The organism is Microcoleus sp. FACHB-SPT15 (assembly GCF_014849525.1).
Lineage (GTDB): Bacteria > Cyanobacteriota > Cyanobacteriia > Cyanobacteriales > Coleofasciculaceae > Symplocastrum > Symplocastrum torsivum.
In genome coordinates this window covers 460298-555933 of sequence record NZ_JACJNU010000062.1, presented here as the reverse complement: position 1 = coordinate 555933, position 95636 = coordinate 460298, and the positions used below count along the sequence as shown (strand labels likewise).

The 95636-nt window shown below is 46.2% G+C and carries 91 protein-coding genes and 1 tRNA gene (1 of these 92 cut by a window edge); 51 read left to right on the top strand and 41 right to left on the bottom strand.

The genetic code is table 11. The annotated features are described in order from the left end of the window. Positions 1-155 precede the first annotated feature (155 nt). The gene (ispF, locus tag H6F98_RS26920; RefSeq protein WP_192221770.1) at positions 156-635 is read left to right on the top strand and encodes a 2-C-methyl-D-erythritol 2,4-cyclodiphosphate synthase; all 480 of its coding nucleotides are present in this window, start codon (positions 156-158) and stop codon (positions 633-635) included. A gap of 165 nt (positions 636-800) precedes the next feature. Here ispF and H6F98_RS26915 read toward each other — a convergent pair whose 3' ends face one another. The 9 genes from H6F98_RS26915 to H6F98_RS26875 all read right to left on the bottom strand — a co-directional run bounded on the left by H6F98_RS26915 (position 801) and on the right by H6F98_RS26875 (position 6278). Further along, positions 801-1127, bottom strand: coding sequence for a type II toxin-antitoxin system RelE/ParE family toxin (locus tag H6F98_RS26915; protein WP_192221769.1), 327 nt, complete (start codon positions 1125-1127; stop codon positions 801-803). Continuing rightward, positions 1124-1375: a type II toxin-antitoxin system ParD family antitoxin gene (locus tag H6F98_RS26910; RefSeq protein ID WP_192221768.1), complete on the bottom strand. Its 252-nt coding sequence runs from the start codon at positions 1373-1375 to the stop codon at positions 1124-1126. The genes H6F98_RS26915 and H6F98_RS26910 overlap by 4 nt, the downstream gene beginning before the upstream one ends. Before the next feature lie 129 nt (positions 1376-1504). Continuing rightward, positions 1505-3622, bottom strand: coding sequence for an NACHT domain-containing NTPase (locus H6F98_RS26905; protein WP_192221767.1), 2118 nt, complete (start codon positions 3620-3622; stop codon positions 1505-1507). Between the two features lie 96 nt (positions 3623-3718). Continuing rightward, positions 3719-4189, bottom strand: a complete 471-nt coding sequence (locus tag H6F98_RS26900) for a hypothetical protein (protein WP_192221766.1) — start codon at positions 4187-4189, stop codon at positions 3719-3721. Between the two features lie 32 nt (positions 4190-4221). Then, a complete protein-coding gene (locus H6F98_RS26895) occupies positions 4222-4374 on the bottom strand; it encodes a hypothetical protein (protein WP_192221765.1) in 153 nt (50 codons plus the stop codon). Further along, positions 4364-4786, bottom strand: a complete 423-nt coding sequence (locus H6F98_RS26890; protein ID WP_192221764.1) for a type II toxin-antitoxin system VapC family toxin — start codon at positions 4784-4786, stop codon at positions 4364-4366. Before H6F98_RS26890 ends, H6F98_RS26895 begins: the two co-directional genes overlap by 11 nt. Continuing rightward, positions 4783-5034 (bottom strand): DUF2281 domain-containing protein, encoded by a 252-nt coding sequence (locus H6F98_RS26885; RefSeq protein WP_192221763.1) that lies wholly within the window; start codon positions 5032-5034, stop codon positions 4783-4785. Before H6F98_RS26885 ends, H6F98_RS26890 begins: the two co-directional genes overlap by 4 nt. Before the next feature lie 111 nt (positions 5035-5145). After that, positions 5146-5216, bottom strand: a tRNA-Gly gene (locus H6F98_RS26880). Positions 5217-5282: 66 nt separating this feature from the next. Next, a complete protein-coding gene (locus H6F98_RS26875) occupies positions 5283-6278 on the bottom strand; it encodes a hypothetical protein (protein WP_192221762.1) in 996 nt (331 codons plus the stop codon). A 252-nt stretch (positions 6279-6530) separates the two neighbouring features. Between H6F98_RS26875 and H6F98_RS26870 the strand changes: the two genes are divergently transcribed. From H6F98_RS26870 to aroF, 7 genes are all read left to right on the top strand, one after another. Next, on the top strand, positions 6531-6908 hold the full coding sequence (locus H6F98_RS26870; RefSeq protein ID WP_192221761.1) for a nuclear transport factor 2 family protein: 378 nt from the start codon (positions 6531-6533) through the stop codon (positions 6906-6908). A 196-nt stretch (positions 6909-7104) separates the two neighbouring features. Beyond that, entirely contained in the window at positions 7105-8601 is a 1497-nt protein-coding gene (locus H6F98_RS26865) for a glycosyl hydrolase family 57 (RefSeq protein WP_192221760.1), read from the top strand. A 150-nt stretch (positions 8602-8751) separates the two neighbouring features. Next, positions 8752-9195: a hypothetical protein gene (locus tag H6F98_RS26860; protein WP_192221759.1), complete on the top strand. Its 444-nt coding sequence runs from the start codon at positions 8752-8754 to the stop codon at positions 9193-9195. 526 nt (positions 9196-9721) lie between these two features. Further along, complete coding sequence (locus H6F98_RS26855) at positions 9722-11959, top strand: transglycosylase domain-containing protein (protein ID WP_192221758.1); 2238 nt, start codon at positions 9722-9724, stop codon at positions 11957-11959. 203 nt (positions 11960-12162) lie between these two features. Then, a complete protein-coding gene (locus tag H6F98_RS26850; protein WP_192221757.1) occupies positions 12163-17139 on the top strand; it encodes a CHAT domain-containing protein in 4977 nt (1658 codons plus the stop codon). 366 nt (positions 17140-17505) lie between these two features. Further along, the gene (locus tag H6F98_RS26845; protein WP_192221756.1) at positions 17506-18453 is read left to right on the top strand and encodes an MBL fold metallo-hydrolase; all 948 of its coding nucleotides are present in this window, start codon (positions 17506-17508) and stop codon (positions 18451-18453) included. Between the two features lie 477 nt (positions 18454-18930). Then, positions 18931-19791, top strand: a complete 861-nt coding sequence (gene aroF, locus H6F98_RS26840; RefSeq protein WP_192221755.1) for a 3-deoxy-7-phosphoheptulonate synthase — start codon at positions 18931-18933, stop codon at positions 19789-19791. A gap of 109 nt (positions 19792-19900) precedes the next feature. Here aroF and H6F98_RS26835 read toward each other — a convergent pair whose 3' ends face one another. After that, a complete protein-coding gene (locus tag H6F98_RS26835) occupies positions 19901-21340 on the bottom strand; it encodes a GAF domain-containing sensor histidine kinase (protein ID WP_192221754.1) in 1440 nt (479 codons plus the stop codon). Positions 21341-21786: 446 nt separating this feature from the next. Here H6F98_RS26835 and H6F98_RS26830 point away from each other — a divergent pair, with 446 nt between their 5' ends. Next, entirely contained in the window at positions 21787-22104 is a 318-nt protein-coding gene (locus H6F98_RS26830; protein ID WP_192221753.1) for a DUF3155 domain-containing protein, read from the top strand. Between the two features lie 84 nt (positions 22105-22188). Here the strand turns inward: H6F98_RS26830 and H6F98_RS26825 are convergent, their stop codons facing one another. Next, the gene (locus H6F98_RS26825; protein ID WP_192221752.1) at positions 22189-22740 is read right to left on the bottom strand and encodes a cofactor assembly of complex C subunit B; all 552 of its coding nucleotides are present in this window, start codon (positions 22738-22740) and stop codon (positions 22189-22191) included. A gap of 389 nt (positions 22741-23129) precedes the next feature. Then, positions 23130-23483, bottom strand: coding sequence for a PadR family transcriptional regulator (locus H6F98_RS26820; RefSeq protein ID WP_192221808.1), 354 nt, complete (start codon positions 23481-23483; stop codon positions 23130-23132). Between the two features lie 1120 nt (positions 23484-24603). Between H6F98_RS26820 and H6F98_RS26815 the strand changes: the two genes are divergently transcribed. Both H6F98_RS26815 and fdhD read left to right on the top strand, forming a co-directional pair. After that, positions 24604-25185 (top strand): DUF3611 family protein, encoded by a 582-nt coding sequence (locus H6F98_RS26815; protein ID WP_192221751.1) that lies wholly within the window; start codon positions 24604-24606, stop codon positions 25183-25185. 29 nt (positions 25186-25214) lie between these two features. Further along, positions 25215-26057: a formate dehydrogenase accessory sulfurtransferase FdhD gene (gene fdhD / locus H6F98_RS26810; protein ID WP_192221750.1), complete on the top strand. Its 843-nt coding sequence runs from the start codon at positions 25215-25217 to the stop codon at positions 26055-26057. Positions 26058-26277: 220 nt separating this feature from the next. On the opposite strand, the gene H6F98_RS26805 is transcribed toward fdhD, so the two are convergent. Beyond that, a complete protein-coding gene (locus tag H6F98_RS26805) occupies positions 26278-26871 on the bottom strand; it encodes a calcium-binding protein (protein WP_192221749.1) in 594 nt (197 codons plus the stop codon). Between the two features lie 505 nt (positions 26872-27376). On the opposite strand from H6F98_RS26805, the gene H6F98_RS26800 reads away from it, so the two are divergent. From H6F98_RS26800 to H6F98_RS26785, 4 genes are all read left to right on the top strand, one after another. After that, positions 27377-28027, top strand: a complete 651-nt coding sequence (locus H6F98_RS26800; protein ID WP_192221748.1) for a sigma-70 family RNA polymerase sigma factor — start codon at positions 27377-27379, stop codon at positions 28025-28027. 83 nt (positions 28028-28110) lie between these two features. Continuing rightward, on the top strand, positions 28111-29118 hold the full coding sequence (locus tag H6F98_RS26795) for a DUF1822 family protein (RefSeq protein WP_192221747.1): 1008 nt from the start codon (positions 28111-28113) through the stop codon (positions 29116-29118). Between the two features lie 135 nt (positions 29119-29253). After that, positions 29254-31713, top strand: coding sequence for a CHASE2 domain-containing protein (locus tag H6F98_RS26790; RefSeq protein ID WP_199348916.1), 2460 nt, complete (start codon positions 29254-29256; stop codon positions 31711-31713). Between the two features lie 2 nt (positions 31714-31715). Continuing rightward, positions 31716-32792: a DUF928 domain-containing protein gene (locus H6F98_RS26785; protein ID WP_192221746.1), complete on the top strand. Its 1077-nt coding sequence runs from the start codon at positions 31716-31718 to the stop codon at positions 32790-32792. A gap of 136 nt (positions 32793-32928) precedes the next feature. Here the strand turns inward: H6F98_RS26785 and H6F98_RS26780 are convergent, their stop codons facing one another. Further along, positions 32929-33663: a GDSL-type esterase/lipase family protein gene (locus tag H6F98_RS26780; protein WP_242058706.1), complete on the bottom strand. Its 735-nt coding sequence runs from the start codon at positions 33661-33663 to the stop codon at positions 32929-32931. A gap of 266 nt (positions 33664-33929) precedes the next feature. On the opposite strand from H6F98_RS26780, the gene H6F98_RS26775 reads away from it, so the two are divergent. Together H6F98_RS26775 and H6F98_RS26770 are read left to right on the top strand one after the other, a co-directional pair. Then, on the top strand, positions 33930-34127 hold the full coding sequence (locus H6F98_RS26775; RefSeq protein ID WP_192221744.1) for a type II toxin-antitoxin system HicA family toxin: 198 nt from the start codon (positions 33930-33932) through the stop codon (positions 34125-34127). Then, positions 34127-34264, top strand: a complete 138-nt coding sequence (locus H6F98_RS26770) for a type II toxin-antitoxin system HicB family antitoxin (protein WP_192221743.1) — start codon at positions 34127-34129, stop codon at positions 34262-34264. The genes H6F98_RS26775 and H6F98_RS26770 overlap by 1 nt, the downstream gene beginning before the upstream one ends. A gap of 176 nt (positions 34265-34440) precedes the next feature. Here H6F98_RS26770 and H6F98_RS26765 read toward each other — a convergent pair whose 3' ends face one another. Continuing rightward, complete coding sequence (locus H6F98_RS26765; protein WP_199348914.1) at positions 34441-35055, bottom strand: TetR/AcrR family transcriptional regulator; 615 nt, start codon at positions 35053-35055, stop codon at positions 34441-34443. A 93-nt stretch (positions 35056-35148) separates the two neighbouring features. On the opposite strand from H6F98_RS26765, the gene H6F98_RS26760 reads away from it, so the two are divergent. The 5 genes from H6F98_RS26760 (at position 35149) to H6F98_RS32940 (ending at position 36794) form a co-directional block, all read left to right on the top strand. Beyond that, a complete protein-coding gene (locus H6F98_RS26760) occupies positions 35149-35823 on the top strand; it encodes an N-acetyltransferase (RefSeq protein ID WP_192221742.1) in 675 nt (224 codons plus the stop codon). Positions 35824-35837: 14 nt separating this feature from the next. Beyond that, a complete protein-coding gene (locus tag H6F98_RS26755) occupies positions 35838-36122 on the top strand; it encodes an SDR family NAD(P)-dependent oxidoreductase (protein ID WP_242058705.1) in 285 nt (94 codons plus the stop codon). 107 nt (positions 36123-36229) lie between these two features. Continuing rightward, complete coding sequence (locus H6F98_RS26750; protein WP_192221741.1) at positions 36230-36481, top strand: type II toxin-antitoxin system ParD family antitoxin; 252 nt, start codon at positions 36230-36232, stop codon at positions 36479-36481. Next, positions 36478-36636, top strand: a complete 159-nt coding sequence (locus H6F98_RS32945) for a type II toxin-antitoxin system RelE/ParE family toxin (protein ID WP_199348912.1) — start codon at positions 36478-36480, stop codon at positions 36634-36636. The genes H6F98_RS26750 and H6F98_RS32945 overlap by 4 nt, the downstream gene beginning before the upstream one ends. A gap of 20 nt (positions 36637-36656) precedes the next feature. Continuing rightward, a complete protein-coding gene (locus tag H6F98_RS32940) occupies positions 36657-36794 on the top strand; it encodes a type II toxin-antitoxin system RelE/ParE family toxin (protein WP_199348910.1) in 138 nt (45 codons plus the stop codon). Between the two features lie 98 nt (positions 36795-36892). On the opposite strand, the gene H6F98_RS26740 is transcribed toward H6F98_RS32940, so the two are convergent. Genes H6F98_RS26740 through rpaB form a run of 4 tightly spaced genes read right to left on the bottom strand, consistent with a single transcriptional unit; the run spans position 36893 to position 42253 of the window. After that, positions 36893-40243, bottom strand: coding sequence for a non-ribosomal peptide synthetase (locus H6F98_RS26740; RefSeq protein WP_192221740.1), 3351 nt, complete (start codon positions 40241-40243; stop codon positions 36893-36895). Positions 40244-40266: 23 nt separating this feature from the next. Next, on the bottom strand, positions 40267-40809 hold the full coding sequence (locus tag H6F98_RS26735) for a DUF456 domain-containing protein (protein ID WP_192221739.1): 543 nt from the start codon (positions 40807-40809) through the stop codon (positions 40267-40269). Positions 40810-40816: 7 nt separating this feature from the next. Continuing rightward, positions 40817-41479 carry a cofactor assembly of complex C subunit B gene (locus H6F98_RS26730; protein ID WP_192221738.1) on the bottom strand — a complete coding sequence of 221 codons (663 nt, stop codon included), beginning with the start codon at positions 41477-41479 and terminating at the stop codon, positions 40817-40819. Between the two features lie 45 nt (positions 41480-41524). Beyond that, entirely contained in the window at positions 41525-42253 is a 729-nt protein-coding gene (gene rpaB / locus H6F98_RS26725) for a response regulator transcription factor RpaB (RefSeq protein ID WP_192221737.1), read from the bottom strand. Between the two features lie 187 nt (positions 42254-42440). Here rpaB and radA point away from each other — a divergent pair, with 187 nt between their 5' ends. Beyond that, the gene (radA, locus tag H6F98_RS26720; RefSeq protein ID WP_192221736.1) at positions 42441-44000 is read left to right on the top strand and encodes a DNA repair protein RadA; all 1560 of its coding nucleotides are present in this window, start codon (positions 42441-42443) and stop codon (positions 43998-44000) included. 112 nt (positions 44001-44112) lie between these two features. On the opposite strand, the gene H6F98_RS26715 is transcribed toward radA, so the two are convergent. Both H6F98_RS26715 and H6F98_RS26710 read right to left on the bottom strand, forming a co-directional pair. Then, positions 44113-44673, bottom strand: coding sequence for an MgtC/SapB family protein (locus H6F98_RS26715; RefSeq protein WP_199348908.1), 561 nt, complete (start codon positions 44671-44673; stop codon positions 44113-44115). A 229-nt stretch (positions 44674-44902) separates the two neighbouring features. Beyond that, positions 44903-45649, bottom strand: a complete 747-nt coding sequence (locus H6F98_RS26710) for a creatininase family protein (RefSeq protein WP_192221735.1) — start codon at positions 45647-45649, stop codon at positions 44903-44905. 260 nt (positions 45650-45909) lie between these two features. Between H6F98_RS26710 and H6F98_RS26705 the strand changes: the two genes are divergently transcribed. The 9 genes from H6F98_RS26705 to H6F98_RS26665 all read left to right on the top strand — a co-directional run bounded on the left by H6F98_RS26705 (position 45910) and on the right by H6F98_RS26665 (position 58561). Further along, complete coding sequence (locus tag H6F98_RS26705) at positions 45910-46668, top strand: winged helix-turn-helix domain-containing protein (RefSeq protein WP_192221734.1); 759 nt, start codon at positions 45910-45912, stop codon at positions 46666-46668. Positions 46669-47053: 385 nt separating this feature from the next. Then, positions 47054-48400 (top strand): cell wall metabolism sensor histidine kinase WalK, encoded by a 1347-nt coding sequence (locus tag H6F98_RS26700; protein WP_192221733.1) that lies wholly within the window; start codon positions 47054-47056, stop codon positions 48398-48400. Between the two features lie 62 nt (positions 48401-48462). Beyond that, on the top strand, positions 48463-49131 hold the full coding sequence (gene phoU / locus H6F98_RS26695; protein WP_192221732.1) for a phosphate signaling complex protein PhoU: 669 nt from the start codon (positions 48463-48465) through the stop codon (positions 49129-49131). A gap of 313 nt (positions 49132-49444) precedes the next feature. Further along, on the top strand, positions 49445-51682 hold the full coding sequence (locus H6F98_RS26690) for a PhoX family phosphatase (RefSeq protein ID WP_192221731.1): 2238 nt from the start codon (positions 49445-49447) through the stop codon (positions 51680-51682). 357 nt (positions 51683-52039) lie between these two features. After that, positions 52040-53914 carry an iron uptake porin gene (locus tag H6F98_RS26685; protein ID WP_192221730.1) on the top strand — a complete coding sequence of 625 codons (1875 nt, stop codon included), beginning with the start codon at positions 52040-52042 and terminating at the stop codon, positions 53912-53914. A 414-nt stretch (positions 53915-54328) separates the two neighbouring features. After that, on the top strand, positions 54329-56272 hold the full coding sequence (locus tag H6F98_RS26680; protein WP_192221729.1) for an iron uptake porin: 1944 nt from the start codon (positions 54329-54331) through the stop codon (positions 56270-56272). A gap of 548 nt (positions 56273-56820) precedes the next feature. Beyond that, positions 56821-57237 carry a hypothetical protein gene (locus tag H6F98_RS26675; protein ID WP_192221728.1) on the top strand — a complete coding sequence of 139 codons (417 nt, stop codon included), beginning with the start codon at positions 56821-56823 and terminating at the stop codon, positions 57235-57237. 103 nt (positions 57238-57340) lie between these two features. Next, positions 57341-57913, top strand: a complete 573-nt coding sequence (locus tag H6F98_RS26670; RefSeq protein WP_192221727.1) for a pentapeptide repeat-containing protein — start codon at positions 57341-57343, stop codon at positions 57911-57913. Between the two features lie 84 nt (positions 57914-57997). Then, on the top strand, positions 57998-58561 hold the full coding sequence (locus tag H6F98_RS26665) for an alpha/beta hydrolase (RefSeq protein WP_192221726.1): 564 nt from the start codon (positions 57998-58000) through the stop codon (positions 58559-58561). A gap of 24 nt (positions 58562-58585) precedes the next feature. Here H6F98_RS26665 and H6F98_RS26660 read toward each other — a convergent pair whose 3' ends face one another. The 10 genes from H6F98_RS26660 to H6F98_RS26620 all read right to left on the bottom strand — a co-directional run bounded on the left by H6F98_RS26660 (position 58586) and on the right by H6F98_RS26620 (position 68764). Next, a complete protein-coding gene (locus tag H6F98_RS26660) occupies positions 58586-58789 on the bottom strand; it encodes a hypothetical protein (RefSeq protein WP_192221725.1) in 204 nt (67 codons plus the stop codon). A 156-nt stretch (positions 58790-58945) separates the two neighbouring features. Next, positions 58946-59590 carry a low-complexity tail membrane protein gene (locus tag H6F98_RS26655; protein WP_192221724.1) on the bottom strand — a complete coding sequence of 215 codons (645 nt, stop codon included), beginning with the start codon at positions 59588-59590 and terminating at the stop codon, positions 58946-58948. A gap of 141 nt (positions 59591-59731) precedes the next feature. Next, positions 59732-62782 (bottom strand): translation initiation factor IF-2, encoded by a 3051-nt coding sequence (gene infB, locus H6F98_RS26650; protein WP_192221723.1) that lies wholly within the window; start codon positions 62780-62782, stop codon positions 59732-59734. 424 nt (positions 62783-63206) lie between these two features. After that, positions 63207-63476 carry a YlxR family protein gene (locus H6F98_RS26645; RefSeq protein WP_192221722.1) on the bottom strand — a complete coding sequence of 90 codons (270 nt, stop codon included), beginning with the start codon at positions 63474-63476 and terminating at the stop codon, positions 63207-63209. A 140-nt stretch (positions 63477-63616) separates the two neighbouring features. After that, positions 63617-64903 carry a transcription termination factor NusA gene (nusA, locus tag H6F98_RS26640; protein ID WP_192221721.1) on the bottom strand — a complete coding sequence of 429 codons (1287 nt, stop codon included), beginning with the start codon at positions 64901-64903 and terminating at the stop codon, positions 63617-63619. Positions 64904-65043: 140 nt separating this feature from the next. Continuing rightward, a complete protein-coding gene (gene rimP / locus H6F98_RS26635) occupies positions 65044-65505 on the bottom strand; it encodes a ribosome maturation factor RimP (protein WP_192221720.1) in 462 nt (153 codons plus the stop codon). Positions 65506-65623: 118 nt separating this feature from the next. Continuing rightward, the gene (locus H6F98_RS34235; RefSeq protein ID WP_277927615.1) at positions 65624-65752 is read right to left on the bottom strand and encodes a hypothetical protein; all 129 of its coding nucleotides are present in this window, start codon (positions 65750-65752) and stop codon (positions 65624-65626) included. Next, positions 65749-67206 carry a hypothetical protein gene (locus tag H6F98_RS26630; RefSeq protein WP_192221719.1) on the bottom strand — a complete coding sequence of 486 codons (1458 nt, stop codon included), beginning with the start codon at positions 67204-67206 and terminating at the stop codon, positions 65749-65751. The genes H6F98_RS34235 and H6F98_RS26630 overlap by 4 nt, the downstream gene beginning before the upstream one ends. Before the next feature lie 203 nt (positions 67207-67409). Beyond that, positions 67410-68297 (bottom strand): SDH family Clp fold serine proteinase, encoded by an 888-nt coding sequence (locus H6F98_RS26625; RefSeq protein ID WP_192221718.1) that lies wholly within the window; start codon positions 68295-68297, stop codon positions 67410-67412. Positions 68298-68452: 155 nt separating this feature from the next. Beyond that, positions 68453-68764, bottom strand: coding sequence for a hypothetical protein (locus H6F98_RS26620; protein ID WP_192221717.1), 312 nt, complete (start codon positions 68762-68764; stop codon positions 68453-68455). Positions 68765-69305: 541 nt separating this feature from the next. Here H6F98_RS26620 and H6F98_RS26615 point away from each other — a divergent pair. The 5 genes from H6F98_RS26615 to H6F98_RS26595 all read left to right on the top strand — a co-directional run bounded on the left by H6F98_RS26615 (position 69306) and on the right by H6F98_RS26595 (position 75082). Next, the gene (locus tag H6F98_RS26615; protein WP_192221716.1) at positions 69306-72908 is read left to right on the top strand and encodes a tetratricopeptide repeat protein; all 3603 of its coding nucleotides are present in this window, start codon (positions 69306-69308) and stop codon (positions 72906-72908) included. 1 nt (position 72909) lies between these two features. Further along, entirely contained in the window at positions 72910-73374 is a 465-nt protein-coding gene (locus H6F98_RS26610; protein WP_192221715.1) for a hypothetical protein, read from the top strand. A gap of 123 nt (positions 73375-73497) precedes the next feature. Next, entirely contained in the window at positions 73498-73782 is a 285-nt protein-coding gene (locus H6F98_RS26605) for a hypothetical protein (protein ID WP_192221714.1), read from the top strand. Beyond that, the gene (locus H6F98_RS26600) at positions 73779-74195 is read left to right on the top strand and encodes a PIN domain-containing protein (protein ID WP_192221713.1); all 417 of its coding nucleotides are present in this window, start codon (positions 73779-73781) and stop codon (positions 74193-74195) included. The genes H6F98_RS26605 and H6F98_RS26600 overlap by 4 nt, the downstream gene beginning before the upstream one ends. A gap of 98 nt (positions 74196-74293) precedes the next feature. Then, entirely contained in the window at positions 74294-75082 is a 789-nt protein-coding gene (locus H6F98_RS26595; RefSeq protein WP_192221712.1) for a DUF4058 family protein, read from the top strand. A gap of 152 nt (positions 75083-75234) precedes the next feature. Here H6F98_RS26595 and H6F98_RS26590 read toward each other — a convergent pair whose 3' ends face one another. Next, positions 75235-76626 (bottom strand): malic enzyme-like NAD(P)-binding protein, encoded by a 1392-nt coding sequence (locus H6F98_RS26590; protein WP_192221711.1) that lies wholly within the window; start codon positions 76624-76626, stop codon positions 75235-75237. Between the two features lie 147 nt (positions 76627-76773). On the opposite strand from H6F98_RS26590, the gene H6F98_RS26585 reads away from it, so the two are divergent. Next, complete coding sequence (locus H6F98_RS26585) at positions 76774-77208, top strand: SRPBCC domain-containing protein (RefSeq protein ID WP_192221710.1); 435 nt, start codon at positions 76774-76776, stop codon at positions 77206-77208. On the opposite strand, the gene H6F98_RS26580 is transcribed toward H6F98_RS26585, so the two are convergent. Next, positions 77205-77828, bottom strand: coding sequence for a TetR/AcrR family transcriptional regulator (locus tag H6F98_RS26580; RefSeq protein WP_192221709.1), 624 nt, complete (start codon positions 77826-77828; stop codon positions 77205-77207). The genes H6F98_RS26585 and H6F98_RS26580 overlap by 4 nt on opposite strands. A 176-nt stretch (positions 77829-78004) precedes the next feature. Between H6F98_RS26580 and H6F98_RS26575 the strand changes: the two genes are divergently transcribed. Genes H6F98_RS26575 through H6F98_RS26565 form a run of 3 tightly spaced genes read left to right on the top strand, consistent with a single transcriptional unit; the run spans position 78005 to position 81095 of the window. After that, complete coding sequence (locus tag H6F98_RS26575; protein ID WP_192221708.1) at positions 78005-79207, top strand: ABC exporter membrane fusion protein; 1203 nt, start codon at positions 78005-78007, stop codon at positions 79205-79207. Next, the gene (devC, locus tag H6F98_RS26570) at positions 79204-80379 is read left to right on the top strand and encodes an ABC transporter permease DevC (protein WP_192221707.1); all 1176 of its coding nucleotides are present in this window, start codon (positions 79204-79206) and stop codon (positions 80377-80379) included. Before H6F98_RS26575 ends, devC begins: the two co-directional genes overlap by 4 nt. An 8-nt stretch (positions 80380-80387) precedes the next feature. Further along, positions 80388-81095: a DevA family ABC transporter ATP-binding protein gene (locus H6F98_RS26565; protein WP_192221706.1), complete on the top strand. Its 708-nt coding sequence runs from the start codon at positions 80388-80390 to the stop codon at positions 81093-81095. Between the two features lie 131 nt (positions 81096-81226). Here the strand turns inward: H6F98_RS26565 and H6F98_RS26560 are convergent, their stop codons facing one another. Continuing rightward, positions 81227-82096 (bottom strand): pentapeptide repeat-containing protein, encoded by an 870-nt coding sequence (locus tag H6F98_RS26560; RefSeq protein WP_313929949.1) that lies wholly within the window; start codon positions 82094-82096, stop codon positions 81227-81229. 49 nt (positions 82097-82145) lie between these two features. Further along, positions 82146-82286 (bottom strand): hypothetical protein, encoded by a 141-nt coding sequence (locus tag H6F98_RS26555; RefSeq protein WP_192221704.1) that lies wholly within the window; start codon positions 82284-82286, stop codon positions 82146-82148. 62 nt (positions 82287-82348) lie between these two features. Between H6F98_RS26555 and ilvD the strand changes: the two genes are divergently transcribed. Next, a complete protein-coding gene (ilvD, locus tag H6F98_RS26550; protein WP_192221703.1) occupies positions 82349-84040 on the top strand; it encodes a dihydroxy-acid dehydratase in 1692 nt (563 codons plus the stop codon). 13 nt (positions 84041-84053) lie between these two features. On the opposite strand, the gene H6F98_RS26545 is transcribed toward ilvD, so the two are convergent. After that, positions 84054-84245, bottom strand: a complete 192-nt coding sequence (locus H6F98_RS26545) for a hypothetical protein (protein ID WP_192221702.1) — start codon at positions 84243-84245, stop codon at positions 84054-84056. On the opposite strand from H6F98_RS26545, the gene H6F98_RS26540 reads away from it, so the two are divergent. The 3 genes from H6F98_RS26540 to H6F98_RS26530 all read left to right on the top strand — a co-directional run bounded on the left by H6F98_RS26540 (position 84245) and on the right by H6F98_RS26530 (position 86636). Further along, on the top strand, positions 84245-85033 hold the full coding sequence (locus H6F98_RS26540) for a DUF4058 family protein (RefSeq protein ID WP_192221701.1): 789 nt from the start codon (positions 84245-84247) through the stop codon (positions 85031-85033). The genes H6F98_RS26545 and H6F98_RS26540 overlap by 1 nt on opposite strands. A gap of 408 nt (positions 85034-85441) precedes the next feature. Beyond that, positions 85442-85819: a transposase gene (locus H6F98_RS26535; protein ID WP_192221700.1), complete on the top strand. Its 378-nt coding sequence runs from the start codon at positions 85442-85444 to the stop codon at positions 85817-85819. Positions 85820-85823: 4 nt separating this feature from the next. Further along, positions 85824-86636, top strand: a complete 813-nt coding sequence (locus tag H6F98_RS26530) for a hypothetical protein (protein WP_192221699.1) — start codon at positions 85824-85826, stop codon at positions 86634-86636. 37 nt (positions 86637-86673) lie between these two features. Here H6F98_RS26530 and H6F98_RS26525 read toward each other — a convergent pair whose 3' ends face one another. Beyond that, complete coding sequence (locus H6F98_RS26525) at positions 86674-86985, bottom strand: hypothetical protein (protein WP_192221698.1); 312 nt, start codon at positions 86983-86985, stop codon at positions 86674-86676. Positions 86986-87350: 365 nt separating this feature from the next. Between H6F98_RS26525 and H6F98_RS26520 the strand changes: the two genes are divergently transcribed. Further along, entirely contained in the window at positions 87351-87542 is a 192-nt protein-coding gene (locus tag H6F98_RS26520) for a type II toxin-antitoxin system HicB family antitoxin (protein WP_192221697.1), read from the top strand. Between the two features lie 192 nt (positions 87543-87734). Here H6F98_RS26520 and H6F98_RS26515 read toward each other — a convergent pair whose 3' ends face one another. The 4 genes from H6F98_RS26515 to H6F98_RS33145 form a co-directional block, all read right to left on the bottom strand. Beyond that, complete coding sequence (locus H6F98_RS26515; RefSeq protein WP_192221696.1) at positions 87735-88802, bottom strand: LOG family protein; 1068 nt, start codon at positions 88800-88802, stop codon at positions 87735-87737. A 312-nt stretch (positions 88803-89114) separates the two neighbouring features. Then, complete coding sequence (gene trxA / locus H6F98_RS26510) at positions 89115-89438, bottom strand: thioredoxin (RefSeq protein ID WP_192221695.1); 324 nt, start codon at positions 89436-89438, stop codon at positions 89115-89117. 441 nt (positions 89439-89879) lie between these two features. Further along, on the bottom strand, positions 89880-91043 hold the full coding sequence (locus tag H6F98_RS26505; protein WP_192221694.1) for a GuaB3 family IMP dehydrogenase-related protein: 1164 nt from the start codon (positions 91041-91043) through the stop codon (positions 89880-89882). Between the two features lie 31 nt (positions 91044-91074). Beyond that, positions 91075-91230: a hypothetical protein gene (locus H6F98_RS33145; RefSeq protein WP_206759680.1), complete on the bottom strand. Its 156-nt coding sequence runs from the start codon at positions 91228-91230 to the stop codon at positions 91075-91077. Positions 91231-91315: 85 nt separating this feature from the next. On the opposite strand from H6F98_RS33145, the gene H6F98_RS26500 reads away from it, so the two are divergent. From H6F98_RS26500 to H6F98_RS26485, 5 genes are all read left to right on the top strand, one after another. After that, on the top strand, positions 91316-92092 hold the full coding sequence (locus H6F98_RS26500; RefSeq protein WP_192221693.1) for a nucleotidyltransferase domain-containing protein: 777 nt from the start codon (positions 91316-91318) through the stop codon (positions 92090-92092). A 93-nt stretch (positions 92093-92185) separates the two neighbouring features. Then, the gene (locus H6F98_RS34230) at positions 92186-92311 is read left to right on the top strand and encodes a hypothetical protein (RefSeq protein ID WP_277927614.1); all 126 of its coding nucleotides are present in this window, start codon (positions 92186-92188) and stop codon (positions 92309-92311) included. Between the two features lie 203 nt (positions 92312-92514). After that, complete coding sequence (locus tag H6F98_RS26495) at positions 92515-92733, top strand: hypothetical protein (RefSeq protein ID WP_192221692.1); 219 nt, start codon at positions 92515-92517, stop codon at positions 92731-92733. A 164-nt stretch (positions 92734-92897) separates the two neighbouring features. Next, entirely contained in the window at positions 92898-95375 is a 2478-nt protein-coding gene (locus H6F98_RS26490; protein ID WP_192221691.1) for an endonuclease MutS2, read from the top strand. Positions 95376-95580: 205 nt separating this feature from the next. Further along, positions 95581-95636, top strand: the start of a protein-coding gene (locus tag H6F98_RS26485) for a DUF3038 domain-containing protein (RefSeq protein ID WP_192221690.1). The gene runs 535 nt beyond the window's last position; 56 of the gene's 591 nt are visible here — the first part of the coding sequence; it begins with the start codon at positions 95581-95583; its stop codon lies beyond the right edge, outside the window.

Below are 95636 nucleotides of genomic sequence, written 5' to 3'. Positions count from 1 at the left end.
AAGTTGATTAAACGCTCTGCTTATGGTTTTAGACATTTTGAAAATTACCGAATTAGATGCTTGCTTAATTGGCATCTTAATTGTTGATTTAGCATACTAAGTACTGAAGAGCCTTAATTATTTTAGAAAAACATTACTAATCTTATTGCTAAACAATGAACATTCGCATTGGCAACGGTTACGATATCCATCAACTTTGCAAGGGGCGGGCTTTAATTATTGGTGGTGTGGAGATTCCTCACGAGTTGGGGCTACTAGGTCACAGTGATGCCGATGTCCTAACTCACGCGATTATGGATGCAATGCTGGGTGCTTTGAGTTTGGGGGATATTGGTCATTACTTTCCCCCAACAGACCCGCAGTGGGCAGGAGCAGATAGTCTGGTTTTATTGAGTCAAGTTAATCAACTAGTGCGATCGCACGGTTTTGCAATTGGGAACATAGACTCTGTTATTGTGGCAGAGCGTCCTAAGCTTAAGCCTCATATTAAAGCAATGCGCGATCGCCTCAGCACAACCCTTGAATTAAAACCTGACCAAATCGGCATCAAGGCAACCACGAATGAAAAGTTAGGTCCAGTGGGACGAGAAGAGGGAATTGCTGCCTATGCGGTCGCCTTACTTGTGGGCAACTAGACTAACTCAAGTTACCCACATACTGCGAATGTACAACAGTGTTGATGTACATTATCCTGCCTAGGTGCGATCGCATCCAACAACTACAGCAGCAGATTGAGCAGTGGGAAGCGTTGCTGGAGAAGTTGGGAGGGAATGAATAAGGGATCGCATTACCAGTCGTATTCATTCACCTTCCTTTTGTTCTAAAATCTCTTCAATATCCAGTGGGGCGTGAAGTACTCGCACGATTTCAATGTAGTCATCAAAAGATAAATAAAAAATCAGATGCTTCTCAAATCCCTTAACTGACCACTTCCGCAAGCCCTCTAAACGGGGATTAGTTACTGGATAAGACCGACCCATCCCTGACATTTGGGCTAATTTAGCAAACGTCAGACGTACTGCATCAAAAAATTGCAAGGCTGCATCCGAGTTGTTCTGGGCAATGTAAGCAAAGTGTTCGTCTATATCCTGACTTGCCTGTGGCGTGATGACAATGCGTTTGGTCATTCCTGTGTCGGCTGAAGCCCTTGCATTAACTCAATGCCTTTTTGCTCCCACCAATCATCTGTCACTTCTATCGGTTCGCCACTATCCAAACCTTCCAGTAATAGCGCCTCAACCCGTGCAGTTTTGGCTTGTTCTTGGAGAATCAGGTGCAGAATGTATTCCGACGGATTGCTGTAACCTCCCTTAGCAACTTGTTGCTCGACAAACGATTGAATTGTCTCAGGCAGCGAAATATTCAGCGTGGTCATAACTTTTTTACTGATTCCGGTTGTCTTTAGTCAACTTGTTTAACTTTTAGCTTACTCTTTGTAGCTTGTTGGGTGAGGTTATCCTGCCTAGGTGCGATCGCCGCTTTAAAGTTCTCCATCGCCTCCTTATCACCCCAAATCCATCTTGGCAAAGTGGTCTTGCAGGAGCTTGTGCATGAAGCGATAGCGACCACCAATCCGCTGTAACAGGCGGCGTTCGGTGCAGTAGTTGAGAAAACGGGCATAGTTCCAGGGAATGGTGCCACTTTGCCAAAGGACGAGACGAAGAGATAGGTGTTTGATCAAAGGCAAATAACTGTCACAAGCGAGAAAGCCAAGAACACAAGAAATCCCTCGATAGTACGTCGCTGGCATCTGGAAAGCCATCAAAGAAGAAATACAGAAAAGTATTGAAATTAAAAATGCATTTTTAAAAGCTTCTTTCAAACCATAATTTGGAGTTAATGATTTTTCTGTTTCTATTTTTTCTGTTACCAATGCAAATGCTAAATTTAAGAATATAAAATTTATAAAAATTATTATTTTTGGAAGAAGTGTTAGTATGTCAAAGGCTAAATTTAGTAAAAAACCTCCTCTTCGTTTAATCATTTGGACATACTGAAACGTTATCATGCCTATGAAAATATGATGAGGATATCTTGATTCGTCTACCTGATTTGTAAATGCCCTAGCTCTTTGAATTGTTAAATAAAAAGATTGCTGTAAATTTCTGCTTAATCTCTTCAATCCGAGCGCGTATGCTAATTTCCCTGACAGTATATGTATCTCCATGATAAGCGGCACTAGCGGCATCAAGATAAAATCAGACATCCAACAGGCTATTTCTAAGGAAGGGTTAAAAACTTCATCTTTTAAATGTTTGAATGAGGGGGCTTTTAATCGAAATCTCAAAGAGAGATTATTTTCATGAAGAATGGGTATGTATTTTCTAAACTCCGTTGGCAGTTTCTTCCTGAGAATAAAACAATAGACTTGAACGAAAGGATACATTATTAGTCGTACACCATCAGCTTTAGATTCAGTGGATAAAATGAATCCGCCTGGTGAACCGAGTAATACGATGCTTGTAAGAAAAGATGACCATGAAACTGGGGGATAAGGTGGCTGTGACCATTGAAACAGGACAACCGTAGTAATAGTTCCGGAAGCTAATAAGTTCCCAAGAAAAAGGAATAACCAATATTGCCATTGATGAAGTTTATCTTTCAGATAGTGAGGTTGCATTCCCTCAATCAAAAGCTCTGTCTGCGACTCTTGTTCCAATGCCTTCGCCACAAACACCAATGCCCGTTGAACTGCCTTGCACGTTGGCAGTGGCTTTGTGCCATCGGTTTTACTGCGGATGCCTTGTCGTTGTTCAACAGGGTTGAGAATTAGCTCTCGATCGATCGCAGCTTTCCAATAAGTATCTAGCAAATACTCAATTCTAAGATCGGAGGTGGTGCGCGATCGCCAATCAGAGAGGGAAAACTGTCCCTGCTTCTGCACCCAGCCAAACATGGATAAAAACAGTGGCGTTGTCAGCAACTCCTGCAACGATTCATCCTGCTGCACCGTCTGCCAAACATCCTGCAAGTCAACCTGAGCAAAATAGTCTTCAATTTGCTCGACGGTTAATGCCTGCAAATAAATCGCCCCATACAGACTCAACGGCTGCCGCACCACTTGCTCAAACTCTTCCTGCCGACAGCAAATAACTACACCACAAGGTCGCTGGACAACTTCCCCGGTCAACCAGGTATTAAGCGCCACTGCACAAGCTTGTTGATGCTGGGGTGCCACTTCATCCAGCCCATCCAGCAGCGGCAGTAGTTGATTTTTCTCTAGCCACTGGTGCGCCCGAAAAAGTCTCCCATATTTCCTTTTCAACTCGCCCACTAGCCACTCAAAAAACGACTGCTCTGGATTTTTCCAGGAAGACAGACTGATCAAAACTGGGATTGGCTCTGCTTTGTCTGCCGTCGCTCGTTGCAGCAAATCCTTTGCCAACTCCAGCATCATTGTCGTCTTACCTGCACCTGGTTCACCCAGAATCAGCAATTGACGGGCGAGTTCTGGGCGATCAAATACCTCCACAATTCGAGTTCCGGCATCCAAAGGCACCGCTGGCTGGGATTGTTGCGCTACCGTTGCCGACCAAGGACGCTGCACGCGATAGTCCTGCTGCTCCATTGCTAGAGTCAGCCACACAGCATTGTGCAACGATTGCTCTAGCCCTCCCTGCACTTCCGTTGTGACAGCTTGCAGCAGTTTCTCCTGGGATGCCTCCCGTTTAGCTTGTGGGGTATTTGACTTTGGCGGTGCCCCTCCCGACGACTCTGGTCAGTTGGGATTAGTGCCGTGGTAGTGGTTGTGGTTATTCGTAATCGTGCCTTGCTGCACCGATGCATTCGGCTGGATCTCTTTATTGTTAAACTGTTGTCCCGTTCCATTAAACACATTCAACACATTCTCAGCATCGCAGTCCTCAAACTGAATCACCTGATGGATTTCCTGCACCAGGGTTTGAACTTCCCTCTCAAACGCTTGATCCGATTTCCACAAGCCATTCAAGTAATTCTTCAGTTTCTTCACATCTTCCGGCGAGTCTTGCGCTGCCCCAGTTAACACCTTTTCTGCCTGAGGCTTACCTTTAATTGCTTTCTGCCAAACAGTTTCGCCCAGTTTTTGGATCAGCTTCGTAATACCCTCAGTCGTCTTTTTGCCCAGTTCACCCGTGCCACCTTCCACAAATTTATCAAAGGCAACTTTTGCGATCGCATTTGCTGCTGCCAAAGTAATCAGTTCCATCATTGCAACTCTGCCGTCAACTCACTATCTCAGTTCTACTCTGACAACTGCGTAATGTCTGCAAGGTCTTCAGGGAAATCAGGACTCTGCTGTTGCCCAAAGCTTGTCAAATTCTGTTGTAGACGCTTGTGGATGCGATCGCTAGTGTGCGCGAAGTGCGATGCTCTCTGCCTTACCTCATAACTCATCAGCAATAATCAAATCAATCATCTCATTGCGATTCTTCCGATAAACTCGAAAATCACTATCTAGTGTTAACACGCAACTTCCCTTAATCAACTCACTCATTCTTACCAAACACCCATCAGCTAACGACATCGGAACATTCTGATACCGATTCATCAACTCTCTAATCCTTCCTATTTCATCCCTAAGGCGAAAAGGAATTTGGATAGTGCCAGTATTTAGTAAAGACATGACCGCATTCTGCCCACCATAAGTTCTCTGTAGCAAAAAACACGCCTCAGAAATAACGGCTTCACAGGTGAATAAAGGTATAGCGATAGTTTTCCAATTCTCTACAGCCCAATTATGAAAGCGATCGCTTTTATCAATAAAAGCTACCAAAGGACTCGTATCTAGGATGATATTTTGTTTCATCCTGCTGAAAGCTCCTCAAGATATTTTTTGTTATAAGAGAGATCGCCTATGCCACTCTCGACACATCCAGCAAACTCTTTTGCTGCTTCATAAGCAGAAATAGGTTTTTTCTTCTCCTCCTCTATCTCACGCTTTCTTGCCTTAAACTGCAAAAATTCAATAAAATCTAATACCTCCTGCTGTTGTTGTGGAGTTAAACTTCTGATTCGGTTTAAAATCGTTTGTTCCTTATCAGTTGTTTGAGTCATTGCTCTATCCTCAATCAAGAAAACCTATGTTTGTCCCAACGACATATAATTAGTCTCAGCGACAACAATGTGTCACCGATGACAAATAATTAGTCCCTGTACATCTTTCAAAGCGGGCGGCGAGAATCGAACTCGCATCATTAGCTTGGAAGGCTAAGGTTTTACCACTAAACTACGCCCGCAGTTTTGGAATTTTTTCCTAGCCTTGACTAGGCTAACACGATTTTAGCGTATTTAAGCCAAGAACCCTAATTCTGAGTCGGAGAAATCGTAAGAGAGAGGTAGTACTCCCGTGGAACTGGGCTACCTGCCATCCTTGTCGGGTTAAACTGCCACTGCTCAACAATTAACTTTGCCAGTTGCTGCGCCGCGTTTGAACTGAGACTTCCTTGTTGGACTTGAGTAGAGCTAACAGTTGCTTGCCCTGTGCTTTCAATCCATACGCGCACCTGTAAAACCTGAACTTGGTCAAGATTAATACCTAGCGATCGCAACTCTTCTCCAGAAAATGATTGTCTGTTACCTGAAGCCAACGTAGCGAATGCGTCACCCTCCATGATGGGATTGATCACATCACTCTCATTGCTAGTCAAATTAAATTGACCAGGAGTCGCAAGAAAGCCACTTCCTTGCTGAGGGTTGGGCGAACCGGGTTCTGTAGGTATTGGCGAGGGATTTGGGGAAGGGTTAGGCGAACCCGGTTCTGTGGGTGGGCTGGATGAGGGATTCGGGGCGGGATTAGGTGAACTTGGCTCTGTAGTCGGTCGATTCGAGGGCTGATTTTGAGGAATGTTGGGTGAAGTTGGCGCTGTCGGTCGATTCGAGGGTCGATTTTGAGCAATATTTGGTGATGATGATGCAACAGGGAATCGATTGTCTTGAGAATTCTGAGTGAGTATCTCCTGTGAGTTCGTGCGGCTTTGAGGCGGAACAGCAGCAGAGGAAGGTTGACGATTAACAGGCTGCGTAGAGGGTTCTCTAGCAGGACGATTTATCGGAAACTGGTTTCCAGAGACAGGTGATGTCGATCCTGGAGCAAGAGTAATGACATCGACAGGAATAAGAATTGCCTCAGACAGAAAGCCTTGGAGTCGCCCCATCAATAACAGACGCAATATTCCAAAAAGAAGTATATGGATAACAATAGAACCAATAATCACACTAGACCACAATCCTGGTGGGTCAGCGTGACGGCGTTCAGGCAGTTGAGTATGAACAGTTGGTTTTAACCTTGGTAGTGCCATGCTTTCTTCCAGTGGAGACGCCTTTTTCAATACTGCCAAAAAGTACTGCCTGATTTGGAGAAATAGTTCACTTCGGAGGTAGTGTTAACCGTTCACTGTTCACAGTTGACGAGATTTCCAGAACAATTAATACTCAAGCACATTCACTATTTTTTCAATTTTTGCAAGAGACTCCATGAGCTTCCGTACACAACGAAACGATGAAAGTCTCTTTCCCCAACCCTTCGTTCCACTTCAAGATAGAGATAAGTTATGTCCATTGAAACCGTAATAACCGCCTACTTTGACAACATGGCTGCAATGAATCCAGACGGTTGGATTTCCCATTTTGCTGAAGATGCTATTAGTTATGACCCAGTTGGGCATCCGCCGACAAGAGTCCATGAGGGTTTCCAAGAGTTTTTCCAGCAGATGAGAACCATCTTTGAGCAAATAGAAGCAACAACCGAACATATTTTCGTTGCAGGAACTGAAGCAGCGGTAAAGTGGACAATCCGAGGGGTTAGCAAGAGTGGGAAATCTGTGACATTTGAAGGGATAACAGTTTTTGAGGTGAATGATGCTGAACAAATTCAAACAACTCGTGCTTACTGGAATCCAGAAGCAATGATCGCACAACTGCGAAGTTAAGTTAACTGAAGCGCTTGAAGCGAAGTTGTCCAAAATCCAGATACCTGTGCAACAGTGAAGTAGGACTTTATCTGTACCAGCTACAGCGTTTAGATATTTAAGCCACCTTTCCATCACTCGCCTAAAAATCAGGCAAGGCATAAGTCTTGTGGAGTCTGAACGCGAGAGTGTACACAACTTAACAGAGCCACCTAAAATGATTTCTGCCTCTCCTCAAACAACGCTACCCCAACTTGATGAACTGATTGATGGCTTGCCTAATATTTCCGGTTGGGAAAAAGAAGTCCTTGAGGTAGTCAACCACAATGAGCCTGTATTTTTACCAACTACGAATATTCGCTTAGAGGATATTACAGCAACTTTTGCGATCGCGCTCCACATGCACCAGCCTACTGTCCCTGCTGGCTCAAACGGCGAATTCATCAGCAATTTGCAATATATGTTTGAGCATCAAGGCGAAGGTGACAACCATAACGCTGGACCATTTGCCTATTGCTACAGCCGCATGGGAGATTTTATTCCTGAATTGGTAGCTCAGGGAAAAAATCCTCGCGTCATGTTGGATTACTCTGGCAATCTCCTCTGGGGACTGCGGCAAATGGGACGGGGAGATGTCTTGGACAATCTTAAACGCATTACAATCGACCCGACTTACCAGCCTTATGTAGAATGGCTCGGTACAATGTGGAGCCATACTGTTGCCCCTTCCACACCTATTCCCGATCTAAAGTTACATATTCAAGCTTGGCAACATCATTTTGCTGCCTTGTTTGGTTGGAGTGCCTTAGCGCGTGTTAAGGGATTTTCTCCCCCAGAAATGCATCTTCCCAATCACCCCGATACTCTCTTTGAATTTATTAAAGCCCTCAAAGAGTGCGGGTACCGCTGGCTTCTAGTTCAAGAGCATTCTGTTGAAACGCTAACAGGTCAACCCCTACCATATAAACATTTACCTCACCGTCTTGTTGCCCGTAATTCTTCTGGCGAAACGGTGAGCATTACCGCACTAATCAAAACCCAAGGTTCAGATACAAAATTAGTAGCGCAAATGCAGCCTTACTATGAAGCAAAAACATTATCTCGGCAGCAATTAGGTAATGTTTTAGTACCACCTATTGTTAGTCAAATTGGAGATGGGGAAAATGGCGGCGTGATGATGAATGAATTTCCCAGTGCGTTTAAACAGGCTTGGGAAGACATGGCACATCACGGAGGCGGAAAATCTGGGGTTGTGGGAATCAACGGAACTGAGTATCTAGAACTGATTGAAGCAGCCGGTTGCACACCTGAAGATTACCCAACTTGCCAAGCGATTGGGCAACATCATGTTTGGCAGCGAGTTTCACCCAATAGTTGTACCCCAGAAGTCATCGCCCAAACTATTGATGAATTAAAGCAAACTCAGCCAAATTTTCACATGGATGGAGCTTCTTGGACTAATCATCTAAGTTGGGTGAAGGGATACGAAAATGTTTTGACTCCGATGAATCAACTCAGTGCTTTGTTTCACGAAAAAATTGAGCCATTTCTCCAAGAAGAAACGTTTACTCAACAAACTCGTTACCGTGAAGCATTGATGAATAATCTTTTACTTCAGACAAGCTGTTTTCGTTACTGGGGACAAGGAGTTTGGACTGATTATGCTCGTGAGATTTATCGACGAGGTGAAAGTCAGCTTCAGACGAGTTTTTAGCAGACTGCACAATGTTTGTTTATTCAATCTATCGAAAGGCTGAATTCGTCTAATAACTTATCACAGTAAAAGCTCTGTCTAGGGAGCGGTTTAGCCAATGAGCCAGATGAAGTAGAAATAGAATGCTAAATCTCGTGGAGATTGTATTCTATGAAACGGAATTATTTTATAAAGCATCTTTCGACAGCAGGACGCTGGATAGCCACAACTCTGTTTTGTGTGTCAGCGATCGCTTTTGTTTGGCAAGGGGCGTTTTTCTCAAACCCCGTAGCAATGGCTGCTCCAACTGCAACCTTGATTGCAGACGCAGGCGTGGCAGATAAGGTGCAAGGGAAAGTCAGTACAGATGCTGGGCGAGCCAAGAATTTCATCGAAGATACGAAAGATAAGGTGAAGGAAACTGCCAATAAAAATGCTAGTCGAGTTGATCAAGCAGATGACGAGGGCAGTTTCATAGAGCGCAAAGCCAAGAGTGATCGGGATACAATTGAGAAAAGAGCCAATGAAGATGCGGCTCGGACTGAGAAAGCCGTAGACAACACAAAGAACGCTGTTCAAAGCGCTATTGATAACATCAAGGGTGCTTTTGACTAGAGAATAGATTCTTGGAAAGAAAGACCAATGTACATTATTTCACTCATCTTGTTAGGTAGAGAGATGGTGAGGTAGGGGTTGGGGAGTTGGGGAATAGGAGGTTAATCCAGAAAAACTCTGAGGTTTTCAATGATTACCTCATCACCCCATCGCCCCACTATCGAGAGTATTTATTTTAGAAACCTATTCATTCAAGGGTTTTGGAGCTTCATCCAAGGTGGTTTTCCCGAAGAACGACGACTTTTTTATTCATATTCAGCGTTTAACTTAATCGCCGTAGCACTCTCACTAATAAAGATATTATCTCGATAGAGCGGTTGCTGTAAGTGGCAAATAGATGTTATATATCTCAGGATGTGCGATCGCCTAAATTAGCCACAACTATAAATTGAGCCGTTTAAGCGATCGCCCAAGATAAAGGGAGCCTGATCTGCCACATATCAGAAATTGCAACCAACAACGCCTTATTAGAGGTTGCGAGTAGAATAATTCAAGAGCTTTACAGCCGTCGGCTCATCGCTTAAAAATGAGTTCACCCCAACCTCCCCAACCGCCGAAAACGCTGCTTGGTCAGCTAACTCAGGCAGTCCAGACAATTCACGCGAAGGTTAACTTTAGTGCCCTAACACTCAAACCCAATGCTAGAGTGCCAGAACTTTGGGTGCAGGACGCTGGTGCGGATAAAGCAGAAGTCTATCCTCTCATCGGCGATCGCTACTTCTTGGGACGCAGTTCTAAATCCTGTGACATTGTTGTACGCAACCCAGTCATCAGCCAGATTCATCTGTCGTTAGAACGCTACGGACGGCGCCGGAGAAGCTTTCTCATCAAGGACGAAAACTCCACGAACGGAATTTACCGAGGAAAACGCCGACTACCTTCCTTAGTGCTGCGCCATGGTGATGTTCTAACGTTAGGCCCACCAGAACTAGCCGCAGCGGTACGGCTTCAATATGTCGATCCACCGCCTTGGTATATCCTGGCGATTCGTTACGTTCTTTATGGAATTGGTGGATTAACGGCTTTAATTGCCTTAATCATTGGCATTGAGTGGATTAAAGTTCCAGTCATCCCATTACCAGTAGGTGTCCAGGGGCCAGTAATTGTCCAGTCTGCTGATCAAACACCTCTACGACAACCTCGGACAACCGTTCACCGGGAACTGGGGCGGTTATCAGAGTTTTCACCCTACCTACCCAAAGCCTTGATTGCTTCGGAAGACAGCCGCTATTACTGGCACTTTGGGGTTGATCCAATTGGTATCCTGCGGGCACTGGTGATTAATTTGCAAGGGGGAGAGATTCGTCAAGGCGCAAGTACCCTCACGCAACAGGTAGCAAGAAGTCTGTTTCCTGAATATGTAGGGCGGGATAATACGGCTGGGCGCAAACTTCGGGAGGCGGCTGTTGCCCTGAAGCTGGAGACGTTTTACAGCAAAGACCAGATTTTAAAGACATATTTAAACCGTATCTACTTGGGCGAGACGTTTGGGTTTGAAGATGGTGCCCAGTTTTATTTTGAGAAATCTGCCAAGGATTTGACCCTTTCAGAAGCTGCAACCTTGGTGGCAATGTTACCTGCGCCGAATAGATACAACCCAGTGCAGGATTACGATACAGCGTTGAAACTGCGGAATCGAGTGATTACGCGGATGCGATCGCTAGGAATGATTAACGATGAAGAGGCGCAACGGGCAAGGCGATCGCGAATTGACGTTAGCCCGAAAGCCCGTGAATTCCTTACTAGTACAAAAGCGCCTTACTTCTACAGCTATGTCTTCGATGAACTGCGCGACTTACTCGGAGAAGATTTGGCTCAAGAAGGGAACTTTATCGTTGAAACAGGCTTAAATCTCCAAACTCAAGCAAAGGCACAAACAGCCTTACAAAGCAAGGTTGCCACGGATGGGGCGCGTTTAGGATTTGACCAAGGGGCAATCGTTACCCTCGACACCCGCAATGGCGAAATTCGTGCCTTGACAGGTGGTGTAGATTATAGCCAAAGTCAGTTTAATCGGGCGACTCAAGCCCAACGACAGCCCGGTTCTACGTTTAAACTCTTTGACTACGCGGCTGCTCTAGAGCAAGGCATTCCAGCAAGCCAAACCTTCTCCTGCGCTCCAGCTTACGGCTTACGAGGTTGCGAACGTTCTGGCGGCAACATTAATATGTACACCGCCTTCGCGCAGTCTGAAAACGTGGTTGCTGTGCGGGTGGCGCAAGCTGCGGGGATGGATAACGTTGTGCAGATAGCCCGTCGCCTAGGTGTCCGCTCAAAACTCGATCCGGTACCGCGTTTAGCGATTGGACAAAGCGAAGTCAACGTGCTGGAAATTACAGGTTCCTATGCTGCGATCGCAAATGGTGGTGTCTGGAACCGTCCCCATGCAATCAGACGGATTCTCGATAGTAGTGATTGCACCGACAACAACAACCCCCAAACCTGCCGTGTAATTTATTCCTTCGACGAGAATGGAGAAAAGGGAATACAAGCCGTTTCACCAGGCGTAGCTGATACGATGAATACTCTGCTACGGGGCGTTGTGCAAGGTGGTACAGGTGGTTCAGCTTCTATAGGCTTTGGAGAAGCAGGTAAAACTGGCACCACAGACCGAAATGTTGACCTTTGGTTTATCGGCTACGTTCCTAGCCGTCAGCTAGCTACAGGCATTTGGCTCGGTAATGATAAGAACACTCCAACGAGCGGGAGTAGTGCCGTAGCCGCTCAATTGTGGAGTAGTTATATGCGTGGGGTAGTTCAATAAAACGGGTGATGGGGGCTTATGGCAATGCTCAACCGATCACACCAGCCGTTGATGGCACTGGTACCGTCTCCTTCTTCTACCAACGTCGCATTGCATCCGGTACCCATAGACGTAAACTGAGTGACTAAACCGTTGATAAACGCAGTAGCGTTTAGCTATCAGCGGTCTGTCGTTCGCCATGCCTAGGGGCACTGTGAGGTTTTATGAAAAAAGCCAACCTACTGTTAGCAATCCTTACGGGATTGGGGATTGGAAGTTTGCAGTTTGGGGTTTATCCTTACTTAGAACTCGCTGCCCTCTCACAACCGATTACACCAGCGGCTGATGGTACAGGTACGATTGTGACACCAAATGGCGATCGCATCGATATCCAAGGTGGCTCTCTTCCTCAAGATGGGACAAATCTCTTCCACAGCTTCCAACAATTTGGGCTAGAGACAGGACAAATTGCCAACTTTCTCTCTAATCCAGAGATTCAAAACATCTTGGGGCGAGTAGTTGGGGGTGAACCCTCATTCATCAACGGCTTAATTCAAGTAACTGGGGGCAGTTCTAACTTATTTTTGATGAATCCTGCCGGGATTGTCTTTGGCACCAATGCCCGTCTAAATGTTCCCGCTGCATTTACAGCTACTACCGCTACAGGGATTGGCTTTGATGAGGGTTGGTTTAATGCCTTTGCGCCAAATGACTATAGCACTCTAGCTGGTAGCCCCAATGCCTTTCACTTCGAGGCAACGCAAGTAGGAGCGATTGTTAATGCTGGCAACTTGGCAGTAGAACCAGGGCAGAGTCTATCTTTAGTTGCGGGAACTGTAGTGAATACAGGCACTCTCGAAGCTTCTGGAGGCAGTGTTACGGTAAGTGCGGTGCCAGGAAGCAGTCTGGTAAAGTTTAGCCAAGCGGGACAAATTTTAAGTTTAGAGGTTGAACCCCCCACCGATAGCCAAGGAAATCTACTACCGATTACGCCGCTTGCTTTACCGGAATTACTCACAGGCAGCAATCTTGATACAGGCTTAACTGTCGCACCTGATAATACTGTACAAACAGCAAATGGCACTTTAATTCCCACCCAAGCGGGAACAACCATTGTTTCTGGCACCCTTGACGTTTCTCATACTGCCGCAGGGCAAACAGGCGGCACCATCAAGATTTTGGGTGACAAGGTGGGATTATTTAGTGCCGATGTTAATGCTTCAGGTGCAAGGGGTGGTGGGACTGTCCTCATTGGTGGTGATTATCAAGGGCAAGGGACTGTTCCAAAAGCGACTCAAACCCTTGTTAGTGATGACTCAGTGATTACAGCAAATGCTTTAAGGCACGGTGACGGCGGTCAAGTTGTTGTTTGGGCAGATAGTTTTACACGCTTCTACGGCAACATTAGTGTTCGTGGGGGCGCAGCTTCGGGTAATGGGGGAACAGTTGAGGTTTCTGGGAAGGAATTAGTAATTTTTACTGGGTTAGTCGATGCCGGGGCGGCAATGGGTGAATCCGGTACCTTGCTACTCGACCCGAAAAATATCACAATCACGGATGCCAATGCTCCTTTAGCAACCTTTGTCAATCCTGATGACGATGCCCTAAATGATATATTTGCCTTTTCCCTTGCTGAAGTTGGGGAAAACGTTGTTATTGGAGCCTTTCAGGATAACCCAGGAGGACTAGAAAATGCTGGCTCTGCTTATCTATTTGATGCCGCAGGAAATTTTTTACGAGAATTTATTAACCCTGAACCCACAGCAAATGACGAATTTGGTTTTGCCGTCGCTGGGATAGGTAACAATGTGCTGATTGGGGCGGGTGGAAATTTTGTCGCGGAACAACCGGGGGCGGGTTCTGTTTATTTGTTTGATAGTACAACAGCTGAGCTATTGCAGACTTTTAATAACCCTGATCCAGCAGCGGGAGATCGGTTTGGTGATTCTGTCGTCGCTGTAGGAACCGACACGGTAGTGATTGCAGCGCGTTTTAACGATGCAGGGGCAGCTAATGCAGGTTCTGTCTATTTGTTTGATGTCGGCGATCCTGAAAATCCGCGCTTGACAATCGATAACCCTAACGCGCTCAATAACCCCAACCTTGCTGAGGAAGATCAGTTTGGCTTTTCATTAGCTGTGGCAGGGACAAATATTATTATTGGAGCGCCCTTTATTGATTCTGATGCGGGGGTAATTAATGCAGGTGCGGCTTATCTTTATGACAGCACTACAGGAGATAACCTTTTTACCTTTACTAATCCTGAGCCTGTAGAGAACGCTCAGTTTGGTAACTCCGTAGCGGGAGTGGGAGCGAATGTCATCATTGGTGCGCCGAATGATGCAGATTCAACAGATCCGGGTGCTGCCTATTTATTTGATGGCGGTACAGGTACGTTATTGCAAACGTTTAATAACCCCGATCCCGCAGGTGGCGATCGCTTTGGGACAACAGTGGCAGGGGTAGGGACAAATATCTTGATTGGAGCCAATCGTGATGATGCCGGAGCAACTGATTCTGGTGCCGTTTATTTGTTTGATGGCACGACAGGAGGATTGCTGCAAACATTCAACAACCCTGAACCCGATGTAGATGAGCAATTTGGGGATGCGATCGCTGTATTGGGAACGAACCTGCTTGTGGGAGTACGTCTGGATGACACTGCGGCCGTGGATTCTGGTGTCGCTTATTCGTTTGATGCGAGTCTGACAGGCTTTAGTTTTAACGATAATCCCGGCCAGTCGGTTGGGATTAATGCCGATATTATTACCAACATCACGAATACGGGAACCAATGTTGTACTCCAGGCAAATAACGATATCACGGTTGATCAGGCAATTACCACCAACAACCTAGCCGGAAATGGCGGGACATTAACGCTACAGGCAGGGCGCAGCCTTTTAATCAATACCGACATCACGACCGATAATGGCGATTTAACGCTACTTGCCAACCAAACAGTAGCTAATGGTGTCATCGATATTTATCGCGATCCTGGAGCGGCTGTGATTACCGTTGCGCCTGGAGTAACACTCAACTCTGGAACTGGCGATACAACGATCATCCTTGATACAGGAGAGGGATTGACCAATAGTACCAGTGGCGATATTACCCTGAGTGACATCATTGCTGGCAGTATTACGGTTGAAAATAATGGGCCAAGCGGTGGGGGAATAGATACCACAGCAGGGACACTCAATACTAGTTCGCTAACAGATAATGGGGGAGCGATCGCACTTTCAGCTACTGGTGATATTCAAACAGCTGATCTCAACTCCTCTGGTGCAACTAATGGAGGGGCAATCACTCTGGTTAGTCGTGGCGGGGAAATCTTTACAGATAACCTGAATAGTTCTGGCGATAGTGGCGGATTAATTTCTCTGATTGCAGGACGTGCAATTACAACTAATGCGATCGATTCCAGTGGAACGCTTGGCAACGGTGGCGATGTTACTCTAGATTCTGTTGATAACCTTCAGGTGAGTACCATCAACGCTCAAGGTGGAACTCTTGGCAATGGTGGCAGCGTTGCCATCACAACTGGGCAATTTTTTCAAGCCACAGACACGTTTATTGATCGTAATAGCATCATTTCTAGCATCTCTACTGCTGGCGGTAACGGCGGAGGCGACATTACGATCCGACATGGAGGGAATGGCTTAATCCCCTTCGTTGTTGGAGATGACAGCTTTAACGGTACAGCAGGTGCAATTACTGATGGTGATTTCACCCTCACTCCACCACAGTCTTTTCTTTATACCCAAACTACAGGCAAGATTCAGATTGTTAGCGTTGAACCGGACATTCCTGACACAGATACGCCTGATACTTCCCCCATTGAGATCAATCCCATTGATCTCATTGAACCCTTTGAAACAGTCTCTCTCCCTGAAGAATCTGAGGCGATTGCTCCTCTAGAAATTGACACCGCTGTAGCGGCACTAGAGGAAGACTTCACAAAAGAATTTGAGAAGTATCTCGGTATCAGCAACACCTCGATTTTTTCACTAGAAAAAGCTCAAGACAGACTGCGCCAGAGTGAAACAATTACGGGTCTTAAATCTGCCCTCATTTATGTCGTCTTCGTACCCTCAACACCTCAGCAGATTAATTCTCAAGGATTAACGCCCAGCCAAGACCCAAGCGGCACCCAAAACAACACAGCAGCAACTGACCATTTAGAAGTAATTCTGGTAACAGCACACGGAAAACCAATTCGACGAATCATCCCAGAAGCCACACGAGAGCAAGTCCTCAATTTAGCTACGGAGTTTCGTAGTAATGTCACAAATCGCATCAAACGCGATAGTTACTTAACGTCTTCTCAACAGCTTTATCAGTGGTTTGTTGCATCTGTAAAATCGGAACTAGAAGCTCAACAGATCAATAGTTTAGTATTCCTAATGGACACGGGTTTACGCTCAGTGCCAATTGCCGCCTTGCATGATGGACAAAAATTTATTCTAGAAGAATACAGTGTAAGTTTGATGCCTAGCTTATCTCTTACTGACCCCTACTACAGGGATGTGAGGAACACATCTGTATTAGCGATGGGCGCTGACCAATTCACTGACAATGAGCCTTTACCCGCTGTATCCGTTGAATTGTCTGTCATTACCAATCAGTTATGGTCAGGGAAATCCTTCCTAAACAATGCTTTTACCCTGAAAAATCTTGAACAAGCTCGCGCTTCACAACCATTTGGGATTATCCACTTAGCCACCCATGCAGAATTTAAACCGGGTGATGCCAGTAACTCCTTCCTCCAGTTATGGGAGAGTAAACTGCGGCTCACCCAACTGCCACAGCTAAAGTTGAATAAGCCGCCAGTAGAACTGTTAGTGTTGAGTGCTTGTCGGACGGTGCTTGGTGATGAGGAGGCAGAGTTAGGATTTGCCGGGTTGGCAGTGCAATCTGGGGTCAAGTCCGCTTTAGGGAGTTTGTGGTCTGTTAATGATGAAGGAACATTAGGGCTAATGGTCGGATTCTACGAGCAATTAAAGCAAGCTCCCATCAAAGCAGAGGCGCTACGGCAAGCTCAATTAGCCATGCTCAAAGGACAAGTACGATTGCAAGACGGTCAACTAATAACTGCTAATCGCCGTGTCCCCCTACCCGAAGTACTAGTTCAGCAGGGAGATAGGGAACTGACTCATCCCTACTACTGGAGCGCATTTACACTGATTGGTAATCCCTGGTAACTAGTGCAGGCTGTTAGGTGTTAGAAAAAAGAGATTTTCTTTCGGTAGTGGTAAATTATTCATAATCGATTAATTTAGGACTTACGCAATTTGCTCTTTAAAGCGCCATATGTAGGGGTAAGCGTAAGTCCTGAATTCAAAAGCAAAACACGCTTTTTGAATAAGTAGAACTGCTAGACAAATCAATCACAAGAGCGTAACTTGCTTATAGCGGTTTTCAGCGTACTGAAGTATGGCGGGAGGTGTGTGAAACCCAGACCAGACAAGGAAAACAAAAAAGCTGATAGCTGATAGCTGACGGCTTTCTGCTACAGATACCACGAAGCTGAAATGAAGAACAGCGATCAAGCGTGAGGAGCGATGATAATGAACAGATTGCGGCGCTGGATAGTCTTGTTATTAGCAACTTTAGTCACTTGTATAGGCGTGATTGGATGGCATTCTCACTCCCAAGCCCAATCCCCAGCAACTTCTAACCTCACTCTAGAAACGGCTGGGTTGACGCTGCAAGAGCTAGGTTCTGGAATCTATGGACTAATTGCAAGCACGGACTTCCCACCCCAAAACCCCAATATGGCAATTTGTAATGCAGGGGTTGTCATTGGCACTGATGGCGTTCTAGTAATCGATCCTTTTCAGAATGCGGCGCTGGCAAATCTACTATTTTCGACAGTTGAAGGCTTAACCGATAAGCCTATCCGGTATGTACTAAACACCCACTATCACTTTGACCACACCGGAGGCAATCCTGCCGCAGAAGCCAGAGGTGTATCGATTGTTGGGCGGGGACCAATTCGGGAATATATGGTCAACCGCAACAAAGAACAAGACCCCAACCCCACCCCACCTAGTTTAGTTATTAATAATGAAAGTGCAATTTGGTTAGGTGAACGTCAGGTGCAATTGGCGGAGGTTGAAGGTCATTCTGGCGGAACTGACCTGGTTGCTTATGTTCCCGATGCTGATGTCTTGTTCACGGGTGATATCTTGTTCCATCAGCGTATTCCCTTCATCAGCGATGGCAATATTCAAAAGTGGCAGGATAGTCTATCTCAACTCATAGCTACCTATCCCAATGCTCGTTTGCTGCCTGGACATGGCTCAGTTACCGACCGGAGGGGGCTAGAAACGTTAAAGAGCTACTTTGATGATTTGGAACAGTTAGCTTTAACGTGGAAGGAGGAATCACTGACTCAAGAACAAGTTCTCGAACGTTTTGCGGTTCCTGCTCCCTACAAAAGCTATAAGTTTCAAGCTTTGTACAAGGGTAATCTTGAAACGGCTTACCAGCAGATAACTCAAGGGAAGCAGTGATAGATGAGTGCGATCGCAAGTAGCGAACATATATAGCTCCAAAGCCGTCAGCTATCAGCTATCAGCTATCAGCTTTTTTGTTTTCCTTACAAGTGTTGACTTAAGTCCACTAAACTTGCTAGGGTTAGCAGGATAAAGATTTTCTAGCAAAGTATCTTGCTCCAGCGCCAAGCTATGTTCACCAACAGCTATTACTTTTACTTTTGGTTTACACAGGTTCACCGGCAGTGAATCCAGCTTCGCATGGAACGCCCGGTGAACCGCAGAACAGACTCTGCGGTTTTTTGTTTTTTAAGGCGAACAAGCACAGGAGTAATGACGTGACAACTTATCTTGGTAGCTGGTTTTACGGCTTTTATTTTTATCCCAGAACGTGTTCCGGGTAGTAAAGTCGCGCCAGCTTTTCACTACAACCCGGAACCTTCCAAGGAACCGGGTTTTTTCTTGCCCATCTAATCTCACAAAGGAGTCTTTCCCATGTTGAACGCTAAACTTACACTCGCTGCTCACTCTGACCACCAGACACTTGTCAAGCTTTCAGAACAAGTTGCCTTCGGTAGTAGAGAATTTGTAATTATTGGTGGTCCCTGCACCGTTGAGAGTCGATCACAAATGGAGACAGTTGCCACTCAACTACAACACGCACCCGTACAAGCGCTACGAGGAGGAGTTTTCAAACCCCGTACATCTCCCTACGCTTTTCAGGGATTAGGCATCGAAGGATTAGAAATTTTATCGGATGTACGCCAGCGTCACAATCTCCCAGTTGTGACAGAAGTAATGTCTATTGCTCAAATTGAATCTATTGTTACTTACGCCGATATGCTACAAGTTGGCAGTCGGAATATGCAAAACTTTGATTTGCTTAAAGCCTTAGGTCAAGCGGAAAAACCGATACTGTTGAAACGAGGACTCGCAGCTACGGTTGAGGAGTTTGTTATGGCAGCAGAATACATTCTCAGCCATGGCAATCCTAATGTCGTGTTGTGTGAACGTGGTATCCGCAGTTTCGATAACTACACCCGCAATGTACTAGATTTAGGTGCAGTCGTTGCACTTAAGCAGTTGACCCACTTGCCTGTGATTGTAGACCCGTCTCATGCGGTTGGTAAGCGAGAGTTAGTAGCACCACTAGCAAAAGCTGCTGTCGCGTGTGGCGCAGATGGGTTAATTATTGAGTGTCACCCGGAACCTGAAAAATCTGTTTCGGATGCTCGTCAGGCGCTTTCTCTAGAAGATATGGTGGATTTAGTTCACAGCTTGCGACCCATAGCGGCTGCCGTTGGGCGGACTATACCTGAAGTGAAAAGCCTTGTAGAGCTTTCTGTTGCGGCTTAGGTTGTTGGTATTAGGAACAGGAGCCTAGTGTCCTTTCGTTAGGTATTCATCTATTGTCACTGGGTTCCTGCTCAATCAACAAACAGCTCTCAGTTGGTTGTATAGCTGGTTATTGTATCAGCAACCAAACGATGAAGGTTGTACCTTTTCCTAAATGGTCTTGAGTCGTGCCGATCGCAGATTCTGAGCTTTGTGCCGTCCAGATAGATTGTGCAGGACTGAATACTTCAATTTCACCCTGCATTTGTTCAATCAGTTCTTTCGCGATCGCTAACCCTAAACCACTACCAGGAATTGTTGTTGTTGCTTGCACACCTCGATAATGCCGCTCAAACAGATGTTCCAAATCTTGAGGTGGAATTCCAGGACCAGTATCACTAATGGTAATTGCAAGACGTTGTGATGTTGGCGAAGAGGGCAGGGGAGGAAGAGAGGCAAGGGAGGAATCACTTTGAGGTATTTGTGCAAAGACACCAACGTAAATGTCAATCTCGCCACCTGCTGGTGTGTACTTCAAGGCGTTGTCGATCAGATTGCTCAGTACCTCTCGTAATCCCTTAGCATTGCCTTGCACTAAGGGTAGGTTAGGAGAAATTTCAGCTTGTAACTCCAGATTACGTTCTTGTGCGATCGCTTTTGCCGAGGCAATCAGCGGTTCTAAAACATCTGTTACTGAAAACCATTCCAGAACGATAGTTTTGCTTGGTAGTAGAGAATTGGGAGTTGGGGTAGTTCCTGGGTAGTCGCTTCTCGTTGGAAATCCAGACGCCTCAGCGCTGGCTGTAGAGGGAAGTGCTAGTGGTGCCAGTTCAGCTTCGTTCATGTCCAGGGTTGCCTCAAACTGTTGCAGCAACTCTTGCAAGCGATCGCTCTCCCGGACAATGCTAGATGCGGCATCGTGATTTTTATCCCCTGGTAGCAATCGCTTCACAAGCAGCTTGCCAAACGTCCCTAAAGCCGTCAGAGGGTTGCGAAATTGATGTAGGAGGTCATCTAAGCGATCGCGCAGTTGAGCTTGATACCGCCCTTGCTGGGTCAACTCCTGCTCAAACCAAGTACGACGCTGATCCATAATGTATGCGATCGTCAAAGTTCGAGCAATTCGTTCAACTGTTGTCTTCTCTCTCTCATTCCAGGGTCGATCTTCACGACTAGTCACGAGCAACCCCATTACAACACCTTCATGCATTAGGGGCAAAATAATTTGGCGCTGCTGTTGTAAGGAAAGTTCTTCCCACTCCGGTGAGGTTGAATCCACCACTTGGTGCTTATCAGATGCCTGAGGAAGCAAGCGTGGGGCAGCTTTCAATAACCGAGGAATAGTTTTAATCTTGCCTTGAAACTCAGGCAACACGAAGTCAGCCTCCTCGTCGTTCCACCTCGCTGTGGCTTCAGGATAAACCACAACAGGAATTAGCTTTGCATCAGATCCCTCTACCAGTTCTTCTGTCAAATACACAGCACCACTAGCTGCACCCAACCCTTGAGTTAACACTGCCACTTGTGATTGACATAGCGCGACAAATTCTGAACTGGCAGGAATGAACATGAGGTTAGGTTAACTGAATCTATGACAGCAGGCTTAATTAAAAACCAATGTTGCGGCTAGGTAGAAATTAAACATCAAGCTCTAAGGATAAACCAGAAGTCCGTAGCTCATACCCTACAAACTCAAGTCTTATAATGTTAATTTAAGCCTATCCAATCTTCGGGTCTTTTTCTATATTGTCGAACTTGTCAGCAAACTGACCACATTGGCTATAGTTAACAACTCGTTACACGGTATTACACTATGTTAAGAATAAACGAATTCCCCTTAACATATTTAGGTTCTACAAGCCTCTTTAAGCCCTCTTAACCATTGCTGCATAAGTGCTTAACGGTTTTGTATAGAAGTATGAAGAGAAGTTGATATTTTGAACTCAAGCAGATATACTTTCGACGGCTTTTGTAACTAACATTACAACTGTCAGCAGAAAGAGGAGGTAAAAGAGGTTGGCAAGAAGACGTAAGCGCAAAAGTCGCCGCCGCCAGGAAGGGCGTAAGATTCTGGAGCATGTGCCTCAGTATAATCTCGAAAGCGGTGAAGATAAACCGGTCACAGCAGCACGAAAGTTTATTCAAGTTAAAGGGATACTTCCACCCGCATTGCTGTTAGTGAAGCGAAACGAACATACTACAGACCGTTATTTCTGGGCAGAAAAAGGGCTATTTGGGGCCCAATATGTCGAAGAAAATCATTTTCTGTTTCCCAGTCTACGGATACTCGACTCCCCCGTAGAAAAAGCTGTAGTTGGAGCTCAAAGTCACTGATCCATTGCCGGTAAAATCTTTGTGACAGGCGCTTTTCTTTAACCCTACTCAAGCATAGGTTTGAGTAGGGTTAATCTTTTGCGGTTAGTGGCTAGTGGAAGATTCAGAAGAGGGTTTAAGGTTTAGAGCTTGTTGCAGTTCTCGTAGTTCATCCCGATGGGCAGTGACGGTAAGCAGACTTTGTGTGCCAGTGTCTGGAGTGGCTATAGCTTCTACTTGTAAGGACACTTGCTCACTTCGTCCGGCTTTTTTCCAATAAAAGACTCCAGCCGCAGGTGCTAGTAAAACTAACGCCAGAAAAACACTGGTAAGTTTTGGGTAGAGGAAAGAAAGAACGAGTGATAAACAAAGGATGCCTACGGCGGCGAGTGTAGTTAAAAAGATTGCCAGCAGCCAACTTGGCCGAACAAACCCTTGGAAGGTGACTTGATGAGTAGCGGCATCGACAGCAGCTACTTGGTAAGCTCTCTGATCAAAGTATTGCTGTAACCGAATCACAAGTGATTCTTCAGGTTCTTGGGCAATTAGCTTCACTTGTTGCGTTCGGTCTTTAACAGAAGCGCGGATGAAGAAGAACAAACCGACTGCTAACAACAGTGTTAGCAGGAATGTAGATGAAAGAATGACTGTATTCACGGATGTTTGTTTAGGACAGATAACATTTGCTACTACTTTACAATTTGTGAGTTGTTAGCTGTCAGTGAACAACGTCTTCTCTAATGCACCCTAAGTTCGCACAATTCTTCACAGAAGTGAACAGGTGCAAAAAATTAATTCAATAATTACAACCATTACCTAGTGGGCCCTCAAGGTAGAACGGACAAGTTCAAATAAGCTTAATCCTTCAATTTTCCGGGAAAGTCAACTACTCAAACCTAGATGGACAGCCCACTAGGGCTGGCAGTCTCTTAAAGAGAAAGTTTTCCAAACAAAAGGCATCACCCAACGCGGCTGAACCCGCGTTTTTCGATGGAGAGCTTACTGCCTCACTGACTAGCCTTTCTCTTCCTTAGCGGCAAAACGCCTTAGATCGCTTTGCGGTCTTCCCTCATGTAAGCTTGCCAAAAACTGGCAAGTTCCTGAGCTTGATCGCGCCACTCTGGAGAAATTTGATACATCCTGCGGGGACGTCCTCGTCCCTCTACTTTCTTCCAGTACCCTGAGATAGCTTCTGAATCTTCGAGAAACTTTAATGCACTATAGAGGACTGTATCTGAAAGCCTATGGCTTGGATAATCATGTTCTAGTTGTTGGATGAGCTGTGTTCCATAAGATTCTCCTCGCAAAAGCACACACAGAACGTAGCATACTGCTAATTCTTTGTTGAGATAGTTTGGGGGAGGGTCTTGAAAAAACTGATAAATATCCTCAAATTTCATCTGCATAGTCCGCTGAATTTCCCACCCAACCGGATTGGAATGGGAGAGTTTTCCTGAAACTAACGACGGCTTCAACACCCCTGAAAACTCACACACGCACGCGCATGTCTGTCAAAAACCAAGCATCCTCAGCCGGTTAAGCGCCCTTACACCCGATGGTGTGAAAGCGTTGAGGAGCGTGTGATTCACTCGTTGATTTGAAAAGTAAGATGCAACACAGCTGAATGACCACGATCAATTTTAGCGAAGTCGCTAAAAGCCCCATCCAATAGCACCTACGCTATCCTTCAGGTTGATCGGAATTGTAGACATTCCCATTTTCCTCCAGGATTTGCCTATTGTCGTCAAGCCGCAACTGTGACTTAAGGAATAATAATGAACTTTTTGTGCCTGAGTGCAAGCCAGAACGACTATAGGTAAGGTGTGAGAGCAAAAATTTCATGTCTTGGTGGGGTATCCCTTAGTCAAGCTTGCGGAGGATAAGACCATTGAGTTTGTGAGGACGTGAGAAGTCCACGCTAGGTTCAGAAGAACCTGCTTTTGCGATCTACATAGCTCATACAGTCAGTTCCGGGTTAGGATGCCAAATATTCTTGATAACTTTACCAATTTCATGGAAGTGTACTGGGTTAAGCCATCGACAAAATAACGAGGGGTTCCTACTTAGACTTTGCAACGGTTTGAATTTGTGCTTCAACACTGTGCTTAGCTTCGCGGGTGTTCTTTGGGCAATCACTCGGCTGTTGTTCAATAACCTAGAAGTCCTTGTTTTTAGATTGTCAGAAGAATTGTGTGTCCTCTTCAATTGGCTGCTAAGGCAATAGCAGGTATTGGGAGAATTGGACGTTGCTACCCTGAACCGACGTTCTCCTAGAAGACGACTACCCTGATTGAAAAGTTCTCGTGCTTTACGTTTTTTAGAGAAAATCGCGCCGCTTAGTTGAAAGACCCTGAGATGAGCAAGCTTAATTAAAATCTCCTCCTAGATAGATTAGCTTAAGAGAACTGGTCTTTGTCAGACTTTCTTTGTAGATTGCTGGGGAACCCTGCCCACATTCAGGCAGTTTTCACGAGAGAATGAGATTGAGATAGGTCACTCATCACTCCCTTGTGTTCCCTAATGCGAGAAAAGCCTGACGCTTCTTCAATCCCTCCAGCCCTCCAACGAGTTGCGATTACGCTTCGCACAATCGGCGGGATTTCCTTTTGGCTCCAGCTAGTTCTAGGGGTCATTTCAGGCGTAATTTTGATTTTTGCCAGTTTTAGCAGTAGTTTTGGTCGCCAAGCGAATCAAACGGCTAGCCAGGGGACTGGATTTGGCATTTTTTTCGCCCTGTGTGGGCTGGTGACGCTGGGTGTAGGCGCTTATTTTGCCTTCCGCTACACTCGCATTGCAAGAGAGCTAAGAGCTTCTAGTGCAGCGGGGCGACCCAGCAAAGCAAAAACCTTGGACACAATCAGGCTTGGACTGATTGTAAATATGGTGGGAATGCTACTGACTATTTTGGGAGCGTTTGCGACTATTGGCAGCATTCTCGCAAAGTCTTTTTCTCAGTTCCAAGGAGCTTTGACGGCAATTGACCCCGGTCGATTTGTTCAGCCAGCGGATTTGTTTGTTGTGCAGGCAAATACAAACACCATTGCAGCCCATTTTGTTGGAATTGCGGCTTCACTTTGGCTGTTCAATCGAGTGAACCGATGATTGCTTGGGATAACTAGTGAGTACATTCTATGAAACCCCCTGGAAGCAAAACCAAAGCTACTGTCTGGGTGGTAGAGAATGGTCAAATGCGATCGCGTTTTGATCAACTGGCAACGGAGGAACCATTAGAGATTCGTCTTGTCTCGCCAAAAAAGACAGTAGCGGTAACGATGCGGACACCAGGGACTGATTTTGAACTAGCAGCAGGTTTCCTCTATGGTGAGGGAGTGGTAAGCAACCGGGACGATATCCAGCGCATCAGTTATTGTGTAGATCCAGATGTTGATGGTGAGCAGCGCTACAACATTGTCAACATCGAACTGAGGGAAGGATTGAGTGTAGATTTGTCGCCTCTGGAGCGTCACTTTTTTACCACAAGCGCCTGTGGAGTTTGCGGAAAAGCAAGTCTTGAGACTCTGGGCTTGCGGGGATACCCAGCTATCTCAAAAGAACTAAAAGTGCCAGTTGAGGTGATTTACAGTCTGCCAGAGCAGTTGCGATCGGCTCAGCGGGTTTTCTCAGCTACTGGAGGATTACATGCAGCGGCGCTGTTTAATATTCGAGGAGAACTGCTGTCGGTGCGAGAAGATGTAGGGCGTCACAATGCACTAGATAAACTGGTGGGTTCCGCTTTACTGAGTGACCAACTGCCTCTAAATAATTACATCGTAATGGTCAGTGGACGTTCCAGCTTTGAGATTTTGCAAAAGTGTCTAGCGGCTGGAGTGCCAATTGTTTGTGCTGTTTCCGCTCCCAGTAGTTTAGCCGTCGCCATAGCGAAGGAGTTTGGCATTACCCTTGTGGGATTTTTGCGGGAAGAACGGTTCAATGTCTATTCAGGGAAAGAGCGTTTGGCGATCGCATCAACTTGATAGACAAATCAGTTGGTGTTCATTTGGATGAGACAGAAGCTTTTGGAGTACTACAAAGGCAGAAATTATTTTTCCTCTGTACTTTTCTCTTTCCCCTTTTCTTCAATTAAAAACCCCTATAAACGCATGATGTAGATTGGAAGTTCTCAATCTACATCATTGCTATATTTGACTATAAATTGTCAGGCTTTAGCAATCCAACTTGCTAAACTTGCTTGCTTTAGACGAAGGTAAAGTCTAAGCTCAGCACGAGGTCAGTCCGGTCTTCTACAACACCAATCAAATTATCTTGGTAGTAGATCGCTGTGTCATAAGCCGTGCCACCCGACCAGTCTACAGAAGTGCCAAGCGAATAGTCATCAATGCTGCCATAGACTTGGATCGTATCACCTTCTTCCCACTTGAAGTCGGTGATTGTAGCGTAGCCATCATTAAAGTAGTAGTCATTGTTTGTGTAGTGAGCACCGTAGTAATCACCTAGAACAAACGTATCTGCCCCTTTGCCACCGGTGAGGGTATCATACTCTGAACCGTCCCAGCCGCCGCCGTAGCCATCAAGGTAGTCGCTACCTCTGCCGCCATTAAGGGTATCCCAGCCTGTACCGCCATACAACTCATCGTTACCTCTGCCTCCTACTAAGCTGTCATCACCCGTCCAGCCGTTGAGGTAGTCATTGCCGTTCCCACCATTGAGGGTGTCCCAGCCAGTGTTGCCGTAGATTGTATCAGCACCACCATAACCATAAGCTGTTAGGTCTTCGTAACCCATGTAGTTGTAGTAGTCAGCGTAAGAGGTACCGTAGTAAGTTGCCATGATAGTTACTCCCAGATTTCAAGTAAACAATTGAAGTGTGTGCAGATTGCTTGTGCCTGTTGAAGGCTTAGTGGTTTGGTTGAAGCTGTAAATCTTTCAACCTCTATGTACTTGTCTGGGGTAACAACTAGAGTTATGCAATGTTTTACAAAAGTTTATGATAAGGTTGCAGATCGTCCTTGCTTGAACTGGGTAGATAGAGCAATAGGGAGAATCTCTAAGTGAAGTTCATGGGATGCAAAAACCTGATCGACAATTGGTAAACAGACAAGTTTGTTTTAAAGAAACCATTCGTGAACATATTGTTGAAAACTGTCCTTAGCCAGCCAAAACTCAGTTTCCTGATTGTCCCTCTGTTACGGCGTAAACCCTATCCGCTCTCTTAGTCGTGTAGGAGTATCAATCAGGCGACCCTTAACCTGAAGAAATTGGGAGTTGGTTCTCAATTGATACTTTTCAAAGGCAAAATCAGCAAAGTGTAAACCTGGAGGAGTGATTACGCCCTATGGATGAACTAGAAGAACGACTGCGTCAGTTAGTTAAAACAGCTTGTAGTCACCCACGTGGAACGGCAGCCCGTCAGAGAAACTTAACTCAGGTGATTCGGCTGATTACTAACAAGCTGTGGAGAGAACACACTCCCTATTACCAAGATGCCTTGCAGCAGACTTGGGTGTATTTTTGCCAGAATATCTGCGAAGGAAATACAGGTGAACCCTATGACCCTTCCCGTGGCAGTGTCATAACCTGGCTAAATTTTTACCTGAAGCGCCGACTGCAAGATTTTTATATAGATACTCAAAAACAGCAAGCTAAAACCCTTTCCGCTCAAGCAGGCAGACAGGGAGGAGGCGATGGAAATGAAACGATTGACCCAGTGGACAATCTGCCTGCTGAACCAGACGTTCCCCTGCTGCTTGAAGAGGTAAAGCAATGGGTTGAAGCTGATCCAGAAGGAGAACTGTGTCGTACCCACATTGCCAATCATCCAGAGGTGACCTGCCAAGTCCTAATCCTACGGCGCTTGCCCCCAGAAGAGAGTTGGAAAACTCTAGCTGAAGAATTTAATCTATCCATTTCAACGCTTAGCAGCTTTTATCAGCGTCAATGTCTACCCCGTCTGCGTAAATTTGGTGAATCGGAGGGATATCTATAGTAGAGAGTGCTTTTTAGGACGCTGCCACCGAGAGTACCTAAGGTTGAGCGGTAGATTCACCCTTGTAGAGTAAAAACAATACTATGACTTACCACACCAACAACATAGAAGATTTCGCATTACCACTGCCAATTACCCAAGCGGCACGCCATACAGCCGAACAGTTTGCCACACAGCAACCTACGCCTCAAAAAGCTGAGCAAGTTCGGTTAAATACATTAGCGACTTATGTTGTTAATGACTACTTGCAGATGATGGGGATTTCGACAGATTTATCAGTGAGTGATAGCTGGAATCCTGTTGTGCGGATGTGTGCGGATGTCGCTGACCTGGAAGTGACAGGATTGGGGCGCTTGGAATGCCGTCCAGTTAGAAGCCATCAGCAAACGTGTTACATTCCATCGGAAGTCCAGTCAGACCGGATTGGTTATGTCGTAGTCCAGATTGATGACGCTTCTTTTGAGGCAACGGTGTTGGGATTTACTCCCACAGTGGCTAGAGATGAGTTTGCCATTACTCAACTCGGTCCGATTGAAGATTTGTTCGATCACATTGAACACTTGACCCAACCTGTGCAAGCTATAGTAACAGCGACTCCAGCTTCTGATGTTGTGAGGAGTACAAGAGTCAACTTGAGCCAGTGGCTAACTAATGTTTTTGAAACGGGTTGGCAAACGATTGAAACCGTCTTGAACCCCGCCCAACCCGATCTTGCCTTTGGTTTTAGAAGTCCTGATAGCGCTCTTTTGGCTAACATTGAGCGTCCTAATGCTGGAATCAGACGTGCTAAGTTAATTGACTTAGGGATGCAATTAGCTGGTCATCCGGTTGCTCTGATTGTTGAGCTTCAACCTGAATCTGAACGCAGAAGCCATATTACTCTACAGGTGCATCCAGCCGGAAATCAAGTGTATCTGCCTCCACTACTGCAACTGATTGTGCTGGATGAGTCGGGATTAGTGTTTCTAGAAGCAATAGCCAGAAGTGCAGATAATTACATTCAATTACAATTCAGTGGTCTACCTAGAGAACAATTTAGTGTAAAGATTGCTCTTGGTGAGGCAAGTCTCATGGAAGATTTTATAGTTTGACTGAACTATGAATGCTCAATACCTACCCTCCCTTCTCGTTTTTAGGATATGTCTGAAGGGAAGCATTGGTGTGGAGTTGCATAACCTATGGATGGTTAGAACTATAAATTTATAGGATTTCACCACTCCATCATCTTGATTGTAAGTGCAACACCATTACGTTCATCTGGAGAGGCTGTCGTGGGTAAGTTAGTTGTCTTAATTGCTGGTGAAGGTAGCTTCGAGAATGGGTTTCCCGTAACATTGCGGGTTGGAGAGGAAGACAGACCCGCTTCTGTTGAAATTACAGGTCGGCTACCGCCTACTCTTGAAATTCCCCAATCTTATACGGGTTGGGCTGACACTTATCGAAGGTTAGGGTTGCGCTCACGGCTAGAAGCTTCAGTTGCCCAAGTAACGAATGTTTCCAAACTTGAGATTTGCTCGAATGCTGCCCAACTTTTACGCGATCGCTTTAATGCTTGGTTACACTCGGAGTCATTTCGCCCGATCCGAGAGAAATTACTAGAACAGTTAATGCCATCGGATGAAGTTCGGCTGATTATTCAAACGGAAAACATCTGGTTGCGGCGGCTTCCTTGGCATCTGTGGGATTTATGCGATCGCTACCCGAAGGCAGAGATTGCTCTTAGTGCGCCTATTTATGAATTTATAAAGCCAGTCGCTTCATCTCACACTAAAGTGAGAATCTTAGCGATTCTGGGTGACAGTACTGGCATTAATACTCAAGCTGATCGGCTTTTATTAGAACAATTGCCCGATGCAGAAATTAGTTTTCTTGTAGAACCGCAACGTCAGGAACTCACGGAAGAGTTGTGGAAGCAAAGCTGGGATATTCTCTTTTTCGCAGGGCATAGTTCCAGCCAACCGGATTGTGAAAAGGGTGAGATTTCTCTTAATCAAACTGATAGTTTAACAATTGACCAATTAAGGTTTGCCTTAAGAAAAGCCGTTGAGCGAGGTTTAAAGATTGCGATTTTTAACTCTTGTGATGGCTTAGGATTGGCACGGAATTTAGCAGATTTACAGATTCCGCAAATCATTGTCATGCGGGAGCCAGTGCCTGACCGAATTTGTCAAAAGTTTTTAAAGTATTTTTTAGCTGCCTATGCTCGTGGTGAATCTTTCTATTTGGCAGTGCGGGAAGCGAGAGAACAGTTGCAAGGCTTGGAAGATCAATTTCCTTGTGCTACCTGGTTACCGATAATTTGCCAGAATCCTGCCGTTTTACCCCCGACATGGGAACAATTGTGCAGTCCTTGGAGACCACCTACTCCACCAGATGAGCCGCCATTTGTTCCTGGATCGCCTGATAAGGACGGCTTCAGAATCAGACAGCGATCGCCTCGTAACGCTTTAAAAGGTAGACAAGGTTTTGTAAAAGTAGTTTTGATGAGCTTGGTCATCACGTCCCTAATCCTGATAGGGCGGCAGTTCGGTTTATTTCAAGCTATGGAGTTGCAAGCTTTTGACCAGTTGATGGTTAGTAGACCCACTGAAGAAGTAGATTCGCGACTCTTAGTAGTTACTGTTACAGAAGAAGATATTCAAGCACAAAAACAAGAACCGAGACGCGGTTCACTGTCTGATCGATCGCTTTCACGACTGTTGGAAAAACTGGAATCCTACGAGCCACGGGCAATTGGCTTAGATATCTACCATGACTTCCCTGTAGACCCCAAGTATCCAGATTTAGCTAAGCGTTTCAAACAAAGCGATCGCCTCATTACGGTCTGCAAAACTAGTAATCCGGAGAAGGATAACCCCGGAAAGGCACCTCCTCCAGATGTACAGACAGCCAATCTGGGCTTTACTGATTTTGTGCTTGACCCTAATGGTGTTCTCCGTCGTCATCTCTTGGCAATGGAACCATCTCCTGCATCAAGGTGTACTACCTCCTATGCCTTAAGCACGAAGCTCGCCTTCCGATACCTGGAAGCAGAGGGAATTTCACCCAAGTTTACTAGCGACGGGTATTTGCAGCTTGGTACTACAGTTTTTAAACGCTTGAGACCGAATGCTGGCGGTTACCACAACATTGATGTTGGTGGTCATCAAGTACTGCTAAATTATCGCTCTAGCCCTTCTGCTCTGGATGTTGCGGGGCGCGTTACTCTGACTCAAGTCCTCAATGGTCAGCTCAATCCTAATGCTGTCAAAGATCGGATTGTTCTTATCGGCGTTACTGCTCCGAGTGCCAAGGACTACTTCTTTACGCCCTACAGTACCGGACAGCGAGACTACCAGGATATGCCAGGGATTGTTGCTCACGCACAGATGGTTAGTCAGATTCTCAGCGCTGTTTTGGATCAACGACCACTATTGTGGGTTTGGTCGGAGTGGGGTGAAGCTCTATGGATTTTTGGATGGGCACTTACTGGTGGTCTATTTTCTTGGCGATCTCACTTCTTTTTACGTTGGGGGCTAGTGGGAGGAACTCTTTTCGTTTTATATGGTCTTTGCTTTGGTCTTTTAATTCAGGGGGGTTGGGTGCCGCTGGTTCCATCAGCGCTTGCCCTAGTGTCTACTAGTGTCAGCGTTGCCGCTTACAGCGCCTTTTTAGCTCAACGACAGCAATCTACATTTGCCCATTAAATATGATGTACATAAAATTTCCTCAGCCGCAGAAACTATTAGCGATCGCTTTAGGTCTAGTAGGAGTGTACGCTGATATGTCCTTATCAAGCCGGACTCCACAAGCGCAAGCCCAAGCCATATCAGAATCTTCAACAGCGACAGGCAGACAACTGTTAACCTCAAGCCTTTTGATGCCAGGTGAAGCGGCTACCTTATCACTCTCTAATCAGAGCAACAACCTTCTCGTACAACCGCACAGCCGCTACTTAGGGGTAGAAGTAGCTCAAGCCGGAGACCCAGGGTTGCCACCAGGTACAGATCGTCCTGGTCGAACCATTGGCGGAGGCAGCGATGCCCAAGACCCGACATTACCAGGTGGAGGTCGTCCTGGTCGAACCGTTGGCGGAGGAAGCAATGTTTTTCCAGCACCTAATGAAGTTGCACCCGGTAGTCGGACAGGAGAGGCAAGCCGTGCTCGTGGAGGATGTCCTCGTGTAACCACGCCTCTGACAGCCTTGATGCCTGTCACTAAGGGAACTTCCAGTGGTCAAAGCGCCAGCACAACCCCAACTACATCAGAATCCGTTTATGGTTTAACGGTTGCTGAGCGTCCTACCTTCTGGTTTTATGTTCCTTATCCGCTTACATCCTCTCGTCCTGTGGAGTTTGTGCTACAAGATGAGGATGGCAACGATATTTACCAAACCCAGTTCACTGAGTCGGGAACTGTGCCTGGTGTTGTTGGCTTGCAGCTTCCGCCCACTGTTGACCCACTAGAGGTTGGTAAACGGTATCGTTGGTACTTCCTGATTTACTGCAATCCAGAGGAACCAACCTTTGTTGAAGGCTGGGTAGAACGGGTTGCACTGAACCCAACACTCAAAACTCAATTAGACCAAGCAACTACACCTCAGCAAAAAGCAGATCTTTATGCACAAGCAGGCATTTGGTATGAGGCTGTGACGACTCTTGCCGAACTTCGTCGCCAGAAGCCGAACGATCAAGCGCTGAATGCTCAATGGCTGGAATTGTTGCAGTCTGTTGATTTAGAAGCGATCGCAACAGAGCCAGTGACATCGGTGCTTACCCCTGAATAATGGGGAAATACGGCGAAAAGCTACTGTAGCAGTTTTCAATTGGATAAGGTACAGTTCGGGCGCGTGAAACAAGAGATAGAGCAAGGAAAACAAAATAGCTGATACGCGACAAGCTGACGGCTTTCTGCTATGAAATTTATGACTTTTTCTTGAGACTTTTGCCCGTCAACCAAGTGGATAGCACCTGAGTTAGTTCCTGGTTTAGCGCCTGATACCCCTTCTCGTTGATATGCAAAGTATCACGAACGTAATTGCTTTGCACTTGACCATTCTGTGCTAGGAGTGAGTAAGCATCCAGAATAAAGACATTGCTTGCTTTTAGCGAATACAGGTAAGCGTTTACTTCCATTACTGCTTGAGCAATATCTGCTGACCAAAACGGTTGGCGGGTTAGGGGAACCGGACCAATAGGAAAAATGGTTGTCAAAATAACAGTTGCCCCACTATTTATCGAACGTTCGACAATCTGCTGAATATTCGCTTTGCAGTTGGTGATAATGGCAGCTTTTCGCTCAGGAAATAGCGCGATCGTTTTCAAGTCGTTAATCCCAACTTGCACAACGATAATATTGGGACGCAGTGGCACAACATGCTTGTCAAAACGTCCCAATACCTGGGCTGAAGTCTGAGTGTTGATGCCTCGATTAACAAAAGAAAAACCTTTGAGCTTTGCTGGAGTAGACCACATTTCAGCCCGCGAATCGCCAAGGAATACCACGGTTGCTGTGGAGGTAGCAGGAACACCCTGTGGTAGGGAGTCAGCACTATAGGTGCTTAGCCCCAAGGGATCTAGATTGGTTTGGTTGAGTTGCAGATAATAGCGTTTCGCTTGGTGGAACAGGAGCGCGTTGAGACAGAGCGATACCAGCAAAGCGACGAGACATGATAATAGGGTCAGACGAAATAAACGCTTTTGTTTGTGCATTTCGGGGCGGGTAGATTATGAACTCGCTTGTATGCGATCGCTTACTCCTCTTCCAGCTTTACACTATGAACGAATAGTACAAATTAGTTTGGCAGAAGGATGCTTGACTTAGCCAAAATCCAATTGATTGCCCAATCCTATTCTCCTCAAGAACTTTTTGCTGTGCTGGTTTGGCAGCGTCAGTTCAATGAGTTTGATGGCGAGGAAGGGAAGTGATTAAGCTAATAGAAGAAGATAGTTGGTATCTGGCAAGAACTAGGGGCAGCCATCGTCAGTTCAAACATCCAACTAAGTCCGGTTTAGTCACAATTGCAGGTAAACCCTCTGATGATCTAGCACCTGGCACGTTAAACAGCATTTTCAAGCAAGCTCAACTCAAGGAACAAAGGAAAGCAGGAGAAGAAGAGTAATGCGCTATGCGATTGTGATTGAAAAGCTAAAGAGCAACTATTCAGCTTATGTTCCAGATTTGCCCGGATGCGTGGCGACAGGTGCAACGATTGAGGAGATAGAACAACAGATAAAAGAAGCGATCGCTCTTTCCTAGTAGAGTTTAATTTGGAAAAGGCGATCACCTTCGTTTCATTTTAGATTCACAGATTGCTGCTCTTGTCAAATGAAGTAGCTTCAAACGTCATCTGTGAGTGATTTCAAAGATCTGGCAGCGTGAGGCGATCACTGAGCGCCAAGCAAGCAACTGCAAAGAAATTTAGTAGTAAGTCATCAATTCTGATGCCGAATCAGCAATGTTTCAACTAACCTTTGAGCCGTTTTTAACCGTTCAGGATCATTGGACTGCGCTACCCATGCTGCTAACTCATTAAGCGAACCATTCACCAAATGAGCAAAGCCCTCCGCATTGATCGTGTTCAGTTTTCCCTCATTGACAGCTATCTGGATTGCCTCATGAAGCAATCCAAACCCATACTGGTCAAACTCGACCAAGGTATCTGCTGCCAAAACGGCTGGGGCTTCAATAAACACCAACCGCCGCAGTTCCTCTTGCTGTGCAATTTCTAAAAACGCCTGACAGCCGATAACTAACTGTTCCCAAGGATCGTCTAGCGGCTGCACCTTGGCGCTGATGTAATCCGTCATCTCGTCATAGGCTTCGGCAACCACAGCCCTAAAAACTCCCAGCTTATCGTTGAATTGGTGATACAACGCCCCGCGAGTAATCTCCAGTTCGCTGATAATTTCCTCGGTGCCGGTCGCCATATACCCTTTTGTTGCAAATAAATGACGTGCCCGATCGAGAATGGCACGGCGGGTGCGTAGGGTTTGTTCAGCCTTGGTCAGTTTGGCGGACATGGCAGCTTGCTTGGATTTGACATTCATACAGTATGTATCTTGACAAGAAAGGAAAAATCTCCTTATCTTAGATGCATACAGATTGTATCTTTTATGAGGGTTCTCCTCAAGGAGACTGTGATGCAAGCCGCACTGAGTACCCGCAAAGCAACGATCGCAGATATTCCGTTTCTCGCCAGAATTGAGTATGAAGCCTCTCTGCCGCCGCTGAATCACTGCTTTTGGGAGGATATTCTCCAAGGCACTCAGACAGGCGCATTGCAATTTATTGAGGCAATGCTCAGGGCAGATGCTTCTAATTGGGGTAATGTGACTGATTTTTTGATTTTAGAAGAGCAGAGAAAGCCAGTGGCAGCGGCAGCAGGCTATACACCAAACCCAGAAGATTACTGCCCACTGCGTCTATCTTGTCTAGGCAGGATCGCACAAAATTTGAACTGGTCTAAAGAAATCGCAACAGCCTTTCGCGATCGCTATGTGCAATTTTGGGGTGGCGATTGCCGACCGTTTTTTCTCACACCCCAAGCGCCTTGGATTATTGAAACTGTTGCCGTATTGCCAGAGGCACGAGGTCGAGGCTTAGGAAAAGTGTTACTCAAAGCATTGCTAGAGGAAGGGCGATCGCAACAGCATTCTCACGCAGGAATTATGGTCATCAACGGGAACGATATTGCTCGCCATACCTATGAATCCATCGGGTTTAAGCCCTACCAAACCTTTCACGCTGAATACTTCATTGAGCAGTTTAATCTAGAATTTCCAGGGATTACCAAGTTCGGTTTTCGTTTCAACTAAACAGGAGAACGTATATGTCATTTAAGACGATTCTTGTGGCTGGTGCGAGTCGTGGTATTGGGCTTGCCGTTGCTGAACATCTGGTATCCCAGTCTGATCGCTTGCTCGCGGTTTCTCGCACGGCTGCACCGATCGATGAGTGGATTCAGGCAGATTTGTCTGAGCTAACGGGTGTGGAAACGGTAGCAAAAGCAGTCGGGGACGATCGCTTAGATGCATTGTTATACATGGGAGGAACTTGGGAAACCCATGCGTTTACTAACCTGCATTCTCTCATTGTCGCGAGCCATTTGTGTTAAGGAGATTGATGTACCCGCAATGCTAGGTGAGGGAGCTTAATGCGTTTTGCTTCCTGGCGGCGGTGGTTATTTATTGTGATTATTCAACCAGAATCGGTAGAAGAGTTATGACTACGCTAAATATTTCCCTTCCTGAAACACTTCAATCGTTTGTCGAGCAACAAGTCGCTAAGGGAGGTTACAGCAATGCTTCGGAATACATCCTGCACCTGATTCTTCAAGAACAAGCTAAAACTGCACGAGTTGAGGCATTATTACTGGAAGGTTTGGATAGTGGCGAACCGATAGAAGTGATAGATGATTGGTGGGAGCAAAAACGCACTCAGTTGATGCAAGGACTTCAGCCGACACAGGAATGACCAAACGCATTGTCATCACGCCACGGGCAAGCCAAGATATAGACGAGCACTTTGCTTACATTGCCCAGAACAACTCGGATGCAGCACTGCGATTTTTTGACGCAGTACGTCAGACATGTGCTAAGTTAGCCCAAATGTCAGGGATGGGTCGTTAACTAATCCCCGTTTAGAAGGTTTGCGGAAGTGGTCAGTTAAGGGATTTGAGAAGCATCTGATTTTTTATTTATCTTTTGATGACTACATTGAAATCGTGCGGATTCTCCACGCAGCACGGGATATTGAAGCGATTTTAGAACCACAGGAAGGCGAATAAATACGACTGGTGGTGCGATCGGCGCTTTGCAGCAGCGCTTCGCTATCGCACCTTGTTTAATCGAGTGTTGTCTAACAACTATGTTCGCCACCTTGCTATCAAAATTCAACCTCTTCTCGCTCATTCCCCGTAGAACTCGTAGTATCCGAATTTTTAGCTGCCCAACATATTGCTTCAATATGTCTTGCTAACATCCCTACAGTTGGTGCCTCAAACAAGATGCGTACAGGCAACTCTACTTTAAAGCGATCGCGTATGCGGGAAGTTAGCTGAGTCGCGAGTAGAGAATGCCCCCCCAATTCAAAGAAATTGTCGTGAACACCCACCTGCTGTTTTCCCAAAATCTTAGCCCAAATCTCTGCTAACTCCTCCTCGACAGTCGTCCGAGGAGCCACATAATCTTCTTTCGGATCAAGACTGAGAGTATCTACGGCAGGTAGGACACGGCGATCTACTTTGCCATTCGGTGTCAGTGGTAAGGATTCCAAAATCATATAGATAGAAGGCACCATATAATTTGGCAACTTCTCTTTCGAGAATTGGCGCAACTCAGAGCTTGTTGGGGCTTGCCCCTTGTTTGGGACAATATAAGCTATTAAGTGCTTATCCGCAGGTATGTCCTCCTGAACAATCACCACTGCCTCTGCCACTGCTGGATGTTGACTTAGCACCGCTTCAATCTCTGCCAACTCGATTCGGAAACCGCGAATCTTGACTTGATTGTCGCTACGACCTAAAAACTCTATATTGCCGTCTGAGCGATATCGGGCTAAATCACCCGTTTTATAAAGGCGTGTTCCTGGCTGCTGGCTAAAAGGATTAGGAATGAATGCAAGAGACGTCAACTCAGGACGGTTGAGGTAGCCTTGTGCGAGTCCATCACCACCGATGTACAACTCGCCCAGAACACCAATCGGTACAGGCTGTAGCTGCTCATCCAGTAGATAAATTTGTGTGTTCGTAATTGGGCGACCAATGGGAATAGAGGTTGCTTCTTCTGGTACGTCCTGCACCCAGTAATAAGATGAAAATGTTGTCCCCTCTGTTGGTCCATAAACATTAAGCAACTGCTGCGGCGCTCCCTGTTTGAGAACCTTTCTCACCCACCGAGGATCGACCGCTTCACCTCCAAATAGCAAGCAACGCAAGGTAGCAAAAGCATCCGGAATAGCCCTGACAATCTGTTGGAACAAGGCAGTGGTTAGAAACAGGACGCTGATACCTTTTTGACGGAGTTGTTGGGCAAAGTCTTGAGGAGAAAGCGTTATATCCCTGCTAATCCCAACAAGTTGAGCGCCGTGAAGTAATGCGCCCCAAATCTCAAACGTTGCTGCATCGAAGGACGTGTTCGAGGCTTGGGCAATTTTATCGTTCGGATCTAACGTTATGTAGTTTGTGTTGAATAGTAGGCGATTGACAGCTTTGTGAGGAACAGCAACTCCCTTGGGCTTTCCTGTAGAACCAGAGGTGTAGATGACATAAGCTAAGTTATCGCTTGTCACGCTGCTGGTAAGGTTTTCTGAACTTTCTTGGGTAATAGTATTCCAATCAGTGTCTAGGCAAATTACTCTGGGATTTGGGGAATCTTGGTAAGTACAGGTGACAACATCCGGTAATTGTTCGACCAACTTCTCTTGTGCTTGTGTCAGCAACACGGATATCTGAGAATCTTCAATCATGAACCGCAGGCGCTCCTGCGGATAATTGGGGTCTAAGGGTAGGTACGCTCCTCCCGCTTTGAGGATGCTTAAGCAGCCTACGATCATCTCTACAGAACGTTCCATGCAGATGCCGACTAGGGCTTCCGAACCTACTCCCAATTTCTGTAAGTGGTGCGCTAGTTTGTTGCTGTAGCTATTCAGTTCACGGTAAGTGAGTTGCTTGTCTTCAAAGATGACTGCTGTTGCATCAGGTGTTTTCTCTACTTGCGCTTCAAACAACTGATGGATGCACTGGTTTTGAGGATAATCTGCAAAGGTATCATTCCATGACACGGTGAGTTGATGATACTCAGCGACGCTCAGGAGTGGTAAGTCTGCAATCTTCGTTTGTGGATTGGCAACAATGCCCTCCAGCAGGGTTTTAAAATGTCCCAGCATCCGGCTAATGGTGGCTTCATCGAATAAATCAGTGTTATACACCACCACGCCTCTAATTCCCTCGGAGTGTTCCCACCGCTCTCCCCATAAGCTTCTAAAACCTTCAGAAGCTTTCCAGAGGTTGAACTCCAAATCAAAGCGCGTTGTTTTAAAGTCAATCGTTAGAGGATTGAGTGTTAACCCTGGCAGTTCTAGTGCCTCCGTTGGTGCATTTTGTAAGGCAAACACTACTTGAAACAGGGGATGGCGGCTCAAGGAGCGTTCGGGTTGCAATTCCTCCACGAGCTTCTCAAAGGGCAAATCTTGATGAGCATAGGCTCCTAGTGTTACCTCCCGTACTCTGCCTAGCAGTTCCTGGAATGTTGGAGCGCCAGATAAGTCTGTGCGTAGCACTAGACTATTGACAAAAAAACCGATTAACCCTTCAATCTCACTTCGATTGCGGTTAGCAATAGGTGACCCTACAGCAATGTCCTCTTGCTGTGTATAGCGGTATAGCAAGATCTGGAATGCTGCCAGCAGGGTCATAAATAATGTCACCCCTTCCTGCTGTGAAAGCTTTTCTAGTGCTTCACTCAAGCTTGGCGGTAGCTCTAGTAATTTAGTCGCTCCTCGGTAACTGTGTAAGGCAGCTTTCGGGCGATCGCAAGGTAGATTCAGTATGGGAACACCGTCTAACTGCTGCTGCCAGTAAGATAGTTGGGTTTCCAATTCCCCTTGCAACCACTCGCGCTGCCAGTGGGCAAAATCAGCATACTGGAGGGGGAGTTCCGGTAGAGGAGAAGGCACTTCAAGAACAAAGGCTGTGTAGATAGCGCTTAGTTCACGCATCAACACTCCAGTAGACCAATCATCAGAGACTATGTGGTGCAGATTTAGCAGCAATATGTGTTCTGTCTCATCTAGCTTCAGGAGCATTAATCGTAGCAAGGGTCCAACAGCTAGATCGAAAGGACGTTGAGACTCCTCGGCAACTAAGCGTTTGGCTTGATGTTCCCGTTCCTCTGCTGGTAACTCTCGCAGATCTATTAGTGAGAGATTTATGCTTGATGTGGGTACGTCGATGTCCGCAGGAATCGCCTGAACAAGTTGCCCCTCCACTATCCCGAATCGAGTGCGTAATACTTCATGGCGACGCACAATTTCGTTGAAGGTCTGCTCTAAGGCGGTATAGTTAAGCGAACCTGTCAAGCGAAGTGCTGTCGGCACATTATAGAAGGTATTACCGGGTACTAATTGGTCAATGAACCAGAGTCTCGCTTGAGCAAATGAGGCAGGAAAGATAAAGACTTCTTCCTCAGGAATATTAAGTCTCGGTTGAGCATTTGTCAGGGAATCGTCAGAAAGCATGAATTTAAATGCACATCAGCTTACTAAATGCCCAATCCTGGGGGTGGCCAAGTAGCCCAAACAAAGATGGCAACGGCAGCGATCGCAAGTAATCCTTCAATTAAATTACCAATCAAGGAACCTACGACAATCCCTAGTCCTGCCTTAAACGCCACCTTGGTTCTTTCATGTAGAGGCAACTCGCGTCGATAGAGAAATTCCCCAATAAACGCTCCTAACAAAGGCCCAACTAAAATCCCCAGCAATGGCCCAGCGACCAGAAAAGCTGGCAGAAGCCCGAAAAACCCTAGCACTAGCCCAATAATCGCTCCCCATTGCCCCCACTTACTGGCTCCAGCCCGTTTTGCTCCCCAGTAGGAAGCCAAGAACTCAATTCCCGCACTCAGTATCAAAATCACAAATATGGCGATTAAGGGCCAAGTGATACCACTAAAACCCTGGACGACACCCCAAACCAGAATTGCCGCCAAAATCAAGCTAGGTCCGGGAATGCCAGGAACGACAGCCCCGACAACACCCACGAGCATGACGAAAATCAATAACCAGTAAAGAATTGTTATAGACATCTAAATCTCAGCAGCTACTTGCATCATCTGAAAATCGGCTGAGGGTGTTTGCCAGTTTATCCGCAATCCCCTCTATCCAATTCTCGTCTTGTTTCGTGTAACTGCGGGGGGCATTGGCTGCCAAAATTAGAACACCCTGATTGCCAATCGGTTGACAAATGACACCTTGGGTGTTTTCTGGTAAGTAGTCAAATTCAATGCGCCCTGGATAAATTTTCAAGTCAACTAAGTAGATCGGTTTTTGTTTTTCTAGCACCCGTTTTAGAATCGCCCCTGGTTTGACTTCTGGGTTGATGCCTAAAACACCTCGCCGCAGCAAAATTTTGCCCTGATACCAAACCACAAGCGATCGCGTTACGGTATTTGTTAGCAACAGATGCGAAGCCCAAGCGAGTTCAGTTTTCACTTCATCTGGTAGCCCTGGTAACAGTTCAAAACCCTGCTCTCCGGTTAGAACAACAGCATCAGGCGATCGCGGCTGCACCTGCTGCCACAATAATCCCGTCAAAATCAACACAGCACTGACAATCACTCCCAAAGCGTCTGAGCGGGCTTGGGAATCTGTAAGTTCAGGTGATAGTAAACGGTTTACCAGCAGCAGGAAACCTGCTAATCCACCAACGACAAAGGGCAGTTGTCGCAGTACATAGTTTTGATCAGGTTTAGCCATGTTAAACGCTCGTTGGTCATTGGTAATCGACAACTGACGAACGCTTTACTCCTCTCCCGGTTCAATAATCCGTTGGAACAAATAACCCGTACCTCTTGCGGTGAGAATTAGTTCAGGATTACTCGGATCATCTTCCAGCTTTGCCCGTAACCGTGAGATATGGACATCCACAACACGGGTATCAACGTGGCGTTCTGGTGTGTATCCCCACACCTCTTGCAAAATTTCTGAACGAGAGAACGGTTCTCCTGAACGACTAACTAATAGCTCCAAGAGACTGAACTCCATACCTGTAAGTCGGATACGCTCATCTCCTTTGTAAACCTGCCGCTTGTTCGTATCAATTTTGATACTTGCAACATGGATAACGCCAGAACTAGGAATCCCAGATCCACCTACTTTATCAACCCGTCGCAGTACCGAACGAATCCGGGCTTCCAACTCTTTGGGAGAAAAGGGCTTGACAACATAGTCATCAGCTCCTAACTCTAATCCTGTGATACGGTCGGCAACATCACCCAGAGCCGTTAGCATAATTATGGGGACATCAGATTCCTTACGCAATTCTTGGCAGACACCGTAGCCGTCGAGCTTGGGCATCATTACATCCAAAACGACTAAATCAGGGTCAGCGTTCCGAAAGGTATCTAGGGCTTCTTCCCCATCGGCAGCAGTGACGACATCGTAGCCAATCATGGAAAGGCGAGTTTCCAAGATGCGGCGGATACTGGCTTCGTCATCGACAACGAGGATTTTTTCCTTATGATTTTCCAAGTGACTCAATTCTCCTGAAAGTTGGTTAGTGAATTGTTAATTTATCAGTAGCTTCTCTACTTAGATATTACGCTGTATCAAGGTTTTTTAAGGCATCAACCGTCTGTCTGCTCATTAGTTGAAGCTTTTCTTAATCTTTGTTGAAGCATTGAAAATTTTTAATAGTTTTTTACACGTTTAACTCAGGATGCCGAAGTCTAAATCTGTATATGTATGTAGTGCATGTGGAACCGAGTCCTCTCAATGGTTTGGTAAATGTTCAAATTGCGGCACTTATAACTCGTTGGAAGAAGAGATTGTCGCGCCAAATTCCCTTAACATCAGCCGAGGGGGATGGCAATCCAATACTCGTTCCAACAATAAGTCTGCTAGTAAAGGCCCAGCTCAACCGAGATCTTCCATCAAGTTCTCAGAAATTTCCAACAACGTCCAAATGCGCTTTGCCTCAGGCTACACTGAACTGGATCGGGTACTAGGTGGGGGTATCGTCCCTGGCTCTTTGGTGTTGATTGGCGGTGATCCAGGAATTGGGAAGTCAACGCTGTTGCTGCAAGTCGCAAATCAACTGTCTCAGAGACACCGCATCCTTTATGTCTGTGCAGAAGAGTCAGGACAACAGGTGAAGCTACGAGCCTCTCGCCTAGGTGTTGGGAGTCTGCCTGTTGAGGAGACGACTTCTAATGGTAGCTCTAAAAAGCGTGCTAAGTCTTCAGAATCAGCATCAGCAGCTCAAGATGATGGTAATGGCACTCCAACCGATCCAAATCTCTATGTACTGCCAGAAACGGATTTAGAAGAAGTTCTCCGAGAGTTGGAGTCATTGAAACCTCAGGTGGCGGTGATTGATAGTATCCAAACGCTGTATTTTGCGGCATTAACGTCTGCGCCTGGTTCTGTGGCACAGGTACGGGAATGTACTTCGGCGCTGATGCAGGTAGCCAAACGGGAGAATATCACACTGCTGATTGTTGGACACGTTACCAAGGAAGGTGCGATCGCAGGCCCAAGAGTTTTGGAACACTTAGTCGATACGGTACTGTATTTTGAAGGCGATCGCTTTGCCTCTCATCGCTTGCTGCGTTCCGTAAAAAACCGCTTTGGAGCAACGCACGAAATTGGCATTTTTGAAATGGTAGACAACGGCTTGCAGGAGGTGTTAAATCCTTCTGAGCTGTTTTTGGGCAGTCGGGATGAAATGAGTCCTGGTACTGCCACGGTTGTCGCTTGTGAGGGAACTCGCCCAATTGTTGTGGAGTTACAAGCATTGGTGAGTCCGGCGAGTTATGGTTCACCCCGTCGCGCCGCTACTGGTGTTGATTACAATCGCTTGCAGCAGATTCTTGCTGTACTGGAAAAACGAGTTGGGATTCCTTTGTCAAAATTGGATGCCTATGTCGCCTCGGCTGGGGGTTTGGGGGTTGAGGAACCAGCGGCTGATTTGGGAATTGCGATCGCGGTTGTTGCCAGTTTTCGCGATCGCACTGTTGACCCCCGCACAGTTATGATTGGCGAAGTTGGCTTGGGTGGACAAGTGCGACTCGTCTCTCAAATGGAACTCCGCCTTAAAGAAGCCGCTAAATTGGGCTTTAAACGAGCAATCATTCCCAAAGGACAAGCCTTACCGGATGTCGGTTTAGAAGTAATACCCGTCGCAAGAGTGTTAGATGCAATTATTGCCGCCTTGCCTGGAGGACTGCGCCAGAACTTTGGTGATGACGATGATGATGACGAGATGATGGAAAACTGAATGACTAGTGCAAGAAGGCAGAAGATAGGAGGCAGAGGGCAGAAGGGAAGAAAGGTTGCACAGTAAGCTTTTCAACCTTTTTTAACTGGATAGTTATTTCCGCCGTGCTGCACTAGTTCCAAGAATCTGACTCGTCTATTTCCTCTTGCTTATCGTTATCAAGACGAATCAAAGAAGACTTCTTAAGTCTTTTCACACCACTGAGAACGACTAGCGCCATCAGGGTGCCAATCAGACTCATTTGCCATAAACCACAGCCTGCGGCTGCTCCCAAGCCACCAGCCAACCAAATTGTTGCGGCAGAAGTTAGCCCTTTCACTTCTACCCTACCAAGTCCCTGACGAGATTCTTGCAGAATCATTCCAGCTCCTAGGAAGCCAACACCTGTTGCAACGCCTTGAGCAATTCGAGCCATCGCATTAAGAGCTGTGGAACGAGCCATAACCTCAGCATCATTTGCAGAGGCAGATGAGACAGTATCACCAATCTCAGTCTGTAAGGGAAGCATCACGAATAGAGCAGCCCCTAAGCTCACAATCATAAACGTTCTCATGCCAGCGGGTCTCCCCGTCCGCTGACGGTTGATACCAAGCGTGCAACCAACCAGTAGTGCCAAAGTAAGCCTGAAGGTCATACTTTGCCAATCACTGGGGCTAAAAAACATCGAACTCATTACTGCACTCCCTGTAGAACATACCAATTTGTCAATCAGTCAGTTAGAAACAGGGTAGGGTAGCCTTAGAGCGGGTTGCTAGCTATTCCAAGAATTTAACCTCAGATTATCTAAAGATTAACCTGAAATTAATCACAGTAACTTGAGCCGTTTATCGTAGATTCAACGAGCCGACTAGACAGCGATAAACCTTGGTTTTAGGGAAGAAACAGGCTTAGTTATCTACGGTTCATTCCGCATTCAAAAACTCCAAATAGGAATTACTCAAGTCCTTCACTGCCAACTCGTAAAATTGCTTTCCATGTTCAGGAGTAGCTAGCGCTGGATTAGAACCCATTCGCCCATCAGGATACCGTCGCCGAAAGTCTGCTGCTCCATAAATCGGGTGTCCAGAGGCAACGTCTGGTGATAAAGGTGCTTGCTTAATTGCATCAGGATAGACGTATTGAGTAAGAGCAACTTCACTTGGTGTCGCGTGGGAACCTTCTTGATTCCCATACAGCTCTTTCGCTAGTTTATAAACAGAACCGCACATGAACCAGTTACCAAGGCGGCATTGTACGCGATCAGCATTAGGAATATTCAAATCACTGAGGTGAGCGTAACTTTCGGAAAACGCTGCTTTGAGAGTAGCGATATTACCCCCATGACCATTGATAAAGAAAAACTTCGTGAATCCTGATCTCGTTAAGCTAGTAATATAGTCTTGGATTAGCTGAATCAAGGTACTTGGTTTCAAGCTAATCGAGCCAGGGAACCCGGTGTGATGCAGTGCCATTCCAACATTGATTGTTGGACCGACAACGGCACTCGCTGCCTCACCTACTCCCTTTGCGATCGCTTCTGCACAAATAGCATCGGTACCAATCAATCCTGTAGGTCCATGTTGCTCTGTTGAACCAATCGGCAGAATAATTCCTTGGGATTGCTTCAGGTAAGATTCAACTTCTGTCCAGGTACTTAAATGTAGCAGCATTATCATTAGTCCCTTGTCGATATGTGTATGCTTTGGAGGTAAGTACTAAGGTTGCACAAGTTTATATTGATCACCAGGGAGAACCTCATCTACTGCTAGTCGGCTGATATTAGTTCTTCAAATGTTGCTTGGTACAGACTTGTGCAAAGCTGTAGTAGGGTGTGTCCTGCTTAAGCCTTCTTGATCTTTCTCCATCCAAGGGAATAATTTTCGTGTATACCTTGGCTTAGAACTGCAAAACTCCTCTCTTAAAATTTTTTATGCTGTCTCTCGACCTCCCGCCGAGTCCGTCCAGCCCAGAATTAGCGCAAGCCAATCGCATCCTGGTTGTGGAAGACGAAGATTTAATTCGGGAAATGCTTGTCTTGGCTCTAGAAGAAGAAGGTTATGAAGTGGTTACTGCCATAGATGGGCGAACAGCCTTATCACTTCTTCAAGATGCCGAACCTAACGACGGGGAGTTCCCTTTTAACTTACTCATCCTTGACTTAATGTTGCCTCAGATCAACGGTTTAGATCTGTGTCGTCTGCTACGATATCGCGGGAATCCTGTCCCCATATTGATTCTCAGTGCCAAAGCCAGTGAAACAGACCGAGTTCTGGGGCTAGAAGTTGGTGCAGATGACTACCTCACCAAGCCTTTCAGTATGCGGGAGTTAGTTGCTCGTTGCCGTGCGCTTTTGCGTCGTCAACGCTTTAGTTGCTTGCCCCCAACACCTACACCTGTGTTGCAACTACGGGATATTATTCTCTATCCCCAAGAGTGCCGTGTAACTGTGCGTGGGGAAGAAGTTAATTTTTCGCCCAAGGAATTCCGGCTTTTAGAGCTATTTATGAGTCATCCTCGCCGCGTTTGGTCGCGTGATCAGTTGATTGATCAAGTCTGGGGAGCCGATTTTCTGGGAGATACGAAAACAGTTGATGTTCACATTCGTTGGTTGCGAGAAAAATTAGAGCGAGACCCTAGTCAGCCAGACTACCTGATTACAGTTCGCGGTTTTGGCTACCGCTTTGGGTAAACAAGGAGGCAGGTTTTAGGGATTAGGTGGTAGGTTTAATGGCAATGCACAAGGAACCCAAAACTCTAATTTTTAATCTAATTTGTGCGCCACAACCTACGACCTAACACATTGAGAGCCAGTAGGTTAGAATCCCCAACGGAATTGCCTCCTGAACTCCTTTCAAGGTAGAACATCTCGTCATTCACACCCTTGGATGAGGCTTAAGGCGCTATTTTTGTGTAACCTTAAGCCTCAGTTGTCCTACAATTTTTGAGAAGGTTCATACAAGCGAAGGCGAAAGCCAGGAAGTTAAAGCGTTTAAACTTTTAACTAACAGTCTTTCCTTTAACAGGCAAAGTTCTTTTGAAGGAACAACTGATAAATCTTCTGAGTGCGAGAATGAATGACCCTTCTAGCATTTTTACTCGGTTTGGCTCTGGGTATTGGGGTTTGGTTTTGGCAAAAGCACCGACTCCAAAGGCAATTAGGGCAAATGTTGGGAACATTGCAGCGAGATGCAACTAGTCCTGCCTTGCCTGTAGTTTCTCGCTTGCGGCGAGAGATAGCCATAGCCAATCAACAGCGGGAAATGCTAGAGGCAGAACTGCAAATCAAGCAGTGGTTGCTTCAGATAGCACCGTTAGGCTATTTGCAAGTCGATGAAGAGAACCAACTGGTTTGGTGTAACGAACAAGCCCGTCAGTTGTTGCAGATTGACCGCTGGGAACCTGGACAACTACGTTTATTGCTGGAACTGGTACGTTCCTATGAACTCGATCAGCTTATTGAAAAAACTCGTTACCAGCAACAACCAAACATCCGAGAGTGGGTATTTCACCCATCCTGCTTGGATGGTTCAGCAATGGGTGATGTGCAAGCATTAACATTGCGAGCCTCTAGTTGGCCTCTCCCTGAAGGAGAAATTGGTGTATTTCTAGAAAATCGTCAACCACTAGTTGAACTTTCCCAATCTCGCAACCAGTGGTTTTCCGACTTAGCTCACGAACTTAGAACCCCTCTCACCTCAATTCGCTTGGTTGCAGAAGCGTTGCAAGGTCGTCTAGAACCTCCCGCAAGTCGCTGGGTGGAAAAACTGCTGCACGAAACGAATAGGTTGATTAACCTCGTACAAGACTGGCTAGAACTGAGCAATCTGGAAAAAAATCCCAGCAAAAGTCTCAGCTATCAACCTGTAGAACTGCGGGCTTTAATTCACTCAGCTTGGCAAACCTTTGAACTGTTGGCACAGACCCATCAGCTCACACTTACCTACAAGGGACTGGATACAATTTGGATTAGAGCCGATCAAGCACGCCTTACCCAAGTCTTTCTCAATTTATTCGATAACGCTATTAAACATAGCCACCCTCAGCAAGTGATTCAAGTTGAGGTAACTCGGCTAGCAGAAGACATCAATACTCTGACAACGAGCAATCTTGCTACACCCACACTAGATGATCGATCTTCTTTTATACAAATCGATATCATTGACTCAGGGACTGGCTTCTCAGAAACAGACATGCCTCATGTATTCGAGCGCCTCTATCGCGGAGATGCCTCGCGTCATAAGGAACAAGCAACTTCTGAGCATCCAGAGAGGTCAAGCGTAACCAAGGGGAGTGGCTTAGGGCTTGCGATCGTACAGCAAATTATCCAAGCTCACGGTGGCAGCATCAAAGCGACAAATCATCCAAAAACAGGAGGGGCATGGTTGCAAATTAAACTACCTCAGGGCAAAGCTTCACTGTAATTTAATGTTGTTTTGCTATTACTATAGTTGTTCTTGTTCTCACTAAAGTTAAGGCATTTGAGGTGAGCGTATCTTCTTCAAACAGTAATTCTGAGCGTACCCATTTTGAACGATCCCTTAGGCGCTTAGAGCAAGATGTATTGCGAATGGGAGCTTTGGTAGAAAATTCCTTTCGCCTGAGTCACCAAGCGATGTTTTCCCAGAACATAGAGGCAGCTAGAACAATTCCCTTACTTGATAAGAAAATTGATCGCTACTATCGCCACATAGAGTTGGAGTGTGCCACACTGATGACGCTGCAAGCGCCTGTAGCCCAGGACTTGCGCTGCCTTAGTGCTTTTATGCAGTTAGTGCGAGATTTGGAGCGAATTGGAGATTACGCTGAAGATTTAGCCGAGATTGCCGTTAAACTTATTCCTTACCCGCCTCATGCTTGTATGCCACAGATTGAGGTGATGGCCCATCATGCCCAGGCAATGCTTGCAGCCAGTTTAGAGGCACTAGCAGATTTAGATGCAACGGCTGGGCAGGCGGTGAAAGTACTGGATGATCAAGTAGACACGGCTTACGATACGCTTTACGAAATCCTTGCCTATCAACGGGATATTAAAGGAGTTGTTGAGCCAATTCTATTATTGGTGTTGGCGATTCGCCATATAGAGCGGATGGCAGACCATGCGACTAATATTGGTCAACGAGTGACCTATATCGTTACGGGTCACCGCTCTTAGCTATAAGCTGAAACATTCTTAAGCTGATGTGCATTTTAAGTTTCATCTTGAATCTTTTGGGTTGATGGTTGCCAGTCAACAGTAAACAGTTAACAAAGAAACGATTGCCTAAAACAACTTAAATGCCACTGCCGCCTAGTAAATATTAACTTTTTAAAACCCTTTAACATTTAAACCCTAAGCTAGATGGCAGCTTAACCTTATGATTACCTAACAATTACTAATCCCTAAACTCAAAGCCGTAGTATCAGTACAAAAGTTCTAGGGTTTTTCTAACCTAGTGAAGCCGATCCTATAGCAAATAAGACTAAACATGGCTCTCAAACGTCGAGACTTCCTACTATTTCTGGGAGCTAGTGCTGGTACCGTTGCGCTGGGTTCTTTGCCCTCTTCTGAGAAAAAGTTCTCAATGCCGTTTAGCAACTCGGTTTCGGCTTCTAGTCCAGCAGGAAGTAGTCTCAGTTTTAAACCATTAAAAAGTCCAATGCCTTTGCCAACTGAAGGCATGGAATTGACTAAACAAACACAAGATTACAGCACCTATGAAGTAGTAGATGACTTGATGCTGCCTGAGGGCTTTACCTATGATGTCATTGCAGCTTGGGGTGACAAGGTAGGCGATTCCCGCTTCGGGTATAACAATGACTACCTTTCCTTTGTCGAAACGGGCAACGAGGAGGGATTGTTGACGGTTAACCATGAGTACATCAGTTCTGTCACTTGGACTCAGACATTTGACAAGGTAATCGGAAAATCTCTACCTTTTGCCGACCTCAAAGAACCGCTCGACGCTGCGGCTAAGGACGGCATTAATGCCTATGCTTTACCAGACAATGACCCCCTCAAGGCAAAAATCCGAGAAATTTCCAAAGAAGCCTTGATTGACCAAGGATTGTCCGTTATCTCAATTCGTAAAGATTCCAACGGACAATGGGTGCGGACAAATTCTAAACTAGACCGCCGAATTACCGGGGCTTCCGGTTTAGATGATGGGCGGTATCTCAAATCAACGGGGCCTGCGATAGCAGTATTTCGCAAAAAGCAGGGTCAAGGCTATGTCGATACAATTGGCGATCGCATTATTGGGAGCTTTGGCAACTGTGCAGGTGGCACCACCCCTTGGGGAACCGTCCTATCAGCAGAAGAAAACTTCCAAGTGCAAGTACCGGAACCTGTCTATCCAGACGGTACATCGTTTAGCCCGGAAGAACGCACCTTTATCATTGACAAAGAAGAAGTCGGTGGTCAAGGTAACGTCATCGGGCTAGCAGGCAACAAATACGGCTGGATTGTTGAAGTTGACCCTGCTAATCCTAGTGACTACGGCACCAAGCACAGTTGGTTGGGGCGTTACCGCCACGAAGCGGTTGGGGTTCGTGCCGAAGCGGGTAAGAAACTTGCCTTCTACTCAGGAGACGATCGCCGTGGTGGTCACTTGTATAAATTTGTCAGCAATGATAGTGTTCGCAACCCTAAAGACAAAGCGAATTCTAAGCTTCTGTCACAGGGTATACTCTACGCTGCCAAATTTAACCCCGATGGCACAGGTAGCTGGATTGCCCTAAACCCCAGTACACCTGTCAATCCAGATATGCCGAGTGTGGTAGCAGGTGGCATGATTCCCCTACCCAAGCGTCCCGAAGGCGGCATTGTTAAAGTCGAGAAAGACGAAGACATGACAGCCTTCAAGCAGCAGTTCAAAACCTTGGGCGACCTCTACACTGGCAATGCTCAGGAAAAGCAAGGCGCAATCCTGATTGATGCCCACTTTGCCGCTAATGCGGCTGGGGCAACCGCGACAGCTCGTCCAGAAGACACAGATGTTGCTCCAGATGGTTCTTTATACATTACCTTCACCTCCGGTTCTTCCGGTAGTGATGGTGGCCCAGATAACCGCATCTTCCAAGGGCCAAAAGGAGAGACACCTTATGAGTATGGCTGGATTACCCACCTAATTGAAGATGGTAATGATCCTGCTGCCATGACATTCCGTTGGAAGATGCTGTCTTTAGGTGGAGAACCTGCCGATGGAGGATTGGGTTTTGCTAATCCTGACAACCTCCTACTCGACAAGAGCGGTAACGTCTGGATGGTAACGGATATGTCTAGCGACAAACACAACAAAGCCGTTCCTAAAGGCAGACTTGACAAGGAAGGGAAACCCACTAGCCAGTCTGACTTACGGGGCTTATTTGGTAACAACTCCATGTGGTTTATCCCTACATCTGGGTCAGATGCTGGCAAAGCGTATCTCTTTGCTATGGGACCAATGGATTGTGAAACAACGGGACCATTCTTCACGAGTGATGAGCAAACCTTATTCCTCGCAGTGCAACATCCAGGAGAAGTCAATGGGATTCGCCTGGATAACAAGGCAGAAACTCGTGAGTACTCCATGAGAACCACAGATGGACAAGAGTTTATTCAAACTCGTCAAGTCCCAATTGGTTCCAACTGGCCTGACAAAACCGTTAACGCACCACCAAAACCTGCTGTTGTTGCGATTCGGCGGTTAGATGCTAAGCCAATTTCCACAGCTCAACTGAGCTAACAACTTTTACTTAAGTAACCGATATTCCAGGGGTAGAATGGGTTACCGAAGTGATTGGGAAAAAGGAACTCTCATATTGAGAGTTTATACAGCAGTTCATGAAGTCTCTTGCATAAGTACCAAAGCTCTAGGAGATAAGTACTACTGCAATGTCATAAGAATTGACTGCTGCAACAGGTCTATTCTCCTTCTGACAAGTTTAAATTTTTCTCAAAGTCGTAAATCTAGCTACAGAAAGGTGATAAAAGTTAACAGTAGTGCTTTCGATAGCGTTTAGTGAAATCGAGAACACTGTTGCTGATTAGATCAAGTTCCCTGTTTTTACATAGTCCATCGGTGTGAGGATTATCAAACATCATGTCAACAATGTTCTGGAATGCTTTAAAACTGAGTCCCGCTCTGCTAGGTGCTTCCTTACTGTTTGTCAGCAGCACTCAGGCGCAAGGAAGTGTTCCCTCCCAAGCCGCAGCGATCAACAATAGCCAAGTGGTAGTAACTGTAGAACCGATAGCTGAAGCCTTAACTCAGTTGCCTCAGTCTACAGTTGCTCTTTCCAATAGTGATCAGGTAACAACGACGACTAGCCAAACCGCAACAACTGAGGAAACCACTTCCCCACTGACAGCGACAGAGACTAGCTCCAGCTTGAACCCAACTAACAATCTTTTGGCTCAACAGGTTCCAGCAAGCGATACTTCCGAAGTTTTAGAACAAATCAACCAATATAACAACCCAGGTGGTGAATCCCTCGATCAAGTCACCAACGTCACGCAGCTAAGCGATGTCTCACCCGGAGACTGGGCTTATGAAGCCCTGCGCTCTCTAGTCGAACGCTATGGTTGTATCGCGGGTTATCCCGATGGCACCTTCCGAGGCAACCGGGCAACCACTCGCTATGAATTTGCCGCTGGTTTGAATGCCTGTTTACAGCAAGTAGAGCGCTTAATTGCGGCTTCAGTTGAGGGTTTTGTTACTCGTGAAGACCTAGAAACGCTGCAACGGCTGGTACAAGAGTTTGAAGTGGAACTGGCGACGTTGGGAACGCGGGTGGATGACTTGGAAGGACGTGTGGCGTTCTTGGAAGACCATCAGTTCTCTACTACTACTAAGCTCAATGGGGAAGTTATCTTCGCCATTAGCGATCTGTTTGGTGGTGATGAAGTTGATGTAGACACTGACGGCGACGGTGATGATGACGCTAGCGTAGGTCTTGATTTTGATGACAACACCGTCTTCCAAGACCGAGTGCGCTTGAACTTTGACACCAGCTTCACAGGGAAAGACCGCTTGCGTACCCGTCTACAGGCAAGGAACGTCGCAACGTTTGAGGCTCTCACTAGTAATGGACTTACAAGAGAAGGTCGATTGGGATTTGAGGGTAATGAAGGCAACGATATCCAACTCGACATATTGGGCTATCGCTTCCCTGTTGGACCGGCCGTAGTCCAGATATATGCAAATGGTGCTGGTCTAGATGATTTGGCAACTACTGTTAACCCGCTAGACTCTAGTGGTAGTGGTTCTATCTCCCGCTTTGGGCAACGTAACCCCATTTACCGCGTTGGCGACCAGAATGCTGGAGCTGGAATTACATTTGCTCCAAGCAGTCTCTTACGAGTAGATTTGGGCTATCTGAGTGGTGAAGCTGAAGATCCGAGCGAAGGCGCTGGCGTATTTAATGGTAACTACAGCGCTATTGCTCAGGTAACATTTCAACCAGCTGAGTTCTTTCGTATCGCTGCTACCTACATTCACTCCTACGACAATGACAACCTGCGTCATGGCACAGGTAGTCTCGCGTCTCAGGTTGATGTGAATCGCCCACTAGTCGCTAACTCCTACGGTGTTGAAGCCTCCTTTGCTTTCAGTCCTCAACTTGTCTTGAGTGGCTGGGCTGGCTACACCGATGTCATTGTCCTTGAAACGGGTAATGCTGATGTCTGGAATTATGGCGCAACCCTTGCTATCAATGATTTAGGTACAGAAGGAAGTACACTCGGTTTCGTAGTGGGTATGGAACCTAAGTTGACGGGTGCTAGTTCAACTGTAGGAAGTATTCTAGGAACCCGGCGAGATGATGATACGGGTTTGCACGTTGAAGGCTTCTACAAGCTAAAAGTGTCAGACAATATTGCCATCACTCCAGGTGTTATCTGGTTGACCGCGCCAGGGCATGATGAAGAGAACGAAGATATCTTTGTTGGGACAATCCGAACAACGTTCACGTTCTAGTCAATCGTTGTCTGAAACTAGTGGTTAGGAATGCCTTCAAATAAGTGGAGGCATTTTCTTTAACTATTGTCGTTCTATCGGCTTAGTGGTTGAGGTAGGCAACTTAAACAACCATCAAACGAACAGAGAAATCTCGCACCTGAAGTAAAGTCGTTGCATTTGACAAATTAGTTACCGTGTTGTCGTAGAGCGATCGCATATTATCCCAGAGTATTGAAGAAAAGGCGATCGCTCCCTCAACTCTTGCTAGCTCAACATAAATTGAGTAGCAATTTTGTCAAAGTGAAAACTTTACTGAATTTTGATGTAGGGTATGATACTGAAATTCCTTTGGAATCCTTAGCCGATAAGCTTTATGTCTTCTCGGAATCATTCCACTAGAATTATCGATTCAGGTGTGAGGATTATTAAACGATGTTAAAACTGCTTGGTAACGCTCTCAAAGTAAGCCCAGCTCTTCTTGGTCTATCTCTACTCGTTGCTAGCGGTGCCTACGCGGCACAAGCTCCTGCAACTCAAAGCACCTCTGAGCAAACAAAAACAGCAGTTACGACTCCCGACATAGCTACTGTCACTAACGAGTCTCCTGTTGAATCCTCTATCTCTGTCTCTCAGGCAGTACCTTCAGGCGCGAGTACTCCCTTAAATCTTGCTGCAAATACATTGCCTGAAGCTAGCCAGACTCCTGTCGAACAACTGTCTGTTTCTCAACCAATGGGTTCTGAGATAAGCCCAATTGCCAATCCCGCAGACACGACATTAGCGCAATCAACCCCATCGGCTGAAGCTACAACCCCAGGCTCAACCAGTGAAGTTTTAGAACAAATCAACCAGTATACCAACCAGGGTAGTCAATCCCTCGATCAAGTCACCAACGTTTCGCAACTGAGCGATGTCTCACCCGGAGACTGGGCTTATGAAGCCCTGCGCTCTCTAGTCGAACGCTATGGTTGTATCGCGGGTTATCCCGATGGCACCTTCCGAGGCAATCGAGCAACAACTCGTTACGAATTTGCCGCTGGTTTGAATGCTTGTTTACAGCAAGTAGAGCGCTTGATTGCGGCTTCGGTTGAGGGTTTTGTTACTCGTGAAGACCTAGAAACGCTGCAACGGCTGGTACAAGAGTTTGAAGTGGAACTGGCGACGTTGGGAACACGGGTAGATGACCTAGAAGGACGTGTGGCGTTCTTGGAAGACCATCAGTTCTCCACTACTACCAAGCTTAATGCGGAAGTTGTCTTTTTACTTTCCGATGCCTTTGGAGATGAAGTAGCTGTTCCTTCGGGCTTTGCTCCTTCTACTGAGGACTTAGATGTCAATACAACTTTCGCTGACAGAGTGCGTCTGAATTTTGATACGAGTTTTACTGGACGAGACCGTTTACGTACCCGTTTGCAGGCTCGGAACATCCAACCACTAACTGAGCGAACGGGTACTGTCATGACCGAGTTTTATACTCAAGGGGGTGACAACGACGTAATTCTAGATGAGTTGAGCTACCGAGGTACGCTAACCGATGCTTTCACGTTCTGGTTAGGAACCACAGGGCTTGACCTTGATGACATTGCTCTTGCTGTGATTGGAACACCAAGCGCACCCTCAGACTTTGGCTCACTACAGCCAATCTACAAGCTGGCTTCTGGTGCAGGTGCAGGACTCACCTTTGGTGGTGATGGTCCATTCCGTATTGATGCTGCCTATATTGCAAATGAGGCGGCAGATCCAAGTGAGGGTAGTGGCTTATTTGCTGGTTCTTACGCCGCCCTCGGTCAGATAACCTTCCAGGCAAGTGAGTTTCTGCAAATCTCTGGTACCTATGTCCATGGTTACGATGTCAGCCCTGGAGGAGGCGATGGTAGTCGTTATGCCAATGCTCCCTTTGGCGGTAATCCTTTTTCTACTAACGCTGACGGAGACCCCAACGTTTTCGACCCTGACTTGCCTGATTTCCTTAGCTCCAGAACCTCAGTTAATGCCTATCAAATAGCCGCAAACTTCCAGCTTGGTGCTATTAATATTGGGGGTTGGGTAGGTTATAGCAACGCGATCGATGAACTCAATCGTGGCGCTGGAAGAGTAGATGTGTGGAACTATGCAGCCACTCTAGCCTTCAACGATTTCGGTGGTGAAGGGAACCAGTTAGGCTTTATCTTTGGAATGCCACCCCGCAATCGGACTAACAACCTCACGGGTCGTCGTGACTTTGATACCTCTTACCACATAGAGGCGTACTACAGATACCAACTCAATGACAACATTGCAATTATTCCTGGTGCTTTTGTCCTTCTTAACCCCGAACATAATGATGCCAACGAAGACATCTATGTGGGGACGCTCCAGACTGTCTTTACCTTCTAGACGATTTAGAGAGCAAAGGTGGGGATTGAACATCCCTTAACTTGCCCAAAAGACGCTTCTCGTTGCTGCTTTTCTCAGCTTGAAACCGCTGATGTGTACCAGTTGATGCCCTTAGTCCGGTGTCGCTCAAGTATTCATCAGTGGTTTTTTAGTAAGTCTGAATAAAATGTGAAAAGGTTTGCCAGCCTAATGATGGATGTATAGCTTTGTTTTCTTTAGATAAGAAGCAGATTAGAGAGTTTTTGAGCAATTTCGCAGTATATTAACAGCTTTATACTTCACAAATTCTTCACATTGATCCATTAACTTCAAGGTAAGCCAGACAAATTAGCAGTTAAACCGCAGTTTATGGGTTTAGCTTTCGCTTTTCAAGGGCAATAGTCAAAGCACTTTGTTGCCGCGACTCGCTCTCGCCATCCTCGAAGGTAGCGCCGCTCACTCGCGAAGGTTAATCATACTTGTAGTCCACATCACGTATCGGTTTAAACTTCAAAACTGGTTGTATTGTCTGTCAAGAGTTTCCTTGGCATAAGGAAGAAACAGTGAGCATGTGTTTACCTAACACCCGTGAGCCACATATTGAATTAGCGATCGATGTTTTCAAATCGCAAAATCCGGTACTGCTAATCTCTCTTAAAGACTTTCTCACGGTTTTGCCGAACCCGAAATGTGTTGAGGAAGTCTTAACAGCCGCGCTGTATGAACTGGCAGAGACTGATACTGACGCTTGCCGTTGGATCTTGCGTAATTCTCATTATTTAGAGCCTGAACTTGATATCGCTGCTGTGGCAATCCAGTTGGCATCTACAAAGCTTCAAAAACAGGGATTTGTGCTAGGTATAGATTTTCAGGTTGAACTGAACCATCGGCTACAGGTTACTGAGCAGGCAAAGGCAAGGTTGATGATTGAAAACTCACCTGGCGATCGCCTCCTGATTGAAAAGATTTTACAGGCTAGTGATTAAGCTCAATGGTTATGTGCCGCTAGGTATTGGGTTTAATTGATAATCTAAGTTAAGCCTGTTTTGTTGTCGGCTTCAGGCTTATAAGCTTATTGTCATTGCTGCCATGAATTGTAAAATCGTCAGCACTGCCATCCTCCTCGTTCCTCTCTGGCTACAATCGCCAGCCAAAGCTTGGAATCCAGAGCATTTAGAGCAATTGCGCCAAACTGGTAGTTGTGTGGGATGTGATCTTAGTAGTGCCCAATTACCAGATGCACTTCTGAGTAATACTGACTTGAGAGAAGCAAATCTCACCGGAGCAAATCTCCTCCGTGCTGATTTAAGGCGTGCTAATCTCACTGGGGCAAATCTTGCAGGGGCGAGTTTGATTAATGCTAATTTATCAGAGGCAAACTTGGCTGGCTCAAATCTCAGTGTTGCAAGTCTTATTAGAGCAAATCTCACGGGGGCTAACCTTGCGGGTGCAGGATTAAGTTTGGCAAAGCTACCGAGGGCTAATCTCAGCGCTGCCAACTTAAGACAAGCTGATTTCCGAGCCGCTGATTTAAGGAATGCGAACCTGAACTCAGCAGATTTGACGGGGGCTGACTTACGACAGGCTGACTTGGAAAATACGCTTCTAGAGAATGCCAATTTAACGGGTGTGTTTATGCCTGATAGTAGTTTCCATCCCTAGGCTGATAAGAACTGAGGAACATTCATCAATAAGGAAACGTAATTATACTTGTCCCTCAGCACCCTAGACGGTGAGATTAATTAAATGACAAAGATGTCTCGCTATACACTACTTTCGCGCCGCTTTATCTTAAGTTTGGTCGCGTTTATTGGTATACTTTCCTATACCGCTCGTGCAGAGGCGGCTGACTCGGTAGTACTGAAGTATAGTTTTCTCCGAGAGACGATATCGGTTCCTGAACTCTCCACTTTTGCCGAAACCGGTGAGCTTTCAACCAAGCTACGAGTTTATCTCAAGCTAGCTGGACGAGAGCCAGAGCAACTGCGGAGTCTTCTGACTCAAGAGGTCAAAGTTAATGGAGTGATTCTGTCTCGGATGTTGAACAATCCTGTTGGCGAAACGATGCTTGACCAAGTCAGTCAGGTGATTCATACGCCCACAAATCGAGCTAGCCGAGAGTCTTTACGTGCTGCCCTTATCAGTTCTGCGCTTCCTGACGGTCAAGTCACGCTAATTGAAACGTTAGAAAACTATCCAACGTCAGAAGTGCATGTAGAAGGCGATCGCCTTGCTGAGGTAGCTCAGAAAATCACACGAGTGCTTGGGCGTCTGCCAAGTCTCCCTGGACTCCCAAGAATTGGACTATGAACTAATGCGTTCGAGGTGTACCTGCTAGTAAGCAAGAGTCTCTAGGGTTTCGCGGAGATACCGACGCACCCGACTATCGAGGCTGTAATCTTGAAGGGATTCACCCACTGGATGTTCCAGTTGCCAGCGCTGGAATCCTGAACTGGATGCGATCGCTTGTTTGAGATTATCCCAGATTTGGCTATCTTGGGAAAATTGACTAGATTCAGAAGTAGCTGAAATTGCCATAACACATACCTTAAAAAGTTGGTGGGAAACTATTTGAATAGCACTGCTTACTTGTAAAGTAACTCAGCTACTGACTTTATACTGTGCCCTCAACAACATCTAGAGAGCAAACTCTCGCTTAAGTAGTTTTTCGACACTTCAAACCTGAGAAAATCATCATTTTTGCTCAGAAGACAACGTTGGAGATGGTGTCGTTGAAGTCGCTGACTCACTGATCGAAAAAGGCAAAATTTGATTGACCCGGACACCTGGTAGGGTAAAGTCCTGCGGCACTTTTTCAACCCGATAGGGTTCAGTGGCACCAAACTCCGACTCACTCGTCAGGAGAACTTGTGCAACACTCAAGGGGACTTGCAAGAACAAATTACTGATGAGAAAGGCAACTCCTGCCCATAACAGCCCAGCAATACGCCATCCAGAACCAAAGGGAGCAACGGCTGCCGCCACAGGCGCATCACGGTAAATCGTCCACAGTACCCAGACCATAAAGAAAGCGGCACCAACAGCAACTACCTGATTCGTCTTTGTTTTGAACAAGCTTAAGAGGCGTAGCTGCCGTGTTGTGAGTTGCTCTGGCTTTACTGCCAACACCAAAATACTGAAAATGTCGAAGGGACGGGTCAATTGCATCCAAAGCACAGGCACAGTCCCAATGGCAATCACCAACACTAGCTCTAACCAGACAGGGAGTATCGGGTCACCGACTGCCAATCCCAGCCAAACCAGTTCTAACGTCAGGGGTAAGGCAGCGATACCAGCAAGATGAATCCACAAAAAAGGTTCAGTCCAGAAGGAGCGCATAGGTTTGTCCCTTGTTCGTAGTCCGTTATAGCTTTTTTTGTATTATCTACGCCTGCTACTTTTCTCTGTAGCGTGTTGTCTTTTGTTGCTGCTACAGAGACGCAACTCTTTGCGTCCCTGTAGCTAACAACTAACAACTGACTAATTGGCTGACAAAGTGCGTCGCTTCGTCACCATCTTGAAGGTTTCGATGATGTCGCCTTCAACCCAGTCATTGAACTTATCGACTCGGATGCCGCATTCAAAGCCAGCATTGACTTCCTTGACATCTTCCTTCATCCGCTTGAGGGAATCCAGAACGCCTTCGTAGACTACTTTGCTACCACGGCGTACTCGGATATTGCAGTTGCGAATCGCTTTGCCTGTAAGCACGTAGCAACCAGCAACCGCACCACGCCCAACGGGGAAGACGGCTCGAACTTCGACTTGACCCAAGGCTTCTTCGACCTGTTCTGGTTCCAAGAGACCTTCCATCGCGCCTTGAATCTCATCCAAGAGCTTGTAGATGATGTTGTATTCGCGCACATCAACACCCTCTTGGTCAGCCGATTGGCGAGCACTAGGAGTGAGTGCGGTATTGAATCCAATAATCACGGCTCCACTAGCCGCAGCTAAGTCAACATCCGTCTCTGTGATTTCACCAGCCGCCGTCAACAAGACTCGGACTTGGACTTCATTTTGTGGCAACTGTCTAAGAGCACCAAGAATCGCTTCTACGGAACCTTGAACATCTGCCTTCAAAATCAAGTTGAGTTCTTTGAGTTCACCTTCTTGAGCCTGAGCAGAGAGGCTATTGAGGGTGACTCGGCGGGATGCCATTACCTGTTGTAGACGAGACTGTCGTTGTTCATCAGTTCTGGTGTTCGCGATCGCACGAGCTTCTTTTTCGCTGGCGAAGACTTCAAATTCATCTCCAGCCTCTGGAACATCACTCAAGCCGAGAAGCTCTACCGCAAAGGATGGACCTGCTGCGTCAACTCGCTTGCCCCGGTCATCGATCATTGCCCGCACCTTACCAAAGACCGAGCCAGCTACAAGGCTATCACCAACCCGCAGGGTGCCATTTTGTACCAGGAGTGAAGCAATTGGACCTCTGGCTTTATCCAGGTTGGCTTCAATAACTGTACCTCTAGCGAGTCGCTCTGGGTTGGCAGAGAGTTCTTCAATATCTGCCACCAACAGAATCATCTCTAGGAGCGTATCCAGATTTTCTCCTTGAATGGCGCTAACAGGCACCATAATCGTGTCGCCACCCCACTCTTCTGGTTGCAGACCTTGATCGGTCAACTCTTGCTTCACGCGGTCGGGTTGTGCGCCCTGTTTATCGATTTTGTTAATCGCAACAACAATTGGCACTTCAGCCGCTTTAGCGTGGCTAATTGCTTCAATGGTCTGAGGTCGAACCCCATCATCAGCCGCAACGACAAGAACAGCAATATCAGTAACCCGCGTTCCCCGTGCCCGCATAGCGGTAAAGGCTTCGTGACCGGGAGTGTCGAGGAAGACAACTTGCTGGATTTCGCCTTCATGCTCTACATCGACATGGTAAGCACCAATGTGTTGAGTAATCCCACCTGCTTCACCTTGTGCCACTTTCGTTTCACGGATGGCATCAAGTAGAGTTGTTTTCCCGTGGTCAACGTGACCCATAATTGTGACCACTGGCGGACGCCGCTGGAGGTTTTCCAGGTCATTAGCATCCACCATTTCTGTAACTTTAGTCGCAGCGGCTGTTTCTTCTGCTATCTCAACTTCTACATCCAGTTCCTCTGCTACCTTCTGGGCAGTTGGAATATCTAGAGTTTGAGTGATACTAACCGCTAATCCTTGAGCGAACAGCTTCCTGATAATGTCAGTTTCAGCAATGCCCATAGTCGCAGCTAGCTCTCTGACGGTCAAAGAACCACTCAAGACGATTTTTTCTATCCGTTCGGGAGTAGTCTTCTTATCACGGCGTCGTTCACGACTCTCTGCCCTGCTGCTACCGCTACCTTTTGCTGTCGGTTTTTTCCTCTGGGTGACATTCGGCGGCGCTGTAGGCGTCTGCCCTGCAAGCGCTTTCGGTTTGGGAGGACGAGCCACAGAAAGACTAACTGCAACTGGGACATCAATTCCACTCAGCTCAGTTTCAAAGTCTTCGTCATCATCCAGAAATAGATCAGCTCGACGTTTGAGTTTTCCGCCAGCTTTTCCAGCTTTGTCTTTACCTTCTTCTTCTCCGTTTTCTTCTTCCCACTCTTTCTTCTTAACCAGTCGTGGTGGAGCCGAGGGCCGTCTCAACTTCAGATCCAGCATTTCTGGTGTTTCCAGGATGCCATCTTCCCCATCAGCAGAATCATCTGCACCTCGACGACCCGTTCTACCAGCTGTTGCTGCTACATCAGGGCTTTGTCCGTCACGCACAGGCCGAGTTGGGAATTTCTGGGGTCGGTTGAGTTCAGGAACCGCAGGTTTGACCGGAGCACGACGGGCAGGAGGTGGGGCATCCGTGGTTGTTGATGGCTGATTGGCACTACCTGCCTTTACTGGAGCTGGAGTGCCACTTGATTCTGAGCTTGGAACCTCTTTGCGATCGCGTTTCAGAACAGGTCGCTCAGCCTGATTTATCTGTGGTTTCGGTCGTGATGGTCTGATCGGTGGTTCGACAAGCTGTGCTTGAGTCGGTGATGGTCTTTCTTCGACCACAGGGATGTTTAAATTCTCCTGAGTAATCTCCTGCTCAACTGGCGGTGTTGGCTCAGCTTGTGGTTCAGGCTTGGTATCCTGTTGACCAACACGGGTTGGTCGATTGATATTGGGTTGACGCGGTTGGGGAACCGGGGGTCTAACGGGGGGTTGAGGAGGCGTCGCCATTTGAGGACCTGCCTGTTGACTAGAACTAGGACGAGATTTATACTGACGAATTTCTAGGATTTGCTGCTTGCGCTGAGCGTTAGGGCGTCCAATCAATTTAGTCGGTGGCGCTCCAGAGCTGCCTTCTGTGGATGCCGTATGTTCGCGAGTTTTGACCGCTGTTGGGCGGTCTGAATATTTTTCTGAGGCGGCACGAATGCGTTCTGCCTCCGTTTCTGTAATCGTGCTACTGTGACTTTTGACAGAGATATTAAGCCCTTCGCAAATGCTCAAAATGTCCTTATTGTCCAAGTTTAATTCCCGTGATAATTCGTAAATTCTGACTTTACCGTTGTTCATCCAGTATTTCCCCGTCGTACCTTGCAGTTGTTACACCATAACTAAACGCTCGAATGACCGTTTGCTCATTTGTTTTGTGCCTAAGAGAGTGAACTTTGAACCGTGATGAATGTGCTTCTAAATAAATAACCAACAATCAATTTATCCTGGAGAGGAGCCTGTATGACAGTAAGCCAGTTAGTTAGTCTTCACTCGGAGCATACCCTTCTTTTCTAATCTTGCACAAATCTTTAAAAACCTGGGACGATTTTTGCGTCCATGAGTTTCAGTATTGCTTTTCAGGTTAGCTTGCTGGCTTTAGGGTGAAAACGCACCTCCAAGGAAAAAACTATTTACAACTAACTAGCCGCTCTCTTCTATCCTAGCGATTGCTTGGGTTCACCGAAAGGTTAAATTTTCCTGTTTTATAGATTTTCTTTCCCCTTTAGGTGCTTCTGGTATTGGCTACTGCGGCTAAGCGCTGCTCCAATGTTTTGTACAGATTGTCTGGGATTGAAGCCCGAAGCGATCGCCCTAATCGGTTTTTCTTCTGAGCTGCTGCTAGACAACTTGTTTGAGGGCAAAGGTATGCCGAACGACCCATCCCTTCATCTAATTGTACCTGCCGTGATGGATAGACTCGGACAATACGCCAGAATGTCTCTTTATGAGCAACTTTGCGACAGCTTAGACAACGGCGGTAGTTTGGTTCCATCGATCAGCGACAGGTGTAAACATCTACAAGAAGAACAAATGGGATAGCGATTATCTAATTTCAGTTTATTACTGCTACACACGAGAGGCAGGGAGAAAAGACTGTTTTCTTTGTATCCTTCATGTCCAACGTTTAGTCTCCTATTCTTCTTCTTGGCTGGTTGTTTCGGCTTGAGCCTCAGAATCCGCCAAATTCAGAGTATCTACCACTTCATCCTCATAATCATCCTCTTGTTCCTCTTCAACGTCAGCTGCTGCTTGCATCGCCGCCTGGATTTTACGCTGTTCGGCTTCCTGGTCGTACTTAGCCACATCTTTAATGTCAATTTTCCAGCCGGTGAGGCGGGCAGCAAGGCGAACATTCTGCCCTTCTTTGCCAATTGCCAAACTCAATTGGTCTTCTGGTACTAAAATATGAGCCTGACGTCCCTCTGGATTCACTAGTAGCACCTGCTCGACTCGCGCAGGACTCAGAGCATTGGAAATATAGGTAGATGGGTCAGGTGACCAACGAATTACGTCAATTTTTTCGCCTCGTAATTCATTGACTACTACTTGAATGCGTGACCCTCTAGCACCAATACAAGCACCCACCGGGTCTACATCACGCTCTAAGGTATCTACTGCAATTTTAGTCCGGGGACCAACATGACGTGAGGGCGGATTTGCCTCCCTTGCTACGGCAACAATCCGAACCACTTCATCTTCAATTTCTGGGACTTCGTTCGCAAATAGATAAACGACCAAACCAGCTGAAGCTCTAGAAACGACTAGCTGAGGACCACGGTGCGGACCTTCGCGAACTTTTTTGAGAAAAACTTTGAATGTGGTGTTGATACGGTAGTTGTCGTTAGGTAGCTGTTCCCGCTTGGGTAGTTCCGCCTCGACTTCCGGGTGACCAAAGCCACTACTGAGCGCCATGATTACGGATTGCCGTTCAAAGCGTAAGGCTCTCGCTTGGAGAACAGTACCTTCTAACTCTTCAAATTCTTCCTGTACCAGCTTACGCTGTTGGTCTCGGAGTTTTTGCGATAGTACCTGCTTGGTCTGAATTGCTGCCATCCGACCAAATTCGCCTTGATCGGGTGTGACATCTAAAACGACTGAATCGCCCAGTTGTGCTTCAGAAGCCACTTCCTGGACTTCTTTGAGGGAAATGTGATGATCGGTATTCCCGACTTCTTCAACAATAGTTTTTGTCGATAGGACTCGGAAGCCTTCTTCTTCAACATCAAGATCGACTTCAAAATTATCGAAATAGTCTTCTTCAAAATGAAATCGGTCAAGGCGTTGAGCGCGGCGATAACGCTCATATCCTTTGAGAAGCGCTTCTCGTAGCGCTTGTTGAACCGCCGACTTGGGAAGGTTGTGGGTTTGACTGATTTCTTCGATCATCTTTTTCAGTCCGGGTAAAGCAACTATCGACATAAGCAAGTCTCCGTAATGATGAATTTATGAACTTAAAGGCTTGTCTACAGGTTGAAAGCAAGGTTTGAGCTGACGCTACTTGCACTGCCAACTTCTCATCTCTTTTGAGCTAGATAACTAGCAAGAGTGCCAATCGCGGCTTAAACTTTATCGTCCAGCTGTACGTGGGTTACCAACTGGCGGGGAATTGCGATCGCACGCCCTTTTTGGCTTATGTAAACCTCTGTGTCATCTCGACGAATTAACTGCCCTCGCCACACTTTTTGACCCTCGAAAGGTTCAGATGTTTTGACAATGACGGCATACCCTTTGAACGAGATGAACTCTCGATCTGTGCTTAGCTGGCGCGAGATGCCGGGACTAGAGATTTCCAAAACATAGGTGTCTGGAATAATATCCGTTGCATCTAATCTTTCTTCCAATGCCCGACTCATCCGTTCACAGTCATCCAATCCGGTATCTCCGGTAGCGTTGCGAATATCAACACGCAGCACAGGTGGGCGTCTGTTGGTGTAAAAGACAGCCCCGACAACCTCCAATCCCAGATCTTCAGCTACTGGTGTTGCTAAATCGATTAGTTGTGGAATCAGGGGATGAGTCATGGAAGTACTCCAACAAAACAAAAAAAAGTGGGTCTAACCCACTTCCAGGTAAAATTCTTTCCAAGAAGCCTAGCGACGAATAGAGTTCCGTCCGTTGCTATGTTCGAGTTTAGCGCAATCAGCTCAGCATTGTGAGGCGATCGCTCTGAAGCTTGTTAGACAAATCACCAACAGATGGCAGGTGGGATTTATCGGGTGGTCGATAGCCCAAGCTTTGGAACGAACCTTTCAGGAGGGAGGATGTCAATGATGAGCAATTTTCCGAATTGCCCTTGTTTGTTCCAAGACTTCCTCTAAGTCTTCCTCAGACAATCGCTCGACATAATTGATTTTGACTTCCTCTAGCAAATCCGTCAGTAAGGATTGAATTTGCTGTAAGGTATGCTTTGCCTGTATTTCTGAGCCTAACGCTTCACTGAGGTGTTTAATCAAACGTTGAAACAGTTGATCCCCAACAGGGTCAGGCTCCATGGCACTATTAAGACCATCGTATAAAGTTTGAGAGATTTCTTTGACTAATCGTTCAGCTAATTGATTTTGTAATTGTTCCATTCCCGGCACATTCTGAAGTCCCTGGTAGGCTGGCAACTGGCTAAGAATTTTAGTAAGGTTGTGTTGTAGCAAAGCTTCTATATCAGGTCGAATTTTTGGGAGAACCTGATAAACCGTTAGCTGAATCATTAAGGTAGAGAGTGCTGCTACTTCATCCGTGTTGTTGAGGTCAATGTAGGGACGTTCGCGTTTTGACAGCAAATTAGCGATATCTCCTTCACGAATTGAGCTTTGAACTTGGTTGATGACTCGAACTACAACCACTTCAGTTAAGTCTTCAGCAATGCTGGCAACAAACCCCTGACTGATTTGCTTCTGGATGCGATCGAGGTCGATTAACTCAGCTTGGTTTAATCGAATCGTTACAGGGATGATACGCAGCCAGCGCCAAAATGGTAGCAGCAGAAAGATATCATACCAACGCCACAGCATGGCATCTAGCCAACTAACACCAGTGCGACGACGGCTAATAAACCAGGTACGCGCCAGAAATTCTAGACCAAATACGACAAAAAATGGAAAGTCAATTACAGCAAAACGATCTACAAATTCGCCATTTTCCCCAATTGGACGGTAGTAGTTGGTTTCGATTAATGGTCGAATTTCTCGGTTGAAAAAATCTAGCTCTCGTTTTGGACTATTTGTTGCTAAGTATTGTTGGCTCCAGAATTGGTTAAAAGCAGCTTTAGAAGAATCCTGTTCATTTTGAACATGCTCACGCATCCGATTTTTAATTCTTTCCAGAGTGCCTGTTTTATTAGCAATCTGAAACGGATTAGCATCAATCATATCAACGCTACGACGGCGCAAATCGGCAAGGATGACTTCTACTTGTTGCGATCGCAATCCTGTCTGACCAATTTGGGTTTCTAAATCCTCCACCCTTTCCAAATACTGTTGGGTATCTCGATAAGGCTCAATACTCTTAAATTGGTCATACCATTCAGTAATTGGAGGTAGGGGAACCTCCAGCGTCAAACCACGAATCTTGATTTTGCCCTGAAGCCAGAAATCCCGTAATGGAATGTAGGTCAAGTCAAACAAAACCAAGAGCAAGTTCACCAACGCCAAAACCGCCATTATTCGTTCAAACCACAGGCTTTGGCGGACTTTACTTCTGCGTTTGGTTAGTTTTTGCAAGGATGACATGGTTGAAAGGAGGAAAACGTTTTACCCTGCCATAGCAGTTTAGACGACGAGGGAAAACCTTGTAGGTTTTATGTAAAAAAAGATGTTGTTTCTGCTGCGTTCGTCGCCTATCGCCAACTCAGTTTATAGTAACCTCCCTAAAGAGTTGCTGATTTGAATTGAGCCGCACAAAAGCCATAGCCAAGAGCGTTTTCCTACCTTGTTCACTGCCTAGATTGCTCTGGAAGTGGTCTTCCCGTTGACTCTGGTAAAGCCGGACGCGGTTGGTACGGCATCGGAATATATTGCACAGAAGGTCGTCCTCCTTGGGGTTGTGGGTATAACTCCATGAGATTGTAGATTGCAGGTGGTAGACCAACAGTGATAGGTAACCCCAGTTCTGTTGCCTCCTCAACCGTGATGGGGTAATCGTGGGTGACTTGCCCCGTAGTCAGGAAATCCACAATCTTGTCGATGTTTTCCGGGGCAATCTTTGGGTTGGGGAAATCATCTTTAAGAAGTGTCCGAACAAACTGCTGTACCTGCTGAATGGCTTTGCGAGAAAGGTCAGCCATGATCAGGGTTTGATCATCAATCTTCTCAATAGGCTTCTGTTCAACCACCTTGAGGACACTCGCTGCTGCCGTTTGACCGAGTTGCGGATCGACAGGCCCAAGGACGGCGTTGGCATCCATCACAATTTCATCCGCTGCCATTGCTAGCATTGTGCCACCGCTCATCGCATAGTGCGGAACGAAGACACTTACTTTGGCGCGGTGACGAATCAGCGCTCTTGCAATCTGCTCGGTCGCCAGCACTAAACCGCCTGGTGTATGCAAAATTAAATCAATAGGTGTCTCAGGAGGCGTCAAGCGAATTGCTCGCAACACCTGTTCAGAGTCTTCAATAGAGATATAGCGTGATAGGGGAATGCCAAGCAAGCTAATCGACTCTTGGCGGTGAATTAGTAAAATTACTCGGCTCTGGCGCTGCTGCTCAAATGAGCGCAGAGTCTGAAGTCGTCGGGTTTCTATCTGACGTTTTTGCCACCCTGGCAAAAAGGATAAGACAGCTAAGAATATCCAGAATAGGTTAGAAAAGTCAAAATTCATCGCTTAAGATGCCCAAAACACAATGACTTTTATTGTTTCAAGTTCTGGCAACTTGAAGCTCTATCTCTGGGGTTAACCGCAAAGCGGGACAAAGACGCAGGGGAGTTTGACGCGGGGAGAACGTCAAAAATCTCCCCGTTTGCTAGTTTTTAGCTTTAATGTTCGCTCACAGTATTATCAGCAACGAAGTTAGATTCTGGTTCATAGTATTGCTCGTAAGACCCAACGAGCGAGGGCTGATGGTCGCATTTCAGGAAGCGAATACGGTAATACCATTGAGCTGGCTGATCGCGATCGCTAACATATTCCATCCCAATGATCACACCGATGTCACAGTAATGATTGCCTAGATCATCTTGCCAATGTATTGCGACGCGATCGCCAAATTGAAATTTGGGTTTGAGGAAATCTGCGATCGGTAGTTGGATTTGCCAGTATTGCGGCGAGTTTAATGCTTGAGCTGTCATGATTAATACAGTCTCCAATGAGTAATTGTTGAGGCTAGAGCCAGCGCCGGGACGTGCAAATCAAAGCGCTGGCTCTTTGGTTATTGTGATAATAGCACTACAAAAAAATATGTGTCAATATAGTTCAATAAACGCTAGATTATCTTAATCAGGACTTACGCACAGACGCGACACATGGTAGGGGCGCAAGGCTTTCATTGGTGTCAACTTAAGACGAGAGCGAATGGAATTCGCGGCTATAAAAACAAAGTCCGCCTACCCTTCGGGAACGCTAACGCGAACGCGGACTAACGGAAAATTAAGATTCTTATAACCCGCGCAGGCGGGTTTTGTTTGTGTAGCTGCGGTTTCAACCGCCAAGCTAACGTTAAGTTGACACCAATGAAGGCTTTGCGCCCCTACAGATGGTGGTTCAAAGATAAATTTGCGTAAGTCCTGTTGATAAAAGTGGGTTGTGGCAGCTTATCCGGAACAAGCCGCGATCGCTTAAATCCCTAAGTTAGGATGGCGTTAACTTGTCGCAGTGCTAGGCAGAGCGGATATGGCGAGAAATTGTTTGCGGATTAATCATGAGGGAGATTCGATTCAACTTTCCTGGCAACGCGGACAATCTAATCCTCGCCCTGCACCATCGGTAACGTTTACGCATCCCTTTGATGAGCAAGCTTTAGCTGACTTGCGCTGGTACCTGGAAGAGTATTTGCGCTTTCCCTATGGACTTGCTCCCGACAATGCGGCAAAGGTCGAGCAAAAGTTTCAAGACTGGGGAGAGCAGTTATTTGAATTAGTATTTCGCAGTAGTGAGCAAGCGCGGCAATTTTTTCAGGCGGCGACTTACGAAGGGCTGAATCAGTGCGAACTGGTGATTACTTCGGATAGTCCAGAGGTGCTGAATTTACCTTGGGAGTTATTGTACTCGCCGAGCGATCGCCAATTTCTCGCACCGTCTTTGGCTGGGATGTCTCGCAGTCTCAGCGACTACACTGTCCGGGCAGAAATGGGCGATTTACCCCAGGATAAGCTGAATATTTTGCTGGTAATTGCTCGTCCTTATGGCGAAAAAGATATTGCTCTGAGAACGATTGCCCGTCCGTTGCTGGCAGCTGTAGCAAATATTCGCCAAAAAGTCAATCTTAAAGTGTTGCGTCCACCCAGCTTTGAGCAGTTTGAGCGGGAACTGAATGCCAATCGCGGGTTTTATCATATCGTTCATTTTGATGGACATGGGGATTTTGACGCCAACAGCATTGGATTTCAGCATACCTTGGGTGCTGCGGGACAGGGATTGTTGGTGTTTGAAAAGAATGATGGTTCCCCCGATATTGTGACGGCGGCACAGATTGCTCAGAATTTGGCAGATTGCCGCGTGCCGATTTTTGTGTTGAATGCTTGCAAATCGGCGCAGGAGGGAGAGGAAAAGTTTTCTTCTGTGGCGACGCGCTTGGTGTCCTTGGGGGCTAAGGGTGTGGTGGCAATGGCGTATTCTGTGTATGCTGAAGCCGCTAAACATTTCATGGGGCGGTTGTATGGGGAGTTGGCGGCAGGTGCGACTCTCGACAGTGCTGTGGCGGCGGGGCGAAAAAACGTTTTGAATAAGCCCCAGCGTCCTAGTCCCAAGGGCGATAAGCCTCTGCAAGATTGGCTGGTGCCGGTGCTGTATCAGCAGGAATCTTACACGCCGTTTATTCCCACAACTACAGATATAGATGTTCTGGATATTGAGGATTTCCTAGAGCCAACGGTTAGCAATTTGGTGGGGTTCCCAGAGGAGGGGGCTTACGGTTTTATTGGGCGAGACTACGATATCTTGCGTTTAGAGCGGGCATTTCGGCAAAACAATATCGTGCTGTTGCAAGGCATGGCTGGCGTGGGCAAAACTGAATTAGCTTGTGGCTTTGCTCGGTGGCTGGAGGAGACTCAGGGACGTACTGGCAAGATTTTCTTTATGTCGTTTGAGCAGGGGGCGACGCTGAGTAATGTGGTGAATCAAGTTGGAAGGGAAGTTTGGGGCGACAAGTTTTCTCAATATCGGGCAGAGCAACAACAGCAAATTGTACTGAACTATCTGAAAACTCAGCCAAGTCTCTTGATTTGGGACAACTTTGAGCCAGTGGGGGGGTTTCCTGCGGGGAATGAGCCGTTGTTGAATGCGACTGAGCGAGACAGTTTGCAGCGGTTTCTCAAAGAGTTGCGTGGCGGGAAATCTTGGGTGTTGATTACCAGTCGCCGCGAGGAGCGTTGGCTGGATCGTATCTACACTTTGCTGAATTTGCAGGGACTGCAAGAGCAGGATGTGGAGGAGTTGGCGGCGGAGATTCTGCAAAGAGCGGGGGTAGACAGGGCAAAACTGCCACCGCAGTATCTGGATTTGTTGAAACTTTTGGGGGGACATCCACTATCTTTGCGGGTGGTATTGCCTCACCTCAAGACGCAGAGTCCAGTGCAGTTGATTGAGGCTTTGCGGCAGGGGTTGAATACTTTTCAGGGTGCGGAAGAGGAAGGCAGAGATAAATCTCTCACTGTTTCCTTAGATTATTCCTTTGCCAAGTTGTCTGAAGGCGCTCGTCAGCATTTGCCCTTTTTAGCCCTATTCTCTGAACGAGTTAATGCTGATTTTCTCCATGCCCTCTCAAACAGTCCAGATGATAACTTTGGACAGGGATATCGGGCTGTCTTTGGGGAGACCTTGCAAAAAGCTCATTGGCTCGGACTGCTCAACGAGGCAGCAGAAGCTGGCATCCTGGAACATCTCGATTTAACCATCTACAAAATTCATCCTGCCCTTCCCTGGTATCTGCGTCAACGGCTATCTGAACAACACGCTGCCCAGGAGGTCAGCGAACTAGAAAAAAAGCTGCTGGTTTTCTACGCATATTTCGCGGATAAATACTATAGAGAACTAATCAGCAATGCTGAACTGGCAAGCTTTGTGCTGCGAATAGAAGAGCCAAACCTGTTGCAAAACTTGCGGCTGGCAGAACAACAGCAGAGCTGGGAATATGCTCAAGCAATTCTACAAGCCTTGGACGAAGTGTATGAACGGATAGGTCGCAAACTTGAATTTAGGGCACTGCGACAACGGGCATTGGATCAAATTGGCATCTATCTGTCAGAAGCAAAGGCGAAGGGGCAAGATGCCTCCAACTTCTGGATGTATTTGCGGGGAGTAGATGCTAACGAGGCTCTAATTGTTGGTGATTTGGAAGGAGCAAGAGCAATTTATCAAGAAATTCTTGATGAGCTTACCTCCTTAGATGACACCTCTGTGAATGACAATATTGCTGTTGCGTATCATCTATTGGGCGTGGTGGCACAGAAGCAACGGCACTTTGAGGAGGCGAAAGCTTTCTACCAACAAGCCCTGCAAATTTATAAAGACGCGGAAGATTGGTCTAAGGCTGCAACTATCTATCACCAACTGGGGAGGGTAGCAGAAGATCAATGGTATTGGGATGAGGCGATTGCTTTCTACCACAATGCCCGGAAAATTTTTGAAGATGCAGGAGATTGGTACTCTTGTGCTAAGGTCTATTACCAATTAGGCAATGTAGCTTATTTGCAACAGCATTGGGATGAAGCAAAACTCTTTTACTACAAATCCCTGAAAATAAAAGAAGATGCTGGGGATTGGTATTCTGCTGCTAATGACTATTACCAACTAGGGTTAGTAGCGCAGAAGAAACGACGATGGGATGAAGCAAAAGACTTTTACCACAAAGCTTTGAAGATAAAAGAAGACGCTGGGGATACTTACAACGCTTCATACCAGTATTACGGATTGGGAGAGATTGCCAAAGAGCAAGGAGATTTTGATAGCGCAGTTGCCTATTTTCAAAAAGCGTTTGCAGCTAGAAGTGCAGCGAATGATTGGTACAAAGCATTCTTAACCATAGCCGTATGGGGTCGAACCCTGGAAACACAAGAAAAATGGATTGAGGCGGTAATAATTTACATTCAAGCTTTAGCAATTAGCATAAAGCATCATCAAGAGTTTGTTGGCGTGTCTGTCCGAAATTTAGGACGAATGTTCAAGGTGATGGGAAAATCCCAATTTGAGGCAGTTTGGCAAGAGGTGATGGGTAAGGAGTGCCCGGAAGAGATACGTTCAGAAATTCAGGCAGCAAGTGAACAAAATGAGGAGTGATATGGACGTTCAATTAAGTACTGATGAAATCAAGGCTAAGCAGCAGCTATTACAGGAGTACGAACCCGCTCAAGAAGCATTCGCCATCCTAGAAAAAAATCAGGGCAGACTAGAGACCAGTTTTGATGAACTTTGGGAGGAGAAAAACGGCAGGCAGACATTCGCTAAAGGCAAATCCCTCTGGAAGGTAATGTTGGGCGAACTCCGCAAAGAACTCTGTGGTGATGATGGGTTTCGCGGCAAAGTCAAGGAATATACCAACAACCCAGGCAGTGCGCCTTTACTCACCGGATTGATAGTCTCCCTCGTCGGTATTGCTGGTGCTAATGGATTACCACTTGACCCGGCAATAGCTACTATTGTTGTTTTGTATATTGTCAAAATTGGACTGAATACGTTTTGCGAATACACAGAACCTGAAACTGACCCTAAACTCCCTGCTGCGGAAGACGAAAAAGAAAAATAAGGGAGCAATGTACTCAGGATAAGGTTGATGGAGAAAGAGCGATCGCGTCCGACTCACTCCAACCAACATTTTTTCAGATAGGATAACAGCAATCTCCGCATTGTCAAAGGGGAAGGAAGGAATATGCAAGCCTACAAACTGAAGGGAACAATCGATTCAGCAGGTAACTTAGTGATTACTGAACCCGTTAAGATGCCACCTGGAGATGTGGAAGTGATTGTCTTGCAGGTAGTTGAGATGGTTGCTAGTTCCACAGTTCCCGATTCCGACTCACTGCCAGAGATGCCGAAGCGACGGACTAAAATCAAAGCTTTGCAAAATTGGTTTGAAAAAACACAGCCTGCACCTCCTGATTTTGACCCAGATGAAGCGCGATGGGAAGCTTTGAAGGAGAAGCATAACCTGTGAAAGTGCTGTTAGACACTAATATCATTGTGGATGTTGCCCTTGAGCGACAGCCCTTTGTTGAGGATAGCGAAATAGTTATATCCCTGGTTGAACAAGGGCAAATAGAAGGCTACATCTCAGCATCCTCTTTTGGGGACCTGTACTACATTATCCGTAAAGAAAAAGGTCGAGATTTAGCCCTTGAGTTTTTGAGGGAAATAGTCACTGTGTGCCAAGTTGCGACAGTAGATATGACCGCAATTAATATGGCTTTAGGTGCTAATTTTAGAGATTTTGAAGACGCAATTCAGAACAGCACGGCTATAGTCAATCAATTAGATGCCATTATTACCCGCAATCCGCAAGATTTTCCAGTTACAACTCCTCGAATTATGACTCCTGAGCAGTTAATTCAGGAGTTAACAAATTCTTAAAGATTACCACCCGGTTAAAGCTACAGCACACTTGGCAATCGCTTTCTCATCCTGGGAACATCTACAATAGCAAGTAAGCGATTGAATGGAGGTCTACCATGCCATCACCTTTTCCCGGCATGAATCCCTATATAGAAAACTCAGAATTATGGTCAGATTTCCATCATCGACTCATTACAGCGATCGCTGACTTATTAGCACCTCAATTAGAACCTAAGTATATTGTCGCTATTGAACGGCGAATTTACGAAGTCATTGGGGAAAATCCTCTGCTAGTTGGGATTCCCGATGTTATGGTACAGCGTCCCCTCAACGCAGAAAATTCGACAACTAATGTCGCTACTTTGTCACCCCCCGCCCAACCGATAACGGTGACAGTTCCCATACCTGAGACGATTAGACAGAGTTATTTAGAAGTGCGGAAGGTGGGAACAAATCAAGTCGTAACCTCTATAGAAATTCTCTCACCCGTCAACAAACGGTCTGGCAAAGGGCGCGAAACTTATGAAGCAAAACGCCAAGATGTATTGGGCAGTTTTACTCATTTAGTGGAAATTGATTTACTCCGGCAGTGGGAGCCATTGCCAATTTTAGAAACGAATATTCAGAGTCGTTATCGCATTTTGGTTAGTCGCAGCGAACACCGACCATTAGCTGATTTGTATACTTTTAATTTACCCGATAAAATTCCGTCATTTCCACTACCTTTGTTATTAGATGATGCCGATCCGATTGTAGATTTAAAAGCCTTATTGGATTTAGTGTACGATCGCGCTGTCTATCGTCTACAAATCAACTACAATTCTGAACCTATCCCAGCACTGACAGAAGCTGAGGCAACTTGGGCAGATGCGCTCCTTAAAGAGCAAGCCTTACGAGCAACATAGGATTTTTTGTTCTTTCACTGCAACAAGAACACCATACTCGAAATTGAACTGAAGATTCTTGCAAACACATAGAGTGAGGGCGAACAGCCGTTCGCCCCTACAAAGTGATTTGACAAGAAAAAGCAATCGCTCTCTTCCTCATCGTGAGATAGTTACCGACGGGCCACGCCATCTTGCCGTGCGGCGCGTTGCACAGCAGCAGCAACGACAGTCACCACTCGCTCATCAAAGACTGAAGGAATAATGTGTTCCCGATCTAAGTCTGTAGCATTTACCAAAGATGCGATCGCACTTGCGGCTTCCAGGTACATATTCGCGGTAATTGTCGAGGCGCGACAGTCTAATGCACCCCGAAAAACACCAGGAAAGGCAAGAACGTTATTAATTTGATTTGGATAATCGCTACGCCCCGTTGCCATAACAGCGACATCATCCATCACTAATTCTGGCTGAATTTCAGGGATCGGATTTGCCATCGCCATGACAATTGGGTTTGCAGCCATCGAGCGTACCATATCAGGAGTAACGACACCAGGGGCGCTGACACCTAAGAACACATCAGAACCAGACATTGCTCCAGCAAGTGTACCAGCCGCTTCAACAGCAAATTCTCGCTTTTGTTCGGTTAAGTCAGGGCGTGTTGTGGAGAGGATGCCTTTGGAGTCACACATCAAAATCGTCTTGGCACCTGCCTTACGCAGTAATCGGGCGATCGCAACTCCAGCAGCGCCTGCACCATTAATCACAATGCGGACATCTTCTATTGATTTATTCACCAACTTCAGGGCATTAATCAACGCAGCAAGGCTGACAATTGCTGTCCCATGTTGGTCATCGTGAAAGACTGGGATATCCATCTCTTGCCGCAATCGCGCTTCAATTTCAAAGCAACGAGGTGCGCTGATGTCTTCAAGATTGACTCCACCGAAGACAGGCGCGATGTTTTTGACGATTTCAATAATCGTGTCTGTATCTTGGGTGGCTAGACAGATCGGAAACGCATCAATCCCTGCAAATTCCTTAAAGAGCATCGCTTTGCCTTCCATGACTGGCAGCGCCGCCTCTGGTCCCAGGTTACCCAAGCCCAATACAGCACTACCATCAGTAACAATAGCAACCATATTGCTTTTGATTGTGAGGGAGTAAACTTGTTCTGGATCTTGCGCGATCGCGTTGCAAATCCGAGCGACTCCAGGGGTATATGCCATTGCCAAATCTCCCTGATTATGCAGTGGCAGTTTGCTTTGCATATGAATTTTGCCACCGCGATGCAGGTTAAATGTGCGATCGTAGACATCGATAGTTTGGATGTCTGGCAGTGCCTTGACAGCTTGCACAATCTGCTCAGCGTGTTCACTACTGGCGGCATCAATGCTAATGTCACGAGTGGAAATCTTACGATTCTGCTCAACGAGCGTAATTTCTCCCAAATTGCCGCCGACTGAAGCGATCGCCTGAGTGACGCTTGCCAACATCCCGGCGCGGTTGGGAACTTCTACACGAATCGTTAAACTAAAACTAGGGTTGGGTGTTAAATGTATCATTCTTTATTGAGGCAAGGAGTTGAAATTTGAGATTTTAGATTGAGTCAAAAATCTCAAACCTCAATCTAAAATAACCCCTAGCCTATAAGAGCGAACCGAAGAGCAATTGTACCCAGTTACACCAGTTGGAGGTGACGTGCCACATTTATGGCAAGTCTCTATACAGAAATCGACATCAATGCGCCAAAGCAACGGGTTTGGCAGATTTTATTCCAAAAAGACAAGTGGAAGTACTGGAACACATTTTTATTCGACTGTGACTCAGATGTGCAATTTCAGCAGGGACAAGAGGTATACCTCTCGCTGCGACGACTTCCTGATGAAGAAGAAACAGAGTTTGAGCCATTGATTACACGAGTTCAGCCCAATGTCTGCCTCAGTTGGGTTTCCTCAATTCCTGGCTTTCGCAATGAGTATGTCTTTGAGCTGCAAGAAATTGGTGTTGGTCGTACTAAATACGTTCACAAGACCAGTTATTCAGGAGTTTTAACTCGTGTGTTTTTGCCGTTTATTCGGGAAGACGAACAGCGCGGTATTAAACGGATGGCGCGGGAGTTGAAGCGGTACGTCGAGCGTTCTTAAGTAAGTGAATCACTCGTGGCAGTAATCAGATCGACCAAGCTATTAATAAGGCGATCGCGCTCCATTGGCAAAATATCCTTACCGTGCAGCATCTCCTGAAGGATTATGAAATGTACAAGTGATCCAATAAAAGTCCGTGCTGCTACTTCTGGATCAGGCAGCCGAAGTTCAGGATGAGAGGCAAGGTATTGAGTGAGAGCATCAATCGTCCGTTTTTCAATGTTACGCACAAAAGATTGGGCTAATTCTGGGAAACGTCCAGACTCCCCAATGATCAGCCGGATGAGGGTGAGAATCTGTGGATCGCTTATGATGTTTTCCAGCATTCCCTTCGCAAAGCTTCGTAGAACACGGCTGGGTTCTTCCTCAAGAGATTGGAGGTTTTGGAGGTTGAATACTGACTTTTTCTGCGCTAATTGCTGGATAAGCGCAGTGAACAATCCTTCTTTGTCTTGAAAGTGGCTGTAGACGGTTGCTTTAGAAACGCCTGCTGCTGCCGCAACTTTGTCCATACTAGTTGCCGCATAACCATGTGCCAAAAACTCTTGCATGGCACCATCCAAGATGGCTTCGGCTTTCTCTGCTGACAATTCCCGCGCTGGGCTTTTGGTCTTTTTCATTTTCTATTTGAGACGACAGGCTAAAAGGATTAGTGCCTAACTGAGAATTCAATCAAGCTACTTTTGCCTGTTTATAGGATACCTCTTGACTTTATTGTACTAAACCGATTAGTTTAGTTGTATAAAAAACTGAACTGTATAGTTTAGGTGCTTAAGATTAAACCAGGAGTTAGCCAATGCTGAATCAGTCGATAGCAAGTGGTTCCCCTTCCTCCCAAACGCAAACGCGCAATCCTCGTTGGATCAGGCTGGCAGTCGCAACAATGCTTTTAGTGGGTGGGGTTGGGGCTTACACCATCCGGCAGTTTCAGTCCTCCCAAGCTGAGACAACCCAAACAGAAGTCAGTGTGCCGGAAGTCAAGACAGTGACAGCACTTGGACGATTGGAGCCAAAGGGAGAGGTGATTAAACTCTCGGCTCCAACCTCTAGTCAAGAAAATCGGGTTGAGCAACTGTTGGTGAAGGAAGGCGATCGCATTAAGGCAGGGCAGGTGATTGCGATTTTGGACAGTCGCGATCGCCTTCAGGCAGCTTTAGAGGAAGCAGAGGAACAGGTGAGAGTCGCCCAGGCAAAACTTGCGATCACTCAAGCTGGATCGAAACGGGGTGAAGTTGAAGCGCAACGAGCGGAGATTGCCCGCTTGGAAGCCGAACGTCAAGGTGATGTTGATGCCCAAGCCGCAATGGTTTCTCGATTGGAATCTCAACGGCGTAACGCCCAAATAGAATACAACCGCTATCAATCGCTGTATCAGCAAGGAGCCATCTCAGCCTCCGAACGCGACAGCAAGCACTTAACCCTGGATACCGCAGAGCAAAGCCTGCAAGAAGCACAAGCCGAGTTGAACCGCACCCGCTCAACCAGTCCGCAAGAACTGAATAAAGCGAGAGCAACCTTGAATCAGATTGCTGAGGTGCGCCCTGTGGATGTGGAAGCTGACAGAGTAGAAGTCCGTCGTGCGATCGCGTCTATGAAGCAGGCAAAGGCAAATCTGGATGAGGCTTATGTGCGATCGCCCCAAGACGGCGTTGTAATGGACATTCATACCCGTGCGGGTGAAGTAGTGTCCGATGACGGCATCGCTGAGATCGGGCAAACCAAACAGATGGTTGCTGTTGCTGAGGTTTATCAAAGTGATGTTAGTAAAGTTCGTCCAGGGCAGCAAGTGCGAGTAACAAGTGATTCCATTCCTGGGGAATTGCAAGGAACAGTTGAGCGAGTTGGTTCACAGGTACGACGGCAAGAAATTGTCAACACCGACCCTAGTACCAACATTGACTCTAGAGTTGTTGAAGTCCATGTCGCACTTAACGATTCCGCTAGCCAAAAAGCCGCTAAGTTCACAAATCTGCAAGTCAAGGTGGAGATCGAACTGTGATTGGATTTATTCAACAACTTCAGCGACGAACGCCCCTCGGCTGGCTGCAACTGAGTCGGGAAAGAAGCCGTCTTTTGGTTGCCTTATCAGGTATTGCCTTTGCCGATGTACTCATGTTCATGCAGATGGGCTTTCAGGCAGCGCTGTACGACAGCAACACCCGCCTCAGTCGTTCGTTGAACACAGACATTGTTTTGCTTAGTCCCCAAGCCCGTAATATGCAAAACTTGTCTACATTTTCGCGACGACGACTGTATCAAGCAATGGATATTCCTGGAGTCAAGTCTGCAGAAGTCTTGCAATCGAATACGATTAACTGGAAGAACCCCCAAACCCGCAAAGAAACCTCGATTCAAATTGTTGGGTTTAACCCTGACCAGCCAGCGTTTGATCTGCCGGAAGTTAACCAACAGTTAAACAAAATTAAGCTGCCAGATAGCGTCCTATTTGATCGGGCGAGTCGAGGAGATTACACAGAAGCGATCGCGCAAGTTGAACAAGGTAAAACCGTAACCACCGAAGTCGAACGGCGCACAATCGCGATTTCTGGTCTTTTTAAATTAGGCGCTTCCTTTGGGGCTGATGGGGTTCTGATGACCAGCGATCAGAACTTTTTGTTGCTATTTCCCAGGCGTGAGGCAGCGAGTATCAATCTTGGTTTGATTTACATTGAACCGGGATATGAGCCGGAACAGGTAGCAATTGCCTTAAAATCCCATCTTCCTGATGATGTCAGAGTGCTGACTCATGAGGAACTGATCCAATTTGAAGAGAACTACTGGAAAACAGGAAGCCCAATTGGTTTCATTTTCAGCTTAGGGGCGGCGATGGCATTTGTTGTCGGTGTAGTGATTGTCTATCAAGTTCTTTCTACCGACGTGAATAGCCACATGAAGGAATACGCCACCTTTAAGGCAATGGGGTATCACAATTCCTACCTACTCGGTGTCGTGTTTGAAGAAGCGATAATCCTTGCTTTCTTGGGCTTTATTCCAGGAACGATATTACCCTTGGGGCTTTACCAACTAGCGGCATCGGCTACAGCCTTACCCATTGCCATGACCTTAAGGCGTGCTGTGCTGGTACTGGTGCTAACAATTATTATGTGTGCCTTGTCTGGTGCGATCGCGACCCGAAAACTCCAATCTGCTGACCCTGCCGATATGTTCTAAAGCCAGCCATGACAACTAATTCCGTCATTTCCATCCAAAATCTCGACCACTACTTCGGTCATAGTCAACTCCGCAAGCAAGTTCTCTTTGATATCAATTTAGAAATTAATGCGGGTGAAATTATCATCATGACGGGTCCCTCTGGTTCTGGCAAAACTACGCTTTTGACCTTGCTAGGGGGTTTACGTTCTGCTCAATCGGGCAGTTTAAAGGTATTGGGAAAAGAACTCTGTGGGGCAAGTCAAAATCAACTGACAGAGGCACGACGCAAACACGGTTACATTTTCCAAGCGCATAATCTACACGGCAGCCTAACTGCCCTCCAGAACGTCAAGATGGGCCTGGAACTGCATAAGAATATCGGCTTAGAAGAGATGCAAACTCGCTCAGCCCAGATGCTAGAGCAAGTGGGATTAGGAAATCGCTTGAATTACTATCCAGATGACTTGTCGGGTGGACAAAAACAACGGGTAGCGATCGCACGCGCCCTCGTCAGCCATCATAAGATTGTCCTAGCCGATGAACCGACTGCTGCCCTTGACAAAAAATCGGGGCGAGATGTGGTAGAGATGATGCAAAAACTCGCCAAAGAACAGGGCTGCACAATTTTGCTAGTGACTCACGACAACCGTATCCTCGACATCGCCGATCGCATTGTCTATATGGAAGATGGTCGTCTAGCCAATAATCCTAAGGCGGCGGCATTAGTGGAATAACCTTAACTTACATCCAGAATTCAGGATTCTCCTGAACACAGCCACTTCTGTATTCTTCTTGCTCAAATTGTAATTGCTGAAGTTGCTCAAGCCATTCAGTAAAACTGTATTGGCTTCAAAAAAAGCTTGTACTATTCATGCTTAGTGCCGTCAGGCATGATTGCTCCTTTCAAGTTAGTATCTCGTAGGGTTACCTGCCTGAGATTAGCATCCAGCAAAACGGCATCAACTAAGATTGCTTCAGTTAGGTTAGACCAGCAAAGTTTAGCGCGGTAGAAATTTGTTCTCGTCAAATCTGCACCCCGTAGGGTTGTCCAACTCACATTTGCTCCGCGTAAGTTAGCCCCAATGAGGATAGCATCTGTCATATTGGTACCATTTGCTTTTGCTCGACTCAGGTCTACCTGACTCAGATTAGCTCCAGTAAAGTTTGCACCATGCAATAAGGCTTTGACGAGATTTGCTCCTTTTAGGTTTATCCCAACTGCGATCGCATTGGTTAAATTCGCCCCTTCCAGACTGGCACCCACTAAAAGAGCATGAGAAAGATTCGTTCGGCTGAGGGTGGTTTCAAATAGTTTTGCCTGACTCAAATCCGCTTCCCGGAGAACCGCTTCACTAAAAATCGCTTCCGTCAGATTCGCTTTAGTGAGATTGGTGCCACTCAAGTTGGATGCTCGCAGACTAGCATCACTCAAGTTGGCTTCACTGAGATTTGCTTTGCTCAGGTTGCTGCCAATTAAGTTCGCTTCCTGTAAGTTAGCGCCTTGTAAGTTCGCTTGAGTGAGGTTCGCTTCCCGTAAATTAGCTCTTTGGAGGGTTGCCCCAGCTAGATTAGCCTGAATGAAGTTCGCTCCTCGTAAATTAGCCTCACTCAGGTCAACTCCAGCGAAAGACAGTCCCTGGAAGTTAGAATTGCGAAAATCTCGTTCTCCTGCTGCGTATTGCTTCAGCAGTGTGCCAACATCCATGATTATCTCTGCCTCGCGTATCGTTTTCAAAAAATGTCAGAAAGATTAATTTTCACCCACTGACAAATCAACAGAAGAATTACTGACAAAATTCGCGAGAATCTACATAACGAGCCAAATAGTCATGTAGTCTGAGACAATCAAAAAATAGCTGACGAGTTGTGGTTACGGTTAGCTGTTTGCTCAACGACTGAATCGGTAAGTCCCTGTTATTGAGCATTGATGTCGCTAACCTCAATACTCACACCGCTGATAGCTGATAGCTAAGGGAAGAACACACCAATGTCGGACAACTTTAGAAGCCGAGTCGTTACTCAGGGCGTCCAGCGATCGCCTAATCGAGCGATGTTACGGGCGGTTGGTTTCCAAGACCAAGACTTTACCAAGCCAATTGTCGGTATTGCCAACGGATACAGTACGATTACGCCCTGCAATATGGGGTTGAATGGGTTGGCACTCCGGGCAGAAGCAGGAATGAGAAGCGCCGGGGCGATGCCCCAGATGTTCGGTACGATTACGATAAGTGACGGAATTTCGATGGGCACGGAAGGGATGAAGTATTCCCTGGTGTCGCGAGAAGTAATTGCCGATTCGATTGAGACTGCCTGCAATGGGCAGAGCATGGATGGGGTCTTGGCAATTGGCGGCTGTGATAAAAATATGCCAGGGGCGATGATTGCGATCGCACGAATGAATATCCCGGCAATTTTTGTCTATGGCGGTACGATTAAACCCGGTCACCACAACGGCAAGGACTTAACAGTTGTGAGTTCGTTTGAAGCCGTAGGACAATTTAGTGCTGGCAAGATTGACGAAACCGAACTGACAGCGGTAGAAAACAAGGCTTGCCCTGGTGCGGGTTCCTGTGGTGGGATGTTTACGGCAAATACAATGTCTTCGGCGTTTGAAGCGATGGGGATGAGCTTGGCTTATTCTTCCACTATGGCGAACGAAGATGCCGAAAAAGCCGATAGTGCTGAAAAATCTGCCTTTGTTTTGGTAGAAGCGATTCGTAAGCAATTAACGCCGAAACAGATTCTTACCCGCAAAGCGTTTGAAAATGCGATCGCCGTAATTATGGCAGTTGGTGGTTCGACTAATGCCGTGTTACATTTACTTGCGATCGCTCATGCGATTGGTGTCGAGTTAACCTTGGATGACTTTGAAACCATTCGCGCCAAAGTCCCTGTACTATGTGACCTAAAACCTTCTGGTAAGTATGTCGCAACCGACTTACACAAAGTTGGTGGTATCCCGCAGGTGATGAAAATGCTCTTGGCGCATGATTTGCTTCATGGTGATGCTCTTACAATCACAGGTCAAACCCTTGCTGAAGTCTTAGCCGATGTTCCAGAGGAACCACCAGCCAATCAAGATGTGATTCATCCTTGGGATAATCCAATCTATGCTCAAGGACACTTAGCCATTTTGCGAGGTAATCTGGCAACAGAAGGCGCGGTGGCAAAAATCACAGGCATCAAAAAGCCACAAATTACTGGCCCGGCACGGGTATTTGAATCCGAGGAAGCCTGTCTGGATGCGATTCTCGCAGGTCAGATTAAAGCAGGTGATGTGATTATTGTCCGCTACGAGGGACCAAAGGGTGGGCCAGGAATGCGGGAAATGCTAGCACCTACTTCTGCGCTTATTGGTGCAGGTTTGGGTGATGCAGTCGGTTTGATTACCGATGGACGCTTTTCCGGTGGTACTTACGGGATGGTAGTTGGTCATGTTGCACCAGAGGCAGCCGTCGGTGGGACAATTGCCTTAGTCCAAGAAGGTGACACCATTACAATTGATTCGCCAGCGCGATTATTACAGCTTCATGTTTCAGATGAGGAATTAGAGCAACGTCGCGCCAACTGGAAACCCTTAAAGCCTCGTTATACAACAGGTGTGCTGGCGAAATATGCCAAGCTTGTTTCTTCTAGCAGTGTCGGTGCAGTAACAGATTTGGGGTTGGATCAAGCCTAATATCACTCAGCAATTAACTGTAGCTGAGATGGTGGATGGGCGTGATCGCACCAGCTATTTTGGGTTGTGGTGAACCATCCTGAGTAATGCGATCGCAAATAACAAGAGTATGGGTTGACGGACTTATGGCTAAGGACGTTGACCCAATTATTATTTGGATAGGATGTGTGATAAGGATTACGCAGATTTGAGCGAGGTAAATCAATGCTGTCTCCCTTCCCCGGTATGAACCCCTATTTAGAACATCATGCCTTGTGGCCAGAGGTTCATCACTGGCTGATTACGCTGATTGCAGAGTCCTTAGTTCCCAAACTGCGACCCAAATACCGAGTTGCTATTGAAAAGCGAGTTTACCAAGCTAGTGGAGAGGAAGATACGCTTCTTGTCGGTATTCCCGATGTGACGGTGCAACGTTCCCAGACTGCAACGAACTCGACAACACAAAATGTTGCCGTTGCCACCCCTCCACTCCAATCTGTGACAGTAACAATCCCTATGCCTGAAACTGTTAGGGAGAGTTACCTGGAGGTGCGAGAGGTGGCGACGAGGGAGGTAGTGTGTGCGATTGAAGTTCTTTCTCGCAAGAATAAACGGACTGGAGAAGGACGCAAGGCATACAAGAAGAATCGTCAGCGGGTGCTTGGTAGCTCAACTCATTTGGTTGAAATTGATTTACTGCGTGCTGGCGAACCAATGCCGATTTTGGAGAATGGTATTCAAAGCGATTATCGGATTTTGGTTAGTCAATGCGATCGCCGTCCTAGCGCCGATTTGTATGCCTTTAATTTGCAAAACGCAATTCCATCATTTCCCTTACCTTTGCGAAAAGAAGATACTGAACCCTTAGTGGATTTGCAGGAGTTGTTAAATGGGGTTTATGACCGGGCAGGTTATGACTTAGTAATAGATTACAGCCACGAACCAGTTCCACCGCTTAAAGAGTCAGATGCCGCTTGGGCTGATGTACTGTTGCGGGAGAAAGGGTTACGCTGATATTGGATTTGTAGAACTAAACATAGACTGGGCTACTCCACTGCGATCGCAACAAGCTGACTTGATACAAACGCTGAAATTTTTGTAGTTGCTACATTTTAAAAATTGATTTAGACAAATGTTTTATCAAGTACTTAATTCTTAGCCTGTTATAGTTCCAATAGCGAAAACCTGACTAAGCAAAAGGATTTTACTCAAGTAGCGAGTAAAAAAAAGAACCGATATACTAATGACAAATATCAGTAATTAAGCTAGCAAAATTAGTAGATAGAGCAGTGAGTTTAATTGCCTAAGCCTTTTGCGTTTATAGTACAATTGTACTGATTTTCCTGAAGTTTAAAGTCAGTAAGAGTTTAGTTTTAGCTTAAACCTATAGGTCATCTTTAGCTCAGAGTTCTGAGCTTAAAGATGAAATATAATCATGAAGATTGTCTTGCCCTTCTTGAAGACATTATGTGGAGTGGAACTCCTCAATGCCCCTATTGCCAATCAACTAATTCTACGGCTATAAAAAAAGAACACAGATATCACTGTAACGCCTGTTTTAATTCATATAGCGTTACAGTTGGTTCTCTTTTTCACAAAACTAGGGTGGATTTACAGAAGTGGTTTTTGGCAATTCAACTTATCTTGAATTCTCAAGAAGGTATCAGTGGGCGTCAACTTGCTAAAAAAATTGGCGTTAACAGGAATACAGCAGCTTACATGATTGCACGTATTCGCAAGGCGATGCTAGAAGACTACAAATTAATACAGAAGATTATGCAAATTGATCTACGGGAGTAATTATATGAACTGGAAAAATTCAAAAGTAGCTTCTTATTTAGCTTTTTTTTATAGCATTGCTGTTTTTATCTTCGGGCTATGGCTTGGTGGGTTTAACTTTAATAACCTAGTTACTGTCTTTAAGCCAACAACCAGTCTGACATCCCATAGTACACCTAATTCACCATTGTTGAATGTATTACTTAGTAGTCTATTCTCTGGCGGAGTGATGTTTATGTTTATTGAGGCAGTGATAAAGGCAGAAGCAGAGAAGGAATCGCGGCTCAAACTAGGAGAATTCCATGTCAAATTATCAGACTTAGTAGATAGCATCCTAAAAGAATTAGATTCTTTGGATATTCCTCCGGTTGAGCGTGGAAAACACCGGAAAAAGCTCGAAAGAATTAAAAAAGAGAACATTGAAGTATACATTAACAAAAAAACCGCTTCTTTAGAACTTGTAGAATGGCTAGATCAAAAGTTGGAGGGCTTTCCTAATGGATCGCTTTTAGCAGATAGAGCAAGTTATAAGGCAATCATGAAATATAGAATACCGGAAGGTAAAGACCAAGATTCATTCAAGGATAACATTCGCTGCTGTATGTGTTGGTTGCGAGATAGTCTAGAAGCTTTTGCCGCCTGTGACTTGTCTATGGAAGATTTAGAGTTACTAGCTTCAGCCATCCCTCATCTAACTGATGGTGTTAAACCTTATGAGTATGCATTAGATGCTATTCAATTAAAACTAGAAGCTCAGTCTAGTCAAACAGGTGTGGCTAAAGATTTAATTGATGATCTAAAACTAACACTAAAGTCATATTTACCTACTCGGAATTAGAATAGATTGAGCATTTTGACAAAGACAAATAGCTTGATTAACTCCCCAAAATAAGTTTGATTGCATCAGACAGTCTACCGGATAAAGACTGAGGTGAATTTGGCATATAAGGGTTATCTTGATATCTTAGAAGATTTGCTTTAGGTCTTGGCATACTACCTAATTTTTGTTTTTCTATATCTATAAACTCATCAAGTTCCTGGATTGAAGAAAGAAGCTTATAATAACTCTCTTGATCTGATAATACTTCTGGTGAATTCAGAAAATCTAAAATGGGTTCTAGGGCTTCTTCAAGCTGCGACAAAAGCTCTAAAGAGTAGTCTCTGCTAGGAAGATTATTTGATGACATTTTCTTGATTGAAATCTAGATTTTTAGGTAAGAATATCCAATGTTTGCGAAACTTAGTAAAAAGTGTTCCCGCGTGTTTGAATAATATTTCGTTACTTCTAGAAAGTCACTTCCATTGACTATGGCACTTTGGGTTGATGAGGTTGTTTTTATTTAGAGCAAAATTAAGCAGCTCAGAGTTCGTATGGATAACCTCGATCTCACTCTCAGTTCCCCTTAGAGGGAAGTAGGAACTTCATTCAATTCGTCTTCTCAAGCGATGACATTAACAGCATTCTTGCTAAGCTCGATCACGATCGCGCTACTCTACTGGTATGAAATAGGCGATCGCACTAAGATGGGTTTGAGTTACCTAGAGGTGGCAAATGATTCAGGAATATCTCCAAAAGGCGATGGAAGCAGCACACTATGAGCTTCTTGAGGATAACGAAGGCTTTTACGGGGAAATCCACAATGCATCTGGAGTATGGGCGACAGGCACTACGCTAGAAGCCTGCCGCAAGGAACTATTAGAAGTGCTAGAAGAGTGGATAGTCCTTGGTGGTGAATTCCTATAAGTATCAACAGTACTTACCCTCTCCAGAAAGTCATTACCGTTTACTAGGACACTGCAACAAGTTGATTCTAAAAACTGAAGTTTCAGTCGGCTAAACTTTAATCGTATTCAAAATAATCCCTTACTAAGCGATCGCATCCTTTCCACAAGACGCGATCGCTTATTCCCTTCTTGTGGCGAATGAGCGAAACCGCTACTTCTGTTCTGGATGACTTGCTTCTGGTGCGGCTGCTCCCATCTCGCTAATTGTATTGATCATTTGGTAGAGGCGTCCCGTATCTCGTCGATTGAAGTAAAGAAGAAGGCGAGGGAGTTCAGCCGTTTCATCTGGTGTTTCTTGAGGTAAAGCCGAACTTTTTTCAATTCGTCCTTTCACTAAGATGTCGCTGAAATCTTCATTCAGCCGCTCAACATCAGCATCTGATAACTCTAATTTGAGACGCATCACTAACCGATCGCCAACGTAACGGCTGGAGTGATAAACACGGTAAAAGTTGTTAATCGCCTCATAAGCGACATCTAAGTTATCGGTAACGGTATAAAGGCATGAATCCTCTGGACTTACCAAGCCACGTTGAACTAAATGCTTACGAACATAAGCATCCCAATCTTGCCAGTAGGTGCCACCCGCCTGATCAATTAACACCAATGGTACTGGACCCGATCGCCCAGTTTGGCAAAGCGTTAAGCACTCAAATGCTTCATCCTGGGTACCAAAACCACCGGGAAAAAGTGCGATCGCATCACTTTCTCTCAGGAAAAATAGCTTACGTGTGAAGAAATACTTAAAATTTATCAGCTTCGGGTCACCTGCAATAAATGGATTCGCCCCTTGCTCAAAAGGCAACTCAATATTTAGACCAAAAGACTTTTCCGCACCAGCACCGACGTTTCCCGCCTCCATAATGCCGCCACCAGCACCCGTCATTACCATAAATCCCTGTTGCGTCAAATAACGCGCAAACTCAGCCGCCAGCTTATATTCCGGAGTCTCTGGTGCAAGCCGTGCTGAACCAAAAATTGTTACTTTCCGAACATGTCGATACGGATAAAAAACTTGAAACGCCCGCTCCATATCCTCTATGGAGGCAGTTAAAATTTTCCAGTCCAGACGGTCAATCTCCTCCTCAGTTAGCCGCATGATGACAGCTAGGGCACGCTGAATCCATTTCCCATGTTCCAGAGTAGGTAACTGCTCAATCAGTGCCGCTAAATCTGTTTGAAGTGACTTGAGGGCATGGTCAGAAGGAGATAGAGTCATGACTTCACTACAATAGGAGCATTCTATTCTATCGAGATTCGCCAAAGCCTGTGGAAGCGTTGTAGTAATCGGCACTTATCCCTGCCAGAATACTGGCAGAAGTTCATACCCATTAAAAAGCGCCTTAATTTTGATGCTTAAGGCGCCTTTGATGGTATTAAAAATTGTTAAGTTAACCCTGATGACGGATCGACTGAACAGTAACTCAAGAAACAGAGCTTATTATCTCAAGGTAGGCTCAATAATATTGTCCTAGCCTTACTTCATGGCTATAGATGTTCCTCTCGTACACCCGCTTAACTTTGTAGCTAATTAGAGGTATTTTTCTAAGGTGTTCGCCAACGTTGTTTTGGGCACTGCACCTACTACCATATCTACCCGCTGACCACCTTTAAAAATCATTAAAGTTGGGATACTGCGGATACCATACTGACTTGCGACGTTAGGATTTTCGTCAGTGTTGAGTTTAACGACTTTGATCTGACCATCGTATTGCTGCGCGATTTCATCCACAACAGGCGCAACCATCCGACAGGGACCACACCAGGGCGCCCAAAAATCAACTAAAACGGGAACTTCACTTTCAAGTACGTCTTGCTTGAAACTGGCATCTGTAACTTGTACGGCTGCTGACATGCCTGGAAATCCTTGCGTGTACTGTTTCTATGTATCTAAGGAATTCTACCATAGTAAAAACCCTGGACATATACCCTAAAACGTATACATTTAGACATAAACTTGAGTCTACTCGACCTAATATTTCCAGGCACTATTACAATCCTAAAAATAAAAGGAACCGCCCGAACGCAGTCCGGGCGGAGTGTGGTGTGAGGAGTGAACGGAAACATTCGTCTCCGCTATCTACTATTGTAAGCGACAGCTTTAGTTTTTCTAGTGATTGACAAGCGAGTCCGGAGATTTTTTCTCGTTGTCTTCTGTGCCTATTTCTCCTTCAATAGGTAGCTAGGGCAGCGCGGCAGAAATAAGTAACCAGTTAACAACGGAGCCAAAAGTAAAAAGTATAAGCCTTTGTTCCTTCTGCCCTCTGCCCTCTACCTTATGCCTTTTTGTACTAGCTTATTTACCCATCCCTAATTGCTGCGCTTTCTGGTAAACCTTTCCTTCGGTTAGCAGAGAAGGGGCAATGATCACTTCGACTTGCTGCATCTCTTTGAGATTTTTGGCTCCTAATGTTCCCATGCTGGTTTTCAAGGCTCCTAAAAGGTTGTGGGTGCCATCATCGAGTTGTGCAGGGCCAATGAGAATCTGCTCTAGGGTGCCAGTGCTACCAACCTGGATGCGGGTACCGCGAGGAAGGACAGGACTCGGCGTTGCCATGCCCCAATGAAACCCTTGCCCTGGTGCTTCTTTTGCTCTGGCAAATGGAGAACCTATCATAACACCATCTGCACCACAGGCAATGCATTTGCAGATGTCGCCACCTGTAATTAAGCCGCCATCAGCAATTACAGGCACGTAGTTACCCGTCTCATTGTAGTAGTCGTCACGGGCAGCAGCACAGTCAGCAACGGCTGTTGCTTGGGGTACACCCACGCCTAAGACACCACGAGACGTACACGCTGCACCGGGGCCAATACCAACTAAAACGCCAGAAGCTCCAGCCTTCATCAAGTTGAGGGCAACGTCGTAAGTGACACAATTACCCAAAATCACTGGAATTGGCATATCTTGACAAAATTGCGCCAAATCTAAGGGAGTGATTGACTCCGGGGAGAGGTGAGCGGTGGTAACGACTGTCGCTTGCACAAAAAATAAATCAGCACCAGCAGAAGCAACAACTTCGCCGTATTTCATCGCACCTGCTGGTGTTGCACTCACAGCAGCAATTCCGCCTTGGTTCTTGATTTCCTGAACCCGTTGTGTGATGAGTTCTGGCTTAATTGGCTCTGCATAGAGTTCCTGCATGAGGGCAACGAACTCAGTCTTCCCGACTGATGCAATGCGGTTAAGTACTGGTGAAGGGTCAGCATAGCGGGTTTGAATGCCTTCTAGATTCAAAACCCCCAGCGCCCCTAGCTGAGACAGAAGCACTGCCATCCGCACATCGACCACTCCATCCATCGCACTCGCAATAATCGGAATTTCTCGCTCAATGCCACCAATTCGCCAGCGAGTGTCTGCCAAACTAGGGTCTAGTGTTCTATTCCCCGGCGATAAGGCAATTTCATCAATTCCGTAAGCTCTGCGAGCTGTCTTGTTGCGCCCAATTTGAATATCCACAGCGTCTACCCGTTCCCATAACTATTAGGTGCTAGCGTATCAAATTGCAGGGGTGATTTGTCTTAAGCTGCCAAAGCGCCAAGGCTTGTCGAGCAGTTCCCCTGATATCTACAACAAATTCGGCTGGAATGTCTAACCACGACTTCCAGCACCAAGACTTATCTTGACACCAATGACGATTGGGCACCGTTATCGCGAACTGTCTTGAACCAAGGGGAAAACGCTATAGTTCCACTCTCCTTGAACTCAACAAAAACATCAATTCGCTCACAATGAGAAACCAAATTCTAGAAACCCTCATTACTACCTTAGAGCCAATAGATTTTGTTTTAGCGTTTTGGCAGGGAGGTTCAGCCGCACATGGATTCACCGATGAGTGGTCAGACCTTGATATTGTGGTCATTGTGGAGGATGGTCACGTTGAAGAAACATTTTCGATAGTTGAACAAGGTCTTTCAACACTCTTTGAAATTCGCTTCAAGCTCAGAATACCTGAACCAACATGGCATGGTCATTCTCAATGCTTCTATCAGTTAGAAGGAGTCAGTCCTTTCTTGATGATTGATTTTGTGGTGATGCAGCGGAGTAACCCTAACCACTTTTTAGAGGTGGAACGACATGGAAGGAGCGTGATTGGTTTTGATAAAGCGGCTCTTCTTGTTCCTACGGCTTTGAATAAACGTGAGCATTTCTCGAAGATGAAGGAAAGATTCATCTACCTGAAAATGGATTTTCATTTAACCCAAACCTTGCTCAAAAAAGAGATGAATCGCGGACGTTGGATAGAGTCTGTCTCTAACTACCACGCTTGGACTCTTCAACCTCTAATTGAGCTGCTCAATATGATATATAGACCGTATCGATACGATTTTAGGGTGAAGTATTTTAGTCGAGATTTACCGCATGAAGTCGTAGTGCAAGTAGAGCCACTTTATTCTGTAGTAGACTTAGCCGATCTTGCAAAAAAACAGCAACTCGCAGAAGCTCTTTTTGTAGAAACCTTACCTCGTGTAGAAGAGGCGCTTCAGAGATTTAGCAATATTGATTAACAAATAGCCTCGCTCAAGACTTTTGAAGAAATAGGAAGAAGTGATATAATTTTAAGCCTGCTGGAAAAGCTAGTACTACGCTGTTCAGCAAGGATGCGATGTTGTAACAACACGCTGGTGAAGCGATCGCAAAAAGTTTTAGACAAGTTCAGAGGCGGTAAAAAACGAATCATCACAAGCCAAGTATTTCAGGAACCCGCCAAGTACCTGGATTGGTGAAGTGTAGTTTTTTCTCTTAAGTCCCATCGTAATGAAAACACCAGCACTAGTTTGCCGGGAGCAACTTACGATTGGGCTGCTGCCTACCTCTAGAGTCAGAGCCATCTAATTATAAATCTCAGCAACCAGATGGAGGTAAGCAATGTTAAGATTTGTAATGATTGTTTGACAATCGACGAATAATCTCAATTAAGTGTTGGCTGATGAGGGAAAGAATTAGCGATCGACCACAATCCGGTATTCCACTGAGTGACCAAGACAGGGAAGCGCTAGATGAGATATTTGCAAAAGTAGAGCTTGAGGAGATGAGACATATTGAGGCGACTGTTGCTCGCTACTCAGTAGCTCCTCTTGAACCTTGGGAAGAGACAGGCTGGGTCATCAATAGCTCTCTTCCTATTGGTTCGGAACCTGTAGGATAAAGACGGGTTGACTTTACGCTGAAACTAATCGTCCTGCTTCCTGCTTGAGATCTTTATAGTTAGACTTGTTGAAAACTATAGGGGCAGATTACGGTTAATCCTACTCGTCCTCTCCTCAGAAATTGCTTGATAATTAGCTTAGGGTAGGTTTTTATATTTAAGCTTTGATTCAATCTGAAACTTTAGAATTACTAGAATGGTCACGCCTGTGCCAGCACCTGGCTACATTTGCCGCTACAAAGCTGGGAGTTGTTGCTGCGCGTAATCTCCGAATCCCCGCAACTCAACCGGAGAGTCTGCGCCTACTGGACGAGACAAAAGAAGTCTACCAGTTAGAAAATCAGTTGACGGCGGGACTGACTTTTGAAGGCATTCAGGATATTGGGGAGTCTTTGGAACGGGCAGAACTTCAAGGGCTTCTGACAGGAGAGGAATTACTCGCGATCGCAACAACACTTTCTGGTATGCGTCGCTTACGTCGTGTGATTGATGACCAAGAAGATGTGCCAGTTCTTGCCCAACTGGTTGCTGATATGCGGACGTATCCAGAACTAGAGCAAGAAATTCACCGCTGTATTGATGATCGGGGTGATGTCGCTGATCGTGCAACACCGAAACTGGCAGGAATTCGCAGTCAACTCAAGTCAGTACGAGACAGGATTTACCAAGTTCTCCAAGGAATTTTGCAGCGTCAAGGCAATGCAGTCCAGCAACAGGTGATTACTCAGCGAGGCGATCGCTTCGTGATTCCTGTCAAAGCCCCACAGAAAGACGCGATTCCTGGTATCGTTCACGATACCTCTAGTACGGGTGCAACATTATATATAGAACCCAACGCAATTATTGGACTGGGAAATCAACTCAGAACGTATCGCCGTCAAGAACAAACCGAAGAAGAAGCTGTACTTCGCGCTCTTACAGAGCAAGTAGCAGCAGTTAAACCAGACTTAGAGCAGTTACTCGCTGTAGCCACTACCTTAGATTTAGCAACAGCAAGAGCACGCTATAGCTTGTGGTTGGAAGCGAATCCACCGAGATTTGTTGAGCGGAATGTAGGAGAAACTATTACTCTACGCCAACTGCGACATCCATTATTAGTGTGGCAACAGCAGCATGAACAGGGACACCCAGTTGTTCCAATCAACGTACAAATTCAACCGGAAATTCGGGTAGTAGCAATTACGGGACCGAACACAGGTGGTAAAACGGTTACGTTGAAAACATTGGGTTTAGCGGCTCTAATGGCGAAAGTGGGGCTATTTATCCCCGCTAGAGAACCCGTGGAACTTCCGTGGTTTGAGCAGGTACTTGCTGATATTGGTGACGAGCAGTCCCTAGAACAGAGTTTATCTACGTTTTCAGGCCATATCCGCCGGATTAGTCGGATTCTTGAGGCATTAGGAAATGGGAAAGAAGACGTAGAAGACAAGGAAGTTATGGAAGACAACGAGGAAAATTCTCCCTTGTCCCTCCCAACTCCCAACTCCCGACTCCCGACTCCCTCCCTAGTCTTACTTGATGAAGTAGGAGCGGGAACTGACCCTGCTGAAGGCAGTGCTTTGGCGATCGCATTACTGAAATATTTGGCAGACACAGCGCAGTTAACCGTTGCCACGACTCACTATGGCGAACTCAAAGCGCTGAAATATCAAGATGAGCGATTTGAAAATGCCTCGGTTGAGTTTGATGATGTCAGCCTTTCCCCAACTTATCGACTCCTATGGGGAATTCCTGGTCGTTCTAATGCTCTGACAATTGCCCGACGCTTAGGTTTAAAGCCAGAAGTGGTTGACCAAGCGCAGAAGCGTGTCGGTAGCGCTTCTGAAGATATCAATCAGGTGATTGCTGGCTTAGAAGCACAACGCCGCCGCCAGGAAACAAAGGCAACAGAGGCAACCCAACTGTTGCAACAAGCCGAACGCTTGCATGATGAAGTGTCCCGTAAAGCAACGCTTTTGCAGGAACGAGAACGTGAGTTGAAACGTTCGCAGGAACGGGAGGTGCAAGACGCGATCGCTCAAGCGAAAGAAGAAATCGCTCAAGTAATTCGCAAGTTGCAACACGGTCCAACCATTGCACAAAACGCCCAACGGGCCACGAATGCGATTAATGACATTGCCCAGCGCCGTCTGCCAGTAAAATTACCAGTCAAACCAAAGCCAGGGTTTCGACCGAAAGAAGGCGATCGCATTCGTATCCCTCGCTTCAATCAAACGGCGGAAGTGTTAAGTGCGCCTGATGAAGATGGAGAGCTAACGGTACGATTCGGTCTAATGAAAATGACCGTATCATTAGCGGATGTGGAGTCACTGGATGGTCAAAAACCTGACATACCCGTTAAACAAAAACCAGCACCCACTCCTCCACCCGCACCCACTTCACCTCCTACGCCTCCTGTCCGAACCTCGAAAAATACAATTGATATTCGAGGAAGTCGTGTAGCCGATGCAGAGTTTGCCATAGACCGAGCAATGAATGACGCGGTGACATCCGGCGCACTCTGGGTTGTTCACGGCAAGGGAACCGGACGGCTACGTCAGGGTGTCCATGAATTTCTAGAACGGCACCCTCTTGTTGACCGTTTTGAATTAGCGGAACAAGCAGAGGGAGGTGCTGGTGTGACAGTTGCTTATTTGAAGTAAAGGAGGCTGGGGACTGATGATAAGGGATTAGGGATTGAGTTTACAATCGAAAAATTCTGGGGTTTGTTAAGAATCTATAACAAAATCTCTAAAACTTACCAAACTATCACGACCCAGTAGGAAACTTGCCGTAAACTCTGGTAGTCGTGTTTCAAGATTGGTAACTGCAAAAGCCAACACTAATTTGGTTTTCTATTCTAAAGCTATGCGCTCTACCGTGAAGACGCCATCATCGGCTCCCCCGTGGGAGGACTTGCCTCT

Bases quoted from the DNA above. Each gene is read 5' to 3' on its own strand.
- ispF (WP_192221770.1), top strand. From the start codon at position 156: ATGAACATTCGCATTGGCAACGGTTACGATATCCATCAACTTTGCAAG.
- H6F98_RS26915 (WP_192221769.1), bottom strand. From the start codon at position 1,127: ATGACCAAACGCATTGTCATCACGCCACAGGCAAGTCAGGATATAGAC.
- H6F98_RS26910 (WP_192221768.1), bottom strand. From the start codon at position 1,375: ATGACCACGCTGAATATTTCGCTGCCTGAGACAATTCAATCGTTTGTC.
- H6F98_RS26900 (WP_192221766.1), bottom strand. From the start codon at position 4,189: ATGATGGAACTGATTACTTTGGCAGCAGCAAATGCGATCGCAAAAGTT.
- H6F98_RS26895 (WP_192221765.1), bottom strand. From the start codon at position 4,374: ATGAGTTATGAGGTAAGGCAGAGAGCATCGCACTTCGCGCACACTAGC.
- H6F98_RS26890 (WP_192221764.1), bottom strand. From the start codon at position 4,786: ATGAAACAAAATATCATCCTAGATACGAGTCCTTTGGTAGCTTTTATT.
- H6F98_RS26885 (WP_192221763.1), bottom strand. From the start codon at position 5,034: ATGACTCAAACAACTGATAAGGAACAAACGATTTTAAACCGAATCAGA.
- H6F98_RS26875 (WP_192221762.1), bottom strand. From the start codon at position 6,278: ATGGCACTACCAAGGTTAAAACCAACTGTTCATACTCAACTGCCTGAA.
- H6F98_RS26870 (WP_192221761.1), top strand. From the start codon at position 6,531: ATGTCCATTGAAACCGTAATAACCGCCTACTTTGACAACATGGCTGCA.
- H6F98_RS26865 (WP_192221760.1), top strand. From the start codon at position 7,105: ATGATTTCTGCCTCTCCTCAAACAACGCTACCCCAACTTGATGAACTG.
- H6F98_RS26860 (WP_192221759.1), top strand. From the start codon at position 8,752: ATGAAACGGAATTATTTTATAAAGCATCTTTCGACAGCAGGACGCTGG.
- H6F98_RS26855 (WP_192221758.1), top strand. From the start codon at position 9,722: ATGAGTTCACCCCAACCTCCCCAACCGCCGAAAACGCTGCTTGGTCAG.
- H6F98_RS26850 (WP_192221757.1), top strand. From the start codon at position 12,163: ATGAAAAAAGCCAACCTACTGTTAGCAATCCTTACGGGATTGGGGATT.
- H6F98_RS26845 (WP_192221756.1), top strand. From the start codon at position 17,506: ATGAACAGATTGCGGCGCTGGATAGTCTTGTTATTAGCAACTTTAGTC.
- aroF (WP_192221755.1), top strand. From the start codon at position 18,931: ATGTTGAACGCTAAACTTACACTCGCTGCTCACTCTGACCACCAGACA.
- H6F98_RS26835 (WP_192221754.1), bottom strand. From the start codon at position 21,340: ATGTTCATTCCTGCCAGTTCAGAATTTGTCGCGCTATGTCAATCACAA.
- H6F98_RS26820 (WP_192221808.1), bottom strand. From the start codon at position 23,483: ATGAAATTTGAGGATATTTATCAGTTTTTTCAAGACCCTCCCCCAAAC.
- H6F98_RS26815 (WP_192221751.1), top strand. From the start codon at position 24,604: ATGCGAGAAAAGCCTGACGCTTCTTCAATCCCTCCAGCCCTCCAACGA.
- fdhD (WP_192221750.1), top strand. From the start codon at position 25,215: ATGAAACCCCCTGGAAGCAAAACCAAAGCTACTGTCTGGGTGGTAGAG.
- H6F98_RS26805 (WP_192221749.1), bottom strand. From the start codon at position 26,871: ATGGCAACTTACTACGGTACCTCTTACGCTGACTACTACAACTACATG.
- H6F98_RS26800 (WP_192221748.1), top strand. From the start codon at position 27,377: ATGGATGAACTAGAAGAACGACTGCGTCAGTTAGTTAAAACAGCTTGT.
- H6F98_RS26795 (WP_192221747.1), top strand. From the start codon at position 28,111: ATGACTTACCACACCAACAACATAGAAGATTTCGCATTACCACTGCCA.
- H6F98_RS26785 (WP_192221746.1), top strand. From the start codon at position 31,716: ATGATGTACATAAAATTTCCTCAGCCGCAGAAACTATTAGCGATCGCT.
- H6F98_RS26770 (WP_192221743.1), top strand. From the start codon at position 34,127: ATGCGCTATGCGATTGTGATTGAAAAGCTAAAGAGCAACTATTCAGCT.
- H6F98_RS26765 (WP_199348914.1), bottom strand. From the start codon at position 35,055: ATGAATGTCAAATCCAAGCAAGCTGCCATGTCCGCCAAACTGACCAAG.
- H6F98_RS26760 (WP_192221742.1), top strand. From the start codon at position 35,149: ATGCAAGCCGCACTGAGTACCCGCAAAGCAACGATCGCAGATATTCCG.
- H6F98_RS26755 (WP_242058705.1), top strand. From the start codon at position 35,838: ATGTCATTTAAGACGATTCTTGTGGCTGGTGCGAGTCGTGGTATTGGG.
- H6F98_RS26750 (WP_192221741.1), top strand. From the start codon at position 36,230: ATGACTACGCTAAATATTTCCCTTCCTGAAACACTTCAATCGTTTGTC.
- H6F98_RS32945 (WP_199348912.1), top strand. From the start codon at position 36,478: ATGACCAAACGCATTGTCATCACGCCACGGGCAAGCCAAGATATAGAC.
- H6F98_RS26740 (WP_192221740.1), bottom strand. From the start codon at position 40,243: ATGCTTTCTGACGATTCCCTGACAAATGCTCAACCGAGACTTAATATT.
- H6F98_RS26735 (WP_192221739.1), bottom strand. From the start codon at position 40,809: ATGTCTATAACAATTCTTTACTGGTTATTGATTTTCGTCATGCTCGTG.
- H6F98_RS26730 (WP_192221738.1), bottom strand. From the start codon at position 41,479: ATGGCTAAACCTGATCAAAACTATGTACTGCGACAACTGCCCTTTGTC.
- radA (WP_192221736.1), top strand. From the start codon at position 42,441: ATGCCGAAGTCTAAATCTGTATATGTATGTAGTGCATGTGGAACCGAG.
- H6F98_RS26715 (WP_199348908.1), bottom strand. From the start codon at position 44,673: ATGAGTTCGATGTTTTTTAGCCCCAGTGATTGGCAAAGTATGACCTTC.
- H6F98_RS26710 (WP_192221735.1), bottom strand. From the start codon at position 45,649: ATGCTGCTACATTTAAGTACCTGGACAGAAGTTGAATCTTACCTGAAG.
- H6F98_RS26705 (WP_192221734.1), top strand. From the start codon at position 45,910: ATGCTGTCTCTCGACCTCCCGCCGAGTCCGTCCAGCCCAGAATTAGCG.
- H6F98_RS26700 (WP_192221733.1), top strand. From the start codon at position 47,054: ATGACCCTTCTAGCATTTTTACTCGGTTTGGCTCTGGGTATTGGGGTT.
- H6F98_RS26690 (WP_192221731.1), top strand. From the start codon at position 49,445: ATGGCTCTCAAACGTCGAGACTTCCTACTATTTCTGGGAGCTAGTGCT.
- H6F98_RS26685 (WP_192221730.1), top strand. From the start codon at position 52,040: ATGTCAACAATGTTCTGGAATGCTTTAAAACTGAGTCCCGCTCTGCTA.
- H6F98_RS26680 (WP_192221729.1), top strand. From the start codon at position 54,329: ATGTTAAAACTGCTTGGTAACGCTCTCAAAGTAAGCCCAGCTCTTCTT.
- H6F98_RS26675 (WP_192221728.1), top strand. From the start codon at position 56,821: ATGTGTTTACCTAACACCCGTGAGCCACATATTGAATTAGCGATCGAT.
- H6F98_RS26670 (WP_192221727.1), top strand. From the start codon at position 57,341: ATGAATTGTAAAATCGTCAGCACTGCCATCCTCCTCGTTCCTCTCTGG.
- H6F98_RS26665 (WP_192221726.1), top strand. From the start codon at position 57,998: ATGACAAAGATGTCTCGCTATACACTACTTTCGCGCCGCTTTATCTTA.
- H6F98_RS26660 (WP_192221725.1), bottom strand. From the start codon at position 58,789: ATGGCAATTTCAGCTACTTCTGAATCTAGTCAATTTTCCCAAGATAGC.
- H6F98_RS26655 (WP_192221724.1), bottom strand. From the start codon at position 59,590: ATGCGCTCCTTCTGGACTGAACCTTTTTTGTGGATTCATCTTGCTGGT.
- infB (WP_192221723.1), bottom strand. From the start codon at position 62,782: ATGAACAACGGTAAAGTCAGAATTTACGAATTATCACGGGAATTAAAC.
- H6F98_RS26645 (WP_192221722.1), bottom strand. From the start codon at position 63,476: ATGGAACCAAACTACCGCCGTTGTCTAAGCTGTCGCAAAGTTGCTCAT.
- nusA (WP_192221721.1), bottom strand. From the start codon at position 64,903: ATGTCGATAGTTGCTTTACCCGGACTGAAAAAGATGATCGAAGAAATC.
- rimP (WP_192221720.1), bottom strand. From the start codon at position 65,505: ATGACTCATCCCCTGATTCCACAACTAATCGATTTAGCAACACCAGTA.
- H6F98_RS26630 (WP_192221719.1), bottom strand. From the start codon at position 67,206: ATGTCATCCTTGCAAAAACTAACCAAACGCAGAAGTAAAGTCCGCCAA.
- H6F98_RS26625 (WP_192221718.1), bottom strand. From the start codon at position 68,297: ATGAATTTTGACTTTTCTAACCTATTCTGGATATTCTTAGCTGTCTTA.
- H6F98_RS26620 (WP_192221717.1), bottom strand. From the start codon at position 68,764: ATGACAGCTCAAGCATTAAACTCGCCGCAATACTGGCAAATCCAACTA.
- H6F98_RS26615 (WP_192221716.1), top strand. From the start codon at position 69,306: ATGGCGAGAAATTGTTTGCGGATTAATCATGAGGGAGATTCGATTCAA.
- H6F98_RS26610 (WP_192221715.1), top strand. From the start codon at position 72,910: ATGGACGTTCAATTAAGTACTGATGAAATCAAGGCTAAGCAGCAGCTA.
- H6F98_RS26605 (WP_192221714.1), top strand. From the start codon at position 73,498: ATGCAAGCCTACAAACTGAAGGGAACAATCGATTCAGCAGGTAACTTA.
- H6F98_RS26595 (WP_192221712.1), top strand. From the start codon at position 74,294: ATGCCATCACCTTTTCCCGGCATGAATCCCTATATAGAAAACTCAGAA.
- H6F98_RS26590 (WP_192221711.1), bottom strand. From the start codon at position 76,626: ATGATACATTTAACACCCAACCCTAGTTTTAGTTTAACGATTCGTGTA.
- H6F98_RS26585 (WP_192221710.1), top strand. From the start codon at position 76,774: ATGGCAAGTCTCTATACAGAAATCGACATCAATGCGCCAAAGCAACGG.
- H6F98_RS26580 (WP_192221709.1), bottom strand. From the start codon at position 77,828: ATGAAAAAGACCAAAAGCCCAGCGCGGGAATTGTCAGCAGAGAAAGCC.
- H6F98_RS26575 (WP_192221708.1), top strand. From the start codon at position 78,005: ATGCTGAATCAGTCGATAGCAAGTGGTTCCCCTTCCTCCCAAACGCAA.
- H6F98_RS26565 (WP_192221706.1), top strand. From the start codon at position 80,388: ATGACAACTAATTCCGTCATTTCCATCCAAAATCTCGACCACTACTTC.
- H6F98_RS26555 (WP_192221704.1), bottom strand. From the start codon at position 82,286: ATGCTCAATAACAGGGACTTACCGATTCAGTCGTTGAGCAAACAGCTA.
- ilvD (WP_192221703.1), top strand. From the start codon at position 82,349: ATGTCGGACAACTTTAGAAGCCGAGTCGTTACTCAGGGCGTCCAGCGA.
- H6F98_RS26540 (WP_192221701.1), top strand. From the start codon at position 84,245: ATGCTGTCTCCCTTCCCCGGTATGAACCCCTATTTAGAACATCATGCC.
- H6F98_RS26535 (WP_192221700.1), top strand. From the start codon at position 85,442: ATGAAATATAATCATGAAGATTGTCTTGCCCTTCTTGAAGACATTATG.
- H6F98_RS26530 (WP_192221699.1), top strand. From the start codon at position 85,824: ATGAACTGGAAAAATTCAAAAGTAGCTTCTTATTTAGCTTTTTTTTAT.
- H6F98_RS26525 (WP_192221698.1), bottom strand. From the start codon at position 86,985: ATGTCATCAAATAATCTTCCTAGCAGAGACTACTCTTTAGAGCTTTTG.
- H6F98_RS26520 (WP_192221697.1), top strand. From the start codon at position 87,351: ATGATTCAGGAATATCTCCAAAAGGCGATGGAAGCAGCACACTATGAG.
- H6F98_RS26515 (WP_192221696.1), bottom strand. From the start codon at position 88,802: ATGACTCTATCTCCTTCTGACCATGCCCTCAAGTCACTTCAAACAGAT.
- trxA (WP_192221695.1), bottom strand. From the start codon at position 89,438: ATGTCAGCAGCCGTACAAGTTACAGATGCCAGTTTCAAGCAAGACGTA.
- H6F98_RS26500 (WP_192221693.1), top strand. From the start codon at position 91,316: ATGAGAAACCAAATTCTAGAAACCCTCATTACTACCTTAGAGCCAATA.
- H6F98_RS34230 (WP_277927614.1), top strand. From the start codon at position 92,186: ATGCGATGTTGTAACAACACGCTGGTGAAGCGATCGCAAAAAGTTTTA.
- H6F98_RS26495 (WP_192221692.1), top strand. From the start codon at position 92,515: ATGAGGGAAAGAATTAGCGATCGACCACAATCCGGTATTCCACTGAGT.